The 115,343-nt window shown below is 70.0% G+C and carries 100 protein-coding genes, 1 tRNA gene, 1 rRNA gene and 4 pseudogenes; 42 read left to right on the top strand and 64 right to left on the bottom strand.

Translation table 11 applies throughout. The features are described 5' to 3' along the window. Positions 1–34: 34 nt before the first annotated feature. Both AC5L36_RS35025 and AC5L36_RS35020 read left to right on the top strand, forming a co-directional pair. Positions 35–268, top strand: coding sequence for a hypothetical protein (locus AC5L36_RS35025; RefSeq protein WP_441222920.1), 234 nt, complete (start codon positions 35–37; stop codon positions 266–268). Between the two features lie 33 nt (positions 269–301). Beyond that, a complete protein-coding gene (locus AC5L36_RS35020; protein ID WP_441222919.1) occupies positions 302–1,006 on the top strand; it encodes a hypothetical protein in 705 nt (234 codons plus the stop codon). Between the two features lie 45 nt (positions 1,007–1,051). On the opposite strand, the gene AC5L36_RS35015 is transcribed toward AC5L36_RS35020, so the two are convergent. Beyond that, complete coding sequence (locus AC5L36_RS35015) at positions 1,052–2,092, bottom strand: DUF4238 domain-containing protein (protein WP_441222918.1); 1,041 nt, start codon at positions 2,090–2,092, stop codon at positions 1,052–1,054. 321 nt (positions 2,093–2,413) lie between these two features. Here AC5L36_RS35015 and AC5L36_RS35010 point away from each other — a divergent pair, with 321 nt between their 5' ends. The 13 genes and pseudogenes from AC5L36_RS35010 to AC5L36_RS34950 all read left to right on the top strand — a co-directional run bounded on the left by AC5L36_RS35010 (position 2,414) and on the right by AC5L36_RS34950 (position 16,725). Further along, positions 2,414–3,634 (top strand): DUF932 domain-containing protein, encoded by a 1,221-nt coding sequence (locus AC5L36_RS35010; protein ID WP_441222917.1) that lies wholly within the window; start codon positions 2,414–2,416, stop codon positions 3,632–3,634. Positions 3,635–3,684: 50 nt separating this feature from the next. Continuing rightward, positions 3,685–4,188: a hypothetical protein gene (locus AC5L36_RS35005; protein ID WP_441222916.1), complete on the top strand. Its 504-nt coding sequence runs from the start codon at positions 3,685–3,687 to the stop codon at positions 4,186–4,188. Continuing rightward, a complete protein-coding gene (locus AC5L36_RS35000; protein ID WP_441222915.1) occupies positions 4,188–4,322 on the top strand; it encodes a hypothetical protein in 135 nt (44 codons plus the stop codon). Before AC5L36_RS35005 ends, AC5L36_RS35000 begins: the two co-directional genes overlap by 1 nt. A 33-nt stretch (positions 4,323–4,355) precedes the next feature. Next, entirely contained in the window at positions 4,356–5,129 is a 774-nt protein-coding gene (locus tag AC5L36_RS34995) for a DNA-processing protein DprA (protein WP_441222914.1), read from the top strand. Continuing rightward, a complete protein-coding gene (locus tag AC5L36_RS34990) occupies positions 5,126–5,644 on the top strand; it encodes a hypothetical protein (RefSeq protein WP_494909501.1) in 519 nt (172 codons plus the stop codon). The genes AC5L36_RS34995 and AC5L36_RS34990 overlap by 4 nt, the downstream gene beginning before the upstream one ends. A 273-nt stretch (positions 5,645–5,917) precedes the next feature. Continuing rightward, positions 5,918–7,249: a hypothetical protein gene (locus AC5L36_RS34985; RefSeq protein WP_441222912.1), complete on the top strand. Its 1,332-nt coding sequence runs from the start codon at positions 5,918–5,920 to the stop codon at positions 7,247–7,249. Between the two features lie 537 nt (positions 7,250–7,786). Then, positions 7,787–8,791 (top strand): DUF4192 domain-containing protein, encoded by a 1,005-nt coding sequence (locus tag AC5L36_RS34980; protein WP_441222911.1) that lies wholly within the window; start codon positions 7,787–7,789, stop codon positions 8,789–8,791. Positions 8,792–8,966: 175 nt separating this feature from the next. Further along, entirely contained in the window at positions 8,967–9,527 is a 561-nt protein-coding gene (locus AC5L36_RS34975) for a hypothetical protein (protein WP_441222910.1), read from the top strand. Between the two features lie 448 nt (positions 9,528–9,975). Further along, positions 9,976–10,080 (top strand): annotated as a pseudogene (locus tag AC5L36_RS34970) (magnesium chelatase subunit ChlI family protein); the annotation flags it as partial. Between the two features lie 144 nt (positions 10,081–10,224). Further along, complete coding sequence (locus tag AC5L36_RS34965; RefSeq protein ID WP_441222909.1) at positions 10,225–11,322, top strand: DNA methyltransferase family protein; 1,098 nt, start codon at positions 10,225–10,227, stop codon at positions 11,320–11,322. A 224-nt stretch (positions 11,323–11,546) separates the two neighbouring features. Next, positions 11,547–11,990 (top strand): hypothetical protein, encoded by a 444-nt coding sequence (locus AC5L36_RS34960; RefSeq protein WP_441222908.1) that lies wholly within the window; start codon positions 11,547–11,549, stop codon positions 11,988–11,990. 673 nt (positions 11,991–12,663) lie between these two features. Next, positions 12,664–13,518: a hypothetical protein gene (locus AC5L36_RS34955; RefSeq protein WP_494909500.1), complete on the top strand. Its 855-nt coding sequence runs from the start codon at positions 12,664–12,666 to the stop codon at positions 13,516–13,518. 1,011 nt (positions 13,519–14,529) lie between these two features. Continuing rightward, positions 14,530–16,725: an ATP-binding protein gene (locus AC5L36_RS34950; protein ID WP_441222906.1), complete on the top strand. Its 2,196-nt coding sequence runs from the start codon at positions 14,530–14,532 to the stop codon at positions 16,723–16,725. A 300-nt stretch (positions 16,726–17,025) separates the two neighbouring features. On the opposite strand, the gene AC5L36_RS34945 is transcribed toward AC5L36_RS34950, so the two are convergent. The 7 genes from AC5L36_RS34945 to AC5L36_RS34915 all read right to left on the bottom strand — a co-directional run bounded on the left by AC5L36_RS34945 (position 17,026) and on the right by AC5L36_RS34915 (position 27,660). Then, positions 17,026–20,028 carry a BTAD domain-containing putative transcriptional regulator gene (locus tag AC5L36_RS34945; protein ID WP_441222905.1) on the bottom strand — a complete coding sequence of 1,001 codons (3,003 nt, stop codon included), beginning with the start codon at positions 20,026–20,028 and terminating at the stop codon, positions 17,026–17,028. 26 nt (positions 20,029–20,054) lie between these two features. Next, positions 20,055–21,275, bottom strand: coding sequence for an AfsR/SARP family transcriptional regulator (locus tag AC5L36_RS34940; RefSeq protein ID WP_441222904.1), 1,221 nt, complete (start codon positions 21,273–21,275; stop codon positions 20,055–20,057). Beyond that, complete coding sequence (locus AC5L36_RS34935) at positions 21,272–21,940, bottom strand: hypothetical protein (RefSeq protein WP_441222903.1); 669 nt, start codon at positions 21,938–21,940, stop codon at positions 21,272–21,274. Before AC5L36_RS34935 ends, AC5L36_RS34940 begins: the two co-directional genes overlap by 4 nt. A gap of 76 nt (positions 21,941–22,016) precedes the next feature. Beyond that, on the bottom strand, positions 22,017–23,864 hold the full coding sequence (locus AC5L36_RS34930) for an Hsp70 family protein (RefSeq protein WP_441222902.1): 1,848 nt from the start codon (positions 23,862–23,864) through the stop codon (positions 22,017–22,019). A 1,073-nt stretch (positions 23,865–24,937) separates the two neighbouring features. Next, entirely contained in the window at positions 24,938–25,708 is a 771-nt protein-coding gene (locus AC5L36_RS34925; RefSeq protein ID WP_441222901.1) for an ABC transporter permease, read from the bottom strand. A gap of 90 nt (positions 25,709–25,798) precedes the next feature. Next, positions 25,799–26,608: a methyltransferase domain-containing protein gene (locus tag AC5L36_RS34920; RefSeq protein WP_441222900.1), complete on the bottom strand. Its 810-nt coding sequence runs from the start codon at positions 26,606–26,608 to the stop codon at positions 25,799–25,801. Then, the gene (locus AC5L36_RS34915; RefSeq protein WP_441222899.1) at positions 26,605–27,660 is read right to left on the bottom strand and encodes an ABC transporter substrate-binding protein; all 1,056 of its coding nucleotides are present in this window, start codon (positions 27,658–27,660) and stop codon (positions 26,605–26,607) included. The genes AC5L36_RS34920 and AC5L36_RS34915 overlap by 4 nt, the downstream gene beginning before the upstream one ends. Positions 27,661–28,082: 422 nt before the next feature. On the opposite strand from AC5L36_RS34915, the gene AC5L36_RS34910 reads away from it, so the two are divergent. Continuing rightward, on the top strand, positions 28,083–28,349 hold the full coding sequence (locus AC5L36_RS34910; RefSeq protein WP_441222898.1) for a winged helix-turn-helix domain-containing protein: 267 nt from the start codon (positions 28,083–28,085) through the stop codon (positions 28,347–28,349). Here the strand turns inward: AC5L36_RS34910 and AC5L36_RS34905 are convergent. From AC5L36_RS34905 to AC5L36_RS34865, 9 genes are all read right to left on the bottom strand, one after another. Next, complete coding sequence (locus tag AC5L36_RS34905) at positions 28,300–28,587, bottom strand: hypothetical protein (RefSeq protein ID WP_441222897.1); 288 nt, start codon at positions 28,585–28,587, stop codon at positions 28,300–28,302. The two genes, AC5L36_RS34910 and AC5L36_RS34905, sit on opposite strands and share 50 nt — an antisense overlap. Positions 28,588–28,689: 102 nt before the next feature. After that, positions 28,690–29,175, bottom strand: coding sequence for a hypothetical protein (locus AC5L36_RS34900; RefSeq protein ID WP_441222896.1), 486 nt, complete (start codon positions 29,173–29,175; stop codon positions 28,690–28,692). Positions 29,176–29,402: 227 nt separating this feature from the next. Beyond that, positions 29,403–30,260, bottom strand: coding sequence for an SAM-dependent methyltransferase (locus AC5L36_RS34895; protein ID WP_441222991.1), 858 nt, complete (start codon positions 30,258–30,260; stop codon positions 29,403–29,405). Positions 30,261–30,503: 243 nt separating this feature from the next. Further along, positions 30,504–31,175, bottom strand: coding sequence for a GNAT family N-acetyltransferase (locus tag AC5L36_RS34890; protein WP_441222895.1), 672 nt, complete (start codon positions 31,173–31,175; stop codon positions 30,504–30,506). Between the two features lie 277 nt (positions 31,176–31,452). After that, positions 31,453–32,175 (bottom strand): hypothetical protein, encoded by a 723-nt coding sequence (locus AC5L36_RS34885; protein WP_441222894.1) that lies wholly within the window; start codon positions 32,173–32,175, stop codon positions 31,453–31,455. 190 nt (positions 32,176–32,365) lie between these two features. Continuing rightward, entirely contained in the window at positions 32,366–33,133 is a 768-nt protein-coding gene (locus AC5L36_RS34880; RefSeq protein ID WP_441222893.1) for a site-2 protease family protein, read from the bottom strand. Positions 33,134–33,391: 258 nt separating this feature from the next. Further along, the gene (locus AC5L36_RS34875) at positions 33,392–34,204 is read right to left on the bottom strand and encodes a hypothetical protein (protein WP_441222892.1); all 813 of its coding nucleotides are present in this window, start codon (positions 34,202–34,204) and stop codon (positions 33,392–33,394) included. A gap of 343 nt (positions 34,205–34,547) precedes the next feature. Further along, positions 34,548–35,435, bottom strand: a complete 888-nt coding sequence (locus tag AC5L36_RS34870) for a helix-turn-helix domain-containing protein (RefSeq protein WP_441222891.1) — start codon at positions 35,433–35,435, stop codon at positions 34,548–34,550. 42 nt (positions 35,436–35,477) lie between these two features. Next, positions 35,478–36,308 carry a DUF5753 domain-containing protein gene (locus AC5L36_RS34865; RefSeq protein WP_441222890.1) on the bottom strand — a complete coding sequence of 277 codons (831 nt, stop codon included), beginning with the start codon at positions 36,306–36,308 and terminating at the stop codon, positions 35,478–35,480. A 781-nt stretch (positions 36,309–37,089) separates the two neighbouring features. Here AC5L36_RS34865 and AC5L36_RS34860 point away from each other — a divergent pair. Both AC5L36_RS34860 and AC5L36_RS34855 read left to right on the top strand, forming a co-directional pair. Further along, a complete protein-coding gene (locus AC5L36_RS34860; protein WP_441222889.1) occupies positions 37,090–38,286 on the top strand; it encodes a helix-turn-helix domain-containing protein in 1,197 nt (398 codons plus the stop codon). Positions 38,287–38,296: 10 nt separating this feature from the next. Next, positions 38,297–39,061 carry a 5-formyltetrahydrofolate cyclo-ligase gene (locus tag AC5L36_RS34855; protein WP_441222888.1) on the top strand — a complete coding sequence of 255 codons (765 nt, stop codon included), beginning with the start codon at positions 38,297–38,299 and terminating at the stop codon, positions 39,059–39,061. 431 nt (positions 39,062–39,492) lie between these two features. Here the strand turns inward: AC5L36_RS34855 and AC5L36_RS34850 are convergent, their stop codons facing one another. Together AC5L36_RS34850 and AC5L36_RS34845 are read right to left on the bottom strand one after the other, a co-directional pair. After that, positions 39,493–40,161 carry a hypothetical protein gene (locus AC5L36_RS34850; RefSeq protein ID WP_441222887.1) on the bottom strand — a complete coding sequence of 223 codons (669 nt, stop codon included), beginning with the start codon at positions 40,159–40,161 and terminating at the stop codon, positions 39,493–39,495. Further along, positions 40,158–40,727 carry a PfkB family carbohydrate kinase gene (locus tag AC5L36_RS34845; RefSeq protein ID WP_441222886.1) on the bottom strand — a complete coding sequence of 190 codons (570 nt, stop codon included), beginning with the start codon at positions 40,725–40,727 and terminating at the stop codon, positions 40,158–40,160. The genes AC5L36_RS34850 and AC5L36_RS34845 overlap by 4 nt, the downstream gene beginning before the upstream one ends. A gap of 6 nt (positions 40,728–40,733) precedes the next feature. Between AC5L36_RS34845 and AC5L36_RS34840 the strand changes: the two genes are divergently transcribed. Then, complete coding sequence (locus AC5L36_RS34840; protein ID WP_441222885.1) at positions 40,734–40,991, top strand: hypothetical protein; 258 nt, start codon at positions 40,734–40,736, stop codon at positions 40,989–40,991. A gap of 76 nt (positions 40,992–41,067) precedes the next feature. Here the strand turns inward: AC5L36_RS34840 and AC5L36_RS34835 are convergent, their stop codons facing one another. The 4 genes from AC5L36_RS34835 to AC5L36_RS34820 all read right to left on the bottom strand — a co-directional run bounded on the left by AC5L36_RS34835 (position 41,068) and on the right by AC5L36_RS34820 (position 44,554). Further along, a complete protein-coding gene (locus tag AC5L36_RS34835; RefSeq protein ID WP_441222884.1) occupies positions 41,068–41,502 on the bottom strand; it encodes an NUDIX hydrolase in 435 nt (144 codons plus the stop codon). Between the two features lie 177 nt (positions 41,503–41,679). Then, positions 41,680–42,756 carry a radical SAM protein gene (locus tag AC5L36_RS34830; protein ID WP_441222883.1) on the bottom strand — a complete coding sequence of 359 codons (1,077 nt, stop codon included), beginning with the start codon at positions 42,754–42,756 and terminating at the stop codon, positions 41,680–41,682. Continuing rightward, positions 42,753–43,790, bottom strand: a complete 1,038-nt coding sequence (locus tag AC5L36_RS34825; protein ID WP_441222882.1) for an AAA family ATPase — start codon at positions 43,788–43,790, stop codon at positions 42,753–42,755. Before AC5L36_RS34825 ends, AC5L36_RS34830 begins: the two co-directional genes overlap by 4 nt. Continuing rightward, a complete protein-coding gene (locus tag AC5L36_RS34820; RefSeq protein ID WP_441222881.1) occupies positions 43,787–44,554 on the bottom strand; it encodes an NUDIX domain-containing protein in 768 nt (255 codons plus the stop codon). Before AC5L36_RS34820 ends, AC5L36_RS34825 begins: the two co-directional genes overlap by 4 nt. Before the next feature lie 186 nt (positions 44,555–44,740). Between AC5L36_RS34820 and AC5L36_RS34815 the strand changes: the two genes are divergently transcribed. Next, entirely contained in the window at positions 44,741–45,967 is a 1,227-nt protein-coding gene (locus AC5L36_RS34815) for a helix-turn-helix domain-containing protein (protein ID WP_441222880.1), read from the top strand. A gap of 15 nt (positions 45,968–45,982) precedes the next feature. On the opposite strand, the gene AC5L36_RS34810 is transcribed toward AC5L36_RS34815, so the two are convergent. After that, the gene (locus tag AC5L36_RS34810; RefSeq protein ID WP_441222990.1) at positions 45,983–46,627 is read right to left on the bottom strand and encodes a YdcF family protein; all 645 of its coding nucleotides are present in this window, start codon (positions 46,625–46,627) and stop codon (positions 45,983–45,985) included. Positions 46,628–46,833: 206 nt separating this feature from the next. On the opposite strand from AC5L36_RS34810, the gene AC5L36_RS34805 reads away from it, so the two are divergent. Then, positions 46,834–47,169, top strand: a complete 336-nt coding sequence (locus AC5L36_RS34805) for a hypothetical protein (RefSeq protein WP_441222879.1) — start codon at positions 46,834–46,836, stop codon at positions 47,167–47,169. A gap of 275 nt (positions 47,170–47,444) precedes the next feature. Here the strand turns inward: AC5L36_RS34805 and AC5L36_RS34800 are convergent, their stop codons facing one another. Beyond that, complete coding sequence (locus AC5L36_RS34800) at positions 47,445–47,621, bottom strand: hypothetical protein (protein ID WP_441222878.1); 177 nt, start codon at positions 47,619–47,621, stop codon at positions 47,445–47,447. Positions 47,622–47,656: 35 nt separating this feature from the next. Between AC5L36_RS34800 and AC5L36_RS34795 the strand changes: the two genes are divergently transcribed. Both AC5L36_RS34795 and AC5L36_RS34790 read left to right on the top strand, forming a co-directional pair. Continuing rightward, a complete protein-coding gene (locus tag AC5L36_RS34795; protein WP_441222877.1) occupies positions 47,657–48,622 on the top strand; it encodes an aminoglycoside phosphotransferase family protein in 966 nt (321 codons plus the stop codon). Between the two features lie 224 nt (positions 48,623–48,846). After that, positions 48,847–49,668 (top strand): transposase family protein, encoded by an 822-nt coding sequence (locus AC5L36_RS34790; protein WP_441222989.1) that lies wholly within the window; start codon positions 48,847–48,849, stop codon positions 49,666–49,668. A gap of 28 nt (positions 49,669–49,696) precedes the next feature. Here the strand turns inward: AC5L36_RS34790 and AC5L36_RS34785 are convergent, their stop codons facing one another. Beyond that, entirely contained in the window at positions 49,697–50,329 is a 633-nt protein-coding gene (locus AC5L36_RS34785; protein WP_441222876.1) for a hypothetical protein, read from the bottom strand. Between the two features lie 10 nt (positions 50,330–50,339). Between AC5L36_RS34785 and AC5L36_RS34780 the strand changes: the two genes are divergently transcribed. Then, the gene (locus AC5L36_RS34780) at positions 50,340–50,801 is read left to right on the top strand and encodes an HAD hydrolase-like protein (RefSeq protein WP_441222875.1); all 462 of its coding nucleotides are present in this window, start codon (positions 50,340–50,342) and stop codon (positions 50,799–50,801) included. A gap of 586 nt (positions 50,802–51,387) precedes the next feature. On the opposite strand, the gene AC5L36_RS34775 is transcribed toward AC5L36_RS34780, so the two are convergent. The 3 genes from AC5L36_RS34775 to AC5L36_RS34765 form a co-directional block, all read right to left on the bottom strand. Then, positions 51,388–51,618, bottom strand: coding sequence for a DUF8847 domain-containing protein (locus tag AC5L36_RS34775; RefSeq protein WP_441222874.1), 231 nt, complete (start codon positions 51,616–51,618; stop codon positions 51,388–51,390). An 822-nt stretch (positions 51,619–52,440) separates the two neighbouring features. Beyond that, on the bottom strand, positions 52,441–52,818 hold the full coding sequence (locus AC5L36_RS34770; RefSeq protein ID WP_441222873.1) for an STAS domain-containing protein: 378 nt from the start codon (positions 52,816–52,818) through the stop codon (positions 52,441–52,443). Between the two features lie 182 nt (positions 52,819–53,000). After that, positions 53,001–53,495, bottom strand: a complete 495-nt coding sequence (locus AC5L36_RS34765) for a hypothetical protein (RefSeq protein WP_441222872.1) — start codon at positions 53,493–53,495, stop codon at positions 53,001–53,003. Between the two features lie 143 nt (positions 53,496–53,638). Here AC5L36_RS34765 and AC5L36_RS34760 point away from each other — a divergent pair, with 143 nt between their 5' ends. The 6 genes and pseudogenes from AC5L36_RS34760 to AC5L36_RS34735 all read left to right on the top strand — a co-directional run. Beyond that, positions 53,639–54,940 (top strand): aspartyl protease family protein, encoded by a 1,302-nt coding sequence (locus tag AC5L36_RS34760; protein ID WP_441222871.1) that lies wholly within the window; start codon positions 53,639–53,641, stop codon positions 54,938–54,940. A 56-nt stretch (positions 54,941–54,996) separates the two neighbouring features. Continuing rightward, positions 54,997–55,431, top strand: coding sequence for a GNAT family N-acetyltransferase (locus tag AC5L36_RS34755; protein WP_441222870.1), 435 nt, complete (start codon positions 54,997–54,999; stop codon positions 55,429–55,431). A gap of 538 nt (positions 55,432–55,969) precedes the next feature. Continuing rightward, a complete protein-coding gene (locus AC5L36_RS34750; RefSeq protein ID WP_441222869.1) occupies positions 55,970–56,299 on the top strand; it encodes a VOC family protein in 330 nt (109 codons plus the stop codon). 555 nt (positions 56,300–56,854) lie between these two features. Next, positions 56,855–62,866 carry an RHS repeat domain-containing protein gene (locus AC5L36_RS34745; protein ID WP_441222868.1) on the top strand — a complete coding sequence of 2,004 codons (6,012 nt, stop codon included), beginning with the start codon at positions 56,855–56,857 and terminating at the stop codon, positions 62,864–62,866. A gap of 115 nt (positions 62,867–62,981) precedes the next feature. Further along, positions 62,982–65,783: an AfsR/SARP family transcriptional regulator gene (locus AC5L36_RS34740; protein ID WP_441222867.1), complete on the top strand. Its 2,802-nt coding sequence runs from the start codon at positions 62,982–62,984 to the stop codon at positions 65,781–65,783. A gap of 27 nt (positions 65,784–65,810) precedes the next feature. Continuing rightward, positions 65,811–65,917, top strand: a pseudogene (locus AC5L36_RS34735) (IS5/IS1182 family transposase); the annotation flags it as partial. 2 nt (positions 65,918–65,919) lie between these two features. Here AC5L36_RS34735 and AC5L36_RS34730 read toward each other — a convergent pair. Further along, positions 65,920–66,463, bottom strand: a pseudogene (locus tag AC5L36_RS34730) (IS701 family transposase); the annotation flags it as partial. A 521-nt stretch (positions 66,464–66,984) separates the two neighbouring features. Here AC5L36_RS34730 and AC5L36_RS34725 point away from each other — a divergent pair. After that, a complete protein-coding gene (locus AC5L36_RS34725) occupies positions 66,985–67,467 on the top strand; it encodes a WD40 repeat domain-containing protein (RefSeq protein WP_441222866.1) in 483 nt (160 codons plus the stop codon). On the opposite strand, the gene AC5L36_RS34720 is transcribed toward AC5L36_RS34725, so the two are convergent. Beyond that, positions 67,464–67,637: a DUF433 domain-containing protein gene (locus tag AC5L36_RS34720; RefSeq protein ID WP_441222865.1), complete on the bottom strand. Its 174-nt coding sequence runs from the start codon at positions 67,635–67,637 to the stop codon at positions 67,464–67,466. The two genes, AC5L36_RS34725 and AC5L36_RS34720, sit on opposite strands and share 4 nt — an antisense overlap. A gap of 65 nt (positions 67,638–67,702) precedes the next feature. Between AC5L36_RS34720 and AC5L36_RS34715 the strand changes: the two genes are divergently transcribed. From AC5L36_RS34715 to AC5L36_RS34705, 3 genes are all read left to right on the top strand, one after another. Beyond that, complete coding sequence (locus tag AC5L36_RS34715; RefSeq protein ID WP_441222864.1) at positions 67,703–67,870, top strand: hypothetical protein; 168 nt, start codon at positions 67,703–67,705, stop codon at positions 67,868–67,870. 1,049 nt (positions 67,871–68,919) lie between these two features. After that, on the top strand, positions 68,920–69,099 hold the full coding sequence (locus tag AC5L36_RS34710; protein ID WP_441222863.1) for a P27 family phage terminase small subunit: 180 nt from the start codon (positions 68,920–68,922) through the stop codon (positions 69,097–69,099). Further along, positions 69,092–69,226, top strand: a complete 135-nt coding sequence (locus AC5L36_RS34705; protein WP_441222862.1) for a P27 family phage terminase small subunit — start codon at positions 69,092–69,094, stop codon at positions 69,224–69,226. The genes AC5L36_RS34710 and AC5L36_RS34705 overlap by 8 nt, the downstream gene beginning before the upstream one ends. A gap of 107 nt (positions 69,227–69,333) precedes the next feature. Here AC5L36_RS34705 and AC5L36_RS34700 read toward each other — a convergent pair whose 3' ends face one another. Continuing rightward, on the bottom strand, positions 69,334–69,543 hold the full coding sequence (locus AC5L36_RS34700) for a hypothetical protein (protein WP_441222861.1): 210 nt from the start codon (positions 69,541–69,543) through the stop codon (positions 69,334–69,336). Positions 69,544–70,136: 593 nt separating this feature from the next. On the opposite strand from AC5L36_RS34700, the gene AC5L36_RS34695 reads away from it, so the two are divergent. Then, entirely contained in the window at positions 70,137–71,474 is a 1,338-nt protein-coding gene (locus AC5L36_RS34695; protein ID WP_441222860.1) for a hypothetical protein, read from the top strand. Positions 71,475–71,504: 30 nt separating this feature from the next. Here AC5L36_RS34695 and AC5L36_RS34690 read toward each other — a convergent pair whose 3' ends face one another. From AC5L36_RS34690 to cmk, 9 genes are all read right to left on the bottom strand, one after another. Further along, positions 71,505–72,818, bottom strand: coding sequence for a hypothetical protein (locus tag AC5L36_RS34690; RefSeq protein ID WP_441222859.1), 1,314 nt, complete (start codon positions 72,816–72,818; stop codon positions 71,505–71,507). A 218-nt stretch (positions 72,819–73,036) separates the two neighbouring features. Continuing rightward, positions 73,037–73,567, bottom strand: a complete 531-nt coding sequence (locus tag AC5L36_RS34685; RefSeq protein ID WP_441222858.1) for a hypothetical protein — start codon at positions 73,565–73,567, stop codon at positions 73,037–73,039. 10 nt (positions 73,568–73,577) lie between these two features. Next, on the bottom strand, positions 73,578–75,092 hold the full coding sequence (locus tag AC5L36_RS34680; protein ID WP_441222857.1) for an RNA-directed DNA polymerase: 1,515 nt from the start codon (positions 75,090–75,092) through the stop codon (positions 73,578–73,580). A gap of 252 nt (positions 75,093–75,344) precedes the next feature. Then, complete coding sequence (locus AC5L36_RS34675) at positions 75,345–76,382, bottom strand: tyrosine-type recombinase/integrase (protein WP_441222856.1); 1,038 nt, start codon at positions 76,380–76,382, stop codon at positions 75,345–75,347. Between the two features lie 738 nt (positions 76,383–77,120). Further along, positions 77,121–78,266, bottom strand: a complete 1,146-nt coding sequence (locus tag AC5L36_RS34670; RefSeq protein WP_441222855.1) for a hypothetical protein — start codon at positions 78,264–78,266, stop codon at positions 77,121–77,123. A gap of 97 nt (positions 78,267–78,363) precedes the next feature. After that, positions 78,364–79,323, bottom strand: a complete 960-nt coding sequence (locus AC5L36_RS34665; protein WP_441222854.1) for a tyrosine-type recombinase/integrase — start codon at positions 79,321–79,323, stop codon at positions 78,364–78,366. A 116-nt stretch (positions 79,324–79,439) separates the two neighbouring features. Then, a tRNA-Pro gene (locus tag AC5L36_RS34660) sits at positions 79,440–79,513 on the bottom strand. Positions 79,514–79,617: 104 nt separating this feature from the next. Beyond that, positions 79,618–80,997: a ribosome biogenesis GTPase Der gene (gene der / locus AC5L36_RS34655; RefSeq protein WP_441222853.1), complete on the bottom strand. Its 1,380-nt coding sequence runs from the start codon at positions 80,995–80,997 to the stop codon at positions 79,618–79,620. Next, the gene (cmk, locus tag AC5L36_RS34650) at positions 80,994–81,674 is read right to left on the bottom strand and encodes a (d)CMP kinase (RefSeq protein ID WP_441222852.1); all 681 of its coding nucleotides are present in this window, start codon (positions 81,672–81,674) and stop codon (positions 80,994–80,996) included. The genes der and cmk overlap by 4 nt, the downstream gene beginning before the upstream one ends. Before the next feature lie 115 nt (positions 81,675–81,789). Here cmk and AC5L36_RS34645 point away from each other — a divergent pair, with 115 nt between their 5' ends. From AC5L36_RS34645 to AC5L36_RS34625, 5 genes are all read left to right on the top strand, one after another. Beyond that, positions 81,790–82,125 (top strand): hypothetical protein, encoded by a 336-nt coding sequence (locus AC5L36_RS34645; protein ID WP_441222851.1) that lies wholly within the window; start codon positions 81,790–81,792, stop codon positions 82,123–82,125. 10 nt (positions 82,126–82,135) lie between these two features. Beyond that, positions 82,136–83,158: an ROK family protein gene (locus AC5L36_RS34640; protein ID WP_441222850.1), complete on the top strand. Its 1,023-nt coding sequence runs from the start codon at positions 82,136–82,138 to the stop codon at positions 83,156–83,158. A gap of 4 nt (positions 83,159–83,162) precedes the next feature. Continuing rightward, on the top strand, positions 83,163–83,636 hold the full coding sequence (locus tag AC5L36_RS34635) for a nucleoside deaminase (RefSeq protein WP_441222849.1): 474 nt from the start codon (positions 83,163–83,165) through the stop codon (positions 83,634–83,636). Then, positions 83,633–84,520: a TIGR03619 family F420-dependent LLM class oxidoreductase gene (locus AC5L36_RS34630; protein WP_441222848.1), complete on the top strand. Its 888-nt coding sequence runs from the start codon at positions 83,633–83,635 to the stop codon at positions 84,518–84,520. Before AC5L36_RS34635 ends, AC5L36_RS34630 begins: the two co-directional genes overlap by 4 nt. A 119-nt stretch (positions 84,521–84,639) precedes the next feature. Then, complete coding sequence (locus tag AC5L36_RS34625) at positions 84,640–85,362, top strand: hypothetical protein (RefSeq protein WP_441222847.1); 723 nt, start codon at positions 84,640–84,642, stop codon at positions 85,360–85,362. Between the two features lie 387 nt (positions 85,363–85,749). On the opposite strand, the gene AC5L36_RS34620 is transcribed toward AC5L36_RS34625, so the two are convergent. From AC5L36_RS34620 to ald, 6 genes are all read right to left on the bottom strand, one after another. Next, positions 85,750–86,487, bottom strand: coding sequence for a pseudouridine synthase (locus AC5L36_RS34620; protein WP_441222846.1), 738 nt, complete (start codon positions 86,485–86,487; stop codon positions 85,750–85,752). Next, the gene (scpB, locus tag AC5L36_RS34615) at positions 86,474–87,337 is read right to left on the bottom strand and encodes an SMC-Scp complex subunit ScpB (protein WP_441222988.1); all 864 of its coding nucleotides are present in this window, start codon (positions 87,335–87,337) and stop codon (positions 86,474–86,476) included. The genes AC5L36_RS34620 and scpB overlap by 14 nt, the downstream gene beginning before the upstream one ends. Before the next feature lie 452 nt (positions 87,338–87,789). Then, entirely contained in the window at positions 87,790–88,941 is a 1,152-nt protein-coding gene (locus tag AC5L36_RS34610) for a segregation and condensation protein A (protein ID WP_441222845.1), read from the bottom strand. A 12-nt stretch (positions 88,942–88,953) separates the two neighbouring features. Continuing rightward, a complete protein-coding gene (locus tag AC5L36_RS34605; protein ID WP_441222844.1) occupies positions 88,954–89,883 on the bottom strand; it encodes a ParA family protein in 930 nt (309 codons plus the stop codon). 191 nt (positions 89,884–90,074) lie between these two features. After that, entirely contained in the window at positions 90,075–90,995 is a 921-nt protein-coding gene (locus tag AC5L36_RS34600) for a site-specific tyrosine recombinase XerD (protein WP_441222987.1), read from the bottom strand. Positions 90,996–91,045: 50 nt separating this feature from the next. Next, positions 91,046–92,173 carry an alanine dehydrogenase gene (gene ald, locus AC5L36_RS34595; RefSeq protein ID WP_441222843.1) on the bottom strand — a complete coding sequence of 376 codons (1,128 nt, stop codon included), beginning with the start codon at positions 92,171–92,173 and terminating at the stop codon, positions 91,046–91,048. Between the two features lie 327 nt (positions 92,174–92,500). Here ald and AC5L36_RS34590 point away from each other — a divergent pair, with 327 nt between their 5' ends. Further along, entirely contained in the window at positions 92,501–92,866 is a 366-nt protein-coding gene (locus AC5L36_RS34590; protein ID WP_441222842.1) for a TM2 domain-containing protein, read from the top strand. A 721-nt stretch (positions 92,867–93,587) separates the two neighbouring features. Here AC5L36_RS34590 and AC5L36_RS34585 read toward each other — a convergent pair. The 14 genes from AC5L36_RS34585 to AC5L36_RS34520 form a co-directional block, all read right to left on the bottom strand. Then, positions 93,588–94,142, bottom strand: a complete 555-nt coding sequence (locus tag AC5L36_RS34585; RefSeq protein ID WP_441222841.1) for an NUDIX domain-containing protein — start codon at positions 94,140–94,142, stop codon at positions 93,588–93,590. Then, the gene (pyrG, locus tag AC5L36_RS34580) at positions 94,139–95,905 is read right to left on the bottom strand and encodes a CTP synthase (RefSeq protein ID WP_441222840.1); all 1,767 of its coding nucleotides are present in this window, start codon (positions 95,903–95,905) and stop codon (positions 94,139–94,141) included. Before pyrG ends, AC5L36_RS34585 begins: the two co-directional genes overlap by 4 nt. 50 nt (positions 95,906–95,955) lie before the next feature. Next, positions 95,956–98,328, bottom strand: coding sequence for a hypothetical protein (locus AC5L36_RS34575; protein ID WP_441222839.1), 2,373 nt, complete (start codon positions 98,326–98,328; stop codon positions 95,956–95,958). Then, on the bottom strand, positions 98,325–99,431 hold the full coding sequence (locus AC5L36_RS34570) for a glycosyltransferase family 4 protein (protein ID WP_441222838.1): 1,107 nt from the start codon (positions 99,429–99,431) through the stop codon (positions 98,325–98,327). The genes AC5L36_RS34575 and AC5L36_RS34570 overlap by 4 nt, the downstream gene beginning before the upstream one ends. Further along, entirely contained in the window at positions 99,428–100,996 is a 1,569-nt protein-coding gene (gene murJ / locus AC5L36_RS34565) for a murein biosynthesis integral membrane protein MurJ (protein WP_441222986.1), read from the bottom strand. Before murJ ends, AC5L36_RS34570 begins: the two co-directional genes overlap by 4 nt. A 193-nt stretch (positions 100,997–101,189) precedes the next feature. Further along, the gene (locus tag AC5L36_RS34560; RefSeq protein WP_441222837.1) at positions 101,190–102,023 is read right to left on the bottom strand and encodes a hypothetical protein; all 834 of its coding nucleotides are present in this window, start codon (positions 102,021–102,023) and stop codon (positions 101,190–101,192) included. Next, positions 102,020–102,961, bottom strand: coding sequence for a copper transporter (locus tag AC5L36_RS34555; protein WP_441222836.1), 942 nt, complete (start codon positions 102,959–102,961; stop codon positions 102,020–102,022). The genes AC5L36_RS34560 and AC5L36_RS34555 overlap by 4 nt, the downstream gene beginning before the upstream one ends. A gap of 15 nt (positions 102,962–102,976) precedes the next feature. Then, complete coding sequence (gene steA / locus AC5L36_RS34550; protein WP_441222835.1) at positions 102,977–104,155, bottom strand: putative cytokinetic ring protein SteA; 1,179 nt, start codon at positions 104,153–104,155, stop codon at positions 102,977–102,979. A gap of 576 nt (positions 104,156–104,731) precedes the next feature. Then, positions 104,732–106,441: a DNA repair protein RecN gene (recN, locus tag AC5L36_RS34545; protein ID WP_441222834.1), complete on the bottom strand. Its 1,710-nt coding sequence runs from the start codon at positions 106,439–106,441 to the stop codon at positions 104,732–104,734. A 307-nt stretch (positions 106,442–106,748) separates the two neighbouring features. Further along, positions 106,749–107,867, bottom strand: coding sequence for a low temperature requirement protein A (locus AC5L36_RS34540; protein ID WP_441222833.1), 1,119 nt, complete (start codon positions 107,865–107,867; stop codon positions 106,749–106,751). 18 nt (positions 107,868–107,885) lie between these two features. Beyond that, entirely contained in the window at positions 107,886–108,770 is an 885-nt protein-coding gene (locus AC5L36_RS34535; RefSeq protein ID WP_441222832.1) for an NAD kinase, read from the bottom strand. After that, entirely contained in the window at positions 108,767–109,552 is a 786-nt protein-coding gene (locus tag AC5L36_RS34530; protein WP_441222831.1) for a TlyA family RNA methyltransferase, read from the bottom strand. The genes AC5L36_RS34535 and AC5L36_RS34530 overlap by 4 nt, the downstream gene beginning before the upstream one ends. Continuing rightward, positions 109,552–109,827 carry a hypothetical protein gene (locus tag AC5L36_RS34525; protein ID WP_441222830.1) on the bottom strand — a complete coding sequence of 92 codons (276 nt, stop codon included), beginning with the start codon at positions 109,825–109,827 and terminating at the stop codon, positions 109,552–109,554. The genes AC5L36_RS34530 and AC5L36_RS34525 overlap by 1 nt, the downstream gene beginning before the upstream one ends. Beyond that, positions 109,827–110,492, bottom strand: coding sequence for a phasin family protein (locus AC5L36_RS34520; RefSeq protein WP_441222829.1), 666 nt, complete (start codon positions 110,490–110,492; stop codon positions 109,827–109,829). Before AC5L36_RS34520 ends, AC5L36_RS34525 begins: the two co-directional genes overlap by 1 nt. Positions 110,493–110,606: 114 nt before the next feature. On the opposite strand from AC5L36_RS34520, the gene AC5L36_RS34515 reads away from it, so the two are divergent. Then, a complete protein-coding gene (locus tag AC5L36_RS34515; RefSeq protein WP_441222828.1) occupies positions 110,607–110,945 on the top strand; it encodes an alkyl sulfatase C-terminal domain-containing protein in 339 nt (112 codons plus the stop codon). A gap of 30 nt (positions 110,946–110,975) precedes the next feature. Here AC5L36_RS34515 and AC5L36_RS34510 read toward each other — a convergent pair whose 3' ends face one another. From AC5L36_RS34510 to rrf, 3 genes and pseudogenes are all read right to left on the bottom strand, one after another. Beyond that, on the bottom strand, positions 110,976–111,983 hold the full coding sequence (locus tag AC5L36_RS34510) for an HAD-IIA family hydrolase (RefSeq protein ID WP_441222827.1): 1,008 nt from the start codon (positions 111,981–111,983) through the stop codon (positions 110,976–110,978). Positions 111,984–112,357: 374 nt separating this feature from the next. Beyond that, positions 112,358–113,170 (bottom strand): annotated as a pseudogene (locus AC5L36_RS34505) (tetratricopeptide repeat protein); the annotation flags it as partial. Between the two features lie 2,101 nt (positions 113,171–115,271). Next, positions 115,272–115,343: ribosomal RNA gene (gene rrf / locus AC5L36_RS34500) — 5S ribosomal RNA — on the bottom strand; the annotation flags it as partial.

Below are 115,343 nucleotides of genomic sequence, written 5' to 3'. Positions count from 1 at the left end.
CGGTTAGTTCGGTCAACGGGACATACGGTGCCCGATGCTGCGCCCCGAACCGGCTCAACAACAGCGCCTCGAAGCCATCATCGCCAGCCTCCGCGAACGCATCGTCGAGGCACATGACCGCGGCTGGCTCGGCGAGGTCGAGGGGCTGCAGACCAGCCTGACCGCGGCCGAACAGAAGCTCGTCCACATGCGACGGACCGCCATCAACCTCGGCATCCCCACCCTGCCTACAAAGACATCAAGCGCGGGTAGCGGGGCTCGGTCGTAGGTCCGGAACCTCGCGTGCCAATAAACTTGCCGAGTGTCTGGATCGTTCTCTTGGGTAGACCTCGCGGCTCTTGTGGTCTCGACGGCCTCGTTCGGCGTCACGATCGCCATCTTCCTTCTTGGGCGGCGCCTATCGTTCCGGCAACAGCGGGAACGGGTTCGCGAGCTCGAATCCAAGGCGTGGGAGGTGCTTGGGCCGATCCGTACCGAGGGACTCAACAACAAGATCATCATCATGAACGTGGCACGCTATGAGCGCGGCTACGACGGCAGTAACAATATGACTTGGCGGGGGTACGCCTACACGGGACCAGAACTGATCGAGATTGTCCATGGCGGCGTGGAGGTCGTTATTAGAGGTAAGAAGAGCTATTACGATGACCGAGGACGACGCACTCTCACGCCAACCGAAAACCCAGCGCCTACGGTCGTCGAAGTCGGGCACATCCCGTGGGCCCGGATTGAGGACATCGCGAAGGAAGGCGACGAGTTCGACGGCGCACCTATCTTCTTCGTCCGTCACCGTGCGCCGGGGCGAAGGCCATACGACTTCATCACCTACCGCGAAGGAGTCCCCGTTCCGTTCGGGCCGAATAGCCGCGACTACTACACGCAGATCCCGGAGCTGGGAACCCGGCGACCGCGATTCATCCGAGACTGGGTTCGTTTCGTAGGGCTAATACGGCAAAACAGGAAGATGGAGGCAAACGCACGGCGGACATGGAGAGACGGTAGTTGAAGTCATTTTCCACGCATGGGAGCCAAGCCGAGCGCCACCGGCCTCTTACCGGCCGCAGTCAGGCGTCAACAGCGCCATGCTCCGAGTTGCCTCCTGCTTTCTCCGCAGGTTTTCGCCCATTTCCACCGGATCGGCGCCGAGGACCTCGATCTCCACCTCGCGGGGCTCCGGGAGGTCCCGGTTGAGTAGAGCCCTGTCCTCCGGGTGATGGAAGATCCACATGCGTGCGTTGTTGATCGTAGCGTTGTTGAACAAGTCGGCGAGCTGCACGGTGCCGGGCTGGCGCGAGTCGACCCGTCCCTCCGCGACGGCGTCCAACGTGATGTGTCCAAAGAGCGGCGACGGGTCAGCCATAAGCAAGCCCACATCGCGCGAGAGTGGAAAGGTGATTCCCCACGCGGTGAGCAGACCCACACCTGAACCAGGTGAACGGTCCGCATGAGGAATCAATGCGATCGGCGTGTCGCAGGTGCACAGCCTGCGCCGCTGAAACCTTACGAGCACCCAAGGGCGCCCGAGAAAGTAAGGCAGAATCTCCGGCAGTACCCGGAGTAGTTGTTCGATGTGTCCCAGGCTGGATAGGCGAATCGGTGGTCCACCCGGCTGTGTTACGTCAGCCCAGAGGCGATCCGCTTCTTCTTCAGTGATTTCGCGACCCAGCTTGTCCTTCGCGTAGGCAAAGACGCTGTCTCGGCCGCCCACGCCGAGTTCGATGCGGGTCGTGGCCGCAACAATTTGCTCCATATGGCGCCGCTGATTCGGTCCGCGCAGGGCCTGCGTCGCGGCGAAGACGCCGAGCGCTGTGCGTTCTTCCGAGTCGAGCGGCCAAACGTCGCGTTCGATGACTGCCCTAAGAGCGACGGAGGCCACGCGCTCCATTCGACCAAGGCTTCGTTCGAAGAGGTCGGCGTCCTTCGGCTCTGTCGTATCCAGGGAGTAGAAGTTATTGTTCGTCGCGGCGTTTTTCACCGACTGTACGAACCGCTGGTCGCCGGGGAGCCGAACAGTCCCGATCCGACCGTCCTCGGAGAACCGCTCCAGATAGAACCGCGGAACCGTATGGTGGCGGCGAGCGATATTAGGCACACCTCATTATACGGTTTCTGCAGTCCGGCGCGTGCCAGGTGGCAACTACTGACATAGCCTGCCCGATCAACGTCTGTCCGATCCGCACCCGATCTCGTCAGGCCAGCAATCCCAAATCTAGCCGGCGGCCCCGCCGTGCCCGAACTCGCTGGTTCTGCTCGCCGACAGCCCAAACGGCCAACTCCAGGGCGTCGCTGTTGACCCGGCGTCGCCGCGGCTGGTCGATCCCATAACACGCGCCCAAGGGGCGTTCCGGTTCGGCACCACACCCGGGACGCCATCAGGGCGCCCGGGTCCACATACCCGGAAGGAGCACCACCCATGTCCAGCACCGCACAACCAGGCGACGTCAACGCGGCGTTCGCCGCCGAACGCGCCGACCAGATCCAAGCCGCCAACGCGAGGCAGGCTGACTTCGACGCCCGCGTCGCCAACGGCAAACTCATCCCCCTCGGGAACGGCCGGTTCCGAGTCAACGACCCCGGCAGCTGGGACAACGGCGAAGTCCTGATCCAGCAACAGGATGGACAGATCCTGCCGCAGCACGGCCTGGACACCAGCCGCGGCCAAGTCGCCCTCTACAGCAGCGTGCCCGCCTGGCACCAGCTAGGCAACATCGTGCCCGGCGGCATCAGCGACATCGAGGACGTACTCAAGCTTGGCGGTATCGACTTCGACGTGGTGCGCCGACCGGTCGAGTTCCGCAACAGCCTCACCGGCCCGCACCGGGTGTTGTCCGAGCAGTTCGTCACAGTGCGCCAGGACACCGGCGCTGGCCTCGGTGTCGTCGGAAGCAAGTACGAAGTGCTGCAAAACCGCGACGGGTTCGCGTTCCTGCAAGACCTCGTCGACCGTCGCGACGTGATCTGGGAGTCCGCCGGCGCGGTCCGCGACGGGCGGAAGGTGTTCATCAGCATGCGCCTGCCCCACACCGTAACCATCGACGCGGCAGGCGTGGCTGACCAGATCATTCCGTTCATCGTGGCGCTCAACAGCCACGACGGGTCCAGCTTGTTCCACGTGGTTGTCACCCCATGGCGGCCGGTATGCCGCAACACCGAACGGTTCGCGCTCCGCGACGCCATCACCCGCTGGGGAGTGCGGCACACCCGCAACGCCCGCGACCGGATCGAGGAAGCCCGCCGCACGCTCGGCCTCTCCGTTACGTATTTCGACCAGTTCGCTGCTGAGGAAGAGGCTTTGGCGCGCACCGATCTGGCATTGGGGGAATACCGCCGCGTCGTCGACGACCTGTGGCAGCCACCGGCCGACGACGCGTCCACTCGCACCAAGAACAGCCACGGGCGGCGAACCGACGAGCTGATCGACCTCTACACCGCTAACGCCGCACAGCTGGGAACCACGGCATACGCCGCCGAACGCGCGCTAACCGAGTACGCCGACTGGAAGCAAACGATCCGCCCGACCGGCTCACTGCGGGGCAACAACCTCGCAGCTCGCGCCACCGCCGTCCTCGAAGGCAGCAACGACGACCTCAAGAGCCGCGCCCACCGGCGTCTGCTCACCCTTGTCCGTCGCTAACGAGGATCATGCGAACCCCTTACCATTGGCCAAACGTCGGCCGTCCGCACGTGGACCTAGACAGACATCAATCAGATGAACCGAAAGCCATAGCCCATCACGATCGGCATCCCCGGCAAGGCGTCACGGCCGTTCGCCGGTCGCCGATCTCCATGCCATCGCCAGCACGACCAAACGATCCGCCCATCTGGTGCAGAAAAGAACTGGCGCACATCCGCTGCGGGCACCTCGATGACGCCTCCGGCCAGGACTTGCACCGCGGCCGGTTCGAGACCGAGGCGGAAAGTGTCGCGCACATCGTGCTGCGCGCCCTGGGGCTAGACAGTGCGGCCTACTCCGACGCCTACGTGTTCGGCTGGGCCGACGGCGACCTCGACCTGGTCCAGCAGTGCGCCGAAACGGTCCTGCGGGTGGCCAGGCGGATCCTGACCGACCTGACCCCACCCGACGAAATGGATCCAGCCGCCGACCATACGGGCGGCGACCGCACCGAACCCGACCTGGCCGCGGCCCCTACCGCCGGCCTGGAAGATCTCGCTGCGGAGGTGGCCTGATGGACGAATTCCACGACGAACGGACGGCGCGGGCGACCCTCGGTTGGCTGTGTGAACCGGGCAACCCGTTCGTGCAGCAGTTCCTGCCCACGCGCGGCGCGACCGAGATGGTGGACATGTTGTTCTCCGGGTAAGGGTCGGTCGCGGTCCGGGCCGGGCTGCGGAACATGCCTGCATCCCGGCTGTGGGTGCAGGCGCGGGCTGCGCGCGCCGACGCGGAACGCGCCGGCTGGCGGGTGGTCATCCCGCAGGACAAGGACTGGCCGGCCGGCCTCGCCGATCTGGGCGGCTGGCAACCGGTGTGCCTGTGGGCGCACGGGCCAGCCCCCATCCCGCAGCCGGCGACGTCGGTCACCGTCGTCGGGTCGCGAGCCGCCACCAGCTACGGCCAAAACGTGGCCGCCGATCTCGCGTTCCGCCTCACCGACCGGACGTGGACGGTGGTGTCCACGCCGGCGCTGGGCGTCGACGGCGCCGCCCTCCGCGCGGCCCTCGCCGCCGGCACCGGCACCGGTAGCGGCGGTGCTGTCGCGGTCCTGCCGCATGGCCTGGACCAGATCCACCCCGCCGCGCACGCAAACCTGTTCAGCCAGCTCGCCGACCGGGGACTGCTGCTGAGCGCCTGGCCCGCCGGGGCCCAACTAACCCGGGAACGGGTCAAGACCAACCTGGCCTTGGTGGCGGCGTTAACCGCCGGCACCGTCGTGGTCGAAGCGTCCTTGCGCAGCGACGCGTTAGGCGTTGCCCACCACGCCCTCGAAGCAGGCCGGCCTTGCAGGGTGGTGCCCGGCCCGATCACGTCGGCGATGTCCGCAGGCTGCCACGAACTGCTACGCGCGCAGCCGCATGCCCGTCTGGTCACCGGCGTCGACGACATCGTCGCCGACCTACGCCGCATCCCGTGGCCAGCCAGTAGCCCACCGGCGGAAGAACCCCGATGACCCGCACACCTGACATCCCGCAACATCTGGCCGGATCGCACTGCGTAGGCGGGCTGGTCGTTCCCCAGATCACCCCGGTCAGCCGCACTGGTGTGCCACTGTTCGGCAAGATCAGTGATCTGGCGCAGTACCGGTTCCTGCACGGCCGCCGCTGCCAGGTCTGCGGCCAGAGGCTCGGCGATCGGACCGTGCTGTTCGCCCGGCACTCGGATTTCGCCTACCAGTGCACCGCTGAGCCTGGGGTTTGTCCGCCTTGCGCCGCGTACAGCGCTCGGGCCTGTCCCATGCTGGCCGGGCGCCGCGACCGCCACCGGCCTCGCCAACCCCCGGCCTTGGCTGGCATTGCGGTCAGCGACGACCAACTGCTGCGGATGGGTGCGCCGGCCGAGGACTGGTACACGGTCTGGATCCGGGACTACGACGTCGTCGCCCACCCCGCGCAGTCCGACACCCTGGCCGCCTCATGGCGGCGGATCCCGCCGCTGCGCATCCGCCGGCTGCCGGTCGGCGCCTAACGCGACCGCCACCGGCGCGTCGCCGTCGCAGCATGCGGCCCCCGTTCACCTGAACCAGTCCCGGCACCCTGCTCGGCCGCCGGTTGTGCGCGCGCATCCGCCCGGGCACGATCCACTACCCCATCGGGTTTAGCTGACCGTCGAGCCCACCCATCCCACCCTTTGACCCCGTCCGGGGCCGCGTTGATCTTGCCTGGCGCCAACCCCGGGGTTTGCCCTGGGTGGTGCGCGGCTCGGCGCGGCGCCGGCCAGCGCAGAGAGGATGCGGGCCTCATGTTCGAGCCGTCCGCGCAGATCGAGTCCGTTCTCGCCGCCGTCGTACAGAACCCGATCGCCTCGACGGGCCTGCGGGCGATGACGGAACGGGAATCGGAGTTCCCCAACCCGTTGCAGGCCAAGCTCACCGGTATCGCCCTGGACCCGTATGGCCGCGATATCGCCGACCAGGCGCTGGACGCCTACTGGTCGGACGAGCCGCGTCAGACGGATACCCTCAGCTCCAGCAGCATCGCTCGTGAGGTCATCATCGGCAGCGGCTTCCACGCCGCTGTCTACGCCGCAACTCGTGTCTTGAGCGGCTACCCGAAACCGTTGGTCTTGGAACGCAACGAGCGCGTCGGTGGCACGTTCGCGATGACCGCACGGCCGACGTTTTTCTTGAACTCGCGTAACCGTGCCGGCGCCGCGGGGTTGGCCGGTGACCAAGGGGCAGCCCTGAACTTCCTGCCCGGCGGGCTGATCCAAGCCGCGAACGTGTCCATGGTGGAGTACCAGCCGAACACCGACATGGCGTTCGTGATCCGGGTCGCTCTGGCGCAGTTCGCCGACGTGTTGACCAACGCCAACGTCCTGGCGGTTTCCCGGGACGGCAGCGGGGCGCAGATCGAGATCGCCGACCGCAGTCCGCTGTTCGCCGGTCGAATCATCGACGCGCGCGGCGTGGGTGACCCGGCCGACCAGAACATCGCCAATGGCACAACGATTCTCACCTTCCCACAGTTCATGCAACGGATGGCCCGCCTGTGGCCGCTACGGGGTATGCGTCGAGTCGCGGTTGTCGGCGGCGGCGACGCCGGCAAATGCGCGGTCGAGTCGTTCCTGGGCATCGCGCCGCAACCGCCGATGGCCGCCGCGGCCTTGGACAGCGTGGACCGCATCGACTGGTACGCCGAAGACCTGCCGACCACCTGCGAACGGTGGCAGCAGACCATCCGCGGCCGATACCAGGGGATCGGCCGCTACCTCAAGCCCGGCCGGCTGCTGACCGTGGTCAATCGGCGCGCCTTTCCCATCGCCCTGCCCGGCGCGGTACTCATCGACGGCCGCAGCTACGACCTGGTCGTGCTGTGCACCGGCAACCGGGAGACGACCATGCCCGGACTCGACCAAGGCGCATTCGACGACTACGAAACCGCCGACGAGAACGTCGTCGCCAGCCAGCACTACAGCCTTCCCGCGTTCCGCGTCGGTCCACACGCGAGACTGCCGTTCACCGACCAGGAAGCGGCGACCGGTATAGCCGCCATCCCGGAGAACGCCGTCGCGATGTTCCGCACCGCCACCAAAACAGCGGCACTGGCGGCCACACTACCGGCCGTCTACTAGCCGCTGGCGCACAGACACCGCAAACAATAGCCGGGAACGCGTCGACGACGTGACGGCTGCCGTCTCGACAATCGGTGCCGCCACCGTGGGCCACCGCCTTGACCTGGCGACGGCGGCCGGCCGGAAAATCACCGAGGCAGCACGGCCTAGCCCCGGCTGGCACTTGCGCAGCGCGGGCACCACCACCGCCAGTCCGGCAAGCCGTGCCGGCATCCCGTCACCACCACGGCCGGCCTCCGGGCGGGCGTGGTCGGCAACACGCGACCACGGCACGTGACGGCCTGCTTCCTGCACCGCACACTGTCGCGCCGATCGTCGGATCCCACGCTGAGTCTGCTGCGACAACGCAGCCGGCTTCGGCGTCCGTTGTGGACACGCCCGTGTGGAGCTCCTCCGTTGAACCCGCGCCGCTCATTCTGAGCGGCCTTCGCCAGCACAAGCCCATCCAGCCCTCAACAGGGAGCGTACATGTCCAGTGACAACTTTCGGCCGGAGCTGGAGTCTCAGCTTCCACCGGCCCGCACCTGCGCCGACCTGTTGGCCATCGTGCCGTATCTGGTCGGCTTCACCCCAAAGGCCAGCCTGGTGTGCCTTGGCGTTCGCGGCATGAAGGTTGTGTTTGCCGTACGCGCTGACCTTCCCCCCGCCGGCAGCACCGCCTCCGACATTCAGAATCTTGTCGACGACGTCACCCGGGTGATCGGCCGGCAGGGCCTGACCAGCGTGATCGCCGTCGGATACGGGACAGCGGAACAAGCCGACCCGGTACTGGTCCAGGCGGCCTCGACCATCACCTCGATCGGCTTGCCGGTCGCTGATCTGCTCCGCGTTGCCGGCAACCAGTTCTTCATCTACCAACCGGACCAGCCTGACGCGCCGCCGCGGCACGGCGGCCGCCTCACCATCGACGACAGCGTCATGGCCGCGCACGCCACCGTCGCCGGCCTCGTGGCCCTACCGAACCGGGCCACCCTCGCCGCCCAACTGGAACCCCTGGATGAAGCCGCCCGCCACGCCATGGCTCAGGTGGTCGACGACGTCCACGACCAGATGAGCATCCGGCTCGCCGAAACGGTCAAGCACCGCATGACCGAGAACGACGAACCCACGCCTGCGCGATCCTGGATCGCCGCCGCCGACGAGGTCATACAGCAGTGGGGCCGCCAGACCGCCAACGAGGCGATCAGCCAATACGAACACGGCGACCGGCTAAACGATCACGACGCCGCGCGGCTCCTGCTGCTGCTGCACCACCCGCGAGTACGCGAGCACGCGTGGGAGCACATCCGCCCGACCCCGGAACATCTGCGCATGTGGATCGACCTGACCCGCCGCGCACCGACCCCACTGGTGCCCGCACCGGCCAGCCTCTTGGCGTTCACCGCCTGGCGGCTCGGCAACGGCGCCCTAGCAAATGTCGCGATCAACCGCGCGCTCACCGCCGATCCCCGCTACCCGTTCGCCCACGCCCTGCACGAACTCCTGCGTAGCGGCCTGCCGCCCGGCGACTGGGACGACGAAAGCGGTAGCGACCCCGACTGACATTGATCATACCGGCGAGCCCTAGCGGCCTGGCTGAGGCCGGGCACGCACGACGCCCCACGACAACACTGTCCACAGTGGCGTCGCGGCCGGACGGCCGGGGCCTTCGGAACTGGCCAGCCAGGCGTTCTCACATCTGATCGCTAGGCGCTCGCCTCGGTGGAAGGGAGTCTCGATGGCGCTGTACCGCTTTGGCCTGATCCTCGGCCGTCCGGTAGAGCGGTCGCAGGCAGACGCCATCGCGGCCGTCTGCCCGGACATAACAGCTAGCCAGCAAGCCGTATCGGTGGCGCGCACAGCCGACACCTTCGCCGCGGCCATCGTGTCCGCCATCAACGACCTGGAATCCCTTGACCTCGTCCCGGTTCGAGTCTGTGCTGACGACTGGGTCACCCTTGCCGACATCGGCGCTCGGATCGGCCGATCGCGGGAGATCGTCCGGCTCTGGTCGATTGGCCAGCAAGGGCCCGGCGGCTTCCCACCCCCCGTCAATCCCGGCTGCGACACCCGCTTCTACTCCTGGACCGAAGCAACGCTCTGGCTGCGTGAAGCCATGGGCTTCAGCCTTGCCCGACCGCACGCGGACCTGGTCGCCGCGAACCTGCTGCTTCAGGCTCGCCGACTCGCGCCACTGATCCGGGACAAACGGACCCTGGCCACGCTGCTGCCCTGGCACGAGAAGCCCGCAGCCGCAAAGGCAGGCCGACCTGCTGGTCAAGTCAGGTCGACGCCCTGACCAGGACGGTCGGCCCGCCAATCCTTGGAGCTCCACTGTGGACGTCACCGGCGCATCGAATGCACGTCAATGTGAACGCTTCGTTTGCCGTAGGTCCGCATCGGTTGGCGCCGGGGTTTGGCCAGCCACACTTGCCCGTGCCCGGACCCCGACGCCTGTACCTGTACGCCGCCGCCGCTACCTGGCCCGCCTGAACCCGCTGCTGGACCGGGTAGCCATCCAGGTCAGCCTGCCACCGCAGCAGCTGCCCACCGCGGGCGAATCGACCGCCACGGTCGCCGCCCGCGTCGCGCGGGCCCGGACGACGCCACGCTGGCAGACCCAACGGTCACCTGCAACCGGGAGGCGCCCATCGAAGCGGTGCAGGCCAGCATGACCCGTCAGCGGCGCACCGAACTGGCGCCGTTGGCGGCCGCGGTGGACGACGTCCTGACCGCACCGGGGGGCGACACGCGTCCTGCTGCTGGCCTGGACCATGGCGGACATCCACGGCCGGGACCAGCCAGAACGCGACCACGTCGCTGAAGCGCTCACCCTGCGCACCGGTCAGTAGATCCAGGGTCGTTCACGCTTACCGCCACAAGCCCTCCGACGCCCGCCGCAATCGCGCCCGGCGGGGCGGTCAGGGCGGGGACCGCTCCCATTTGGTGCCACCTAGACCGGGTGGCGTTTCGCATGTTCTTCGACAGGAGTAGCCATGACTGTGAACCCGGCAATGGACCGGGCCTTCCGGCGACAGCTGCAACAGCAGGTCGACGCGCTCGCCGCGACGGTCTCACTCAAACCCAACAGCACCTGCGTCGCCTCGGCGATCGACGACGCGCGGCGGGCGGTCGCCGCCGCCTGGGTCTACACCTCCTGCGTAGTCGTCTGGGCCGAGGACCACGACCTGGTGCGGCCGCTGTTACGCCGTTCCCCCACCGGCCTGGTCCGCACCCCGGCCAGCGGCGCGCTCTGGCTCGGCCGCGCCTTCGAGCAACTGGCCGTTCACCCCGGCACCCAATGGCTGATCCATCCCGCCTACCAGCCGGCCCTGTGGGCCGGCCTGCCCAGCCCAGCGGCGTGCACCCGCCTGATCGACTGGTGGGCCAACCAGGCGCCCAGCCTGGCCTACCCGGCCACCGACACCACACCCGGATCGATCAGCGGCTGGCCGGTCGGTGACCTGCTCCCAGTCCTGCACGACCACCTGCGCGCCGGCAATGCCCTGGTCCAAACTCCGTCCTGGGTCGCCGACCTGATCCTGGACCTGAGCCTTATCCCCGCCGTCGACAGCTTCCGCGACGAACACCTCGTGCGCACCATCGACCCGGCCTGCGGCACCGGCCACTTCCTGATCCGGGCCATCGACTACCTGTGGCAATGGTGGACCACCGGCACCCTCAGCAGCCGCTCGACAAGTGGCCGGCCACCGGTCATCGGCGGCCCAGCCCGGTCGCCGGTCGAGGCGGCGCGGCGGATCCTGGCCAGCGTCGACGGCGTCGACATCGACCCGCTCACCGCGGCCGTCGCCCGTTTCCGCTCCACCATCTACATCGGACACCTCCTGGCCGACAGCGGCGTCCTGCCGCGTCCGCTGCGCCTGGAACACATCCCGCACACCATCACTCCGCGGATCGCGGTCGGTGACGCGCTGCTGCTGGGCCGGATCCCCCGCAGCCAATACCGCCGCGTCCACCCCCACCTGGCCGACCTACCGGGTGCCATGTTCCCGTGCGAGGAGTTCACCTGGCCACCCGAACCGGAGCCGAACCCAGATCCCGACCGACCACCGGCCGACGACTGCCCACGATGACCCCCCAACCGCCGGCAGGCCAACCACCCCGGACTGTGTATTCCGCACGTCGGTCAAGCCTCGCCCTCGCCAGAGCCGTCGACGGCCGGCGCGGCGGAGCAGCCCCGGCTGTCCAGGGCGACCGGAAATGGGCAGGCTTCACCTACCGGGTCAGCGACCGGGCCCGTCTGGGCCGGCTCCGGGTCGCCTGTCTAGCCGAAATCGTCACCACGACCGGCTGCACCGTGCACACCACCGCTGGCCGCAGCGGGCACCGGCTGCAGGTCTGGGGCACGCGTCCGCTCGTCGAGCATCTCGCCGCCACGATCCACGATCTCGCCGAGACGCTGGAAGCGGCCTCACTGGCGGCGACATTGCGGTACGGACGGTGGCTACGCGACCAACCCGACCCGGACCACACCCCGGCCGAACGGCGGAACCTGCGGCGCGCCTGGCGGCGCACCTACCTATCGGCGTGGGCCAACGCTTACGCCCACCGGCTGCTGTCCCTGGCCACCGGCCGACCCGAACACCCCGCCACCCGCCTACCGCCGATCGGACACCACAGCGCGCACACCCAAGCCCGACACGACGTCGCACACCTGCACCCGACCCTGCTACAAGACACCGCTGACCTGATCGCCCGCCAACGCCGCCGAACCCTCGCACGCCAAGCCGATCACCAGTAATCCGTCCACCAGCGGACCGCCGCTGGCGTGAATCATCGCGTCGGCGCCACGGCCAGCCTGGTCCACGTCGACGGCGAAGGGCAGCAGCGACGCATCGCCAATTTCCTGCTTCGGCCCACCTGGGCGCCGTCCATCACCGCACAAATACAAGGACGCGGGCTGCCGGTCACCTATGCCAACGGTCGCCCGTTACCCGGCAGGCTATGGCTGACCTGGACCATCGCCGAACACCTCGAACCAACACGGACACCGCCACTGAGCACAACGCCGGCACCAGACCAGCTCATCATCGTTAGTGGCGCCCGGAAACGACCCGAGCCGTGTGAACGTCCCGCCGGACAGCTCTACACTGGCCCCCGCGCCGCTGGGCAGGCCATCACGGCACCCGGCTCGCCGCTCTCGCCACCGACCACGCACCTGCGGCCGGTTCACCTAGCAGGTTTGCCTGCCCGGACCGCTTGCTCGATCTCGTGCCGGCTGGGCGACGTGGGCGGGGAGCGCACGTATTCGTAGCGTGCCGGTCGAGCGGCAGCGACGCCCGCTGACCTCACATTGCTGGCGCCGCCGACCGCGAGCGCAGCACCACCACCCCTTACCCCCTTGGATCCGTGCGCGTCACACGCCGAACAGCCGTTGGCTGCCCGCGGCGTGTGCCGCGGCAGGAGCTGGCCGCGTGCGGCGCGCCCGGCGCAGAGCATGTTTGGAGGACCACCGCATGAACCGCGACGACGCCGCCTGGCTCGAACACCTCGACATCATCACCGCCTGGGGCCGAGCCAGCGCCATCAACGGCAGCCCACCGGCCACCGACGACGAGTTGTGGACCATCTCCCGCCGCCGGCAGGACCTGAACCTGCCCGAACACCTCGATGCAGGGCTGCTGCCCCGACTGCGGGACGCGTTCAACAAGGGCCGATTTGCTGGCCGCATCGACCTGCGGGCGCTGGCGGACGCACTACGCGAGCGCGGCCACGACGCGGTCGTGGAACGCACCGACGGCGGCGTCGTACTCTACGGCGGCCGTCAGGCGCCAGACCGGGACGGCGTCCCACGCTGGTCGGCGGTTGTCAGACCCGGCTGGTACCAGACGCGGGACCTGCGGCACGCGGTCGCCGACCTCGCCGATTGCCGCATCGGACCAGACGGCGAAAATGCCTGGGCAGTCACCGTCCCCCACACGTGGACGATCGACCCGCTGGTCCAGCTGACCATCGCGGTCATCGACGAGGTGGAAACCCGACGGGCACGATTCGCGCGTGCGGCCCAGGACGCCCTCGACGCGATCTGGACGGCCCTCGCCGCCGCCCACCAGGCGTTCACCACCAGCGACGCGGCGCCCGGCGCAGACCACCCTTTTGCCGCCGAATCGACCAAGCTGCTGGCCGGTTGGCTCGCCGACAACTGGCCCGACGCCCGCACCGTGCCCGCCCACATCGCGGCCTTCGCCGCTGGCGGCCGCAATCGGAATGACGATCAACCGCCGGACGAACACCCACACGACTACGGCGACTACAGCGACGTCCAGTAACGCACGGCAGAACCATCATTACCCGCGCTTGCCGGACCCCCGACCGCCGGCACAGCAGCACCGTCATGAACCACTGCGAAGCATCCAATGCCGTCAAGGCCGTCGCCGGCCACCTCACCGCTCACCCGCGTCGGTAGAGCGAGCCCGTGCACGCGACAACGCTCTGCCCGCTGTTTAGGGCAACGCGCCCGAGCGCCACTCGGGCAACCGATGGAGCGCCACTCCTTCGGATCGGTTGGCACGGTCCACCGCGCGCGCGTGATCGTCTGCCGACGAGATCGGGCGCCATGGTCGTCGGCACGCTCCGGCGCGCACCGTGGTCGGTGGCATCTGACACGCGCTGCCGGCGCGCAAGCGCCCCAGAGCGGCAGTCAGAGCGTCACCGATAGCGACCTCACCCCGACGGGGTGGGTGGATCCCAAACCCGCTGCCCATTGGCCGTCCGAATTGGTCAATCGCCGCCGCCGCGCTCCGTGCCATTGCCGAGATGGTGCTCAGCCGCCTTGCCGAAACAGCCCGCCCCGTCCCGGTGCAGACGTTCGCGCAGCGGACAGATCCCGCCCGACAATGGATCGCGGACAGCGGAACGTGGCGGGTCCGCCACAAACAGCGCGCGGGCGGGGCTGACCAGGTAGCCAGCTGACAACGCCCAAGTGACCACGCCAGCGGCGTTAGACCCACCACTCACCAGCCGTGCCCCATGCGCCACGACCGCCGCCGATGCCACCCATAGCAGCGGTTGCCAACCTTGTGCCGCGCCGGTTCTGAAGCCGGCGACACGGGTCCAATCAGGACCAGACCGGCGTCCGCGGCAAGGGCCGCGCCATGTAACACGGCGCCACCCTATGAGCGGACCAGCCAACGTTCAGCGTTCGCCGTCAGCCCTGCCGCCAGTCCAAGCCCCCGGTCGCGGCGCGCAGTCGTCCTCGAGCCCGCAGCTGACGCGCGTACCGGCGGCGATCCCGACACTGCGCCCGAACTTTCTACCGCGCCCTCTGGAAGGGAGCGATCGTGCTGATCTACAACGAACACGCCAACGACATCGGCGACTGGTGTCTGCACTCCGGACAGCCGGCCCCGCCGGACACTGGCGACCAGGACGGCTGCCCGGCTCTCTGCCACGCCAGCCGCATCATTGAAGGCCTAACCCATGCGGCCCCCGGTGTGGCGCCCACCGCACCGGGATCGCATCTGCCGAGCTTGGGTGAACTCACGTACCTCATCTCACCCAGCTATGCGAAGTCTTGGACAGCGGTTCGTGCCATCGCGGAGCTCATCGCCAACGCGCTCGACGAAGACCCGCGACCGTGCGTCGCGTGGGCCGACGGCGTGCTGACCATCACCGACGACGGTCCCGGCATCCCCGAGGAAGGACTCATCCTCGGGGAATCGGACAAGACCGAGCGGCAGATCGGCCAGTTCGGTGAAGGCAAGAAGGTCGCCTGCCTGGTGCTGGCCCGCAGCCCCGGCATCGGTGCGATCCGGATCGACACCGTCGGCTACGGCCTCGTCCCCACTGTCCAGCGTGGACGCCTGCTGGACGGTCAACTCCCATCCCGAACGCAGCAAGGTGCGCAAAAGCTCGTCTACCGGGTGTACGGCAACACCCGCACCCGGGGCACCACCGTCACCATCGAATGCCCGCACGACCTCGCCGTCGAGGCCATCGGCCGGTTCCGGGCCTTGACCGAGCCGGACTACACCCCACCCGCGCAGCCCGGGGCCTGCGTGCTGACCGGCGACCCCGGCCGGGTCTGGATCGGTGGCGTGCTTGTCAACACCGTCCCCGATCTGATCGCCTCCTACGACCTGCCCCTGACGGACAAGGACATGCAGAACCGGGACCGGACCGTCATCGAGGCGGACAGCCTGCGTGACGCGGTACGCGGCATCCTCGCCGCCTGCCAAGACCTCACGGTGATCGGCCGGTTCGCCCGGCACGTGCTAGACGGCAACGGCCTGCGCGAACCCGAAGAGTTCTTCGACCACGTCACCCGCCCCCGGGTACGCGCCGCGTGGCGGACCTGGGCCCGCACCCATATGCCGGACAGGGCCTTCTACGCCGGCACCGGCCACGAAGAGGCCGCGCTCGACTTGCGCGACAAAGGCTTTACCGAGGTAACCGCCCGCGGGTTGCCGGCCCACCGGCAGCGAGTTTTCATGGACCTGCTCGGTGTCGAAATCGCCCGAACGAGCCGACAACGCCACTACGAAAAGACCCGGGACAAGACCACCTGGGTCGCCGACCGTGACCTCACGCCCGCCCAACGCACCCTCCTACAGCAGTCGCGGCAGCTGGTCCGGGCAGCGATCGGCGCGTTCGCGCTGGACCGGGTCCGGGTGTACTCGGCCAGCGAGCAATCCCCGTGTTCGTTGGGGTTCTACAGCCTGCGCACCGGTGACGTGGCCGTCCACCTTGACGCGCTCGCCGACCGCTACCAGACGCTGACCACGTTGATCCACGAAGCCGCACACCGGGTCGGGCACCGCGGCGGCGGCCGGTGGACACCGATCCTTGATTACGGGGACCGGTCCCGCGGGTTCGAGAACCTGCTCAGCGAGTTCGCCGGGCTCCTGCTCAGCTACCTCGCTGACGCCGGAGCGTTGGCGGACCCGGTCGAAGCACCAGCAGAAGTCGCGCGCGGCGATCGGGGGCCTGCCGTAGAGGATTCCGCGGCCCCGGTCAGCCGTCGGGAACTGGCCCAGCTACTGCGCGACCAGCTCCCGCAGGCGTTGGTCGCCAAAGGTTTTACCAGCGAAAGGGATCTCGTCGACTCCACCGCCGTCCATCCCGAAGTCTGGCGCACCCTAACCAAACCACGCGCGGCCGGCTACCGACGCAGGTGGGGCGCCGGCGGCCGGGCGTGGGACTACGACAAGGTCGCCCTGCTCGCTGAGGCCGCGGGTGTCGCGGCGCCAGTCGTTTGGCTGGGCTACAACCTCTGTGAAGGACCGATCTATGGCCGCCAACGCCAACACTGGAACCGGCCCGGCCCCTGGACCAAGAAGATGCGCGAGGCGACCATGCGCGCCTGTGCCGATCTACAGACACTCGGCGGCGCCTACGCCGAACAGATCCCGGCCCTGCATGCCCTTGTCAACGGGCAGGCCGTCGCTGTCCTGGGCGACGACAGCTGGCAGGCACCCATCCGCGTCCTGATCGCGCTGGAACGCGCTCGGCTGCGCCTCGACGCCGGCAGCGGCTGACCATCTCGGTTCCTCGAGTGTCCGGTGCGGTCTGAGCGTTGACGCTCCCGGCACCTGCCGCCCAGTCCAGGCCCGCGCCCATCGACGGTGTTCGTCCCCGCACGGGGTGCGTCAGGTCCACTGTCGACGGGCGCGGGTCTGCGGCGCCGGGCGTTGCAGGGCGCGCCCCGCCCTGAACGCTCGACCACCCCTTTTTTGTCCAACGCTGACCCTTATACGGCTTATGTACACGAAGTCGCGGGTGACGACTTGCTTGCCATGTGCTTCCTCCCGCGCTTGGTCAACTCGGACAGCACGTTTTCAGCGGTGGAGGTCGTCGCCGCGGGGCGGCTCCTCGGGGGCCGGCCGTGGTTCGCGGACCGCCACGTCGCGGCAAAGTTGTGCGGCGAGCGCGGCGGTTTCCTCGGCCGGTTCCTGACCCGTGTCGAGCAGGGCACGGGACAGCCGGCTGAACCGGGCTCGGATGGCGTTGATGTCTGCGGTGGCGGCGTGGGCGCGCATTGCCGCGACGGCCAGTTCCTCGTTGATCGGGTCCAGGTCCGCAGCGGTCTGCAGGTAGCGGGCTGCCCGTTCCGGTTGCTGCGGGCCGACCAGGTCCGCGAGTTGGGCGTGGGCGGTGACGCCGTGACGGCGGCTGATCTCCACGTCGACGTTGGCCCATTCATAGGTTCCGTCCGCGTCGTACAGCAGGCCGCCGAACCCGCCGACGGCTCGTTCGAGCGCGGCCCGTCGAGCCGGCGTGTCGGCGGCGGTGCGTGCCTCGGCGACGGCGTCGCATACCCGCCACCAGTCGATGTCGACCAGATCCGGGGCCAGGATGTAGCGGCCTCCTGGGTTGATCACGAACTCCGGCCCGGCGGGTTTGCGCCCACCGCGTGCGGGCTTGCGCTGTCCGGTCCCGGCGGGATTCGGCTCCTCCTGCTGCGGGGTGATGCCGGCGCCGGCGCGCAGGCTGGCGCGGAGGTTGGCGACGTCGGTGGCGAGGCGTTCTTTGGCGCGGCTCATGGGTGCGTCCGGCCACAGCGCCTCCTTGATGTCGTCGATGGCGGCTCCGCCGCGGTGCGTGGCGAGGTAGAGCAGCAGTTCGGCGGCTTTGCGGCGCAGCCCGGTTACTTCTGTGCCGTCCGGTTTGATGATGGCGACCCGTCCGAGGACCTGGACCGAAACCCGGATCTTGGCCCCGCCCGGGAGGTCTGGGCCGTCGCGGTCGGCGGCGTGGGGCGCGGGCGATCTGGCCTCCGTCACCGTGGCTGTCTTCCGGGAAGGCCCGCTGGTGCTCGTGCTGGTGGCGGCGACCTGTTTCTCGGGTTTGCTGCCCGGTTCATCGGCGGCGAGGGCTTGGTCGTGCGGCGCCGGTGTCGATGCGGTTGATGTCGATGCGGTTGGTGCCGCCGGGTGAGGCGTGCGGGAGGTGTCGGTGTGGGGGGTGGACGGCTTCTGCGTGGCGGTGGCCGGCTCGCCGGTGTGCGCTTCGCGCAGCAGCGCGAGGCTCTCCATCATGGTTGTCTGGTCCAGGGTGGACAGCCGCTGGCCGTCGCCGCCGGTGGTGCTTCCGTCCGGGTCGACTTGCACGGTGGTTCCGGCGGGCCAGTCGCCGAGCAGGACCGCGCCGATGCCCACGGTGTCGGACATTTCCAGGATGGTCGACAGGCGGGTCCGTGTGGCCGGTTCCGGTATGTCGGCGATCAGCAGCACGGGGGGCAATGGTTCGTGGCCGGGGAACCGGGTGCGTAGCTCCGTCACCGTGTGTACGTCGTGCTGGTCCAGAATCCAGGCGCGGTCCAGGTTTTCCCGGTGTAAGTGGGTCACCGCCTCGCTCAGGCCGGGGGTGATGATCAAGCGCGGGATCGATCCGGCCAGGTCGACAACGGCGGGATCGCCGGCCAGGTCGGCCAGGACGCTGGCCGGCACGACAACGGTTGCCTCGGCGTCCGGGTCGTACGCGTGCCCGGCCGACAGGGTAGCCACGAGCATGGCGCGGGCCGCGCCGGCGGCACCGGGTCCGGCAAGGCCCAGTCCGCCTGCTGGTAGTGGCCCCCAGCCGGCTAGCTGCGATCCGTGCGGACCGGGTTCCGGCAGTGCGGGCTTGGGATCCATCTGGACGTATTCCCGCACGGTTGGGCCGGGGTCCGGGGCTTGCAGCAGGTGCGGGGACTGGCGGCGGACCTCGCGGCGTAGCCGGGTGACAGTGGCCGGCAACGGTTGCAGGCTGGGATCGGCTGCTGGGTCCGGTGTGGTGCGGGGGTCGTAGCGATGCCGGCGGCGCAGCCAAACCCCGGCCGCCGCGGCGACGAGCGCGGCGGCGAGCCCGGTGGTGAGCCAGCCATTGGGTATCGCGACGCCGTTGTCGTTGTCGGATCGGTGCTGCGGGCAGTCGCCCGCGGTCTGGGGCGCCGCTGGGCCTGCGGTGTTCGGGCTGGATGGTGTTGTCCGAGCAGGTGATGGGTGAGGTTCGACGACGCCGTCGGGGTCCGGCGGCGCTGGGTTTTGCTTCGGTGCGGGCCTAGCCGGTGGGGCGGGACGCACCGGGGTGGCATCGGCGGGCGGTCGGGCATCGGTGGGCAGGCGCAGGTCCCAGCCGGGATAGATCAGGTCGCAGTCGCGCAGGGTGCCGCCCACGGTCGGGAAATGGCGGTGGTGGTTCAGGCGGCAGATCTGCGGCCACCGTCCCGGCGTGCCGAGCCAGTCGCGGGAGATCTTGGACAGGGTGTCCCCCGGCTTGACCACGTACCGATAGCTTGTCGATCCGACGTGGACAGTCGCCGGTGCCGGCTGCACCGACGGTGGTGTGGCGGCGACGGTTCGGGTGTGGTTGCCTTCGTCGGCGGTGACGGCGGGCCCGCCGGTGTCCGCGACCGTGGCGGCGCCAGCGGTGGAGCTGACCGCGGCGGTCCCGACGAGGGTTGCGGTGAGCATTTGCGCGGGTTGCGGGATGTGCAGCCGCGGTAGCCGGCGTCGCCGGGCCAGCCACCGGCACACCTCGACAATCGCTATGCCCAGCAGGATCAGCCAGGTCAGCCAGGCCAGGATCACCATCGTGGCGGTGATCGATCCGTAGGTCAGCGGCTCGGCAACCCAGGCCGCGAGATCGGCCCGGCTCGGTGCGGCAGGCAGCGGCCAGCCGGTTAGCCGCACCAGCCCGACCGGGAGGCCGATCAGCAGCAGCGCGCTCCAGAAGTCGATCGGTGCCCGCGGTCGCATCCCGCCCCCTTTGTCGCTTCGGGTATCCCCGGTTGGATGTCTTCGACGGTGGGGCGTATCGGCTGTGGCGGCAAGGCTTTCGGGCGTGTGGCGACCTGACACAAACCTCACACGCATCTCACACGACCTCACACGGCCTGGTCAGAGGCCTTTTCGAGGTTGGCGGCGGCGAGGTGCCGGGCGTGGTCGTCGCTCAGTAGGCGGGCGGCGTGGTGGTCGCCGGAGGCGATCAACGCGTGGACGGCGTGGTGGTGCAGGTATTCGTTGACCGGGTCGATGCGGGCGGCATCGCGCCACAGCCGGGCGGCCTGGTCGGGGAGGTCGGCGGCGAGCCGCGCATGGGCGTTGATCACTTCGCGGCGGACGTGTTCACGTAGCGGGGCCAGCCACGGCCAGGTGCGTCCGGCGGCGAGCTCACCGCGGTACAGGTCGATCACGTCCCGCAGGGCCGCCTCCCGAACTTTGCGGTCGGTTGCGGTGGTGGCCTGCCGGCCGGCGGTCAGCAGCCGGTCGACGTCGGTGTCGACCAGGTGGTGGTCGATCTGGTAGCGGTCGCCGGTGTGGGTGATGACCTCACGGCCGCCGGTCGCGGTGCGTAGGACGCTACGCAGTTCGCTGACCGTGGTGTAGAAGCGGCCGGCGGCGGTGTGCGGGCGCAGCTGCGGCCACAGCGCCTCGCACAACTCGGCGGTGGTGGCACCGGCCGGGTGCAGGGCGAGGAACACCAGGATCTGGGTGGCCGCGGTCCGGCGAACAGCCACCGGGCCCTGGCCGGCGGTGACGGTGACCTGGCCCAGCAGGCTCAGACGCAGCCGCACGTTTTCGGCGGGGCCGGTGACGGTCGGGCTGACCGGTGGCGCCGGCCCGGCCGGGTGCTGAGCGGTCGGATGCTCGGCGGTGCGCAGCGCGGTGAGGGTGAGCAGGTCGAGGGCGGCGGCAGCGGTCAACGTGGTCAGCCGGCCGGGCGCGCCGTCCACCCGGCCGTCGTCCTCGACCTGCCAGGTGGTGCGGTGCGGCCATGCTCCGACGATCACCCCGGACAGGCCCTGCCCGGCGCCGAGGGTGAGCAGCGCCGCCAGCCGGCGCACCAGCCCATCGTCGGGCGCGGCGGTGATGATGGTGACCGGCCGGCCCGGATGATCGACCACCATGGCGTCCAGGACAGCGCAGGCATCGGCCAGACTGTTCGCCACCCGCAAACCGGGCAGCTGCGGCCAGGACGTCGGGCGGTCAAGCAGAGTGTCCAGGTCGTCCCCTGTGGTGACCACGCGGGGACGGTCACCGGAATGGGACAGCAGCAGCGCGACCAGCACGCCGCGGGCGGCCGCGGCGGCGCCGGGTCCGGTCAATCCGACCCCGCCGGCGGGTAGGTCGTGGACCAGGCCGCCGGCAGATAGGTGTCGGTGGCCGGCGGGGTATCGGCGAGTGCGGCCTGCACGGCGTGGGCCGTCCGCGGCAGCGGATTGAGGTCTTCGCCGGCCCGATGCGCGGGCAGGGTCGGGTCGTAGTGGCGGCGGCGGCGCCACCACACCGCTGCCGCGGCCGCCTGGACCGACTGCGCCAGCGGGGCAGGTAGCCAGCCGCCATCAGCCAGCTCCACCCCACCGGACACGCCCGCCTGCCGTTCACCGTCAACGACCGGCGCCCACACGCGACCGGCATTGTCTACATTGGATGCGGCGGTGGCTGGTGGGGTCGCTGGCGCGCTGGTCGGGGTAGCGGTTACCGCGACTGCGCCCAGCATCCCACCCGCCAACCCTTGCAGCGGTGTGGGCAGCGGCAGCCGTGGCAGGCGACGCAGCCACGTGACCGACCGGCGGACGGCCTGCCCGATCGTGGCGATCGCCGCATACAGCACACCGGCCCAGATCAGCCACGCCGCCACCGCGATCGCGGCGTAGATGTTCTGTTCGGTCAACGGCTGCTGGATCAGCCCGGGCAGGTCACCACGACGTGGTAACGGGTTGCCGACCGTGCGGACCAGCACCACCGGGACGCCGACGAGCATCACCACGGCCCAAAAGCCACTCCACAACCGTTTGACCATCAATAACCCACTCGGATGTGACCGACGGCGCGGTGTGGGTAGGTCATGTGCCCGGTAGCCATTGTCGCGGCGGACCGGTCCACAGCTGCCACAACCGTTGCAGCCACCACAAGGTGACCGCGGCGATGTAGATGACCGCGAGCACGCCGGTCGTGCGCCAGTCGGTGATCGCCGCCGCCGCGACCCCGACCGGGCCGGCCAGAACCAGCCGCAACAGCAGCGGCCGCACCAGCGCCAGCGCGGCACCCACCCCGATCAACAACCCACCGAACCGCCCCAGCAGGCCGTCCCACCCCCCAGCGGCGGAGTTGCCGTAGGCGTAGTCGACCAGCACCATCCCCACCGCGGCCGGCACCACCGAACTGACCGGAAACCCCAACCAGTCATGCCACCCCACCGCCGGACGCCTGCCCCACCGGGCGGCCAGCGCCGCGACCGCCACCACCACCGCCAACAGCGGCAGCACCGGCACCAACGCCCACCGCAGATACGCGCCGCTCGGCGCCCTGAAGTACAACGACACACCGACCGCGTACACGCCGGCCACCGACACACCCAACCCGGCCGCCACCAACAGCCCAGCGGCCATCTGCCCACCATCCGAACCCGCCGCACCGGCCGGGCCGACCGCGTACGGCAGCACCGACGCGATCAACGCCGCACCACACAAACACGCCACCACCGCCAACGTGGCCGCCAACGCCAACGCACCCCAGTTCACCGGCAGCGCGTACACGTCACCGTTCCAGGAACGCTGATAGAACTGGTACCAGTTGTACGGGCCCTCGGCCCGATCCTTGACCATCAACAACCGGGCCAGCACCAACAGCGACGCGAACCCGGGCACCGCCAACGACAACGCCCGCCGCAGCGGCGGCAACGGCGGCCCCGCCGCCACCGGCACCCCGGCGCCGCCCTGCGGACCGGTCGCCTGCGCCGCCCCGCGCACCGCCGCCACCCCCGGATCGGCGACCACCACCGGCGCCCGACCCACCGCCTCGCCCATTACCTGGCCGGCCAGCGGCATGCTCGCCCCGCCACCGGCCAGGAACACACCGGCCAGCCGGTCCGGTGTCAGGTCCGCTGCCTCCACAGCCTTCACCACCTGCTGGGCGGCCTGCTCCAACACCGGCCGCGCGACCTGCTGCACCTGCCCGGCCGTCCACACCGTCGGCGGCGAACCCACCGTCACCGTCGCATACCCCGACGCCGCCTCCTTGGCCGCCCGCACCGCCGCCACCACCTGCCACCGCCCATCCACCGCCGCCGCGGTTTCCGGCTGGTGGCCGTTGAGCTGCGCCGCCAACAGTTCATCAATCCGGGACCCACCAGCCGATTCGTCGTCCGCAAAGGACAAAACCTCGAACCCGGCCGGACCACGACGCAGCACGTTGACCTTGACACCGCCACCCAGGTCACAAACCGCCAGGTACGAACCCACCGGCAGCTGGACACCCGAAATAGTCAGGTGTTGGGCCACCGCGACCGGTGCCGGCACCAACGTCACCTCAGCCAGCCCGGCCCGCCGCGCCGCCTGCCGCAACCACGTCAAACGGGTCGGCCCCCACACCGCCGGCACCACCAGCCGCACATCAGCCACCGGCCCACCCGCGACCCGGGCCGCTTCCTGCCCCACCACCCGCAGCGTCGCCGCCACCAAGTCCACCGCCGGCAACTGCGTCCCGGCCACAACCAGCTGGTCCTGCCCCGCCCGGCGCACCGGCGACGGCTCAAACCCCGCCGGCGACGACACCGCCGCCAGCCACGCCTGCTGCCCCGCCGTCACCTGCCCGTCCGCTGCGACGTGAACAGCGCTGGACAGCCACGGCCAGCCATCCCACTGCAACGGCAGCCAACCACCATCCCACGCCAACACCGCCGCCGTGGTCACCGAGCCACAATCAACCGCCAGCCGCAAATCCCGGAAAGGCATAGACAACAGTCATACCACCAGCCACAACTGACCGTCACCCCACAACCCGAATCAGTAACCACGAGGCAGCACAATCCCTGTACCGCCGCCGGACGATGAGCACACGAACCACTGCCACCTCGGCCCGCGCCCACTCGCCGACCGGACAGTTGGCCAGGACGTCACACCGCCACAGCCGCAGGGCCCGGCGAGCAGCTCCGCGGCCTTTTCGACGACGTGGTAGCCAGGGCCGCCCGCATGCGCCGGCTCAAGGCGTCGAACCGATGGATGTCGTCTGCCGCGAGCGCGTACCCAGGTGGTGCGGTCCGGATCAGCCCGCGCAGGTCCGCGGTGGCGAGGGTCCGCGCAGGTATGCCACGTGGGCCCGCCGCGTGGCGTCGACCGTCTGGATCTGCTCGCGGGCGTAGGCGGCGAACTCACCGGCCATTAGAGGGCGTCTGGGCACCGCTCACCCCGGCAGCGCAGCGAAGTGAAGCCTAGTCGGGCTGTGGGTTTCCCCAGGTCTGTCACGGCGGAGCCGGTGACGACCAGGCGTACCGGCTCGGTGGCGGCGTACTGGCGGATTGCCAGCGATAGCTTCGGCTCATGACCCGCAATCATCGGGGTGGCGCAGAGTTGGTCGACGAACCGGCGCGTGAGCCGGACCCGGCCTTCCAGCACCCAAAGGTTCATCGATACGGTGGCGGCCCACCTGGCCGAGCAGGCTCCAGACGAGCTGACCCTCACCGTCGACCCCCAAGCCGGCGACCTGAACCGGGCGCGGGAGCAGTTTCACCGCGCCCAATTGATACCTGTCCCCCGTGGGCTTCCTCCGCGTGGTGACACAACTCGATGGGTTCGAGAATGACGGCGCTAATCGGCACCATCCACCTCGTCCTCAAACACCGCTGGCACCTGGACCAGCCCTGACCGCAACCGCCAGCAGGGCACCTTCGGTCCACGCCGCGTGAGTCACGGCAGCGAGTCCAGTGGCGCGAGAACCGTGTCTCCTTAGGACATGTCAGCCGCGGACCTGCGTGGGAACGCCGTCGTCACCCAGAGACGGCCCTCGCCCATGGTGCCAGGAGTCGTTCGGTGGCAACGATGGCGTAGAAGAGTGTGACGTTGAGGCCGGCGAGGATGGTGATCGCGGCGAAGGCTAGTGGTGTGTCGGCTTGGGCGGAGCTGGTCACGATGAGGGCGCCGAGGCCGCGGTTGGGGCTGGTGACTTCGGCGACGACGGCGCCGATGACGGCGAGTTGGATGCTGAGTTTGAGGCCGGTGAAGATCTGCGGTAGCGCGTGTGGGAGGCGGATTTTGCGGAAGGTTCGCCAGCGGTTGGCGTCCAGCGATCGGGCTAGTTCGGCGAGTTCGGCGGGGGTTGAGGTGAGCCCGGCGAGCGTGCCGAGCAGGATGGGGAAGGTGCAGATCAGCCAGACGAGGGCGATCTTGGGTTCGGGTCCGAATCCGAGCCAGAGGACGAACAACGGTGCTACGGCTACCTTGGGTACGGCGTTGAGCGCGACGAGCGGCGGCATCAGGGCGCGCTCGAGCGGCCGCCAGGCCGCGAGGACGGCGGCCGCGACCAGACCGCTGGCGACGGCGAAGGCGAACCCGGCCAGGATCTCGATGATGGTCACCCACGCTTCGCTGGCGAGGTAGCCGGGCATGGCGCGTCCCGCGCGGGCGACGTCCAGCGGATCGGGCAGGAAGAACGAGGGAATGTCGAACGCCGCCGTCGCGGCCCACCAGCCGGCGACGCCGGCGGTGCAAGCGGCCACCGGGAGCAGCGCCCCGAGCCAACGGCGGAACGGAAATGCCACCGGGCGAACCTCCTGGTCCGGTCGGAATCTGGAGGGGAGATGCCGGAGGGTGCCCACGCCTGCGGGGCACCCTCGGCGGTCCGTACAGCCCTACCGCTGGGGCACGTATCCGCTGGTGGAGTAGAGCAGGTGGGACTCCACTTTCAACGCGGGGTTGTGGAGCAGTTCCAGGACTGCGTCGATGTCAGCGGTGGTGAAGCCTTTGGCCAGTAGGCCGTCGGCCAGTTGCGGAATGGTGCCGGCGACCATGCGGGCGGCGGGGTCGCCGCCGCGCCAGAAGCTGCCGTGGATGACGGTGTCCACATTGGTCAGGCCGCGGTTCTCCATGGCGGTGGGTACCTGTTTTGCCCAGTGGGGGTCGGTGCCGGCGTCGTCGAAGATGCGGCCGCTGGCGTGGGCGAAGCGTTCGTACAGGTAGCGGGAGTCCGGGTCGGGTGCGGCAACGACCGGGTTGACCCGGACGGGCCGCCATGCCTCCTCGATCAGGACGCCGCCGGGCCGGAGCACGGCGATCAGCCGGTCCAGGATGTCCTCGCGGGTGGGCAGGTGTTGCAGGACCAGGCGGGTGTGGACGCCGTCGAAGGGTCCGGCCGGCAGGGCCGTGTCGCTGGTCAGGTCGTGCTGGATGACGGTGATGCGGTCGTGGTCGAGCGCCGGGGGTTTGAGGTCGGTGGCAGTCACGTGGCCGCTGTCGCCGACCATGTCGGCGAGGCGGCGCGCGAACGAGCCCTTGCCGCAGCCCACTTCGAGCACGTGCGCCCCGGACCAGTCGCGCAGGCCCGCGAGGCGGTGCTGGGAGAAGTTGTCCAGCAGGTGGGCGAGCCCGTGGTGGTGGGCGTCGGCACCGTCGGCGGTGTTGTCCAACGGGTACGGAGTGACGGTGCCGGTCGGCGGTGTCATTGGGGCACCAGGTCGAACGCGACCAGCTGTTCCGGCGTGATGTTCGGCATGGGCAGGTTCTGCAAGATGGCGATCGAGCGGGCAACCTGTGCCGGATCCATAAATCCGTACGGATGGCCGCCGGGTGGTACGGCGAACGGCTTCACCAGTTCCAACTCGCGGGCCGCGGTCGCGGGATTCTGCTTGGCGTCCATGTCGTGCAGAATCTGGCCGGCCTCTTGCGGATGCTCGACCGCGTACCGCAGGCCCTTCATCAGCGCCCCGGTGAACCGGCGGACCCGGTCCGGGTCGCGGTCGACGAGATGGGTGGAGGTGATCAGCACGGTGCCGTACATGTCGGTCAGGTAGTCGGAGTACGGCAGCTTGACCACCTGCCGCGGCGGCCGGTTCTGTTCCTTGGCCAGTTTCGCCTCGGCCGCCTCGACCTGCGGTATGCCCGCGACGAACAGGCCGATCGCGTCGACCTTGTTCGCCACCAGCAGCCCGGCGAGGGTGTCCGGCTTGTTCTCCACGAAGGTCACCGGGCCGACACCGGCCAGCTTCGCGTACAGCGGCCACATCACCCGTGGGGCGGCCCCAGGGCCAACCCCCAACCGTTTGCCGGCCAGGTCCTTGGGTACCCGGATGTTCCGGTCGCTGAGGGTGACCATCGACAGCAGGGTGCGTTGCTGCACGGCGGCCACCGTGCGGACCTTCCGCTGGCCGGGGGCTGCCTTGGCGAACCGGACGAACGCGCCGCTGGCGTCGACGCCGGCGAACTGCGCCTTCCCGGCGCCGACGGCGTTGTCGTTGTAGGGGCCTGCCTGCCCCGGCTCGATCGTGACCTCGAAACCGGCCTCGCGGAAGAACCCCTTCGCCACCGCGGTATGCGCGTGCGACTCCCGTCCGCTGATCCCGAACCCGGTCAGGTAGGTGACCTTGTCCAACGGCTCACCCGCGGCAGTCTCGCCGTCGCCGCCGCAGCCCGCCAACAGCAGCAGGACTACTGCGGCGACCACACCGACGCCGGGCCGCCGCCGGGAGGACCCCGGCGGATGTGGTGCTACCAACATCACATCTCCAGCTCGCATGCTATTCATTCCAAGTGGTCGGCTTCGCCGCCGTGGGCGAAGCGGTTGAATGATCACGACGAGGCCAGCCGGGCCGCCGCCGCGGGTGGCGATGTGCCGGTGCCGGTGGCGGCGGTGGGTGGCCCTTTTCGAACCGGCCACCGCCCGGCCCGCGTCTTGCTCGCTCCCCCGGTTGCCCGCAGGCTCACAGACCGATCCATGTGCCGACATCGACCGGTGGCGCTACCGCTGGTCGACGTGCCGGGTGGAGGTGAGCGCACAGGTTGCCGAACCGACCGGACACCTCCACCCGACAACAACTTAGAATGCTATTGCTGCCAAGTCAATGGATGCTGTTCATGCTTGGCATTCCACCTTGGCGCGTGGTCAGATGGGGGCGCCGAACCAAAGGAGCGCACGCACCGATGCCAGCCGCCGAAGCCGTCTACCAGACGATCATCGATGATATCCGCCGGGACATCGCCTCCGGCACGCTCAAGCCCGGTGACAAACTCCCCTCCATCAACGAGCTGCGCACCAAGTACGAGTGCAGCGCCGAGCCGGTCAAGACCGCCCTGCGGATGCTGTCCGCGGCCGGTGACACCATCGGCCACCAAGGCCGCGGCACCTTCGTCGCGCGACCTACCCAGGCGACGCGCGACCGCGCGCCCAGCGCACCGCCGCCGGCCTGACGACCAGTGGCCGGCCCGCCTCGGCTTGGCGGATGACTTCGCGGATTCGCAGCAGCCGCTGCTCGTACCAGTCGCGGTCCTCGTCCAAGCGCTCCAGCTGGTCATGCGCCCACACCAGGCGGTCGCAGCCGTCCGGGCGGCAGCCACCGCATCGGTCGCCCGCGCCGTGGCGTTGAACCAACCGCCAGGCACGAGCGAGCGTCGCCTCGCCGGCGTCGCCGCCGTGGTCACGTCCCATGGACCAAGGCACCTTCCTCTTGGATCTTCGTCAACCAGGTACGCGGCCGGAGTCCTTGCGGCGTCCACATGGGGCATAGAGGCATGACGAACCGATGATGTTCTAGGCGTGCAGGGCGGCGAGCAGACCGAGTGCGAGGCGGGTTGCGGTGGCCTCGGCGTCCGTGCCGGTGAAGCGCTTGCCCTCACCGATGCCGGTCACGGTCACGGACAGGAACAGGTTGCCGTCCCACAGGTGCAGCCCGTACGACCAGGTGGCCCGGCCGCGGCGGTTTGTCGGGCGGCGTTCACTGGTCGCGAACGCCTGACTGCCCAGGCCCACGACATCGTGGACCTGTCCGCCGCCCTTGTCGCGGATCATGAAATCCCGGCGGGTGCGCCAGGTCCATCCCGCCTGGGTCGATTCGTCCGGGAACGAGGTGGCGTCGACGACGATAGCGATCAACTCCCGGCTGGTATCGACGTCGCCGTCCGGGTCGAGGCGCGGTGCGTCGGCCAGCCGCAACACCATCCGGCATGAGCTGCTCGCGGAGAAGGTCAGCGGCACGGCTTCACGAACGACGAACCTGCGTTGGACCAGCGGTGCCACGTCTACGAGGGCGCACGGGTCGACGAACCCAGCGTCGTATCGTCGGCCGTGGGGAGATGGCAGCGACGATGTCGTGGTCGGCATGAGCGCGGTCACACCTGTCGGGGCCGGATGCGGGTCTGCGAGCCGGGTCCACGCCAGCCCGGCGGCGGCCACGCTGGCCGCGCCCGCCAGGGCGCCTGCTGCCATCACCGGCCGCGGCCAGCGGCCGCACCACCGCCACCCGCTCACGTTGTAAGCCCGGATGGCTTGACGGCCACGCCGGCGTGGCCGCCGGAGCGGGCCGGGTCCTGGGCGAACGCGGCCGGCTCAGCGTCGGCGTCGGCGTGGTGCCATTGGCTGACGTAGACCAGGCCGGGGTCGACGAGCGGGAAGTCGCCGAAGAACGCCCGGACCTGCTCGCGGGTGCGGGTGACTGGATATCCCGTGCCGCGTTCGCGGTAGATGCCCTGCACCGCCGCGACATCGGCCTGGGTGAAGGACTCGGTGGCGAGGTGACTGACCACCAAGGGACTGCCCGGTGGCATCGCCTCGCGGAGCCGGGCGACCAACTGCTGCGGGCCGGTGTGGTCGGGGAAGAAGTGCAGGACCGCGACGAGCAGCACCGCGAACGGCCGGTCCAGGTCGACGACCGGCCGTAGCCGCGGATCGGTCAACCGGTCCAACAGCAGGTCCACCTCGCGCAGGTCCCCCGGGACGACCACCGCACGCGCGTCGTCCTGCAGCAACTCCCGGCTGTACGTGACGGCGACCGGGTCGTTGTCCACATAGATGACTCCGGCATCCGGCGCCGTCTGTTGCGCGATCTCGTGAACGTTGCCCACCGTCGGTAGCCCGGAGCCGATGTCGACGAACTGGCGGATCCCCCGCCCGACCAGGTACTGCACGGCGCGGCGCAGGAACGCACGGTTGGCCCTGGCCACGAGCGGCGCGTCCGGGTTCTGGGCGATGATCGCCTCCGCGGCGGCCTGGTCGACCGCGAAGCTGTTCCGGCCGCCGAGCAGGTAGTCGTAGATCCGGGCTTGGGAGACCTGCTCCGGGTCCATCCGCTGCCGGGCGACAGCCGTCCAGTACCGGCGGTCCATCTCGTCGTACCGCTCCACTGCGGTCATGGTTGTCGCGTCTCCTGACTGCGCTACGACCGAGCTACGCCTGTCCACAAGGGACACAGGTGCCGATCCACCGACGCCGCTCCCGGCGAATCGTCGCGTCAATTGGCCGGCCACCTCGACTGTCACAGCGGGTCGCGGCCGGCGATGGCCGGCCGGCAGGATCCCGGCCACCGCGACCCAGCCCGGTCCCACCAACCGCGCCTACGCCATCCGCGCTTACGCGGGCGTGCAGCGTCCCGAAGCCGGTACCGGTCTCACCCCTTTGGGTCCCGGCCGGAACATGGGCCATAGCGTCGGGCCGTTATCGGGCAGGAAGGTATCCGCCGTGACGGTGAAGCCGTGGCGTTCCAGGAACATGCGATGGGTCGGGGACAGCGCGACCGCCCAAGTCGGCCAGTGGGCGCCGTGGGTGTCCATGTCGGACAACGTGTGTCGCATCAGCGTCGAGCCGATCCCGGTGCGGTGACGGGAGCGATCCACCGCTACGAGGGCCAGCAGCCAGCTCTCGCCCAGACCGCACTCGACCAGAGTCCGCCGGGCGATGGTGTCGAGCAGTCGGAACCTGTCCGCGTACGGTCCGAACACCTCGTCGAACACGTTGTTCCGGTCCAAGGGCGGATCGAGTTCGTAGGTGACGACATCCAGCCACCACGCGCAGCCGGTGGGAGTTGGGCCGCCGGTGACGTGCAGGATCGTCGCCATGTCGGTGTAGAGCTGGTCCGCCAGTCGGTGAAAGTAGCGCCGGAACAGGTCGGTGCGAACGGCCGGGTCGCTGATGAGCCACGCTCCGACCGGGGTGCCGGCGAGCGCGTCTGCCATCAGGACGGCGACCTGCCCCGAGTCCTTCTTCTCGGCGTGGCGGATGGTCCGGTCTTCGTCGCTTGTCACGTGTTCCCCGCTGATGTGTTGTCGGCCATGTTTGTTGCTCTCCTGTCGATTCGTTGGATGGGCGAGGAGGCGACCGCCCTACCAGCCGGTCCTTACATCCGAGCCGACAGCGAGCCGCACCGGCGCGGGCGGTGCGGCCATGCCAGCGGCGCGCCTGTGTTGTCGAACTCCACGCGTGGAAAGTCGCTCTTGGCTTGTGCCGATCGGCGTGGCAGTGCGCGGTGGCCGAAATGGGCCCACGTGGCATTGGCGGCGTGGGTTGATACGCCAGGTATGGCTACAGCCTTAGCACGGTGGTTTGGCGTGTTTCGACGCCGACATCGCGCGCTGGCCCGGCCGGCTTCGTCACCGCCTCCGGGGCGGGCGCGGCGTCGTGGGCGGGCCGGTTCATCATCGCCACGACGCGTTCGAGCTTGCCGCCCATCTCTGCGGTGACGTCCTTGCCGTTGACGGTTACCAGGAACGGCGGCTCGCCAACTTCGTGGCACGATCCGTCCGGCCACACGTGGAAGTTGACCCGCAGGACCGCCCGGACCTTGGGCATGCGAACTTCGGCCGCCCAGAACACGGAGCCGACCGTTCCCACCACGCATTCGGCGGACTTGCCGAACGCGCGGCTTAGCTTCCGCAGGCCCTTGGCCACCGGCGCCGGCGCCTCGGCCGTGGGCCGCACGTGTATGACTGCATCCAGTGGAGGCGGTGGCAACTGGCGGCGGTTGTATTCCTCGTCCGGGTTGGCGAACACGCGCACGAAGTGCTCCAGGTTCTCCGCTGCTGTTACCGGTTGCCCGTCGATGGACAACGTGGAGCCGCGCCTCACCCACCGACCGCCGCTGCTGGGTCGGAAGTCTATGGTCAGCAGCACGCGGTCATTGGCCAGGCTAAGCTGCCACCGCGGAGCCGGGGTAATGGTCCTGTGGACCTGCGGTGCAACACCTGTCGTGCGATGCAGTAGGTCAACCCACTCCCGCACCGGCGCGGGTATCACCTGGTCGGCCATACCGTCCTCCACTCTCCGAATAGAAACTCACATGCGGTTCGCCGTGGGCATCAGTGACGCCCCCGTGCGCAGCGGCTTGATCGCCGCCAACGGACAGTCAGCAGGTGGATTGTTTGGTTTGGCGTGTGTCCTTCCATTCGTGAGCTGTCGCGCGTGGTGTCTGGTCTGCTGTGGATTGGGGGTTGTGGGCTTACGATGCGACCGCGGTGATGGCCGCCCACATGTCCGAGCCGATGGCGAGCAGCAACATGGCGGCCACCGCCACCAATCCGGTGGTGCGGTACACGTGGACCGCCCAGCGCGGTATCCAGCGGTGCAGGAGCAGGTCCACGACCTTGCCGTTGTCCAAGCCGAACAGCGGCAACGCGTTCAGCGCCCCCAGCGAGAACGAAGCAAGGCCGAGAAACTCGACCGCGCCCGCGACGCCCGGCCGAACCAGGTTGGGTAATCCGTTGAGCCCGGCGCCGGTCTCACCGCGCGACCAAGCACCCGCGAGGGCAACGATCACGAAGACGAGGACCGGCACCGCGGCAGCGGGTATCAGGTAGGCAGCGACGATCCGACGTCCGGTCCACGTCACCACACCGAACGCGCAGGCGACGATCGCGTAACCGGGGTGGCCGACCAACACCGCGGTGGCGGCGAAAGCCCCGAAACCCAGGATGAGATTGACGACGGTGCCCGCATTCAGAAACCAGGCTCGGTCCCGGAAACGGAGCTCTTCGATCTGCCTGACATAGTGCGGGTGGGCCTGGACGTAGGCGCCGACCAGCCACGGCGACACGGTGAACGTGACGCCCCGAACCCGGAACATGGTGAACACCGGCGGGAGCGGCAGCCCGATGCCTGCCCGGTGGACGGGAATGCCGAGGCTACGCAGGGCGAACCCATGCGCGGCCTCGTGGGCGGCGACCGCGACCAACACCGCACTAGCCGCGACCACGACAGCCTGGATCATCAAGGACTATCTCCATCTGGCGGTTGGATGCCTGTGATTGCATGGCATATGTCAGGCGAGAAGCCGAAAAGGGGCTGGGGCCGTACGTGGTGTCGAACGCTGGCCGGATCGTGAAGTGGCGGTGTACGGCTGACCGGCTGCACCGACCTACGCGGGCCTCCACCCGCTCGCCCGAAGCGTTCTCGGCCGAGGTACCAGAACGTTGTCGGCCAACCGCCATCCACATCGGACACCAGTCCATCGCTGCTGGGACGCGCGTTACGGTGCGGCGGGGTCATAGCGCACACCGACGGGAAGATGTGTGGACGCCCGTCGCGCAGCCGGCGTGTCGACGGCGAAGTACTCACCGACGGCGTCGAGCATGCGCGAGGTGACCAGGACGCCGTCGACCGGCCAGCCGCTGTGCAGCTCGTCAGGCCAGTGTCCCGTGCTGACCGGTCGAGGCTGTTCGAGCACGGTGCTCGGATCGCGCAGCCCGCCCTGCGCGAGGATGTCCACGGCGACACGGTTAGCTAGCGCGACTTCCGATGGTTCCTGCTCGTCCCAGTGCGGCTCGGGCCGGACCAACTCGCTGCCGCACCGGTCGGTGTAGTAGTGGGGGTTGCTCCAGTCGGCCCCCACCAGCCCCATCGACCTGGTCATGGCCTTGACCAGCCGGGCGGCCTCGTCCGGGCGGCGTAGCCCACCCTCGCGGGGCGGGGCACAGTAGCAGCCGTGCCGGATCCGGTAGCCGTCACCGACGTTCAGCTCCACGCTGACCAACGCGTACCACCAGTCCACACCCTGATGGATGTCCAGACTGCCAGCGGTAGCCCACAGCGGCGGCCGCCACATCAGCCCGACCGCGAGGTCATCATGCGCGCCCCGCGCGACCGCGATGTGGCCGCGACGGTCCTCGCCGAGGGTGCAGACCATGCCGGTCTTGTACGCCAGCCGCATCATGGCTTGCTTCGGCGAACGACCCGGTAGTCCCTGAACGGCAACGACGTCCGGCGCAGCGTCCCGGATCACCTGCTCCACCAACCGGTACCGCTGATCAGGGTAATCGCCGAAAGGCTGGTAGCCGTCCACGTTGTACGTGAGAAACGTAATCACTGCACTGCCCTTCAATCTCGATTGCTTCGCGGCAGCGGTCTTCTGCTACCCGGTGCCCAACGTCGACGCGCGGTGTCGAAACGAGGAGCGCGGCGTGGCGGCTGCTTCCAGGAGTAGGAGGTCGGGGCCGAGGGCGTAGCCCGGGTGCGGGTGCGCGTCACTCGGTCCCGGGAGGTGGGACCGGGTGCAGCACGGCTGCGTCCACTCGACCCCGACCGGCTTGTCCACCAGGCGTAGCAGGCGTGCGGCCCTGGGGATGTCCACATCGAACAGGGCTTGATACCGCCTTGCCGTAGTGGTGTCCGAGGTGACTGGCCCCCTAGCCCGCCTCTTCGGCGAGTTTGTCGATCAGCTCGATGGACTCGCGCGGGCCGAGCGCCGTCTGCTCCCAGAGCTGTTTGTGCGCTTGGACGTGACGTTTGGCCAGCCCCGATTCCATGAGTAGCTGGCCGCCGAGATGCTGGGCGAAGGCGACCTCCGGGTACGGGCGGGGCATCTGATAGACGGTGAAGGCGCCGTGGACGCCCGGGTGCATTCCCAGACCAGTCGTCAGTACCCGGATATCGACGTGCGGCAGCTTGTCGACCAGGTGGACCAAATGTTCCAGCTGGGCACGCAGGACCAGCCGGCTGCCGACCGGGCGGCCCAGGGCGGCCTCCTCGACGAGCGCGTTGACCCGCACCGGCGGACGGTCATAGAGCCGCTCCTGGCGAGCCATGTGCGCCTTCAGGTGCTGGTCGAACACGCGGGCGTCAGCCCGCGGCGTGTAGGACTCGATAATTGCGGCGGCGTAGTCCTGGTTGTGCAGCAGGCCCGGGATGAGCATCCCGCCGTAGACGTGGACCTCCTCGGCCTGACGCTCGACCCACGGGTGGCCGACGCCAGCCGTGTGCAGTTCGTTGGTCGAGCCGTCCGGATAGCTCCACTGGTGCATCCGCCACGCGCTCTTAGCCAGAGTGAGCAACTCCTCACGCTCGGCCTCGTCCGCGACGCCGTACATGTCCAACAGCGCGACGATGTGATCGGGCCGGAACGGCCACTCCGCACGTTCGTAACGGGCCAGTGTGGAGAACTCGACACCCACGTACGCGGCGGCGTATTTGAGGGTCATGTCCCGGTCCTCCCGCCATTTGCGCATCCGCTGCCCCAAGTACTGGGCCCGAAGCGTCGGCATGAAGGTCTCTCGTTTGGTGGGCACGGAACCCATTCCTCTCAGCAAGATTCGGATGTGGACGATGGAGCTGCGGGGTCAGCGGTGCTGTTCGGTCAAGCTGGTGAGCAGATCGAGGGACGCGCGTACGTCCAGCGCTTGGCGGCGCAGCCGGTAGAAAGCGGTGTCGAACGCGGAGGCGGCGTCTTCGTCGTCGTGCCGCCACCGATCGTCGGGGACTCGCAACGTCGCCACCGCGGGGTACGGAGGGACGTCGAACACCGTGAAGGAGGTGTCCATGCCCGGCAGGTAGCCGGCTCGGTTCGGCAGCACCCGAAGGGTGAGCATCCGCGTGCGTGCCAGCTTGGCCAGGTACAGCAGCTGCTCAGTGTTAACGTCCGATCGGCCCACCGGTCGTGTCAGCGCCGATTCGGCGATGAGCACATGCAGATCTGGCTCATGCGGCCCATCCAGTCGCCGAGCGAACCCGACGCCGGGGCGGCGAGCAGCCGGCACCTCGACCTGCGCTACCGCGTCGGCGTACCGCTCAGTCCGCAGCGGATCCGGGACCAGCGCGTTGGAGAAGCAGCGGATCCGGGCGGCGTTCGCCTCGAGCCACAACAGGTCCACCAGCGACGGCTCCATGTCAGCCAGCGGACTGTCCGGCTCCGGCCAGGCATCCCGGGCAAGGCCCAGCACCTGCTCCTGCTCATCGAGGTCAAAGACCTTGTACAGCTCCAGGAACCTGGCCGCACGCTGCGGACCGACCACCTTGCTACCCGCCTCGTAGGCGCGCAGCAGCGCCGTGTCGATGCCAAGCTCCCGGGCGGCGACGCCGGCACCGCAGCGGCGCCGTTCACGCAACTCCCGCAGCCCGACGCCGAGCCACTTGGCGCGCAGCGACATCGGCTCGTGGTCAGCGGCAGACATCACCCGTCACCGCCCACTCCACTGTCATCCCGCACCGTCCCCAGTCGAGCAATCTCGTCCTCCTCGCACGACCGGCGGAGGCTGGGTGTGATTCCCACGTACCGCACCGGGCAGGCAGAGTTGCGTCAGCCATCTCAGACGGCATTGGACACCGTCTCCTCCATTGGCGCCCTACTGTCGCGGTCCAGGTACGGGTCCGGCTCGGTTCGAAGGGCTAGGTCTATCGGCAGAACCGTGTCCACGCTGGTACCCAGTCCGACGTTCTGCCTGTAGCGGACTGACACCGCCCTCTCCGAACCGAACAGCGCCACGCCCGGCCGCCAGCCCTGCCGGTATACCCACACCGGCTGACGCGCCTTGTACGCGGAGGCTGGCGCGATACCGGCACGTTCGCGTTGGTCAGGAATCGCTAGATTCTCACGCGTTGCCATCACCGGGCTCCGTCTCGGCGAGAACGCGGGCATTGCTGTTCCGCCGCCAGAGGCGTCCGTGATGGCTTCTCCATCAATACGGTGCCGCGTTGCCGACGGGGTAGGAGGCCACGCCGGTTGCCGATCGACCACGCCCACCTCCGTCTTTGATCTTTACGTCGCCATGCCAACGGCACGGGCCGCACGCGACCGCCTGGTGTCGAACTGCAATGGCGCAGCAGCGCGCCGCAAAGAGCGTGCAACAACCAGTCAGCAGGAGGGAACGCGTTCGGGTAGAAAAGGTGGGTACTAAGGTGGAAATCTGCCCGATAGGCTGCAGGCGATCAGGGCGTTGACATAAGGGGGCCAAGGTGCAGCAGTGGTCAGCGGCAGAAGCGCTTGCACTACGCAACGCGCTGCGGCTGACCAAGCGCGCGTTCGCAGCCCGACTCGGCGTAACCCACAGGTCGATCACGAACTGGGAAACGGGCAGGGTAACGATCTCTGGCTTCTCGCTGTCGCTGCTGGACCAGGCGCTGAAGACGGCTGACGATGACGCTCAGCGGCGTTTCACGGAGGTGCTGGCCGGGCTTTCGAGGCAGGTCGGTCCCGGCGGCTTTGACGAGTCGGCCAGGCCAGAACGGCTCGAGTGGGCCCTGGCTCACCCTGAGCAGGTCGACCTGATCGCGGTCGCCCTGCTTCGCGAGAAGGTCCAAGACCTCGACGAAAGGTACGAGCACGCCCCGTCGACCTCTCTGCTGGCTGCGGCCGGACAGCACCACGCTCAGATCACGTATCTGTCGGGCCACTGCAGGACCGGACGTATCCGCCGCGAGTTGACAACTGCGCGCGCCGAGTCGGCAATCCTCATGGGCCAACTGGTGTGGGATGCATCCCTGCGCCACGACCATGCGACGGCCACGGCGTACTTCGACGAGGCGATCGACGCCGCCCGGCAGGTCGGCGACACCGCAACTGAGGCTAACGCTCACCTGCGCAAGAGCTACATCGCCCTGTATGGATACAAGGACCCGACCTCGGGCCTGCATCTGGCGCAGGAGGCCGCCCGGCTCAGCGCCACCACCAGCCGCGTGATCTCGGGCCTCGGCCTACTACACATGGGGGAGGCCAGGGCAATGCTCCAGCAGCGCACGGAGTGCGAGGCAGCCCTCAGGGAGGCCGAAGCACAGTTTGCGCAAGTGAACAACACCGACGCGGCAATCGAGCTGTACTCGCCGAGCCAACTTGGCCGGGTCGCTGGCTCTTGCTACCTCTTCCTCAACGAACCGCGCGCGGCGCAGCAACACCTAGAACAAAGCTCGCACCTGGCTCACGGGCCAACCAAGGCGGGAACAATCGTGCACGCCAACCTCGCCATCGCCTGCGTTCGCCAGCGCCAACTTGACGAAGCTATTGGACATCTGCATCGGGCCATCGATCTGGCGGAGCAGACCCGCGGCGCAGGCGGACTCAACGTCACCTTCGCCGCCGGACGTGAAATGGCGCCCTGGCGCGATCAGCCTCAGGTGCGTGAGCTACACGACCGCCTCCTGGCCCTGATGACATGAGAGGCACAAAGTGGCAGAACACGCCGACACCCTGATAGCCAAGCATCGGATCCGCGAACGCGTCTGGAACCTGCTCATCCGCGAAGGCGTCAGTCCTGTATCAGCGGTGCGCGGCAAGATCCCCTACTTCGCCGGCGCAGAGGCGGCGGCGCAGCGACTAGCCGATACACCGCAATGGCACGCCAGCCGGACAATAAAGGCCAACCCAGACTGGCCCCAGCTCCCAGTCCGAGTCGGCGCGCTCACAGCCGGAAAGACCGTCTACATGGCCGTACCCCAGCTCGCCGACATCCGCCCCTTTTTCCGGCTCGACCCAACGCACCTACAAATCCCGCTAGACCAAGCAGCGATACCACAGGCCGCAGCAAGGGCCGCACCGAAAGTCCACGTCGACGAGATGCCCCACATCGACCTAATCATCTGCGGCAGCGTCGCGGTCAACCCCGACGGCACACGGATCGGAAAGGGCGCAGGCTATTCGGATATCGAAGTCGCACTACTAGCACAAGCCGGACTCCTAGCGCCGAGCACCGTCATCGCGACCACCGTCCACCAACTCCAAGTAGTCAACGAAGCACTACCTGTCGCTCGCCACGACTTCACCGTCGACTTGATTGTCACACCCGAACAACTCATTGAGTGCCCGCCCTCACGGCACCCGGACGGCCTACTGTGGCAAGATCTCGCCGCCGAGAAAATCGCCGCCATTCCACTGCTCGCCGACCTTGCTGGCCGACGTCAAACGAAAGACACCGGCCCGGAGATGGCAGGATAGATGTTGTGCATCGTTCGCGATGAGCATGACCGCGGCGTTGGAGATGACCATGAACGGTATGCTCGGTGCTCACGCTGTCACGGTGACGCTTACAGTGCCGGTGATGTCGGTCCATTCTGCGTCGGGCCACAAGCCCAAGCGGTTGGGCGTCTTTCACTACGCTCCGGTGGCCGGGTAGCGCTACGCCGACCGGACGCCGGGACGGTCGGTTCCAACTGCCGCACTCCACATGTAGCTGTGCCGACCAGGTCCGGTCCATTGTCATGGCGTCGCCAGGGTTGATGGGGTTCGTCAGCGCCGGGCGGGTGCCCGCCGGTGAACTCGCGGACCGTGATGACTGGCAAAGCACCTTGCCAGATACCGCCTGTTGGGGGGCGGCGGACCCGCTTTTAGGTGGGCTTTTCACGGCGCGGGGCCCTTGCCGTGAGTGGCTACGGGGTGAAGGTGCCTGCCGTGTGCAGGGCGGTGATGCGGTCGCGGAGATGTTCGTTGGTCATGCGCTTGGCGGTGGCGGTGTCGGGTGTCTCGGTGGCGGCGCCGTACTGCCACCAGGCTTTGCCGGTGGCGCGGTCGGTGACGACGAACCTGTCTTTGACGGCGGGGCCGCGCACGATGAGGGTTACGGCTTCGCTGTGCGCCGTCACGGAGTGGATCATGCTGTGGTGCAGGGTGTAGGTGTCGCCGGGTTCCTCGATGCGGCTCAGGCGGGGCGAGAGTGCGGCCACGTCGACTTCGTCGGTGAATTCGTGGTCGGTGCCGTAGAGGACGTGGGTGTAGCTGCCGGTGAGGATCCGGCTGGTGTAGGTCCAGCGATGGTTATGGGGCCTGTCGAAGTAGCCGTCGAGGAATACGTGGAGCCTGATCCGCCAGCCGTCTGGGTCGTCGTGCAGGACGATCTTGTCGAGGATGTCGTAGTGCTCGCACAGCCGGGCCAGGTGCGGATTGTCAACCACCGTGTCGGTCAGTTCACCGAGGAGGGCACGGTCGGCGGTGAGCTGGTCGAGGACCGTAGTGGAGGCGGCGGCAACGGCGGTCAGGTCGTTCCAGTCCAGGCCTGCGAGCGGGGCATAGAGGGCGGCGGTTGGGGCGACGGTAGTCATGACAGTGCCTCCATGATCAGATCGACGTCGGTGCGCTGGTGGGGTATCGCGCCGGTGGCTGCGCAGTGCGAGGTGCCCGCGAGGCAGGCGGCGTGGACGGCTTGGCGGGCGGTGGCTCCGGTGAGGTAGGCGTGCGCGAGTCTGTCGGAGAACGCGGCTCCCGCGCCGTGTGTGTGACGCACATGGATCTGCCGTGCCTGCATCCGGAAGGCGCCCGCCGACGTGTAGCCGAGGGCGCCGGGCCGGCCGAGGGTGACCACGACGGTCTCCGGGTGCAGCCGGGCATACAGGTCAGCGGCGACGGCCTCGGCGCGGCCGGCGTCTTGCTCATCGAGGTTGGTCTGTACGAACGTGATGTGGCGTCTGCTGGCGGCTTCGGCGGCGGTGTCGGAGAGCGGTCGCCGCCGAGGTTGAGCAGCAGCGGAGCGTGGCCGGCGGTGATCGCGGCGGCGGCCAGGCCGTCGATGATGCGATAGCAGTCGATGTACGCCAGCCGGGCCGCGCTCAGCGAGGTCAGGTCCGCGGTGGCGAGCTGTTCCAAGGTGTTGCCGAGCCAGGCGAACCATGTGCGGGTGCCCGCCTGGTCGGTCACGATGGTGAGCTGTGGCGTGCCAGAGCCGGGCGCGGCGCTGGGCAGCGCTTGGTGGGTGACGGCGGCGCTGTCGAGCATGTCGAGGACGGCCTGCCCGGCGGCGTCGACGCTGACCCGGTTGCTGATCAGGTGCGTGGTCGAGCCGAGCCGCCGTGCGGTCACGGCAGTGATGGGTGCGTCCCCGGCCAGCGACGGGAGGACCTGGACCACCTGCGCTCCGGTGTTCGCCGCCGGATAGGCCGCCACGGCGGTGACCTGCGCGTGGGTGAGGTAGCCGAAGCAGACCAGGTCTGGTCCCATCGCTGGCGTCATGGCTACGACCAGCCGCCCTCGCTGTAGACCTCGCCCGAGGCGATCTGCCGCAGCGCTTGCGCGACGTAGGGCACGATCTGCGGGGACGGGTCGGCCGGGTCGACGAACGACCATCCGGCGCACTTGTCCGGCTCCTGGTTGGTGATCTGACCGGACCAGTCGCGGGCCTCGAAGAACAGTGCGACCCGTCCGGAGTCGGTGCGGTGGTGCATCAGGTGGACCAACCGCAGGGCATCGGGCTTGACGAGTACGCCGACCTCCTCCTCGGCTTCGCGGGCGACGCCTGTGGTGGCGGACTCGCCGTTTTCCAGGTGCCCAGATGGAAGGCCAAGCTGCCCATCGGCCCAACCGGTGTTGCGGCGCTCGCCGACCAGCACCCGTCCGTCACCGTCGCGCAGGATCAGGTGCAGGTCGACACATGAGGTGTAGCGGGCCATCACAGCTCCTCGTTCGTTGATCATCGTTGTTGGGCCGGGTGTGTTTTGTCCCTGCCGTGGACCATTTTCGGCACTCGATCGTGGTTGGTTAGCCTGGCAGGCCGGTGGGCACGTCGGCTTTCCATAGCCGGCACACCGGCACGATGTCCGGCTCGGCGGCGCAGGACGCCTGCCCCATCACCAGCTCCTCGGCCGGGCAGCCGCCCATGCACGCATCAGAGACCTTGCATGAGCCGCAGCTCGGGTGCCGCAGAGTCTGGGTGAACAGGTCGAACTCGTTGGCTTGCTTGTTGAGGACCACCTGGCCGTCGACCTGTTCGCGAAGTGCAGGTCGGTGTCGAACAGGAACGAGCACACGTACGCCCGGCCGTCCGGGAAGATCGAGATCCGGTCCAGGGTCCGGCCGATACAGCCCCGATATCCGTCTGCGGCGTAGCCGGCCATCCGCTCCCGGCGGGCGTAGGTCGGCTGGTACCAGATGCGGGTCTTGTGGCCCGGCCCGACCTGTTCCAGGCGCTCGTAGAACGCGATCCACTCGGCAGGCCCGATGCCCCACTCTGCCGCGCCGTGCCCGGAGCCGATGACGGAGAACACGTGGAACTTGACCAGCGACACGCCCAGTTCGTCGGCGAAGTCCAACAGGTTCAGGCAGTCGCCGAGGTTGGCCCGGTTGACGGTACAGATGATCCGGGTGTCGAAGCCGCGCTCGCACAACCCGGCGACGGTGCTGAGGGCTTGGTCGAAGGTGCCCTCGCCGCGGACCTGGTCGTGGCTGGCTGCGCAGCCACCGTCGAGGCTGATCTGCACGTAGGAGAAGTCCTCCGGCTCCATCTGGGCGAACTTCTTCGCCGCCGGACCGAGCCCATTGCTGGTGGTGATCACGTGCTCGTAGCCGAGCGCCTTGGCGCCACGGATGATCGGGATGTAGTCGGGATGCAGCGTCGGTTCCCCGCCGAGGATGGTCAGCTTCGACCCGCCCATCTGCCGCCACGTCGTCAGCGTGTTCATGACCGCCTCGTAGGGCATCTTCAACGCCCGTTCCAGCCGCTCGCCCATGTAGCAGTGCTCACAGCGCAGCTGGCACGCCTCGGTGATGTACAGGTAGACATTGCGGAACCGCCCGTACGGGATCTTGTCCACCCGCCGGGGTGCGGTGTCGTGGGCGGAGGCGGGCAGGCGGGCATTGCCGTACGCGTCGCTAAACGCCGCTCGATCACGGCGCAGCGTCGGCATCGGTAGCGCGGTGGTACTCACGATCGGCTCCCTTCGTGCTTGGCGAGTGCGGTCAGCCGATGCACGGCATGGTGGGCCGCCTGGCAGACCTCGGACATGGTGGCGTCGGCATTGACGCTCAGGTGCGCGATGCCGCACTCGGCGGCAAGCTCGGCGATCTCCGGCTGGTTAGCGGCGTATCGGGCCAGCCGAAGCCCGTGCAGCCGGGGTACGTCGGTGTCGCGGCGGGCCAGAACCATGCGGCACGAGCCGCACCGCCGCGCGTCGTCGGCAGCCGCGACGGCCGGAGCATGCGGGTCCGGCCCACACACCAGGCACACCCGACGCTGCTCGACTCGCCCGACGATCGTGGCCATGTCGGCGCGAAGCTCCAACAGCGCCACCCGCGCAGCAGCGGCTTGGGCGGTCTGGGCCAGCAGGTCCAATTGGCCGGCGGTGCCCGGGAAGTTGTCCAGCAGCACCGTCGCAGCACCGAACGTGAACCGGCCCCGCACGAACGTGGCATCAAGCACCCAGCGCACCGCCTCCAGGCTCACCCAGCCCAGCGGGTCCGTGCTCGGTCCCAGCCCCGCAAGCAGCTCCGGCCGGGCGCGGATCGTCTCGCGAAGCCGGAACACCGGCATACCTTCCGCGCTGGCCAGCGCCGCGACCACCGTCGACTTCCCCACCCCGGGCGGACCGATCACCGCGACGAGCACCGTCGTCGGCGCCTGTCCCATCACCGGGCCGGACCGCGGTTCCCGTGCGGTCCGCGGCGCCGAGCGGGAGTCCGCGATCGTTATTGGGCGGCTCATGTGGGGTGGTCCGTCGACGGGACGACACACGTTGACACGGCGGGCGCCGACCAGTTGCGGCCAGGTCAGGCCGGGCGTGAGTCGAGGTAGTCGCAGGAATCGGGAGAAGACCACGGTGGCCGTCTCCCGCCGGTAGCACGGGCCGCGCACGCCGTATTTGAGGCACAGCCCAGTCGCGCTGGAGGTGACGTGCTCGTCCAGCACCTCTTGCGCGATGGCCATCTGGTCAGGCTCACCGGCATAGATCGTCTTGGTGGTCATTCGTCCCCTCCTCCGAAGCGGTAGTCGCTCTCACCCGAGGTATGACGAGCCGAAGCGGGCGCGGCGCGAGCCGGGCCGAGCGGGAGCCGACCCCACCCATCTCGCGACGCGCCCGCCGGATCACCCGGCAGCACGGAGCCCATGTCACGTACAACCGGGGAGGCATCAGGACGCGGATCTACCTGTGCGCCGCGGGCTGACATGAAGCACGCCCTCGCCTCGCGGCCGCTCGTGCCCAGTCCGCCATCGGTCTTGTGGTAGGCGTCGCTGTCAGTTCCTGGCTGGTCGGGCCGCCGTTGGGCTGGGAACAGCGGCGAAGCGAGGACGGTCGAGAGGATCTGACGATGGACGGGCCCGACCTCCAGTGCGGGCAGCCGGTTGACGGGGGTGAACACCATCGCGTCGCCCTCATCGCACTGGACGTCCTGCTGACCGGCACCGATCCGGCCGAGAAAGACGTGGCAGTCCGCGACCGCGCCGGGGAACCTCTGGGAAGGCACGCGCCCCTGCCACGCCAGTATCAGGTCGGTGTCCGGCGTGAGGCCGGTCTCCTCGAACAGTTCGCGGAGTGCAGCGGTGCGGGCGTCCTCGCCGGGCTCGACGGCCCCACCGGGAAGGCACCAGCGGTGTGGGTCGATGCGGGTATTGCCGTCGCGCAGCTGGAGCAGGATCCGCCCCTGCGGGTCGACGAGCATGACCACGGCGACCCGGAAGGCGTCCGCGGGCCTGTCGGCAAGCTCGCCGCTCGGCAGGCGAGAATCCATCGCCCTGCCCTGCCTTTCCCTCATCTGCTTCGTTGCTGTCAATGGGGCTGGTTGTCAGTCGATCCGGGATGGACAACCGCGCGTGACGTATCGAAGACTGAAGGTAGGTTCACCGTGGGCGACCAACCGGTAATTTTCGTACCAGGTCGCAGCCGCGTCGGCAGGCAGGATGATCGTGTGCGAGGCATGACCGATGACATGACCATCGGCCAACGCGTGGCGTTTTACCGCCGCCGCCGTGGCATCTCCCAAGACGTGCTTGCCGGGTTGGTGGGAAAGACCGCAGAGTGGCTACGCAAGGTGGAAAACAACCGCGCCGAGTTGGACCGGCTGTCAGTCATACGGGGCATCGCCTCCGCGCTGGACGTCGCGCTTGCCGACCTGATCGGCGAGCCGAGCCTGTTCGACTGGTCGGAAGGCTCGGGGCGGCAGACGATCCCGGCGCTGCGGGCGGCGTTGCGGGACTATCGGCACCTCACCCCGGCCATCGCGTCATTCCAAGACGATGACCCGCCTTCCCTCGCTGACCTGGAGCGCGACATCGCCGATATTTGGGATCGCTATCAGCGGTCGCAGTACGCCACACTCGCGCGGCGGTTGCCCTACCTCATCCACGACAGCCTCACCGCGACCCGCGCCTTCGACGGCAACGACGGGCAGAGAGCGCAAGCGCTCACCGCCTACGTTCACCAGGTCGCCACCCTGTTCCTGACCAAACTCGGCGAGGCCGACCTCGCGTGGATCGCCGCAAGTCGAGGGCTGGCGGCGGCCAACGCCAGCAACGACCATGTCGTGATCGGTTCGCTGAGCCGGGCAGCAGCGCATGCCCTGGTCTCCATCGGGGAGTACGGCCAGGGGCGGGGACTTGCCTCGGCCGCCGCGCAGTACCTTCAGCCACGCCTGTCTCGCCCGAGCCCGGAACTGCTGTCCGTCTACGGCAGCCTCCACCTGGTGTGCGCGATGGCCGCAGCGCACCAGGATGACCGCCCAACATCGGACACGCACCTGGGCGAGGCCAGCGACTCAGCCGCTCGCCTCGGCGGGGACGCCAACCACCTGTGGACCGCGTTCGGCCCCACGAACGTCACCATCCATCAGGTGTCCGTGGCGATGGAGTTCGGCGACGTTGCGCGGGCGATCGAGATCGGCCCCACCGTTGACACCCGGGCACTTCCCGTCGAGCGCCGGGTCCGGCATTCGATCGAGGTAGCGCGGGCGTTCGCACGCTGGAACCGTGTCGATGACGCCTTGGACATACTTCTCAGCGCCGAGCAGATCGGCCCTGACCAGGTGCGTTACCATCGGCTGTCGCGGATAATCGTGCGCGAGATCCTGTCCCGACCCCGCACGCCGAGGACAGCGATCGACCTCAGCACCCGAATGGGAGTCAGGTCCGCCACTCCGACATGGTGACCACCAGGAGCCGCTCTACACCAGTCGACTTGTGAACCCCGCGTTCACCAATCGACGGTAGGCCGCTCGGACCTCGTCCGGCATGTGCTGCGCAATGGCAAATCCACGTTCGGCGTACACCTCGATGCGCTGCGTGTCGCCGACGAGCATGTTGATCACCCGGTTCACGTCACCGATGCTGACCACATAGTCGTCCAGTGAGAGGGGTCGGGAAGCGCACAGGACATCCAATTCTGGCCACAGCTTCTTGCAGGTGGCGAACGCGCGTCGCTGCTGGTAGGGCCGCGACATGATGATCACCGAACGCGTCTTGATTTTGTGTTCAGCGAGGACCTCGCGTGCGAACCGGATGTTCTCTGCGGTGTTGGTGGCGCGGGTCTCGATCAGTACGGACTCTGGCGGTACACCGTTCTCAATGGCGTACTCCCGGTAATGGACCGCCTCCCCGCGCGGGAATCGGTCGATGGTGGTGGGCGCGTTGGCGCCGGTGAAGACGATGCGCGGAAACATCGCTTGGTGGAACAGATCTACAGCGACCACCGCGACGCCGAGATCGTGGCTACCCAGGCCGATCCCGACATCACACGGGCGCAGCTCATGGTGCATGTCGTGGTAGTCCCACAGCGTCTCCACATCCACGCGGAGGTCTTCTCGGATCATCGTCTCGGTCAACGTCGATCTCTCTTGCTCGGCAGCAGGGGCGGTTGGTCGGCGCATCCGGGCCGGGCAGCCACGACGGTCACGGTAGCGTGCCCGCTGCCTGCCCCCTCACCGGCCGGTAGACCTGGTTCTGCCCAGACGTCGTCCAGTGCCGCTCCGAACCGGTCTTCGCGCCGGACCGCGGCCGGTCGAGTAGCCTGCCAGACATGGACGATGCCGACATCGCTCGCGACGAACTCGACCGGCACTTCGCCGATGCCCTCGCGGCGGCGACTGCCACCCTCACCGACGCCCAACAGCGCCTTGACGACTGGCGACGGCACGGCATCAGCACCCGCGATGACGCGATCGCAGCTTGGAAGCTTGCAGCCAGACAAGCGCTCGCTGCCGCGCAGGACGGGCGGGACCCGCAAGACGAGATCGACCGCGTACAGGCGATGCGCCGCTGGGCGCAGGCACAGGGATACTGGTCGGCCGAGGAGGACCTCCCCGCAGAGGTTGAGGTTGCCCTCCGGAAAGCCATCCGCGCCGCCAACGCGTAAGACCAAGGATCGGGCAAGCCCGCCATGAACCAGCACACGGATATTTAGCCGGCGCTACCCGTTGCTCGCCACGACTTCATTGTCGACTTGGTTGTTGCGCCTGACCAGCTCATTGAGTGCCCGCCGTCCCGGCGCCCGGATGGCCTGGTATGGCGGGATCTCGCCGCGGAGAGAATCGCTGCCAATCCAGTACTCGCCGACCTTGCAAGCCGACGTCTAAGACCCTGGTAAATAAGGATGCCTTGGCCGGACGGCGAGCCGACACCGCGGTTTGGCTACGTCTGCCCGTCGCCGTGGCCATCGATCGCGCGCGAGGCCGCGACGGCGCCCGGTACAGCGGCGAGCTGCAGTCGTATCTGGCTCATGTGGACGATGCCTACCGCCGGCTGGCCGGTGACGACCCGAGCATGCTGACCGTCGACGTCGGTGACCTGGATCGCGACGGCGTGCACGAGCTGCTTTACCTTGAGATCTCCCGGAGGATGCGATGACGTCCACTCAGTTGCTGGTCGCCGATGACGGGCAGGACGTTGCAGCCGAGGCCCACGATCTGGTGACCCGCATCCGCGGTGCTCACCAGCTCGGCCCCGCCGCAGTGGCGAGCGCTGCACGGGATCTCGGCTTAGAACCGATGGACGGCGCCCGCAACAACTACGTATACCGACAGCCGAACTCCATTGGGCCACCGCGCTGCGTCAAGATCTACAAGGTCGATGATCGGCGGCGTTTGGAGCGTGAGTGGAACGCGTTGACCCTGCTGGCCGGTCACGGCGTAAAGCGGGTTCCCCGGCCGCTGTGGTGCGCCGACCACCCACACTTGCCGATCATGGGGATGACCATGCTGCCCGGCATGCCGGTCGCGGATCTGGTCGACCCGGTGCCCGCGCTGGCCGCGCTGCCCGACCTGATGCGCCAGATCCACCAGGTGCCGTTGTCGGTGTTCCGGCAGCTTGGGCGGATCGACTCCGCCGCGCACTACGTTAACCGCATCACCCGCGTCTGGCCGGAACAGCTCCTGCGCCACGCGCAGGACGATCTGACCCGGGAGATGCGGGACCTGCTGCGGTGGTGGCGTGGCACTGACGACGCCGACCTGGTCTGCGAATGGGCACCGCGGGTCCTGAGCCGGGGCGACTCCAACCTGCTGAACTGGCTCTGGGACGGACGCCGGATCGGCGTGGTCGACTTCGAGTTCAGCGGGTACGCCGACCGCGTGTTCGACGCCGCCGACCTGATCGAGCACATCAGCGCCCGGCCGATCGACGACGCGGTATGGGAGGCGCTGGTCGCCGACCTCGACCTCACCGGCCGAGACTGGCGGCGGTTCTTGGCCGCGCGGCGCACCTGCGCGATGCGGTGGCTGGCCGTGCTGTGGAAACACCGCAAGGACCGTCCCGACGACTTCGCCCGGCAACGCGAGCGGGTCCACGCCCTGCGCGCCCTGCCGGCATGACCACCACACCACCACTGAGTGGTGGGAGCCCGCACAGCCCTTGGGAAGGGATGAGACATGTCCGACAGCGAGCCATTCCGCGTAACGGTGGGTTGCGTTGCGTAACCGACTGTAGGCCCGGGTGGTGACACGCCGGATCCGTTGTGGTGCAACGAAAAGACGCAGAACCCCGGTATGAAGGTGGTCCTTCCACAGATCAACTTCATAAGGGTCCTGCGTCGACGATGAGTGTCACATACACCGCGGTGCTACCAGCACGCGAGGCGACTGTGAACGTCCTGGCCGATCTGCTGGCTGGCGAACGCCTGCGGCGCGGTACCCGCGCCGACACCCGCTCGTTGTCCGAGCGCGACCAGGCGATACTGATCCTTCGCTGGTTCCTGGACGGCACCCGGATGCGGCAGTTGGCCCGCGACAACGCCATCAGCAAATCAACCGGCTACGACTACCTACACGAAGGCATCGACGTGCTCGCCGCCAGCGCACCCAGCCTCCACGGCGCCCTGCTGGCCGCGAAGGCCGCCGGATACAGCCATGTGAACGTCGATGGGATGCTGATCGAGACCGACCGCTGCCATACCCCCGGTCCCACGCCGGGCGTGGACCTATGGTGGTCCGGCAAGCACAACAACCACGGCGGCAACATCCAAGTGATCACCGTCCCGGACGGCTGGCCGATCTGGACCTCCGACGTACGGCCCGGCCGCGAACACGACACCACAGCCCTGCGTGCCCACACCGAGATCCTGCCGAACCTGGCCGACGCCGGCGATGACCTGCGCATCCTCGGCGACCTCGGCTACGGGGACGAGTCCGACACGATCACCGTGGCGTTCAAAAGACCCAAAGGTGGCCGCCTCACGCTGGTGCAGCAGCAACTGAACAAGGCCCACAACAGCGTCCGCGCGATCGGTGAACGCGGCAACTCCCTGCTCAAGACGACGTTCAAGGCGCTACGCAACGTCAGCCTGGACCCCTGGCGGATCGGGAAGATCGTCGCCGCGGCACTCGTCATCCTCCACATCGAGCACGCCCGCACAACGTGACAACCTTCAATAGTCAACCGCCTGCGGGTCACACGTGCGGGGTGCCCCGCACCCTCAGTTCGGTGATCTGCAGCCCCCACGGGTCGGCGCCGGTCCCGCGGTCTTCGAACCGACCGTGCCGGATCAGGAACACATACCAGTCGCCGTCGAGCTTCTCGAAGACCTCACCCTCGCCCCAGTACGTCTCCGGCGGCGCCGTCCCCGGGCACCAGGCGAAGCCAGACGCCCGCGCCATCCCGGGCTCGTGCAGCCCGTACAGCACGCAGCCCTGCCCCCGGTCGAGAAAGTCGAACGAGTAGGGCCCGACACCGATGCCGTCGTGCGTGGCCCCGCGGTGGTCGGCGAACTGCTCCAGATCTGTCCGGTAGTGCGCGAACACGGCCCTGCCGACGAGATCGCCGGAGGCCACCCACCAGCTTGCCACGAACACCACCGGAACCACCGCGAGCGGCCACAGCCGCCAGCGCGCTTCGGGCGAGTCGACCGACCACCACGCCCACCCGAACACCGCCCAGGCCAGCCACACGACCACCCAGCCACACATCGCCGCGACCAGAAAGCCTTGGTAGCCTCCGGGCACGCTCACGCCGTACAGCATCAGGCCGGCCGGCACCACCGCGCCCCCCGCGGCCCACCACGGCGACTTCCGCCACGAGCTCACGCCGCTCATAGTGCCAGCGGTCGGCGGACCCTGCGACCCCGCACGACCTGACACACAACAGGTTCGGCGTGCCGGCAACGCCAACCAGGGACAACTACCGAACGTAACCTGCTGTTACGCGGAACGGCTCAGCGTCCTGGGAATCAACCTCTGCTTCGCGGTCAAGCGCTACCTGGAGCCGCAACGGTGGGCCCAGTTCGTCCGCGAGGACCTCGATGCGACGCCAAACGACGTCTGGATTGTTGGCGACACCAGCAACGACCTCAGCGCAACACACCGCCTCGGCATACGAGGTCTGCTCGTACGAACAGGGCACGGCAGCGCCGCTGAGCGCGATCACACACCCCGAGACGCGGTTGTGAATGATGTGCTGGACGCCGCACTTCACATCATCGAAAGCGCGCGACGTACTGGACCGCAGACCCAGGGCGGCCAGCACGCCAACTGCGTCGGCAAGCAGGTCAACGCCTAGGCAGGACCGCGTCGCCGGTCCCGACGTGCCCGCCTACCCGATCGAAGTTCGGCGACCTCTCCACGGCCACGGCCCATACGCCCGGCGCGTCCGGTCGGCAGGCCGGCCGCGCTTGGGCAGAGGCGGTCGCGTCCGCTCATCGGTCGCCCCGGGCCAAGGGGAAAGTTCATTGATACCAACGGCTTGGGGGGTTTGGGCCAAGGACGTACCTGCGACAGCGTCAAGCCCATGCCCAAACACATTGCCCTCGTGGACGATCTTCGCCAGACCGCAGTAACAAGCGCCGGTCTCGCGATCACAGCGACGATGCGACGCGACACGACGTGCCTGCCGCTCGCCGCCGTCGAGGCCGGCATCGACGCCGCCATGCCGTTTCTGGCCGACATTTTGTCCATCCAGGACGCCCTCGCCTCCGCAGCCGAGCCGGCCGCGGCGGGCGGTCAGGAGCGACGCAGCCTCATCCGCCGGCTGTGGAGGCGAGCCGACCGAAATCCATACGCCTACCTTCGCCTGCTCGATCAATACGGGATGCTGGCCCTGCGGACGGTGCAGCTTGACGATGATTGGCTGGCCGTCCACGGACCCGTTAGGGGTTCTCGCGCCGCAGGCCGTACCGGTACGCGTGCCGGCCGTCGATCTCGCCGGTATACACGTAAACGTGGTCGATTCGTGGGGCAGGCTCGTCGTCGGCGTTGACGAAGACACCGGTCTGGGGAAGGACCACGGTGGCCGGCAGTCCGTCGACAGCGTCCGTCTCGACCAGCAGGACACGGCCGTCTGCCGGCCCACCGTTCAGCCAGACCTCGATCGCGCCCACCTGTCCATCATGGCCAACACGCCAAGCCGGCCGCACCCATGCGGACCCTTGACGACGGGTTGAACGCTGTGGATCTGGCGGAATGCTTCCTTGATCGTCGGAGTACCACGCGTTCCGCAGGCGACGATCGGGGAGCCGCTGTTGCGGCTCCTACTGGGAGCCCTCCGGCTTCGACGGCAGCCTTGGCTAGGACATCGGCCCTGACGCTGGCTTGCGGTCGGACACACAGCTGGTCGCCGCGCGGGGAACTGGCTGGTCCGTCCGACCTGCCCGTCAGCCGGGTCGCAGTTCTCGGCGAAAGGCCCGGACGGTCTCGCCGGCCGCGAGGACCACGTCGACCCGCCCGTCTGCCGCCGGTGTCCGGCCTACCGACCGCACGGTCTTGCCCGCGTGCGTGGCGTACTGGGACGCATCCGGCCCGGTTAGCTCCGGCCGAAACACCCACTGCAACACCACCGCCGTACCGCGCCCACCACACGCCCCCGCGCTGGTTCGCCGATCATGCCCGCCACAACCCATTCCTTCCCCTAACGATCGATAACGACAGCCAGACCCGACAAAGGGACAGGCCGGCAGGTCCGACGCATCAACCAGCCAGCCGGTCCGCGCCGAGGCCCATCAGACGGCCGGCGCGCAGATCCCACGGGCGATCGCACCGTTGCCCGCGTCCCGATCGACCGGCTCGAAGACCGGTGGTCCCGCGGCGACCGGCTCATCCAGATCTGCGCCGGCGACCCGCTCAGCGTCACCCACACTCAGCGCATGCTCCTCAAGGACGCCCTTGTTTTCGCCCGTCCACGCTGGACACGCGGATCGCATGAGCTAGCCCGACGCTGTGGGGCAGCGATCAGTCGGAGAGGCCTGGTGTGCCGCTGTGTCGTGGTCGGGTTGGAGGTCTAGCACGGTGTCCAATCCGGTCAGGGTGAGCAGCCGACGCAACTGAAGGGATGGCCGGTCGATCACCAACCGGCTACCCACCTCCTCGACGTGGAACGACAGCCTGACCAGCAGCGACATGCCCATCGAATCGCAGAAGGTCAGCTGGCTGCAGTCGAGGACAAGCCGGATGGGTACCGGCCTCAACGCCTGGTTGGCGGCACTCTCGAGCGTGGCGCTGGTGTTCATGTCGAGCTCACCGCGAGCGACGATGACCACCGCGTCGGCCTGCCGCCGCACGTCGCAGCTCAAGGTTGGCGCCACGAGTTCAGGATATCCAGCCCGGCTGGTGTCGGGCGGCCGGAAACGCCACCGCCACCGGCCGCAGGCGACAGGCGTCCCTGCATCGCAACGCGCCCGGGGCCACCCGGCGTGCTCCGCCGCCTTCGCCGCCTGAATGAGCAGCGGTCATCGGCCACGGGTAGCCCTCGCCGTCCGGGCCCGCGTCAGAACCTCGAACGGATCGGATCAGCGGGGGTGGGCTGAGGCTTCCGGCCGGGGCGGGTGATCGCGGGTAGCCGCTCGGCGAGGCGGCACATCGCGGCGATGACCAGCATCGGGTGCGAGTAGCCGCCGTACGGCGGCTCGCCGGCCGGACGCCGACTGGGTTCGCTGAGCGAGTCCACGTAGAGGTTGGCGAACGTGGTCACCGCCAGCAGGTCGAGCCTACGGTCGGGCCGCCTCATGAGGTCGACCAACTGCTGCTCGTAGACGGTCAACACCTGGTCCAAGACGTGATCGCGGGCCGCGTCGTCGAGGACGTTCTGGCCGTACTCGGCACGCAGGTCGGCGATGGTGCGGACTGGCTGGCCGTTGAGCCGCGTCTGGCAGATCTTGCCGCGGCGGACCTGCCAGGTTGCCCGGCTCCCCTTGGCGCCGGCACGATCGTCGGGGCGGTGAACAGGCCCAGCAACCCGGTCACCTCCAGCACTCTGCCTCACGCGGCGTGATCCACTCGGCCGGGGACTGCGGTAGTCGACGCCGCTCCACCCAGGCCTCCTTGATGCTGGGGACTTTTCGTGTATCGATGGCGTATCAGAAATCGCATACGTCGTGGCAACAGTCTTCCGTCTTCAGTGGAGGCGTGGCTGATGACGGAGGATGGGACAGGCGTTCGCTGTTGCGGGGAGCCGCGGTGCTGACCGGCGCCGCTGTAGCCGCACCGCTGGTGGGCGGGGCGGCCGCAGCGCTAGCCGACACGACCGACGCGGACGCACTGTTCAAGGCAGGGAAGTTCGAGCAGGCCGGCCGCGCCTACGAGCAGATCTTGAGAAAAGACCCCACGAACCTGCACGCGGCCCGGCGGCGCGGCCTTGTGGCGCTACTGGTCAACCGGTTCGCCGAGGCCGAGAGGTATCTCATGATGGCCCTCGAACTGGCGCCCGCCGACAGGCAAACCAACCAGTTCCTGGCCGACTGCTACACCCGGCAAGACAAATTTGACCTCTCCGTACCATGCTGGCGAGCAGCCGGCGACGAAGCCTACGCCGCCTGGTTCGCGGCGGTCCAAGGCGAGGCGTATGAGATCCACGGCGACCTCACGCGGCTGAAGTGGCTCAGGATGGACCCGTCTCCGCTGGTTGAGGCCTCGGTCAACGGCGGACCGACGAAGCGCTTCACGTTCTACACCGGTTCCCCGTGGCTGGGCTTGTCCTCGCAGGTAGCCAAGGAAGCGGGACTGACCTCGGTCTACAGCCAGGAGATCGAGTTCATGAACGGCAAGATGTGGATGCACTTCGGGGTGCTGGAGTCGTTCAAGCTGGGCGGCATCGAACTGCGCAACATCCCCGTGGAGTGGTCGGAGTCGGACACTGTCTCGTTGGATGAACATGACCACGACGGCATGATCGGCACGTGGGTCTTTCATCATTTTCTGACCACCTTCGATTACGCGGGCCGATGGCTGATCTTGCGACGCAAGACCCCCGAAACTGCCGCGAAGGCACGCGCCGACGCCAACCGGGCCGGCGTGGAGCCCTTGCCGCTGTGGCTGGGCCGCGAGGGCGCGAGCCTCCACAGCAGGGGCAGTATCGACGGCTCCGGCCCTCGGGTGGTGGGCGTGAACTTCGGTGGAGAGGGCGAGATCGCCGCGGGCATGTCCGAGGAAACGGCCAAGCAGTTGCGGGTACGCATCGACTACGACCGCCCTATCGAGACCTTTGCCCACAGCCACCCAGCCGACGTCTACCCCTGCTACCCGAAGGAGATCCGCCTCGGCGTCGCCGTCGCCAAGGACGCCTACTCCTACGCGAACAAACGAGGGTCGACCAACCCCCTCGGGTTCGACGGGCTGGGCCATTTCCCGCACAGCTTCTTCAAGCCCTACACCATCACCCTCGACTTCACCGACATGAACCTCTACATCGCCCGCGGCGCGGCCACCTGACCGCCGCAAGTACACGGGCGCTGCCCGGCCCGATGAAGTCAGTTGGAGCGCTCACCGTGAATTTCAGGATCCGCCCGGCAGGACCGGACGACGTCGAAACCTTGCGGACCCTCGTCGCCGCGATGGGATATGAGGTCAGCTCCCAAGAGGTTCATACGCGTCCGCAGGCGCTTCCCGAGGCCCACGCCGTGTACGTGGCGGAGTCCGGGTCCGAGGGCACCGGCTGGATCCATGTTCTGATCAGCCATAGCCTGATTGTCGGACCGAGGGCCGAGATCGCCGGCCTGGCGGTCGCGCCGTATGCCCAAGGGCGGGGCGTAGGATCGGCTCTCCTTTCCGCGATCGAAAAATGGACGGCGCAACGCGGCGTCCGGACAATCTATCTACGATCCGGAGCGGAACGGAAAGAAGCGCATGACTTCTACCTCTCGCGCGGCTACGAAGCGGTGAAGACCCAGCTCGCCATGACCAAACGCCTAGGGTTTATCTGATGGATCGGTACGCCGCAGAGACCTCGAGGAGCGGATCGACCGGCTCAGCCGCAGGGATCTCCGGGTTTCGCCTCGGGTCTCAGCTGGAGTCCGCGGCGGCCGTCTACTCTCGGTGACATTCGGGTCCGCCGGCACGGACCGGCCGGCGAACAGAGTGGCGTCGTGGCGCCTGATCTAGTGGCGGCCGGGGCGGACATGGCAACCGCTCTAGGGGGACGGGCCCCCGCCCCGGCCTACAGCGGGTGGCCAAACCCGCCACCATGAGAGCGGCCGTCCGCCGTCACGCGTTACACCACCGCCACGGGCGAAGCGGGCCAGGGCTCGCACCGGCACGTTCCTCGGCACGTCGACGGTGTGCCACGGGAGGCGGTGGCCGCGCGGAGATCTGCTACCGCACGGCGGGGCTCATCTGGATGTGGGGCGCCGCGTGCGTGGCGATCGACGTGGTGCGCTGACCACCGTGGCGAAGGTGGTACCACCGGTCCTGCCGTCGGTCCGTCTCTGGTTGCCGGCTCGACCGCCGAGAAGTCTCGTCCGCATGAGCGTTACTTTCTCCCACGACGATGTCGGCATCGCCGTGAGGCCTGAGGACCTTGATGCCACCATTCAGTGGTACGCGAGCAAGCTCGGTTTCGTCCTTGACCAGCGGTTCGATTCCCACGGCACGACGTTCGCCTTCATTATCAGCGGCGACGTCAAGATCGAGCTGTTGGCAGGCGCGTCTAATCGACGTGAGGCACGGCCCGACAACGTCTTTGCGAACATGGATCCGGAGCGTCTGCACCATTTCTGCCTCGCTGTCGAGGACCTCGACACGACCGTGTCCCATTTGCGCGATAGCGACGTGCCGGCTTCCCCGCCTCCGTGATCAGTCGGCGCAGCTCAAGCGACGCCCGTCCCCTGTGCAGCAGACGCCATCGCAGACCGTCCAACGCGATCGCTTGGCAACGCCTACGCCGGTTCCAGCAGATCATGGCCTACACCTGCATGAACACCGCGGCAGCGGCAGGTTGAGCAGGACTACCTGCGCCGGATCGTGCTCCGCGAACCCGGCTGGTAGACGTTTCAGCCCGCTTGCCGGGGCTCGCGCCGACAGCGACGAGGCGCGCGATGCTGGACAGTCCGGCGCCGGTCGACATCGATAGCTGACGAACTAACCGCAATAAGCTCGTCCTGGCCGGGCACCTGCCGCACCCACCTGCGGGCCGCGCTTGCGCAGGCGCGCCGGAACGCGGGCCGCGTCCGGGCGCGGGCCACCGGCGTGTCCGCCGGCGCCGTCCATCTCCCGCGGTGGGCCGCACCCAGCCGTCCCATCCCGCCTGACCGCTATGCCCACGGCACACGAATCCGACCGGGACTACATCGGCGGTAGAACGGGAGTAGATCGACTCTCCTCAGTATGGGGAGAATGTGGAGATCCCTCATGGCCGCTGGCTTGACGGTGGTTCTGTTGCAAGGGCCGGCGGTGCCGGCCTCAGCACGGGTTGTGCCCGCGCCGGACGGCGGCGCGAGCGCGAAGCTTGACTGGTCCACGGCCGCCAAGCGCGGCCCCGCGCCCACGTCCCCGCCTTTCCGGCCGGTGGAGCCCGCGCCGCTGGCCCGCAGTGAGCCCGCGCCCGGAGCGAAGGCGACCGCGCTGCCGCGGCCGGTGGCCAAGGACGTGACCCTCACCGGGAAGCCGGTCCAGGTAGGGCCGATCACGGTGAGCGCGTCGACGCGTTCCGCGCTGGAGCCGACGGTACGCGTCGAGGTGCTGCCCGAGCGGCCGGGCCTGAGCGGCTTCGCTTTCCGGATGTCCGCAAAGGGCGGAAACGCGGGAGACGCGAAGGTATCCATCGACTACTCGGACTTTGCGGAGCGCTTCGGGGCGGGTTACGCCGACCGCCTCAAACTTGTCGCGCTGGACGGCGGCGACACCGTGCCGGCCACGAACGACCGCAAGGCCAAACGGCTGACCGCCCGCGTCGCGGTGGGCGCGCCGGCAACGTTCGCCGTGATGGCGGGCGCGGAGGGCGAGGAGGGGTCGTTCAAGGCCACTCCGCTGGCGTTGTCCGGCGACTGGCAGGTCGGGGCCGGGTCGGGCGAGTTCACGTATCGATACGACTTCCCCCTGGCCGAGTCGCCGGCTGGGCCGACGCCGCAGGTCGGGCTCGGCTACTCCTCCGGCGCCGTCGACGGAATGGTGTCCGGGCGTAACACACAGAGCGGCCCGGTGGGGCTGGGCTGGAGCGACTTCGCCAACTCGTTCATCGAGCGGCGCTATAACTCCTGCCTGGACGACGGCCAAGCGACCGCGGACCTCTGCTGGCGCTCGGAGAACGCCACGATCGCGCTCCAGGGCCGCACCTCGGAGCTCGTCCCCGTCCCCAACTCGAACCCGAAACAGTGGCGGCTCCGGAGCGACCCGCGCTGGCGGGTGGAGTGGCGGACCGGGGCGGACAACGGCGACAACGACGGCGAGCACTGGGTGGTCACCACACCCGACGGCGTGCGGTACTTCTTCGGCCTCGGCGAGAACCCCGACGTCGGCGTCGAGACGAACTCCGTGTGGACGGTGCCGGTCTTCGGCGACGACGCCGGCGAGCCGTGTGCCACGGCAACCCCCGTGGCGTGGTGTACCCAGGCGTGGCGGTGGAATCTCGACCTCGTCATCGACCCCAACGACAACGTGCAGCAGTACGAGTACACGAAGGAGATCAACCATTATTCGGCGCTCAACGGCTGGCCCGGCTTCGAGCACGTCGAGTACGTGCGGTCCGGTGTGCTGCGGGTCATCAAGTACGGCAAGCGTCGGGTGGAGACGGAGCCCTCGGCCGAGGTGCACTTCGACACCGACTACCGCTGCCGTGCCCTGGAGGGTTGCGCGGCGCCTACGCCCGCGACGGCCGCGAATTACCCGGACACGCCGGTCGACCTGATGTGCTTCACCGCCGTGTGCGGCCAGCACACACCGACGTTCTTCACCGCGCTGCGCTACACCGAGGCGACGGCGCACGTCGACGACGGCGGCACGATGGTCGAGGTGGACTGGTTCCGGCTCTCGCACTCCTTCCCCGACCCGGACCTCAACCGTTCCGGCGACGAGAAGCTCTACCTGCTTTCCGTGCAACGCATCGGCCGGTACGGCGAGGACATCGCGCTGCCGGCGGTCATCTTCTTCCCTGTCCTGCTCGCCAACCGGGTGGACACCGCGGGCGGCGCACTCTCGGCGATGCCGCACTACCGGGTAGGCGCGGTCGTCAACGAGTTCGGCGGACAGGTCGCGGTCACCTACGGCCGGCCGCATCCGTGTCCGGACCCGATTCCCAGCACACCGAACTGGGATCTGAACACCCGTAACTGTTTCCCGCACTGGCACGCGCCGGAGGGCGCGGCCGCGGGCTTCGCGGTCTTCCACAAGTACGTGGTGACCCGGGTCGAAGCGCGTGACCCGATCGGCGGGTCGCCGACCGTCGCCACGAACTATCTCTACGGCGACCAGGTGCAGGCCGGGCTGCCCAACGGCGCCTGGCATCACGACCGCGACGAGTTCTCGCCCAACAGCGTGCAGAGCTGGTCGGAGTGGCGCGGATACCAGGACGTGAAGCTGACCCAGGGCACGTCGACCCGGCGGCTACGCGTCTTCCGAGGGATGCATCGCGACCGGCTGGCCGGCGACGCCTTCCCCGGGCCCGGCTCTCGCGTCGCCACGGTGTCCAGTATGGACGGTACGGTGACCAACGTCGCCGACGAGAACTGGCTGGCCGGTCGGGCCCTGGAGGAGCTCAACCTGCGCTCGGACGGCACTGTCGAGTCGGCCGTCATCCACGGCCACCACACCGCGCGTACCGTCGACGCGCTCGGCCCCGATCCGCTGGACGACGCGTGGTTCGTGGTGCCCAACGACACCGTGGAGCGGCTGCGCCAGGCCGACGGCGGCTATGCCCGGCGCCGGATCCAGGTCGTCGTCAACGGGTTGCTGGGCACGCCGGACCGCATCATCGAGCACGGCTGGACCGCGGTCGCCGGTGACGAGCGCTGCACCCGCATGGAGCCGGTCGTCAACGCCGACGCGTGGCTGCTGGACCACCCGTCGTCGACGACCCGCTACGCCAACGGAACCTGTACGGGGGCCGAGGTCGCGCGCAGCGAGTACGCCTACGACGGCGGTACCGTCGGGCAGGCGCCCACCAAGGGCAACCGCACCACCGAGCGCACCAAGGTCGACGCCACGACCTGGTCCGTCACTCAGACCACAGTGGACGCGCTGGGCCGGCCGACCCGGGTCACCGACGCCAACGGGCACCACGTGACCACCGCCTACAGCCCACCCGTGCGGTACCCGGCCGTCATCACGGTCACCAACCATCTAGGACACGTCGCACGCACGGACTGGAACAGGCCGATGCAGGCGGCCGCGACAGAGACCGACGCCCGCGGCCGGCGGACCACCTACGTGTACGACTCGCTGGGCCGGACGGTCGACGTGCGCCGGCCGACCGAGCAGGGCTCCGGCGCGCCGGCGACGTTCCACTTCGGATACGACATCGACCCGGACCGGCAGCGCCTGCCGGTCGTGCGCACCAGCGCGCTCCAGGACAGCGTGGGCGGGTCGCCGCGGTACGTCGACTCGTGGGCCGTCTACGACAGCCAGCTCCGCGAACGCCAGACCCAGCGCCTCTCCCCCGAGGCCGGCAAGGTCATCGTCCGCGCCACCACGTACGACGACCGAGGCCTGGTGGCCTTCGCCTCGGCGCCGCAAGCTGTCACGGGCGTCGCCGGCGCCGGCCTCCTCGCCGCGCCGGCCGGCGGCTGGGCCAACGACGTTCAGACCGCCTACGACGAGCTGCGCCGGCCGGTGTGGGAGATCAACCGGGTCGGCGGCGCATACCGCAGCTCGACCGCGATCGAGTATGCCCACGACTCCATGAAGAAGACGCCGCACCCGCCGGCGGGCGGCGTGACCCGCACGGTCTTCGACGCCTACGCCCGGCCGGTCCGGGTCGAGGAGCTCGACGGCTCCACGTGGCGCGCCACCACCTACGGCTATGACAGCGCCGACCACCTTGTGTCGGTGCGCGACCCGGCCAACAACACGATCACCGACACCTACGACATGGCCGGGCGCCGCGTCGCCACATCCGATCCGGACACCGGCAACTGGACGTTCGGCTACGACCTGGCGGGAAACCAGACCCGGACGACCAGCCCGACCGGCTTACAGCTGCACACCATCTACGACCCCCTGAACCGTGTCGTGGAGAAGCGCCGCGACTCCGTCACCGGGACGCTGCTGGCCAGCTGGGCCTACGACCGGGCGGGCGAGACCGGCCTGCTGGACCGGTCGACCCGGTTCGACCCGACGGGCACCTGGGTGCTGGACGTCGCCGGCTACGACGACCGGGAACGGCCGACCGGCCACACCTGGGTCGTACCGACCGGAGCCACCGGGCTGTCCGGCTCGTACACGCTCAGCTACGGCTACGACGCCGCCGACCACCGCACCCGGATCACCTACCCGGCCGTTGGTGGCCTGCCCGCCGAGACCGTCACCACCTCCTTCAACACGGTCGGATTGCCGGAGACGCTGACCGGCGACGCCGAGTACGTCTGGGGTGCCGCCTACGACGACCGGACCCGACCGGTCTGGATCCTCTCCGGATCGCGGACCGTCCCGTTCTCGCGCACGTTCGAGTACAACAGCGACCAGCGACTCGCGCGCCAGGCCGCAGGCGGTGGAAGCACGCTGCTGCAAGACATCCGCTTTACCTACAACGACACCACCGGCGACGTCGTCCAGCGGGACACCACGTTGAACGGCCAATCGTGGCGCGAGTGCTACGGCCACGACGACCTGCGCCGCCTGGTGCGCGCCTACACCACGACGGGTACCTGCGCCACCGGCGCCCCGGGCACGGGCGCGGCGCCGTACGACCACAGGTACCAGTACGGCGTCGACGGAAACCTCACCGCACGGGTCGAGGGCGGCACGACGACGAACTACACCTACCCGGCCGCCGGCACCGCCCACCCGCACGCCCCGACCGCCGTGGGGAGTTCCCTCTACACGTGGAACGCCAGCGGCGAGCTAGCCACCCGCACCGTCAACGCGCAGGCCGAAACGTTCAGCTGGACCGCGGAACGGCAACTGGCAAGCGTCACCGGCCCCGGCGGCGGCTCGTCGTTCGTCTACGACGCCGACGGCCAGCGGGTGCTGCGCCAGAGCGCGGGCGGCCGCACCCTCTACATCGAGGGCCACGAGATAACCGCGACCGGCTCCGGCGTCACCGCCACACGTTCCTACACCTTCGGCGACTCGCTGGTCGCCACGCGCGGCGCGACCGGCGTGGAGTACCTGGCCACCGAGAACCAGGGTTCGGTGCAACTCGCCGTGCCTACCGGCGCGACCACACCGAGCCGCGTACGCACGTACCTGCCCTACGGCAAGGAACGGTCGGCCACCGGCACGGCCCGGACCGACCGCGGCTTCGTCGGCCAGTTCGAGGACACCTCCACCAGGCTGGCCTACCTCAACGCCCGCTACTACGACCCCGCCATCGGGCGGTTCATCTCGGCCGACCCGGTCTTCCGGCCAGAGACACCACAGACCCTCAACCCATACGCGTACGGCCTGAACAACCCGGTGTCGCTCTCCGACCCGTCCGGATTGGACGCGTGCGACACCCCGGACTGCGGCGACAGCTTCACACCCACCAAGAAGAAAAAGAAGAAGCCCACCAAGGGTGCCGCGAAGGCCAAGGTCGCGAAGAAGGTGAAGAAGGGCATCAGCATCAGCCAGAAGGCCGAAAGCCCTTCGTTGTCCGAGGCGACCGCGGACGCGATCGACAAGGCCATCGACGACGTAATGAACAACGAGTTCAGCGGGCGTGGCGTCTGTCTCGGCGGGACCGCAGGCCCCAAGAAGGAGTCCGCCCTGTACGCCAACGGGTGTCTCGTCGTCCTCGAGGACGAGTGGGGCGTGCTGCTCGACGTGGGCGACATGATCGGCAGCACGGGGCCGAGCGGAGAAGCCACGACCCTGATCACGAACGCGCACACGCTCGATGACCTCAGGGGGTACGGCACGTGCGCGAACGCCACCGTGAACCACCTGTCCGGCACCATGTGTGTGAGCCTGATGCAAAGTGGCGACGGCCTGGTGCCCAGCGGCATCTTCGTCTGGATGCCCGGGGTGTCCACCAGTAAGTCCGGCGGCGGTGTCAGTTTCGGGTACACCCGGGCGCACTCGTTCGGCCGCCCGCCTCCGCTGGCCAGCCGGATCCTCGACTATGGGCTCGAACGCTTCGTGATGCAATGCCACGGCGATTTGGTCGGCTGCGCAGAAGGCATCATCGGCGACACCGTCGACCAGTTCATCGACCAAGTCCTCCCCACCGAAATCTCCTTCCCGGAGCTGCCTGACATCGGGTTCGAGAGTCCGTTCGAGTGGCCGTGACCGGGTGAGAGGGGGCGGGCCTACCGGCCCGCCCCCTCGTTGTCCGCTGTCCGAATAGGCCGGTGACGCACGTCGATCTGGAGCGCACCCCAGCGCCTTACGCCAAGCTGTACGGATGAGATGGCGGGTGCTCGGCCCGGTAGGGGTCTGGGACGGTCACACCTGGATGTCCGTGCCCGCCGGCAAGCAGCGGGAGCTCCTGGCGATCCTTCTGCTGCACCCGGGGCAGTTACTGGAGCGGGTGTGGCTCGTCGAGACGCTATGGGACGGCAGCGGCCCGCCCTCCGCCGGCCGCCTCCTGGCGCACTACGTCTGGCGGCTGCGGGGCCTGCTCGGCCACCACGCGGACCGGCTGCGCACCGTGCCGTCCGGCTACCTGCTGGCCGCGAGCGACGACGAGCTGGACCACCAGCGGTTCGGACAGCTGCTCGCCCTGGGAACCGACGCGGCACGCGAGGGAGATCCGCGCCGGGCGACCCGCGCGCTGACCGAGGCGATCGCGCTGTGGCACGGGCCGGCGCTGGCCGACGCCCGGACACAGCCGGTGTTGCTGGAGGCCGCCCGCCGGCTGGACCAGCAGCGGGTGGTCGCCCGGGAGGCGCTGGCCGACGCGCTGCTCGCCGTCGGCCGGCCCGCGGACGCGCTGGTACACCTGGAGGAGCTGACCGCGGACGAGCCGTACCGCGAGGCGTCCTGGCGGCTGCTGATGCTTGCGCTGTACCGGGTCGGACGCCGCGTCGACGCGCTCGCCGCCTACCAGCGGCTGTGGAGGTTCTGGACCGATCAGCTGGGCATCGAGCCCAGCCACGAGCTGCGGGACCTGCACCAGCGACTGCTCGCCGACGACCCATCGCTCACCACGGTCCCGACCGTGGCAGCCACGACCGCACCCGCCAATGCCTGGGTGACCGCCCGGCAGCTACCCACGGCGGTCCCGCACTTCGTAGGCCGGGCCGCCCAGATCAAAGAGCTGAGCGGGTTGCTAGACACCGACGGCGGAGTGACGATCTTTGTCATCGGTGGCACGGCCGGCGTGGGCAAGACCACGCTCGCCCTGCACCTGGCGCACCGGGTCGCCGCGGACTTTCCGGACGGGCAGCTGTACGTCAACCTCCGCGGCTTCGACCCCGCCGGTACCATCATGACCTCGGCCGAGGCCCTGCACGGGTTCCTGAACGCCTTGGGGACACCGCCGCAGCGGATACCGGTCGGCCTGGACGCGCAGGCCGCCCTCTACCGAAGCCTGCTGTCCGGCCGGCGGATGCTGGTCGTCCTGGACAATGCCCACGACTCCACGCAGGTCCGTCCGCTGCTGCCCGGCGCTCCCGGCTGCCTGGTGCTGGTCACCAGCCGCAACGACCTGTCCGGCTTGGTCGCCGCCGACGGCGCCCACCCCCTCGGCCTCGACCTGCTGCCCCGAGAAGAGGCACACGAGCTGCTGGCCCGCCGGATCGGCTTCGACCGGGTCGCCGGCGAGCCGGGCGCCGTCGACGAGATCATCACCCGCACCGCCCGGCTTCCCCTGGCCCTGACCATCGTGGCCGCCCGCGCCGCCACCCACCCACGCTTCCCCCTCGCGACACTCGCCGCGGAACTCGCCGACGCCCGAGACCGGTGGAACTCGCTCACCGGCGACGACCCGGGCAGCGACGTGCGGACCGTCCTGTCCTGGTCCTTCCGCACCCTCACCGCCGGCGCCGGCCAGCTGTTCCGCCTGCTCGGCCTGCACCCCGGTCCGGACATCTCCGCGCCCGCCGCGGCGAGCCTCGCCGGGCTGTCCCTGACCGAGCTGCGGCCGCGGCTGGCCGAGCTGACCCGTGCGCACCTGCTTACCGAGCACCTCCCGGGCCGGTACAAATTCCACGACCTGCTACGGGCCTACGCCGCGGATCTCGCCCGTGCCCACGAGCCCGAGGACGGGCGACAGGCCGCCATCCACCGGATGCTCGACCACTACCTGCACAGCGCGTACGCCGCCGACCGGATGCTGGACGAACACCGCGACCGGATCACCCTGGTGCCGCCGCGGCGCGGCGTCGTGCCCGAAGTCCTTGCCGACTACCGGCAGGCGCTGGCGTGGTTCACCGCCGAACGCGCGGTCCTACTGGCCACTGTGGACCAGGCCGCGGGTTCTGGATCCGACAGCTACGCCTGGCAGCTTGCCTGGACCCTCACCCCCTTCCTCGACCGGCAAGGGCACTGGCACGAGTGGATCACGACCCAACAGGCCGGCCTTGACGCCGCGCGCCGAGTGGCCCACCTCCCCGGCCAGGCCCACGCCCACGTCTACCTCGGCCGGGCCCACGCCCAACTAGGCCTACACGACCTCGCGCACGCCCACCACCGGCAGGCCCACCGGCTCTACACCGAACTCGGCCACCGCACCGGACATGCCTACACCCATATCAGCGCGGGCATGATGGCCGGCCAGCAGGGACACCACCAGGAAGCGCTCGACCACACCCAGCAGGCCCTCGACCTCTACCTGGCCGCCGGCAACAGCGCCGGACAGGCCCGAGCTCTAAACAACATCGGCTGGTACCTCATCCAGCTCGGCCACCATCAGAAGGCCATCACCTGCTGCCAGCAGGCACTCGCCCTACACCGCAAGATCGGCCACCGCTACGACGACGCCGCCACCTGGAACACCCTCGCCCACGCCCACGACCGCCTCGGCCACCACCAGCAGGCGATCGACTGCTTCCACCAAGCCCTGCGGCGGCAACGGCACAGCGGCTGGCGCAACGGCCAAGCCTCCACCCTCAACAGTCTCGGCGACACCTACCACACCGTCGGCAACCAAGACGCGGCCCGCCAAGCCTGGCAACAGGCCCTCGACATCCTCGACCAACTCCACCACCCCGATGCCGACCACGTCCGCGCCAAACTCGGCGCTGCCAACCCACAGGCCACCTAGTGTGGCGTGTCTGAAGTGATTTGACGGTTGGCTTTGGCGAGGATCGGGCCAATGTTCGGTACCTCGCACTCCGCCGCCCACCGGGTCATCGACACCCTCGGCCCACTGCTGCCCTGGCGCCGGTCCGCCGCCGGCCGGCCTCGATCGCGCGGGCCAGCATCCGCAACCCCAGCACCGGCTTGGTCGCGAAGCGGACCTCGCCGCCGATGCCAGCCTCCGGCCGGCGGGCCAGGTCATCGCACCAGGCGCGAGGCAGGTACAGCTCCCGGTCCAGCAGCACCCGCCCACGTGGGCTGGCATACGAAAGAAACACCCCGAGCTGGCAGTTCTCGACCCTCCCGGCGGTGCCGGAGTACTGCCGCTGCACCCCGGCGGACTTGACACCCTTCTTCAGGAAAGCCGGTCTCATCGACGATGAGGACCCCGTCCCGGTCGCCCATCTGCTCGGCGACATAGCCGCGGAGGTCGTCGCGGACCGCGTCGGCGTCCCAGCGGGCCGCGTTGAGCAGACGCTGCATCTTGTCCGGAGTCCGGTCACCGGCCGCCTCGGCCAGAGTCCAGCCGTTCTTGTCCGCCAGCGGCGACAGCAGCCCGAGCAGGTAACTACGCGCCTGTCGACGTGGCTCCACCCGACCGAAACGCGGCGCCACCACTGCCATGAGATCATCGAACGCCGACATCCACTCGGGCACCGCATCGACCGACACGATGCGACAGTCTATATAGGACGGTCGCTACCCCCGACCGGGCCACAGGCTGCCCCAAGACGGCTTGCTGACCAGGCAAGACGTCAAAGCGGAAGTGCGGCTGGAGTACTAGTGACGGCACCGGCCTGTAGGGGCGCCGCGCCCAGGCTGGCCGTCCGGCTATGCACATCGAGCTCGTCATCCTGGATCCGTCGTCGCCCATTCGGACCAACCCGAGCCGGGCGGAGCCAATGCCCTACGCCGCATCTCGAACAGACGAGGCACCTACGAGCCGCTCGTGTCCACATGGGACGCTGCGTCCCGCCAGTAGGCTGAAGAGCGGCAGGTCAAGCCCAAAATGCAGAGATGGGTATCGATATCAGTGGCGCACGCCTAAGGATTAAAAGTCCGTAGAGGTGAGGTTTCTCCCGTTTCGGAGCGTGAGGAGCTTCCGTCCAGGTTTCTCGCCGGCAATCCATGCCGCTGGTATTGCGTAGTCCCAGGTCCGGGCGTTGATGGCCGACACGATTGCCCTCGGCCGGGCGCGGGGCGTCGACTTCCTCGTCGCGGTGCACTACGACGGCCGCACACGCATCTTTGAGGCCCTGACCGGCAAACGGATCCCGGACGTATCCGAGCTGGCCTTCCGGTCGTTGGGGGTGACCACCGGACACCTCCTCGGGCAAGACGTCGTCGTGCTTGGCGGCACAGACGGCGTGGCCCGCATCGTCGAGCCAACCACCGGCCGCGTGGTGCGGCAGCTCACCGGGCACACCGCCGAGGTCCACACGGTAGCGATCGGACAAGCGGATGGCCGCGCCCTCGTGGTCACCGGCAGCACCGACGCCACCGTCCGCCTGTTCGATCCCGCAACAGGGACCAGCACCGCCATCGACGTCGTCGACATCGTCAACCAGGTGACCGCGTCCGCAGGTGGTTCCATCTTCATCGCCAGCGGCTGCTCCATAATCAACATCGGTCCCAAATTGTCGGGCTAACACCCACGCCCGACGCAACACCAGCGATACCTGCCCAGCCCTAACGATGACTGCTCGATGCTCATGCCCTGCCCCAGCAGGCCGATGACCGTTGCCACTGGAATGCGGGTACCGGCGACGCACGGCACGCCACCCGTGACCTGCGGGTCGATCGAGATGTCAGCCGCCATGGCGCCATCACCCTCCACCGACCGCGGAGAGGGCCTAACGTCGAGGTCGTGGCCGTGATCGAGGGGTGGCGCACCAAAGACCAGGAGTACTGATCCTGATCCACGAGGACCAGACGGCCGAGCTGTTCGCCGGCAAGAGCCGCGACCGGCTCACCAGCCGCCGGCCCTTGTACGTGATCACGAACAAGCCGGCCCAACTCGGCGTCGAGTGGGAAGACCTGGCGAAGGATTAGCTGCAGGTCACGGCCTTGATCAGCGCATTGGCGCGGACGGTCCTAGGCTGTGGGATACAACGCCAAACGCTGGGATCAAGTGCGTAAAAGTTTGCGCATATGCAAAACTGCTCCGCAGCATGGCTGATGCATCTGCGGATGACCTGTTAGCCGGCAGTGAAGAGGCCCCCCGCCCCCGGTGTCGGATCCATGAGGCGAGGGACTCTCCCGCTCGGGCCCGTCTTCTTAGGCGGGCCCGCAGCCGTACCAGGACGCGAGCGCCCCGAACAGCGTCACGCAACCAGCAAGGATCTTGAGTACCAAGACGCTGGCATCGCCCGCCTTCCTCCACCGGTTGGTGAACGGCGGGTTTTTGCTCGGATCCGAAGATCCGCCAGGCACATCCATAGAACCACCTCTTCATCGGGGGGAGGGCGCTCGCCTCCCCGCGCGGAGGAGGCGGGGTTTGTGGTCACCACCCGACTCCGAGGTAAGTTCGCTCGATGTCCTGCGGGACACCTTAAACCACACATCCCGGCCCACCCTGCACACGAAGAATCGGGCCGTTTCCACGAACCTGTGGACAACACGTGGACAACCACAAGTTCTTGTGGATTACCGGGATGTCGTCGCGGCCTGGTGTGGCATACGTCGCTTTGGTGATGTGCGTTAGTTCACATCTGTCGCGTAAAGCCGTTGCCGGTGAAATACATGCAGGGCCTCCGCTGGAGATAGAAGGTGCCCTCATCAGGTACGCGCACTGGTCGACGATCTCGGCCCTGTAGATCAGGCGGCGCAGAAGTCTACGGTCGGGTAGAGCTTGCGGGAGACGAAGTGGTCGTCGGCGAGCGCGAATCCAGCACGGCCGCAGGGAGTAGGAGGCGCTGCGATGGGCAGGCGAGGACCGCACCCGGCGCCGACCGCGCTGAAGTTGGTGCGCGGTACACGGCCGATCGGGTCAACGACGCCGAGCCTGTGCCAAGCGCGACCGGCGTCGAGCCGCCGGCGTGGCTCGACGACCAGGCGGTGGAGATCTGGGACGAGTACCCGCCCGACCTGATCCACAGGGCGTGCTGACCGCCTGGGATGTCGAGGCGTTCGCGGTCACGTGCGACGAGGCCGCCCGCCGCCGGCGCGCGGCCGCCGCGGTCGCCAAGGAGGGCGAGGTCGTCGAACTAGAGGTGTTCGGCAAGAACGGCGAGCTGACCGGGCACCGCAAGACGCGCAACCCCGTGGCTGGTCGTGCTTAACCACGCCGACGCCCAGCTGCAGCGGTGGGCGGCCCGGTTCGGCATGACGCCCAGCGACCGGGCCCAGCTGGCCGGCGGCGACGGACACCGCCAGCCCGGCGGCGGCCTGCTCACCGGATCGGGATAGGCGCTCGCCGCGTCCGCTTGGCCGTTCGGCGGGTCGGTTTCACAGTGGGCGCGGCGTCCAACACAGGGCGTGCAACAAGGTGCGCGGAAGGTGCGACGCGGGAGGCTCTAGCGCTTCAGCGCGCGGCCGACCACCTTATCGAGGTAACCGGCGAAGCGGTAGAAAAGGAACATCATCGGACCTGTACCGACTAACCCGATCGCGACGCCAAGCGCGAACCCGTTGCCCCTCAGGTAGCCAAAGAGCACGGCGGCCAAGTAGACGATCGCTGCCGCGATTAGATTCGCCGCGACCCCGACGGCTATCTCGCGTGCCACAGGGGCTGCGCGTTCAGTAGTCCATGCTCGCGTCGTCACCCCCACACCGTAAGAAACGCCTGCGAGGCCCCGGGCCGCCGAAGTTGCACTGTGATATCTACCGTGGCCGGGACCGAGGGCCGGCGCGGCCGCCAGTGAGCTGACAGGCTGCCGGTCCTGGATGAACTGCCGGTGTGCCGGCGCACGTAGCCCCGCAATCGCGACCCATTCGGTTCAGAGGGTGGTGGTCGCGCCACCCGCCCGCTTTCCACGAACCACAAACTCGATGTCGAGCCAGCGTGGGTGCGCGCGGAGGGGATGCGGGTCGCGGTGTTGTTCGCGACGCGCACGGCTGCTGCTGCTCCGGCAATGTTCGGATCGGATGATCTCGTCGATGTTCGAACGACCTCACCGAATGCCTCCGTCGGGCCCGACACCGCGGGCGGCCACGAGCATAGACCAAGCCGGTGAAAGGCGGCTCGAGCGACGGGCGCAAGACGGGTTGATCTTTCGGAACCGAGGTTGGCGGGAATGGCACCAGCAATGCGATCCGTTGTGGACCCGCTGTTGCTGCGTCGGCCCCGAGGGTGGCGTCGCGCTGGCAGGCTTGGTGCATGGCCGGGCGTGATGTGGTGTTGTGGTCCGTCGACGACACTGTTCTCGACGATGGTGAACGCCGGCGCCCGGATCGGATCACCGACGTGTTCTATCGCTCGCACCGGCCCGCTCCGGGCTCTCTAGTGCTCGGACTGTCCTGGGCTGCGGCCGACCAAACGGAACCGCCCTCGGTGCGCGTGGTCGGTGTCGCACGTAGCTCGCAACAGATCGCGACCGGCAAGGACCGCAGCCTGATCACGCCGCTGCTGCACATCGATCCGGTGCCATTTGACCACGTCCAGAAGCGGCTACCGGTAGCCATGCAGCGGCGACTTGACTTCGGTAACCGTGCGCCCAACCCACTGGCACCAACCCGCCTCAGCCCTCAGCTTGGCGCCGCCGTCGTGGCGGTCCTTCGGGGACTGTCCCCGGCCACCGCCCGATGGCTCGATGCGTTGGTCGAGTCAGGCACACCTATCGGCGGCGATCGAGGCGCCCGCCTGCGTGAGGAACGCGATGCGGTGTCGCTGGCGATCGACATCGCCGACATGTCCGCACCCGAGGGTCTGCTGCTGCCTTCCACCGCTCCGGTGGACGTCACGGCACCGTTCGGGGCGACGTTCAACCCGCTATTCGTGATCGACAGTGAGGACGACCTTCTAGCCGAAGATCTGCGACGCTTCGACCCGCGCAGCGTGCTGAGGTTGCGCAGCGCGAGTGTGGCCAGGTTCACCAGTGACCGGTTCGCGTTGACCGTGATGAACGTCAACCGCAAGCCGTTGGAGCAGGTCCTCGGCGTCGATCTTGTCTACTGGGACGAATTGGCGCAGATCTTCACCCTGGTGCAGTACAAACGGCTGAGCCGGAGACCAGGTGGACCGGAGACAGCACGGTGGGCCTACACCAACCGCGAGGATCTGCGCCAGCAGTTGGGGCGGATGAACCTCGGGCCGCAGGAACCGGTGAACTCTGCCGACTGGCGGCTGGCCAGCAGCCCGTTCTGGTTCAAATTCGTCAGGGCGGAGGACTTCACCGCTGGCGACCGATTCGTCCTCAAAGGAATGTACGTTCCAGCGGATTACCTGAGCCTCGCGATGGCCGACGGCTCTCTGCGCACCGGTCCTCGTACCGGGTTCGAGATCACCTATGCGAACGTGCGATACCTTCCCCGGGAGCCGTTCGTCGAGCTCGTGCGGCGAGGGTTCGCCGGCACGACACGTTCGGCCACAGAGGCTGTCCTTGAGATCATCAGGGAGCTGTCTACCGCAAACGAGGTCGTCCTGGCCATGAAGACACCGATTGGCGAGCACGAAGCCCGCAACTCGGGGCGTGGCGCTTCGCCATACTCGTTCTGATCGGGAGGTGTAGGTCCTAGCGACGGCAGTTCATACCTCTACCGGGTCGACCCGGCGGAATCGCGGATGAGCCCATGGCGTGGTGACATCCGGCGGCGGAGGCGGAGCCGTCCCGTCGTTGATGATGTGCGCGAACACCTGCTGGTGCGTGCCGACGTGGAGGGTCTCGGCGTGACAGCCTCGGCACGGCCCCCGTCGATCGCAGCCGGCGCTGGTCACGAGGTTGCGGACGTGGTGGTAGGCGTCGTTGGGGTGATCGGCTTTGACGGCGTACCACTGGCCGGAGCGATCGGCGTCCGGTACGTTGGCGGCCACCGACGGCCGCATCGGTAGGTAAAGGTCGCTGCCGGTGTGGCGCACGACGAAGGTCCGGTCCAGATAGTCACAGTCGTCCGGATCTGGGTGGTGCTCAGCGAACCAGGCGGCGGCTTCGGTAATGGATCCCGGCCCCCACAGCAGGTCCGTTGGGAAGTGGGCTACTTCGAACCGGGCGTCGTATTCGTGTAGACCGGGGTCGGCGACGCGGTGGTCGGGGCGGAAGACGGCGCGCAGAATGACGCACCGCCACGTTTGGTCGTCGGGGTCCACCGCGTGCGGCAGATCCTTCGCAAGCGCTGTATTCATATCGGTGCCCGCATCGTTCCACGCCATCACGATGACCTCGCGCCGGATGGGGGCCGGGTAAAGCCGCCCTCCTGGGGTGGGCATACCCCACAGGTGGTTGATGATCTCGGCGAGGTCGCTGAGCGTGCCGGCCGCCTCGACGGGGCCGCCGAGGTGGTAGCCGTTCGGGTGTGCGACGAAGTTGCGCAGGTTGGACAGGGCCTGCTCGATGCCGCGGTTGCGCTGGCCGCGCAGCAGCCCGACATGGCGAGCCCACTCACGTAGGCCGGCAAGCGTGCCGTTGAACCGCATCATGAGGCCGTCGGTGACGCGCAGCTGCCAGTTCCGATGCCTTGAACTGAACTCGGATACCTGCTCGTACCGCTGAGCGGTGACCCGGTGGTCGACGCCGTCGGGGTCGACGAAGGTGACCGTACCGTCGTGGTAGTCGATAAACCGGTCGCGTAGCGCCTGCTCGATCACCAGCAGGGCGTGGTCGCCGACCAGGGTGAAGATCTCGTAGCACAGCACGCCGTAGGCGAATACCGTTCGAAGGTCCTGGAAGCTCTTGCGGGTTCCCTCGGCAACCGCGGGAGCGAGCTCGAACTGCGCGACCACCTGCTGCTGAAACTGTGCGGCGTCATCCGGACGCATCTGCACGCCGACGCCCAGACCCATGGGTGTGAAGTGAAGGGTGCGTTGATCGACCTGGCGCAGCTCGTCGAGCGACTTGATGTCCATCCTGATGCCTTCCGGGAAGTGGCGAACCGGTCAGGATATGCCGGCGGAGCGGATCAGGGGGTTGTGGTCGGCTCGTGTCGCAACATCGGCATGCGGATGTGGTGCGACCCGCCCTGGCTCTAGCAGGCCACCACGATGCCTAGGCGATCGCGCAATGGCCGCTCATCCGAGCTGGACGGACGGTGCGTGGGCCCTCGGTTGCTGGCTAGAGGCGTCTGTCACGTGCTGGGCGCCGCGAGGTCCAAAAATCGGACGAAGTCGCCGCCGATCTCGCCGCAGCGGCTCACGTCATCAGGTATGGGCAGCACCAGGTCACCATCAAGTCGAACCCCTGCGGCTGCTATCTGACCCAGCACCTCGTTCCGGAACTTACCTAACTGGCGGTCGGTAAGCCGACCAAGCCCGTGCGACAAGGCGTTGCGCACCTCGACGAACCCGAGAAATGCTTGCCAATGCTGGTAGCTGCTCAGGTCGACTCCACCGTGCTGCCTCCACATCTTGACGCGGTCGGCCCACCTCATGACTTGGTCGTGGGACACGGCTGGTCGCAGGTTCAGCAGACGGGCGACGGTAAAGGACTCCACCACTGCGACAAGGTCCGTCAGCGCGTTGCCGTGCCGGACGACGTCTGCGTCTCGGAGGTGACGACCGTGGCGGTTGTGGACCGATCCCATGGGCGATCGCAGTGTGCGCCAGTCGGCGAGGCGGATGGCGAGCTGACCGAGTGCTGCCTCGCCCAGGCTCGTCATGCCGGCAGTGCTAGGCACCGGTGGGCGCCCAGTCATAAACCCACTGGTGTAGTGGGTTGTCCTGGGTGACCGCCTTGCGGATGTTGCCAGGCGGATTTGTCAGAGCGAGGCCGGCGACCAGCGATGGACGAGCTATGGCTCCCATCCGGTCATACAGGCCGAGCAGTTGGTCAGCGGCGAACTGCCCGTGGCGGGCCAAGGTGAGTGCGGCATATGCGCGCTGTGTCGGGGCCTCATGCTGAGCGTTGAGCGATTCGCGGACCCACCGAAGTCGCCGCTCGGCGCCGCCACCTGTACCGAACTCTGGCCGGCAGGCGATTGCCTTTTGTAGCCACCACGCCTGCCAGCCGTTGAGATAGGCCCTGGACGCCAGCAGCCTATCGAAGGCCGTGACTACCGGGTCGGGATCTGTGCGTCCCGTCAGGTACCGGCAGACGGCTGGTGTCATTTGGCGGGCGAAGCGCAGCATTTGCATGAGGCACCGCAACACTTCCGGGCTTGTACTTGGCTCGGTTTCCAAGGTCGTTAAGGCCGAGGACATCAGGTCCAGCAGCGCCCGGTGCTCCTTCGCGCGTCTGGGTGCGATCTGGCTGCGACCGGCGACTTTGGCCCAACGTTCCACGATCCGTGCCGCCGCCTCTCGGTCGACATCGCTGGGGTTGGGTGGCGTCAAAGCGGCGACGTCGCCGTACGGGTCGTGCTCGACGAGCGTTAGGTCGTACTGGGCTTCGGCCGCGATCTGGTTGCGGAGGTCGTCGGCCTCGTCAAGGGACTTCCGGTATGTCGAGCGTCTCCAGGTGATCGTCTTCAGGTCGTTCATCGTTAAGCCGAGGCGCCGCGTCTCCTCGACGAAGATCTCGATCGCGCGGACCGTGTCGGACCAGGACCGGCAGGTGAATCGGAAGTCGTCGTTGTACCGTCCAACCTGGATGCCTCGACGTACCAACACACGCTCTAGGCGGGCCAGAATGACCTCGGCAAGCATGTCGCTCGCCGTCGATTGCTGCGGCAGGCCATACGTCCGGCCCTGCGTAGCGGAAAGTAGCTCGCCGAGCAGGCTGACGGCGGCGTGGTCGCCGACCTGCACGAGCAACTCGTCCATGAGGAGGGTGTGGTCAAGGTACTGATAGCAGGACGCGATATCTGTGGCGACGATGTATGCGCCCTCGTGATCCAGTGGTGCTCGTTTGAAAGCCGTCCACTGCGCCCGCCCGCGATCAACTGGCGGCAGCGCCTGTCCCAGGCGTAACGCCAGCGCACCGTACAACACCCGGGTCGGTACGTCCCAAACAGCTACCGGCCGCACACCGTGGTTGATCTTGCTCGCGGCGACCGTTTCCTCGGGTGAAGACGCGAACCGGCTGCTGCCAACCACCTTCTGAACCCATTCGGCCGCCCTTACGCGCCGCGTGGACAAGGCTTGCATCGCCAGGTTGGGCGGCAGCATCCGAGGAGGCTTGTCGATCTCTCGATCCAGGGCCCCAGTGAGGTCGAGGTCCGACAGGAGGGCAGGGTCGACATTCACCGCTCCGGTCTACCAGCAACACGCTGCTCTACACCTACAGACACGGCGTCCGGATTGACCCAACACCGGACGACAGGTTGGTGTGCACCGTCGCGTGATGCTGATCGTGTTATCCGATCTTGCTCGCGCGGGCGTGTGAACTGCAGAAACGCGACGTTCGCTTCGAACGAGTGAACAAGGGCGAACGCAATCGCGGCAGCCGGTCCCTCCCTCGTCCAGAAGGCCGAGGGAGGTACCGGCTTGAGCTTGTCTCTATGTCGCCGCAGTGAGCGGATGGCGCTCACCCGTGAGCGTCTCCAAGGCGGACGCAATCTCGTGCGGGCTGGCCCGGACGTAGGTGGATGTTGAGGTACTTGCTGCGTTGTCGGTGTGGCCGGCGTAGGCGCGGGCGACCGCGTGACCGTAGGTGCGTTCCACCCAAGTGAGGGTGGTGTGTCGCAGCCAGTGGATGCTGATCTGCTGGGTGCGGACCCACGGCAGGTGCTGTCCGATCCTTTCCCAGAGGTGGTCGTAGCGGCGGTAGGTCAGCGGCCGTCCGCGGCGGTAGCGCAGCAACGCCCCGTTCCGGTCGCCGTCGCCCCGCTCGGCATGGTGCGCGACCAGGTGCCGCATCAGGGTTGGTGAGACGGGCTGCCAACGCGAGGTGCCGCCTTTTTCCCGCAGAAAGATCAGACACTGGTCCCGATCGAGGTCCCGTGGCCGGAGGGCGAGCGCGCCGGCGCGGCGGCACGCGGTCTCGGTGTGCAGGCGGATCAGCAACGTGTCCAGCGCTGGGTCGTTGCCCGTGGTCGCCGCGACCTGGTTGATCTGCGCCAGCCGGCTGTCCGCGATCGCGTGCCGAGTACTGGGCAGCCGGCGCGGCTTGTCCACCTTCAACGCGGGGTTGTCGGCCGCGTCCAGGTAGCCATCCGCGACCGCCCGCCGATACAGGCAGCGCAGCGCGGCCACCAAATTCTCGGCCGCCGACCGGCCACCCCGCGAGTTGCTGCGCACCACGACGTTGGCCTGTACCCGGGTCCGCAGCCCCTCGATCTCCGACGGGCGAGGCTCATCGATCCGCCGCCCGCCCCACTCATTGACGACCCGCTTCCAGTACGAGCCGTAGGCCCGCAGCGTTCCGGGCGTCACCGCCGCCGCGACCACCGGCACGTACTCGGCAAACGTCGGAGCCGGCGGCCGAGACACCCGTACATCCAGCAGATCGGTCGGGGAGATACCCATCCGCTCCAGCAGAAGCCGAGCGGCTTCCAGCTCCGGCTGCGCAGCAACGGATTGGCTCACGGCGCTCACCGCCAATCGCTGCCGAGAGCGCGGGAGCCAGCATGTGCTCCAGCACCGGAAGCGGATGGGCGGCCAGAACGCCCGTAGCGCGGTGGGCGACCAACAGCACACGGTCCCCGGCCGTCAGCCGGCACCACCGTCGCGCCGCCAACGGCAAGATCAGATATCCGCGATCGTCGACCGCGCCGATGCCGTCCGAGGCCAGGCACGCCACGATCAGGCCCGCCCGTTCACGGATGTCCAGCCGGGCTCCGGGCTCCCACCCGAGCGCCCGGACGATGCTGCGGTCGGCGACCCGCCCGCTCTTGTCCACCGCGCTCAACGCATAGACGGCTTCGTTCACGGGCACCGGGTCGGGGGCAACAGCAGGCAGGGGCAGCGGGCTCCGGCGCCGCCCGGCTGGGCCTGCAACGAGGCCGCCACCACGAGGGGACGATGGGATCACCGCCGGCACAGGCATGTTGGTCATCGCAACCACCGCCGTGCCCGACCAGCCACTGCTGGATCGAGGGACAACTGCAGGACGAGGTGTTCAAGTAGCTTTGAACACCAACACCGGAAACTGCGCACCCATGCGGAAAATCGGTGTCCGAGGGGGACTTGAACACCGGTTCCCCGAGCGAGGTGCAGCACGGGCGTGTCAGTCGTTCGTCTGCGGCGAGCGGACGGTTATTTGCGGTGCTACGCCAGGGTGCCGCATGTCGACGCGCGGCGCGCCATCCCTTCGACACATACCTGGCTGTCCGCTCACTTACGATCTTCCAGATCGAGTCGGTACCGGTCGGCGGCCGCTCGTGCTCGCACCGTATCGCGGAACGCTTCACGCATCTCGTCGTCTAGTTCGTCGTCGTCCGGGTCCTCCGGGTCGGCGCCCGTGACGGTGTACTCGCGGTAGAGAACCCAACAGCCGCGAATACCGGACAGCAGATCCTCAAGCATGTCGCGGGCGGGTCGAAGCGGGTCCAGAGTGGTCAGCCGAATTGTCATGTTCTCGGCGGCCGCCTCGGGATCACCTGGCCGGTACCGCTCGGCTTTCTCTTCGGCGTCTGCGATCTTCTGGCGTAGATTGTCGATGTCGGGGGCATTGCCCTCGGCAACCGCCATGGCTTCACGGATCAAGCTGGTCACGACGTCTGTCGGCGACAGACCGATCTCCATCAGCTCGAGCACAGCGGCGGGTGTCGCCTGCGGCAGTGCCTCGATCTCGTCGGCCTCCACCAGGACGTGGGTAGGAGTACCGGTGGAGGCCTCCGCCGCCACGTCGGCGGCCGCCCGCAGCCAGTGCGCCGCCGCCACGCACGCCGAGGTCGGATCGAGTTCAAGAAACAGTTCGTCGCCGCCGAGCGGGTCGTTCGCCAGAATCCGGTCGGCGGCCGCGACCTGGACCGGCGACGCAGCTTGCCGCGTCAGTTGCACGGCCTGCGCCGAGCGCCCAGACAGGTCCCCCAACTCGGCGCCCTCCACCGCCGCGATCTCCAACTCCACATCTGCGATCACCGCCGCGGTCAGATCGGCATCCGCGGCCGCGTGTAGACAACGGCCAACACGGTGGGCGCGCTCCTCCACCGGGTCGTACGACACCATCAACATGCCGTCGCTGTCAGGCAGGCTCGGCTTCCTGATATCGGCGGCCACGGAAGCGAACGTGTTGCGGGTCTGCTCCCGCCGCCAGCCCTCGGAGTTGAGCTCCAGGCTGTCGGCGGCGCTCGCCGGGTGCGTATAGCAGCGCCACAGTGCCCTCGGACAGGCCCGACAACTCAGCCGCCAGCGCCAGCCGCCGTCTCGCCCCGATTTTCGCCGCCAGCGGCGCCACCCGAACCGCGACCGCGCCGTGGCGGTCTCCCAGGTCGCCAACAGCTCGCTGCGGCCCGCGTCGACCGAATATCGCGTCATCGTCGCCCCCAACCACTGCCCCGAGTCCGCCGCAGCGTACCCGTGACGACGCGATCACACACAGCCCTGCCATGTGCGATCGCGTCAGCCGATCGAGCTACACGCGCTCACCGATGCCCAGTCGGGCCTGGGTCTGCTGCGCCCGCTCTGCCGCGGCGCTCGCTCCGTAGTGGCGGGGCATGTCCTCCGACGTCCAGCCGAGCAGCAGCATGAGGTCGCCGGTGTCGCCGCCGGCGAGTTTCCATTCGTGGGCGAAGGTGTGCCGCCACCGGTGCGCGTGTACGGTCCCGGCCACGCCGGCAGCGGCGCCGAGCCGCTTGAGCCGGATCTTGATGCCGTTCGGCTCCAGCCGCCGGCCGCCGCGGTCGGCTAGCCAAAGGTGCGGGAGGTGGGCGCCGGTGTGCTTGGTGCGGGCGCGTAGGTAGCGGCTGAGCGCGCGGGCGGTCTTGGGTCCGAACCGGACCCGCCGGTCTTTGGCGCCCTTGCCGCGGTAGTGCACCGACTCGGTGGCCAGATCCACGTCGTCGACGTGGAGGTTGCCGACCTCGGACAGGCGAGCGCCGGTGTTGGCCAGCACCCGGATGATCGCCTCGTCGCGCAGCCCGGCGAAGCCCTTGCCTTTGAGCGAGTCAAGCAGGCTGCGGGTGTCCTCGTCCCGTATCACCGGGATGAGCTTGCGGGGTGTCTTCGGCTGGGGTACCCGCTCCATCGGCGACCGGGTGATCTCCTGCTCGCCGAGCAGGAACTTGAAGAACTGCTGCAAGCACTTGTGCTTGTTCAGCGCGGTGGACGCCGACCGGGTGTCGATCATCCATGCCTGGAACGACTCCACGTGCGCGCGGGTCACCGCGCACGGGTCGTCGGCGGCCTCCTCCGCGTCCGGGTCGGGAGAGTGCTCGGCCAGGTAGCGGCCCAGTTGGGCGGCGGCGATCAGGTAGTTGTAGCGGGTGGTCTCCGGATGGTTGGCGGCGCGCAGGGTCCGGTCCCAGTCGCGCAGGAACCCGGCCCAGACTCCGGACAGATCGACGGTGAGCTTGGTGATGTCGAGCTTCGACATGGCGGCAACCTCGGCGAGTCAAGTGGTCCAACAGCGGCGTGCTAGACCGGGCATTCATGCCGAGCTATGAAAAGAGGGCCCTCGCAAGTCGCTGACCTGCGAGAACCCTTCCGCTGTCGGGACGGCCGGATTTGAACCGACGACCCCTTGACCCCCAGTCAAGTGCGCTACCAAACTGCGCCACGTCCCGTTGCCGACGGACCAAAACCCCGCCCGCGGCAGCCGGTACAGCGTAGCGCAACCACCTCCCCCACGCGCACACGCCCCACGGCGCCGGCCCGAGGAGCCGGAAACCTAGCCGTGGGCCTTGCCACGGCCGCCGGGACCGGTGCGCTTGCGGGGGCGTACCGACACCTCGACCGGGCTGCCCGCGAAGCCGAACTCTTCGCGGAGCTTGCGTTCGACGAACCTCTGGTAGCCGGCGTCCAGCGGGCCTGTGGTGAAGAGCACGAACCGGGGTGGGCGGGTGCCCGCCTGCGTGGCGAACAGCACGCGCGGTGCCCGCCCGCCGCGGACCGGGTGTGGCGTGGCCTGCACCAGCGCGGTCAGCCACTGGTTGAGCTGGCCGGTCGGCACGCGGGTCTCCCAGCTCTCCAGTGCCGTGCGCAGCGCGGGCGCCAGCTTGTCGACGGCGCGGCCGGTCTTGGCGGAGAGGTTCATCCGCAGCGCCCATGGGATGCGGCGAAGCTCGCGGTCGATCTCCTTCTCCAGCTGGTAGCGGCGGTCTTCGTCGACGAGGTCCCACTTGTTGAACGCGATGACCAGCGCCCGCCCCGACTCCACGACCATGCCGAGGATGCGCTGGTCCTGCTCGCTGATCGGCTCGCTGGCGTCGAGCAGGACGACGGCGACCTCGGCGGCCTCGATGGCGCCGGCGGTGCGCAGGCTCGCGTAGTACTCGGTGCCGCTGGCCCGCCCGGCCCGTTTGCGCAGGCCGGCGGTGTCGACGAGCTGCCAGGTCTCGCCGCCGATCTGCACCAGGCTGTCGACCGGGTCGACGGTGGTGCCGGCTACCGCGTCGACGACCGCGCGTTCCTCCTTGGCCAGGCGGTTGAGCAGGCTGGACTTGCCGACGTTGGGGCGGCCGACCAGGGCGACGCGGCGAGGGCCGCGCTCGGCGGGTTCGATGATCGGGGGTGGCTCGGGCAGCGCTTCGAGGATGGCGTCGAGCAGGTCGCCGGAGCCGCGGCCGTGCAGGGCGGAGACCGGGTAGGGCTGGCCGAGGCCGAGCGACCACAGGCCGGCCGTCTCCAGCTCGATGGCCTGGTTGTCGGCCTTGTTGGCGACCAGGAGCACCGGCTTGGCGCTGCGGCGCAGCATCTTGACGGCGGCCTCGTCGACGTCGGTGGCGCCGATCATGCCGTCGACGACGAAGAGGACCACGTCGGCGGTGGCGACGGCGGCCTCGGCCTGGGCGGCGATGGCCGCGGCGCGGTCTTTGGCGTCCGGCTCCCAGCCGCCGGTGTCGACGACGGTGAACTGTCGGCCGGACCACTGCGCGTCGTACGGCACGCGGTCGCGGGTCACGCCCGGCGTGTCCTCGACGACCGCCTGGCGGCGGCCGATGATGCGGTTGACCAGCGTGGATTTGCCGACATTTGGTCTGCCGACGACAGCGACGACGGGCACCGGACCGGTGACCGCCTCCTCCTGCGGAACAGCTTCCAGGCTCACGCGGACACCCGCCCATCCAGCATGGCGCGCAGCCGCGCCACGACCTCGTCGATACCCAGCTCGGTCGTGTCGAGCACCACCGCGTCCGCGGCCTGCTGGAGCGGGTCGGCGGCGCGGGTGGAGTCGAGGCGGTCGCGGCGGTCGAGGTCGGCGGCGGTGGCGGAGAGGTCGGCCGCGTTTTCCGCGCTGCGGCGGCGGGCCCGGGCGTCGGCGGACGCCGTCAGGTACACCTTGAGGTCCGCGTCGGGCGCGACCACCATGCCGATGTCGCGGCCCTCGACCACGATGCGGCCGGCGGCCGCGATGATCTTGCGTTGCTGGGCGACGAGCAGCTGGCGCACCCAGGGCACGGCCGCCACCGCGGACACCGCGGCGGTCACCTCGGGACCGCGGATGGGGCGGTCGACCGGGGTGCCGTCGACCCGGGTGTGCGGGGCGTCGGGGTCGGTGCCGATCTCCAGGTCGATCTCACCGGCGACCTTGGCGACCGCCTCGGCGTCTCGCGGGTCGATGCCGGAGACCAGCGCGGCCCAGGTCACGGCCCGGTACATAGCGCCGGTATCGAGGTATTGGGCGCCCAGCGCCGCGGCGAGCCGGCGGGAGACGGTGGACTTACCAGAACCGGACGGGCCGTCCACGGCCACCACACACCGCCCGGACCCCACCATCTGTGACACCACGCCTCCTCGCGCAGGACAACTCAAAACCACTCTCAATCATGCCCGGTCGCCCGGACGCGCATGCCGGCGCCACCGTCTGTGCCCTCTGTGACGTTTGGGTACCCTCGCGCGTATGCCGCGCGGCGTGGCGCTCGTGATGGCCGCGGCCGTGCTCTGGGGCACCATCGGGACAGCGCAGGCGATCAGCGGATACGACGGCTCGTCCCTGCCCCTCGGCTCCGCGCGGCTGGTGGTGGCGAGCCTGGTCCTGGCCGGCATCGCGGCCTCCCGGAGGGTGTCCTGGCGCCAGGCGTTCGCCAGCCGCCGCACGGCGGCGCTGGTCCTGCTCGGCTGGCTGTTGCCGCACGAACCCGTCACCGTTACCGGCCTCGTCGGCGCGGCGCTCGTCATCGCCGGTCTCGCGATCACGGCGATCGGCCGCTCCCCCGTTCCCCGATCAAGTCCGTAGGATCATTCAGGTGCGACCTCTAGCGACTGGTGTCGTCGTCGGCCTCGACGTCGGCGGCACGGCCACGAACGCCACGGTGGTGGACGAGACCGGCCGGTTCCTCGTAGACCAGCTCGTGGAGACGCCGAGCTGCGTTCTCGACGGCCCGGCCGCGGCGCTCGACGCCCTCGCCCGCTCGGTCGACGTGGTGCTGGAGCTCACCGGCACCGACCGGAGCGCGGTGCGCGCGGTCGGCCTCGACACGCCCGGCCCGTCCAGCGCCGACGGCGTGCTCTCCGCGAAGGGCGCGACAAACTTCGCGCTCCCGGCGTGGTACGGCTTCGACATCCGCACCGCGCTGGAAAAGCGGCTCGAGCTGCCGGTCGTCTACAACAACGACGGCAACGCGGCCGCGCTCTACGCGCACGTGGTCCACTTCGGCGCCGACGCGCCACGCCGCTCGTCGGTCTCGGCGATCGTCGGCACCGGGCTGGGCGGCGGTGTCATCGAGTCCGGCCAGGTCGTCAAGGGTGCCACCGGGATGGCCGGCGAGCTCGGCCACGTGCACATCCCGATGCAAGGGCTGCTCGCCGAGGGCCAGACGCTGCCCTCCTGCAACTGCGGCTTCGACGGCGACGTGGAGAGCGTCGCGTCGCTGACCGGCATCGTGAAAAACCTCCTGCCGTACTGGCTGACCCGCTACCCCGACCACGAGCTCGCCGCCGTGCCGATCAAGCAGGCGGCCAAGCTTGTGCGCGGCCTCGGCGAGCGGGGTGACGAGCTGGCCCGCGCGATCTTCGAGCAGCAGGCGATGGCGCTGGGCCGCCTCTTCACGATCGCGGCCAACTTCACCGACCCGCACGCGTACTTCGTCGGCGGCGGTGTCGTCGAGGCCGCCCCCGACTTCCGAGACTGGTTCCTCGACCGGGTGCGGGCGCACACCAAGCTGCGCGAGGAGCAGGCCAAGGCGACCACCTTCGCGCTGGTACCCCATCTCGACATGGCCGGGGCGCGCGGTGCCGCACTGGCGGCGCTCGGCCCGGTGGCGGTCTGACCGCATGGCGACCGTCGAAGAGTTGGCCGCCCGCGCGGTGCTGCTCGCCGCGGAAAACGCGGCCGCCGGGCAGTTGCCGTTCGGGGCGCTGGTGGTCCGCGACGGCGAGGTGCTCGCCACCGGCGTCAACACGGCCCTGCACGACCATGACCCGGCCGCGCACGCCGAGGTGACCGCGGTCCGCGCCGCCTGCGCCGTGGTCGGCGAAGTGCACGTTACCGGCGCGATCGTCGTATCCAGCTGCGAGCCGTGCGCGCTCTGCCACGCGGTCGCCGCCACCGCCGGCGTCGAGCGGATCTACTACGCTGCCCCGAAGGAGTACGTGCCCGACCTCGGCTACCCCGCGCCGGCCGTGCACGGCGACCTGCTGGTGAGCATGCAGCGGCTGTTTCGCGAGGCCGCGCCCGACCAGGTCGTGTACGTGCCGACCGAGGGAGCCGACGTGCCCTTCCGCCGCTACCTGGAGGCCCGCGCATGACCAAGCTTGGCCTCTTCATCCCCAACTTCGGGCCGAACGCGACACCCGACATCCTGCGCGGGTGGGTGCGGTTCGCCGAGTCGCACGGCTTCGACCTGGCGATGACCTCCGACCACGTCGCGCCCACGCCGGACGTCACCGACCTGTACCCGACGCCGTTCTACGACCCGTTCGCCACGCTGGCCTGGCTGGGCGGGCTCACCGAGCGCATCGAGCTGGGCACGACCGTCACGATCATCCCGTACCGCCACCCGCTGCTGGTCGCCCGCATGGCCAACAACATCGACCAGTTCACCGGCGGGCGGTTCATCCTCGGCACCGGCGTGGGCTGGTCCGAGGCCGAGTTCGCCGCGGTCGGCGTGCCGTTCCGCGAACGCGGGAAGATGACCGACGAATACCTGAAGGCCATCACGGACGCCTGGACCAACGACGTGGTCTCGCTCGACGGCGCCTATGTCTCCTACCGCGACGTCGCGACCGGCCCACGCGCCGCGCGGGCCCCACACCCGCCACTGTGGATCGGCGGCTGGGGCCCGGCCGCGGTCCGGCGCACGGTCCAGTTCGGCGACGCCTGGCACCCCAACCAGCTCGACCTGGAACGGGTACAGGCCACCCTGCCCGCGTTGCGCGACGAGGCCGAGCGGCAGGGGCGGCCGGTGCCCGCGTTCTGCCCGCGCATGCGCACCCAGCTGACCGACGGTCACCTGCTGGAGACCGGGCGCCCGTTCGGCCGCGGCAGCCTCGACCAGATCCGCCGCGACCTGGCCACGCTGATCGAGCTCGGCGCCGCCTACGTGGTGCTCGACGCCCTCGCCGACAACCCGGCCGACCGCCTGTCACCCGAACGTGACTGGGAGACACTGGCCGCGGTGATCGCCAGCTAAAACCCGCGCTCCGGGTGAACCGGACCCGTGCCGACCGCGTATTGCCTCTGACCGAGGTATCGGGCCGGCGTGGTGGGCTACGACGCCGGCCCGACCTCGGGATTCCGAGGGGAGGCGCCATGGCCCTGATGGAAGCGGTCGACGTCCTGGAGCGGCGGCAGCCCGCGTGGATCGCCCTCGCCGACACCGCGCGGAGCCTCTGGCGCACCCACGCCACACTCCCCCTGACGAAGCCGCTCACCGGTCATCCCCACACGGACGCGGCGGTCGCCACGGTCCTGGCCGCGTTTCCGGCGGCCCTGACCCGGATCACCGCGCGGCCCGGCACCGCGCACAGCCGCGCCGCCCACGCCACGCGCGCTCCCGCACGGCGGGTCGCGACCCCCACCGAGGCCGTCGCGTGCGGAATCCCCGCACTTCAACGCCTGGCCATGCGCGCCCACCTGTACGCGGACGAACTGGAACCCATCCGCGCCGTCGCCTGGCGCGCGATCGGCCCGCTCGTCGCCCAGCTACGCGAGTTCGGGCAGCAGTGCGACACACTGTCGTTCCACCTCCGGCCGGCCCGCTACCAGATGGAGGAGGCGCTGACCGGCCTGGACACGATCGGCATCGGCCGCGACGCGCTGTCCCACCTCACCCGCTCGGCCAGCGGCCGCTACGCCCCGATCTACGCGGACGAGGCGGCGGTGGAGGCGTTTCTCGCCAAGCACCCCGAGCGCCGGGACGCCTTCGCCACCCACGTGGCCCGCGCCACCGACGCCTACGCCCACGCCGACGCCGCCCGCGACAAGCTCACCGAAGACCTGGCGCTGATCCTGGCCACGGTGAGCGAGCTCTAAAGCTTTCGGTGTCGGGCGGTCTCGCCCTTGGTGAGACATATTTGCCCACGCTCGCGTCAGCTGTCGACCGTTTGCTCCCGCGGGCACCGCTCCCGGCCGGCGGCTCGCAGCGCTCGCCGAAACCCCCGGCCGTCCGCTGCCGGGTCCGCGGTGCAAGCCCGTTCGAGCCGCTTCACCGCTCGTTTCGGGTTGCGGCTACTCGGCGCCTCCGGCGGGTCGTGATCGTTGGCCTGGAGCGTTGGCTCAACTTCGTGGTCGTGCGCCGCGGGCCTGGCAGCGGAGGTCGGGGATCTCGGCGAGCCCTGGCGAGCCGCCGACCTGCGCGGTCTCCGGCGGGAGCGACGGTCCGCAGCTGACGCGGGCCCGGGAATCCGGAAGATCGAATCTTCAGGTGCGGTTTTCTTCGACGGCGCGGAAGAGGGACGCGACCTCGGGGTTGGAGAGGCGGCGGGTGCGGCCGACCTTGAGGTCGCCGAGCCTGATCGGGCCGATGGCGGTGCGGATGAGGCGGGAGACCGGGTGGCCGACCTCCTCCATCAGGCGGCGCACGATGTGGTTGCGGCCCTCGTGCAGCGTGATCTCCACCTGGGCGGTGCGGCCCAGCGTGTCGACGAGCTTGAACGCGTCGGCCTTCACCGGCCCGTCCTCCAGCTCCACGCCGGCCAGCAGCCGCCGCCCCACCGCGCGGGGCAGCGGGCCGGCCACCTCGGCCAGGTAGGTCTTCGGCACGCCGAACGACGGGTGCATCAGGCGGTGGGCGAGCGTGCCGTCGTTGGTGAGCAGCAGCAGCCCCTCGCTGTCCGCGTCGAGCCGCCCGACGTGGTAGACGCGCTGCTCGACGGTGCCCAGGTAGTCGGAGATCGCCTCGCGGCCGCGTTCGTCGGCCATGGTGGAGACGACGCCGCGCGGCTTGTTCATGGCCATGTAGACCAGGCGCGTATCGGCGACCACCCGCTGGCCGTCGACGTAGATCTCCGCCGTCGCCGGGTCCACCTTGTCGCCGAGGCGGGCCACCCGCCCGTCCACCACGACGCGGCCGCGCGCGATCAGGTCTTCGCTGGCCCGCCGCGAGCCGACGCCGGCGGACGCGAGAACCTTCTGGAGGCGTTCCTCACTGGGTGGCATCGGCTATCTCTTCCACGTCGTCGGGGAGGAACGGGGCGAGCGGTGGCAGGTCGTTGACCGAGTTCATGCCGAGCTTTTCCAGGAACAGCGTGGTCGTCCGGTACAGGAACGCGCCCGACTCCGGCTCCGTGCCACACTCTTCCACCAAACCGCGGGACACGAGGGTACGGATGACGCCGTCGCAGTTGACGCCGCGGATCGCCGAGATGCGGGAGCGGGTGACCGGCTGCTTGTAGGCCACCACCGCGAGCGTCTCCAGGGCCGCCTGGGTCAGCCGCACCGACTGCCCGTCGAGCACGAAGCGCTCCACGTAGGGGGCGTACTCGGGCCGGGTGTAGAGGCGCCACCCGCCGGCGACCTTGCGCAGGTCGAAGCCGTGCCCCGCCGCGGTGTACCCCTCCGCGACGGTGACGAGGGTGGCGGCGATGCGCTCGGTGGGCTGTTCGAGGATCTGGGCGAGGACGATCTCGGTGACCGGCTCGTCAACGACCAGGAGGATCGCTTCGAGGGCGCCCTTGAGCTCGGCGTCGTCGATGAGCGCGAGGGCGGACTGCTCCTCGGGGGCGGGCTCGATCGCGGGGTCCGCTTGCGGTTCGGGGGGTGCGGCCCCGAGGGTGGTGGGCTCGATGTCCGTGGCCAGCTCGGCATGGGAGGCCGGGTCGGCGTCCGCGGCGGGCTCGGCGTCCGCGGTGGGCTCGGCTTGGGGAGCGGGCTCGATGTCGGCGAGCGGCTCGAGCGCCGTGGCGGGCTCGGTTTCCGCGGGCGGCTCGGCGTCCGCGGCTGGCTCAGCCGACGGGGCTGGCTGGGCGTCCACGATCGACTCGGCCGCCGTGTCCGGCTCGGCGTCCATGATGGGCTCGGCGTCCGTGACGGGCTCGGCGTCCGCGGCAGGCTCGGCGTCCGTGACGGGCTCGGCGTCCGTGACGGGCTCGGCGTCCGCGGCAGGCTCGGCGACCGTGACGGGCTCGGGGTCCGCGGCAGGCTCGGCGACCGTGACGGGCTCGGGGTCCGCGGCAGGCTCGGCGTCCGTGGCCGCCTCGGTTTGTGCGGCCGGCTGGGTGTCTGCGGCCGCCTCGGTTTGTGCGGCCGGCTGGGTGTCTGCGGCTGGCTCGACGGCCTCGGCTTCCACATCGGCCGGTAGCGGGGGCTCGTCCGCCCGGCTAGATCTGGAGTCGTCAGCCCCGGAACCCTCAACCTCCACATGAGACTCAGGGTCGGCCGACTCTTCGGGCTCTGGGCGCTCCCAGGGCGGCACCCACGCGGCGGCCTGGTCGGCGAGGGTCTCGCGCCGCTCGTCACCCGTCACTGCGGCTCCTTCACATCGTCACCAGCACCCGGCGAAGCCGCGTCCGCTTCCGCCTCCGCGGAAGCGACAGCCGGCGCCGCAGCATCCGCAGAAGCGACAGCCGGCGCCGCAGCATCCGCGTCCGCGGAAGCGACAAGCGGCGCCGCGGCGTCCGCGTCAGCCGAAGCGACAGCCGGCGCCGCGGCATCCCCGTCCGCATCCGCGGAAGCGACAACCGGCGCCGCGGCATCCCCGTCAGCGGAAGCGACGACCGAAGCCGAGCCCTCCGCATCCGCGGAAGGGTCGGCCGGAGTCGCCGCCGGAGCGGGCTCGGGCGAGCCGGCGTACTCGTCGATATCCAGGTCGCCGCCCGCGTCGTCGCCGCCGGTCCAGCGGACGGTCAGCTCCCCCAGCGCCTGGACCTGGGCAAAGCCGACAAGGCCCTCGCGGTACAGCTCCAGCAGCGCTAGGAAGCGCGCGACCACCTCCAGCGTCGACTGGCAGTCGGCGCACAACACCCGAAATGTCGCGGTCCCGGCCAGCCGCAGGCGGTCTCGGAGCAGGGCGGCGTGCTCGCGGACGCTCACGCGTACGTCGTGGACGTGGGCGATCGACACCACCGGCACGGGCTTGGGTGTCATGGCCTTGATGGCGAGGCGGAGCAGGCGGTCCGGGCCGATGCCGAGCACGAGGTCGGGCAGCGCGTCGGCGTAGCGGGGTTCGAGCGCGACCGCCCGCGGGTAGCGGCGGGCGCCGGCCGTCTCCATGGCGGCGATGTGCGCGGCCGCCTCTTTGAACGCCTTGTACTGGAGCAGCCGCGCGAAAAGCAGGTCACGCGCCTCCAGCAGCGCGAGGTCTTCTTCGTCCTCGACCTGGGCGGCGGGCAGCAGGCGGGCGGCCTTGAGGTCGAGCAGCGTGGCCGCGATGATGAGGAACTCGCTGGCCTCGTCGAGGTCCCAGTCGTCGCCCATCGCCCGGATATACGCGATGAACTCGTCGGTGACCTTGTGCAGCGCCACCTCGGTGACGTCCAGCTTGTGCTTGCCGATCAGCTGGAGGAGCAGGTCGAAGGGGCCAGTGAAGTTGGCGAGCCGCACCGTGAACTTCCCGCTGGGGGCATCCACGAGAGGTTCGTCCACCACCTGACCGTATTCCACGGTCGACGTCATCGCCTCGGCAGGCTACCTCTCCGCCTGTGCGGCGATGACCTCGCGCGCCAGCTGCCGGTAGTTGCGGGCGCCGGACGAGGCCGGGTCGAGGGTCGTGATCGGCGCGCCGGCCACCGTCGACTCGGGAAACTTGACCGTCTTGGTGATGACGGTCTGGTAGACCTTGTCGCCGAACGCCTCGACCACGCGCTGGAGCACCTGGCGGCAGTGGGTGGTGCGGCTGTCGTACATGGTGGCGAGGATGCCTTCGAGCTCCAGGTCGAAATTGAGCCGCTCGCGCACCTTGTCGATGGTGTCGAGCAGCAGCGCCACGCCGCGCAGGCTGAAGAACTCGCACTCCAGCGGGATCAGCACGCCGTGCGAGACGGTCAGCGCGTTGATGGCGAGCAGGCCGAGCGAGGGCTGGCAGTCGATCAGGATGTAGTCGTACTCCTTGCGCACCGACCGGAGCACCCGGGCCAGCGCCATCTCCCGCGCGACCTCGTTGACGAGCTGGATCTCGGCGGCGGAGAGGTCGATATTGGCCGGGAGCAGGTGGAGGCCGGCCACGTCGGTCTTGATGAGCACGTCTTCGGCGGTCACGTCGTCCTGCATCAGCAGGTTGTAGACGGTCAGGTCGAGGTTGTGCGGGTTGACGCCGAGGCCGACGGAGAGCGCGCCCTGCGGGTCGAAGTCGACGAGCAGCACCTTGCGTCCGTACTCGGCCAGGGCGGCGCCAAGGTTGATGGTGGTCGTGGTCTTGCCGACGCCACCCTTCTGGTTGGCCATCGCGATGATGCGCGCGGGGCCGTGGCGGTCGGCGGGCATCGGCTCGGGGATGGGCCGGCGCATCGTGTACGCCGCGGGATCCGCTGGGCCGAGCTCGGCACCCAGGTCCATCGCGTGCTGCTCCGCGCGCAGCGTCGAGGTCCACGACTCGACCTGCTCACCGTTACCAGCCATGGCCTTGTGCGCCCCCTCCCGACGACTGCTCGGCGCCGGAGCCGACCGAACCCCCGCTGCGCCGCCACACGAGCCCGGGCCGTTGCCCGACTGTACGCCACTACCCTGCTCAGGGCTGGGGCGACACTCCGGCCATGGGGCGGCCGCTCCACACTAACCAACGCGCGGCGGCAGTGGTGGACACGGGGTCGTCAGCGGGCGCGTGGATGCGCGGTGGCGTACACCTCGCGCAACCGTTCGACCGTCACCAATGTGTACACCTGGGTGGTCGTCACCGACGCGTGGCCGAGCAGCTCCTGCACGACCCGCACGTCCGCGCCACCGTCCAGCAGATGCGTGGCGTACGAGTGACGGAGCGTGTGTGGCGACACCGCGCGCGGCCCCTCGACCGGCAGCCCGGCGCGGGCGGCGGTGCGGTGCAGGATGGTCCACGCGCTCTGCCGGGAGAGCGGGCCGCCGCGTGCGTTGAGAAACACGCGCGGGGTGCCCCGCCCGGCCGCGGCTAGTTCGATCCGCGCGCCGGCGAGGTATGTGCGCAGCGCGGTGCACGCGTAGCCGCCGACCGGCACCAGCCGCGTGCGTCCGCCCTTGCCGTGCAGCAGCGCGGTCCCCTCGTCCAGGTCGAGGTCGTCGACGGCGGCACCCACCGCCTCGGAGATGCGCGCACCGGTGCCGTAGAGAAACTCGAGGAGCGCGCGGTCGCGTACCTCCAGAGCGCTGGCCTCGCCCGCGGCCGCGAGCAGACGTTCCACATCGGACACATCGAGCGCCTTGGGGAGCCGGCGCGGCGGGACCGGCGGGCGCACGTCGCGGCCGGCGTCGTCGGCGACCAGGCCCTCGCGCACCGCGAAGCGGTGCAGGCCGCGCACCGCGCTCACCGCGCGCGCCACGGACGCCGGCGACAGCGGAGGGGGCCCACCGCGCAGCGCCGCGACGTAGCCGGAAACGTGGGCGGGCGTGACCGATCCCAGGTCGGCCACGCCACCCTCCGCCAACGTGGTCACATAGCGGTCCAGATCCCGCCGGTACGAGGTGAGCGTGTTCGCCGACAGCCCGCGCTCCACCGTCAGGTGGTCGAGGTACGTCCGCACCGCCTTGCCGAGGTCGCTCAGGCCGCTACTCCTTCCGCTCGCGACCGCGGGGCTCGGTCGCTAGCGCTCCCTCACTCCTCGCGCTCACCGATCACCTCCTCCAGCGGCACCGACGCCATGCCGTGCGCCTCGGCGACCGGGCCGTAGGTGACGTGCCCGTCGTGCGTGTTGAGGCCGAGCGCGAGCGCCGGGTCGTGCCGCAGCGCGTCGCGCCAGCCGTGGTTGGCCAGTTCCAGCGCGTAGGGCAGGGTGACGTTGGTCAGCGCGTACGTGCTGGTGTGCGGCACCGCGCCGGGCATGTTGGCGACGCAGTAGAAGACCGAGTCGTGCACCTTGTACACCGGGTCGGCGTGCGTGGTGGGGCGCGAGTCTTCGAAGCAGCCGCCCTGGTCGATGGAGATGTCGACCAGCACGCTGCCCGGCTTCATGCGCGAGACGAGCTCGTTGGAGACGAGCGTCGGTGCCTTGGCGCCGGGCACCAGCACCGCGCCGATTACCAGGTCGGCGTCGAGGACGGCCCGTTCCACCTCGTACGCGTTGGAGGCGACCGTCTGGAGGTGCCCCTGGTAGATCGCGTCGGCCGAGCGGAGCTTGTTGATGTTGCGGTCGAGCAGCAGCACCTCGGCCTGCATGCCGAGCGCGATCGCCGCCGCGTTCATGCCGGAGACGCCGGCGCCGATGACCACGACCTTCGCCGCGTACACGCCGGAGACGCCGCCCATCAGCACGCCGCGCCCGCCGCCCGAGCGCATCAGGTGGTACGCGCCCACCTGCGGCGCGAGCCGCCCTGCGACCTCGGACATCGGCGCGAGCAGCGGGAGCGTCCGGTCGGCCGCCTCCACGGTCTCGTAGGCGATGCCGGTCACCTTGCGGTCCAGGAGCGCGTCGGTGCACTCCTTGGAGGCCGCGAGGTGCAGGTACGTGAACAGCACCTGCCCCGGCCGCATGCGGTGGTGCTCTTCGGCGATCGGCTCCTTGACCTTCAGCACCAGCTCCGCGGTGCCCCACACGTCGTCCGCCGTGGGCAGGATCCGCGCGCCCGCCACGGCGAACTCGTGGTCGGTGATGGAGGACCCGAGGCCGGCGCCGGATTCGACATAGACCTCGTGACCGGCGCGGGAGAACTCGTTGACGCCCGCTGGGGTGATCGCCACGCGGTACTCGTGGTTCTTCACCTCGCGTGGGATTCCGACCTTCACGTTGCCAGTACCTTTCCCCGGGGCGGCGTCCCCCGGGCTACGGCCGCGGCGGCCCCATTGCCGCCGCGATCCAGCGCCGCTGTCACGCTCTGTAGCCTGTCCGCGGCCGCTCACCGCCTCACCACTGCTGGCGGGCGCCGCCGTCGGCGGCAGTCTAGGGCCGGTTGGTTTCCCGGATCAGGCGACATGGTGACAGGCGGTTAATACCCAAGCTGACGGTCTGTCAGGCACCGGCCCTACCCGATCGGACACAATTCTCAGCCTACCGTCTCACAGAGTGGACCCTGCTCCCGACACATTCCGCTGGGATCACTATGGTGGCGGCTCATGACCACTCCTCCGCAATACCCTGAGCAGCCGCAGTACGGGCAGCAGCCGCAGTACGGGCAGCAGCCCCAGTACGGCCAGCCTCAGTACGGCCAGCCGCAGTACTCGCAGCAGCAGGGCGCGTACGGGCAGCCGGGCGTCGTGTACTCGGACAAGAGCAAGCTCGTCGCGGGCCTTCTCGGCATCTTCCTCGGCACCTTCGGCGTGGGCCGCTTCTACACCGGCCACACCGGCCTCGCCGTCGGCCAGCTCCTGGTCGGCGTCCTGACCTGCGGCCTCGGTGGCCTGTGGGGCCTGATCGACGGCATCCTGATCCTGGTCAACGGCGGCACCGACGCCCAGGGACGCGTCCTCCGCGACAGCTGACCACCCGCCTACTGTTCGTAGCCGCCGGCCGTGAGGCCGGCGGCTACGTCGTCTTCCACGACCCGGATTCACCCGGGTCCGGGTCAGCTGGCAAGCAGTGCCCTAACGGTGCACATGGCCGCATGGCTGTGCGCTACGCGCCATTTCTGCGCCGCTCCGCGACCAACGGCGGACGGTTGAGGCCGCGGGAGCCGCGGTCCGGACCCGATGCCACTCACCGTAAGTCGACCATGGTCTGGTCCGCTGCTCCCCCGGCTCACCCTCGCGTTTGGTCGCGGTGACCCGTTCCCCCCCCCGGCGGATGCGCGGCCCGCGCCACAGGTGCGGCGGTGTTTGTCCACAATGTCTGTTGCCGGTCACGCCGCGGGAGATCAAAAACGGCGCCCGTCGCTCTATGTAACCGCCGCCGCCGTGCGAGCGGCGCAGGATTCGAGATCTTGGAGAGTTAGGGCGCTATTTCAGCCCTAACTGTCCTAGATCTCGACCTCTCCGCTGAGCCTGCTGACGCTGCGTCACAGATGGGACCGGCGAGGCCGGCTCACCCTGCGCGGGCCGGAAAATCCCCGCACTGCCGGGGCCCGTCGCCGGTCCAGTCCCCCGTGCCGCCAAGTGTCCAGGTCAGCACCCTGATCAACTCGGGGGTGAGTGGCCAGCTTCGCCGGCCCGGGTGAGCGGCGGCCGAAGGCCGCCGCTCACCCGATGAAGGTTGGTGGCCACCGCACTAGTGGGACAGGACGTGGGCGGCGGCGAGGATGCCGGCGACCGTCGGGCCGTTGGTGATCTCGCCGGCCAGGGCCATCCTTACCGCCTCGGCCAGCGGAAACCTCCGCACCTCCAGCTCCGCCTCTTCGTCATGCCGCTCGTACCCCGAGGTGATGGGGCTCAGGTCGCGGGCCAGGTAAAGGCGGATCCGCTCGTTGGAGCAGCCGGGCGTGGTGTGCAGCTCGAGCAGGTGCTCCAGCCGGCCGGCCACCAGGTCGGTCTCCTCGGCCAGCTCGCGCGCGGCCACGTCGGCCAGCGCCTCACCGGGGATGTCGATCAGGCCGGCCGGGACCTCCCACAGGTGGCTGCGCAGCGCGTGCCGGTACTGGCGGATCAGCACCACCTGCCCGAGGTCGTCGACGGCGACGACGCCGACGGCACCCACGTGTTCCAGGTAGTCGCGGTCGACGACCCGGCCCCCGGGCATCACCACCTCGTCGGTGACCACCCGGAAGACCGGTCCGCGGAAGCGCTCGTGCTGTGCCCGTACCTCGTATGTGTGTGACGCGGTCACGAGGTGGCGGCCGTGGTAGCCGGCTTGGCCTGGGCCGCCGACGAACGCGAGTTGCGGGTGCGGGCCGGCGGCGCCGGCGTGGGGTCGGCGATCTCGACCGGCAGCTGGTCGGCCTGCGAGTACGTCACCGCGGCCTTCACGAACGCGGCGAACAGCGGGTGCGGCCGGGTCGGGCGGCTCTTGAGCTCGGGGTGCGCCTGGGTGGCCACGAAGAACGGGTGGAGTGCCGGGTCGAGCTCGACGAACTCGACCAGCCGCCCGTCCGGCGACGTGCCGGAGATGCGCAGCCCGGCCTTGGTGAGCGCCTCGCGGTACGCGTTGTTGACCTCGTACCGGTGGCGGTGGCGCTCGCTCACCTCGTCGGTGCCGTACGCCTCGCCCACGAGCGAGCCGTCGGCCAGCTGCGCCGGGTAGGCGCCCAGCCGCATCGTGCCGCCCAGGTCGCCCTTGCCGGCGACGATGTCCTCCTGGTCGGCCATGGTGGCGATGACCGGGTGCTTGGCCTTCTCGTCGAACTCCAGCGAGTTGGCCCCGTCGAGCTTGCCCAGGTGGCGCGCCACCTCGATGGTCATGCACTGGAGGCCGAGGCACAGGCCGAGGATCGGGATGCCGTTCTCCCGCGCGTACCGGCTGGCTCCGATCTTGCCCTCGATGCCGCGGACGCCGAAGCCACCGGGGATCACGATGCCGTCGACGCCGGCCAGGGCCGCGGCGGCGCCGGAGGCGCTGACGCACTCGTCGCTCGGCACCCAGCGCAGCAGCACCCGCGCGCGGTGGCCGAACCCGGCGGCGCGGATCGCCTCGCTCACCGAGAGGTAGGCGTCGGGCAGGTCGACGTACTTGCCGACGATCGCCACGGTGATCGTGTGGTGCGGGTGGTGCACGCGCTGGAGCAGGTCGTCCCAGCTGGTCCAGTCGACGTCGCGGAAGGAGAGGTTGAGCCGGCGCACCACGTACGCGTCGAGGCCCTCGCGGTGCAGCACCTTGGGGATGTCGTAGATGCTCGGCGCGTCCGGCGCGGCGATCACCGCCTCGCGGTCGACGTCGCAGTACAGCGAGAGCTTGTGCTTGAGCTTGTCCGGGATCTCGCGGTCGGAGCGGCACACGATCGCGTCCGGCTGGATACCGATGTTGCGCAGCTGGGCGACCGAGTGCTGGGTCGGCTTGGTCTTGAGCTCGCCGGAGGGCGCGAGGTAGGGCACCAGCGACACGTGCAGGTAGAAGCAGTTGTCGCGGCCGATCTCGTGGCGCACCTGGCGGATCGCCTCCAGGAACGGCAGCGACTCGATGTCACCGACCGTGCCGCCCACCTCGGTGATCACCACGTCGGGTGTGCGGCCGTCCTCGTCGGGGGAGGCCATGGCCCGGATGCGGGCCTTGATCTCGTTGGTGATGTGCGGGATGACCTGGACCGTGTCGCCGAGGTACTCGCCGCGCCGCTCCTTGGCGATCACCGCCGAGTAGATCTGGCCGGTGGTGACGTTCGCCTTGCCGGAGAGGTCACGGTCGAGGAAGCGCTCGTAGTGTCCGACGTCGAGGTCGGTCTCCGCGCCGTCGTCGGTAACGAAGACCTCCCCGTGCTGGAACGGGTTCATCGTGCCGGGGTCGACGTTCAGATACGGGTCGAGCTTTTGCATCACGACGCGCAGCCCGCGCGCGGTGAGCAGGTTTCCGAGGCTGGACGCGGTGAGGCCCTTGCCAAGCGAGGAGGCGACCCCCCCGGTGACGAAAATGTGCCTGGTCGTCCGTGCTGAAGGGGCCAACGCCAGCTCCCGTGGGGTAGTCCGTCCGGTCGTGCGGACCAGCGCGTTGATCAAGTGTTGATCGCGCCATCCACGGGATTCCACGGTAACACCTTCGCCGCCAACCGCACGCCGCCGCCCTGCTCGTGTCGCTGATCACTGTCCGTCGTGGGCCCGCCTTCGCCGCCCTCTACGTCGGCGTCGGCCTGACGCTCACCGGTTGCGGGCCCCAGGCCCGCGGAGTGCGGCGCCGCCGGCCGGACGATCTCCGCGGACATCGGAGCCACCGGTGGGTGGGTGCGGTCCGAGGCGTGGTCCAGCACCCGCAGGGACGCCAGCGCTGCCATGGGTACCGTGAGCGCCGCGACCGCGCCGGCGACGTCCAGCCCGGAGCCGCCGAGCACGCCGCCGATCACGGCCGCGGTCGCGATCCCGGCCATCGCCGCGCGGATCGCCGGATATATGCCGAAAAGTCGCTTGAGTCCGCCCCAGGGTCGCAGCAGCGCGAACCACACGAGTACCGCACCGACCAGCGCGAGGACGGTCAGCGGGCTGTCCAGGGCGCCCACGCTCGACGCGGCGGCCCGCTGCACCGCCCGGCCGCCGGTGCCGTCGCCGAGCGCGGCCAGGAAGCGGCCCAACCGGTCTCGCTCGGCGTCCGGCCGGCTCAGGTCGATCAGCGCGAAGCCGGCGGTCACCACCAGGCCGGCGAGCGTCGCCCAGGCCAGCCGGCCGAACGTCAGCCATCCGCCGGTGCTGATCACGGCCGCGATGCCCACGCCGGCGGTGAGCGCGATCGCGCCGACCGCGTCCGCGCCGAGGTACGGGCTGCCCGCCAGCAGCACGCCCGCCCCGCCGACGATGCCGACCACGTACGGGCGCCACGCGCGGCGGACCCGCTGGGCCAGGCACCCGGCCACGAGCAGCGTCCCGGCCACGAACACGCCGAGCCCCACCCGCCCGAGTCCGGCGTACCGGCCGCCGGTCAGCGCCGAGTACCCGGCCACGCCGTTGAGCTGTAGCCGCGCGCCGGTGAGGAGATCGGCCGCGACGACGACGGCGGCGATCGAGGCCACCATGGCGAGCGGGCCGAGCGTCTCCCGGTACGCGGGCGTGAGCCGCACGGCCGCGGTGCCGGCGGCGAGCAGCGCGAGCGTGACCGCGCCGAAGAGCAGGCCGGGGTGGCCGGCCCGCCACCACGGCACCGCGTCGGCGACCAGCGCGGCCGGGATGGCCAGCGCGGACGCGACGAGCAGCACCTCGATCACGTTGACCAACGCCCGCGGCGCGGCCAGCCGCCGTGGCCGGACGGCCCGCCGCACCAACCCGTGAAACCCGAAGCGCGGTGACGTCGACTCGACCGGCGAGGCCGGCATCCGGGCCCGGCGCAGCAGCGGCACGACGGCCACCGCCAGCGCGAACTGCACCCCGGCGAGTACGCCGAAGAACCAGGTGGCGATCCGCCGCTGCGCGCCCGCCTCGCGGTCGGCGTCGGCCGGCTGGGTGACCGCGACGTCGAGCTTTTCCGGGCGGCCGGGGACGCTGCGGGCCGGCTGGCCGGAGAAGACGTTTTCCGGCAGCGCCCGCCCAGTGGCGCTCAGCGCGGTCGGCGCGAGGTCGACGAGCTGGAGGTACCCGTCGCGGCCAGTGCTCGCCGAGGTCAGCCAGCCGCGTTCCCAGCCGGGCCCGTCGGCCACGACGACGTGCAGGCGGCGGGAGTCGTCGGTGTCGGAGAGCCCGGCCACGATCACCAGCGAGTCCGCCGGCCGGGCGGCGAGTACGCGGGCCAGCTGGGCGTCCGCGGCGCGCGCCTCGGCCTGGCGGGCGGCCGGCTCGGCGCCGGCGACGGTGCCGAGGTCGACCATCGTCAGCACGCACTCGTCGAGCAGGTCGCGGGCGTCCTGCGGCAGCTCCGGCTCGTACCTGTCGACGCGCCCGAACGGGCGGGCCGCCGCGACCGCCGCCCCGGTGCCGACCGCGACCGTGCAGCGCACCGCCCCGGCGAGCGCGCCGGGCACGGCACCGTACGGCAGCCGCTCCTGGTTGTGCCGCACGACGTTGCGCTGGTCGGGCAGGAACGCACCGATCCCGTCCGGCCGCTCCACGTCGACCGTCACCTCGGGGCAGGCGACGCCGGGGCTGGGCGGGGCGGCCGGCCCGGCGCTCCACAGCGCGCGGTTACCGGCGCCGAACGTGACCCACCCGTCGAGCGGGCAGGTCGGCTGGTGCGCGGACTGCACCGACAGCGAGCCGATCGAGCCGCGCTCGGCCATCGCCCAGAGCGTGGGCGTGGTCTGCGCGCTCACGTCCTCCCAGCGCAGCCCGGGCACGCCCGCGACGATCACGTAGTCGACGGTCGGGGCGGGGGTCGCCGGAGCGGCCTGGGCGGCGGTGCCGCCGGCGAACGCCAGCACCAGGGGGATGACGGCCACCCACCGCCTCATGACGGATGCGCCGTCTCCGCCGCTACGACCTCGGCGTACACCGCCTGGACGGCCTCGACCGTGTCCGTCTCGTCGGGCCAGGTGTCGGCCTGGGCCGGCCCGCGGCGGGCGTACTCGGCGCGCAGCTCCGGGTCGGCCAGCAGCTCGCGCACGGCCGCGTCGACCGCGTCGACGTCATCCGGCGGCACGAGCCGCGCGGCGTCGCCGACCAGGCCGGGCACGCCGCCGACCGCGGTGGTGACCAGCGGTACACCGGCCCGCAGCGCCTCCTGCGCGAACAGCTGCCGCGCCTCCCAGTCGCTGGTCACGACCGCCAGGTCGGCGCCGGCCAGCAGGTCGGAGACGTCGTTGCGGTGGCCGAGCAGGGTGACCGGCGCCCGCATCTCGGAGATCCGCGCGGCCAGCGGCATGTACGCCGGCCCGCTGCCCGCGATCACCACCACCGGCACCGGGGTCAGCTCGCGCCAGCGGGCGGCGGCGTCGACGAGCACGTCGTACCGCTTCTGCGGGTGCAGCCGCCCCACCGACAGGATCAGCGGCCGGTCACCCGTCACGGCGAACTCGGCCCGCACCGCCGCGCGGCTGCGGTGTGGCGCGGGCAGCACCGGCGCGGCGACCGGGCTCAGCCGGGCGTCCCGGGCGCCGAGCTGCCGCGCCGTGTCGACGAGGTCTTCCGAGGCGCCGAGCGTGATCCGCGCGGCGCGGGCGACGGCACGCGCGGCCAGGCGCGAGGCGGTGCCCCGCAGGCCCTTGGCGATCACCGCGTTGTGCCAGGTCACGACCAGTGGCGGGCGGGGACGGACGAGCGCGGCCACGAAGCCGGCGCGCAGCCCGTGCGCGTGCACCACGTCGACCGCGCCGATCGCCCGGCGCAGGTCGCCCACCGCGCGGGCGTCGGTAACCCGCGGGTTGGGCGGGATCTCGACGGCCTCGAAACGGGCACCGCCTTCGGAGAAGCGGAAGCGCTCGTCGGTCGCCGCCGGACCGCACACGGTGACGGCGGCGCCGCCGGCCACCAGGCCGCGGGCCAGGGACGCGACGTGCTGGCCCACCCCGCCGGTGCTGGACGCGAGGACGAGGGCTACCGCCCCGTCGAAACTCAAGGATCAACTCCCTTCCCCCGTGCGACCCGTCCGAGCCGTCGCGTGATCGTCGTGAGCATGGGGCGCATGTCGCGGCGGTCCAGCGGGTAGGCGACACCGAGGAACACCATGCCCACGACGGCTCCGGACAGCATGCCCTGAAGCACCGCGCCGCTGGCGCCCGGGGTGCCGGTCGCGCGCGTGACCAGCCATCCGGCGAGCGCGGCGAGGCCGCCGGCGACCAGGCCCGCGGCGGCCGCCCGGTCGAGGCCGGCGAGCGCGTGCCGCCCGGCGCCGCGCAGCACCGCCACCACCAGCAGAGCGCCGAGCACCGCCATCCCGATCGAGTTACCGAGGGTGAGCGCGAGCACCCGCTGATCATCGGCGAGTCCGGCCGAGAGCGCCAGCGCGGCGAGCGCCGCGCAGGCCCAGCCGGCGACCGTGGCCAGCGCGGCGGGGCGCGGCTCGCCCCGGGCGTACAGGGCGCGGGTCAGCACCGCGAACATCCCGTAGCCGAGCAGGCCCGGCGCGAACCCGGCGATCCCGTCCGCGGCACCCGGCACGTCGAAGAAGCGCGCCACCGGCCCGGCCACCGCGACCAGCGCGGCCGCACCGGCGCAGCAGAGCAGCAGCACGCCGCGGGCGGTGGGCGCGAGCGTGTCCCGGTAGCGGCCCTGCGCGCCTTCCGCGTGGGCGGCCACCAGCGTCGGGTACGCGGCGGTGGCGAGCGGCACCGCCAGCACCGCCCACGGCAGCAGGTAGATCGTCTGGGCCAGGTTGTACACGACCGGGGTACCCGTCGGCCCGGCCAGCGCCAGCCAGAGCGTGACCAGCAGCGCCACCTGCTGCGCGCCGACCGTCGCCGCACCGGCCAGCGCCAGCCCGCCGACCGTTCGCCGCGCCTCGGCGCCGAAGCGGTACCCCGCGCGCAGCCTCAGCCCCAGCCGCCGCACCGGGATGACCAGGCACAGCGAGAGCACGACGACGCCGAGCGTGGTGCCGACCGAGAGGATCAGCTCGCCGCCGCGCCCCACCTCGGGCAGGTCGGCGCGGCGGCCCTCGACGGCGCCGAAGAGCAGGTACGCGCCGATCACGGTCACGCTGGACAGCAGCGGCGCCAGTACCGGCCAGGCGAAGCGGCGGTGCGCCTGTAACACCCCGGTCAGCACGATCCCGATCCCGTAGAGCGGCAGTTGGGGCGCGAAGACCCGCAGCATCCGCGCGCCCGCGTCCGCGTCCGTGCCGGTCGCGCCGAGCACCGTCATGATCGGTCCGGCCGCGACCGCGACGAGCGCGGCCAGCGGCAGCAGCAACGTCAAGGTCCAGGTCAGCAGCGCCGACGTCGTGGCCGAGACCGTCGCCCGGTCACCCGCCGCCACGCTCCCGGCCAGCAGGGGTACCACGAGGCTGGCCAGCGCACCGCCGGCCACGATCTCGAAGATGATGTTGGGAACGGTGTTCGCGACCACGTAGATGCCGCCGAGCCCGGTGTCGCCCACCACCCACGTGAAGACGCCGGTGCGGGCGAACCCGGCCAGCCGGCTGGCCACGGTGAGCACCGCGATCAGCGCCGCCGCTCCCGCGATCCGCGCCGTTCCGGGCGGAAGCCGCCGCCCGCCACCCTCGTCGCTTCGCTCCTCCGGCGGGCGGTCGCCGGCCCCCGCGACCCCGCCCACCGCGCTCGCTCCGCTCCCTGACGCCGCGGGATACCGGCGCCCGCCACCCTCGTCGCTTCGCTCCTCGGGCCGGCGGTCGCCGGCCCCCGCGGCGGGAGGCACGTCAGGAGCTGCGGCGCCCGAGCGCGTCGAGCTGGCGCAGCACCGGGTGGGCCTCGATGACCTTGGTGAAGCTGACCTTCTCGCTGGCCGCGGTCAGCGCGGCGATGGCGGCGAGCGCGGCGGCCCGCCCGGCCGGCCCGGTGCGCGCCGCGAGCGCCACGCCGAGCAGCGCGCCCAGCGCGTTGGCCCCGCTGTCGCCGAGCATCACGCGCTCGTCGAGGTCGTCGGGGAGCACGCTGGCGGCCACGCCCAGCGGCCCGGCGGCCAGCCCGCCCGCGCGCCCCAGCGACAGCGGCGCGCCGACCAGCCCGCTCACCTTGAGCGCGCGGCCGGGGCGCAGGTCGAAGAGGTTGAGCAGGTTCGCTGCACCCGCGATGACGCCGGCACCCAACAGCAGGTCGGCGGCCCGGCCCGCGCGGGTGACCGGGCGCGGGCGGCCGGGGTCGGCGGCGAGCAGCGCGGAGGCGGCCAGCCCGGCCGCGCCCACCCCGACGATCTTGACGAGCCCGCTGGTCACGCGCCCCTCGCGGAGCGCGGCGAGGTGCCCCGCGAAACCTTTGGCCGCCTTCTGCTCCGGCCGGTTGCCCACGACGTCGTCATAGAAGCCAACGGCTCCGGAGCCCATGCCGGCGGCGAGCGCGGCCGCCGCGGCGGCCGGGCCGGGTGCCGCGACCGCGGCCGACACGGCGGCACCCGCCGCCAGCGCCGGTCCCCCGGCGAGCGAGACGGTGCGGCCGCGGAAGTTGGTGCGGTGCAAGGATTCCTGGGTGCCCAGCGCGCGAAGCACCGCCCGGGCCCCAGCGACCCCGGCGGCGACCGCCAGAAGGCGCCTCACTCCTTGGGCTTCGGCAGCAGGGAGCTGGCGCCCGCGTTGAGGCCGTAGTGGCCGGCCTTGCCGTCGACCAGCTGCTCGGCCACGGCGAGCGCGGTCACCACCCGGCCCTGCGCGGTGTTGCCGTTGTCCACAGTGGAGATGCTCTTGGCGAGCGTGGGGTCGCCCCGCACCGCGCCGATCACGTTGCCGTTGCCGCCCCAGCTGCCCGCGACGATGACCGGCCCCGCCCGGTCGAGCTGGGACACGATCGTCACCACGTTTTCGTCCTTGGGCGCCGAGTCCTTGTCGGTGTGCGGCTGCCCCGCCACCACGACCACGGCCTCGGCCGGCCCGGTGACGGTGTCGTCCTTCACGCTGATGTAGCCCGCCGAGGAGTACGCGGTCAGCAGTGCCTTGAGGTCGGCCGGTGCCACCTGCGGCGCCGGCGCCGGCCGGTCGAGCAGCGCGGTGCCGAGCAGCGCGCTGGCGGTCTCGACGCCCACGCTGTTGGCCGGCAGGCCGGTCAGCGGGATCGTCGGCTGCGAGGCGCGGTCGGCGAGGTCGAGCAGCTCGGGGCTGTTGTCCGGGTTGACGAACTTGTCTTCGATGTCGATCCGCCCGGTGATCGTCGCGCCGGCGATGGTCAACATCTCCGTGACGCCGTCGACGAGGTCGTCACCGCTCGGCGTGGTCACCACCGCGATCCGCCGCCCGGTGAGCTTGCCGGCCAGCATGATCGGCGCGGCCTCCGTGGCGAACTCCTCCTCGCGGTTGGCCTCCTCCTGAAGGCTGCTCACCGTCTCGCGCAGCTGCCGGTTGTCCTTGCGCAGCGCGTTGACGTTGTCGCTGAGCGAGTCGGCCACCGGACCGTTGAGTGCCGCGGTGCCCACCACCAGTCCGATGGCCAGGGCCAGGAAGACCGCGGTCAAGGACACAACGTGGTAGCGGAAATTGATCACGCGTACTGCCGTCCCTCAGAAGAGCTGTCCGAGCTGGAACACCAAATTGTCCCACCACTCCGAAACGACAGCGAGGTAAGCCTTGCCAACCGTGGAGACCGCGACCGCCGACGCCATCGCGGCCACCGCCGACAGCACGAGCAGGAGCAGGGACGATCCGGAGATGCTCTGCCGGTAGAGCCGGCTCACCCCCTTGGCGTCGACGAGCTTGCCGCCCACCTTGAGCCGGGTGAGGAACGTCGAGGCCATCCCGCCGCGGCCCTTGTCGAGAAACTCGACGAGCGTCGCGTGCGTGCCCACCGCGACGAGCAGCGAGGCACCCTTTTCGTCGGCGAGCAGCATCGCCAGGTCTTCGCTGGTCGCCGCCGCCGGGAAGGTGATCGCCGACAGGCCGAGCTGCTCCACCCGGGCCATGCCCGGCGCGCGCCCGTCGGGGTACGCGTGCACGATCACCTCGGCGCCGCAGCGCAGCACGTCGTCGGTGACCGAGTCCATGTCGCCGATGATCAGGTCAGGCGTGTAGCCCGCCTCCACCAGCGCGTCGGCACCGCCGTCGACACCGATGAGCACCGGCTTGAACTCCCGGATGTACGGCCGGAGCACGTCGAGGTCGGCCTTGTAGTCGTAGCCGCGCACGACGATGAGGCAGTGCCGCCCGGAGATGTGTGTCTCGATCTCCGGCACGCCGACACCGTCGAGCAGCAGGTCACGCTCCTGCTTGAGGTACTCCATCGTGTTGGCCGCGAACGCCTCCAGCTGCACCGACAGCCCCTCGCGGGCGTCGGCCATAGACTTCGCGACACTCTCGAGATCTTGCCGCACCCCATGTGCGACCGGCTCACCGTCGACGTAGACCGTGTTGTCGTCGATACGGACGGTGTCGCCCTCGCGCACCTGCTGGAAAATGCCCTCGCCGAGGTCGTCGACCAGCGGGATGCCCGCCTTGACGAGCACCTCGGGCCCAAGATTCGGGTAGCGCCCGGAGACGGACGGCTTCGCGTTGAGCACCGCCGACACCCCGACCGCGACGAGCGAGTCCGCGGCGACCCGGTCGAGGTCGACGTGGTCGATCACGGCGATGTCGCCCGGACGCAGCCGCCCCGCCAGACGCTTGGTCCGGCGGTCGAGGCGCGCGGTGCCGGTTACATTTCCCGGTTCGACGCTCCGGGTCCGGCGCAAGGCTGGTAGACGCATCGTGACCATCGTGGCATGTCCCGGCATGTTTTTCCGGACACGACGCGCATGACCAGGGGGAAGGCGATTTCTATGTGACCGGGCTCACTGTCGATAAACACATTTCCCGGGTCCGCGTCAGCGCCGGACCGCTGCTCCCGCCGGAGACCGCGGAGGGCGGCTCCTCGCTGGCGCTCGTCGAAACCCCGCCCTCCGCTGCCAGGTCCGAGCGACAAGACCGAACCCGCACCGCGTCGCTTTCTGGCCGCGGTGACCCCCGCTGCCTCCGGCGGGGCCTGGGACTCCGGATGCGGCGCCGGGCCTGCGGCCGCCTGCGCGCCAAAGTCGCCGCGTATCTCATGTGGCGCGATATCCGGCTCATGGTCCGGGACGCGTGATGATCGTTAGCCCGGAAACCCGATGACACGCCGTGGGAACTACGGTTTCTGGGCTAACGATCAACGGTGGACGCATCCGTGCGAGCAGGTCGACAGCGTCCCGGTCCCGCGCACCCGGGCCTAGCCCGCACCGACGAAGACCCTGGTCGGTGGCAGTGACCCACGACGGGGCTTCGTTGCTCCGGCGAACCCGACGGCGCTAGCCGCGCTTTTCGCGAGCGGCCACCGCGAGCAGCTCTTCCGCGTGGGCGATGCCCAGGTCGGAGTCGGGGAGACCGGCGAGCATGCGGGCCAGTTCGCGGGCGCGGTCGGTGTCTTCCACCACCCGCACGCCGCTCGTCGTCACCGCTCCCCCGGTGTCCTTGGCGACCACGAGGTGGCGGTCGGCGAACGCCGCGACCTGGGGCAGGTGGGTGACCACGAGCACCTGGTGGCTGCGGGCCAGCCGGGCCAGGCGGCGGCCGATCTCGACGGCGGCCTGGCCGCCCACACCGGCGTCGACCTCGTCGAAGACCAGCGTGGGTGGGCCGCCCGCGCCGGCGAAGACCACCTCGATCGCGAGCATCACGCGGGACAGCTCACCACCCGAGGCGCCGCGCTGGAGGGGCAGCGAGGGGGCGCCCGGGTGGGCCAGCAGGCGCAGCTCCACCTCGTCGGCGCCGTCGGGGCCGATCTCGCGGGGCACGACGGCGACCTCGATGCGGGCGTGTGGCATCGCCAGGCCGCCCAGCTCGACGGTGACCTGCTCGGCGAAGCGCCCGGCCGCCTCCTGCCGGGCCGCGGTCAGCCGGCCGGCCAGCTCCGCCGCCTCGGCGGACAGGCGCTGGCGCTCGCGGTCGAGCTCCTCCAGCAGCTCGTCGGAGGTGTCCAGCTCGGACAGCCGCTCGCGGGCCCGGGAAGCCCAGGCGATCACACCGTCCACATCGTCGGCGTACTTGCGGGTCAGCCCCCGCAGCGCGGCCCGACGCTCGTACAGGGCCTCGAGGCGGGCCGGGTCGGCGTCCAGCGCGTCGAGGTAGGCCGACAGCTCGGCGGAGACGTCGCCGATCAGCGTCGCCGCCTCCTCCAGCCGCACCGCCAGGTCGCCGAGCTTGGCGTCGAGCCCGGCCTGGGCCTCCAGCGTGCGCCGCGCGGTGCCGATCAGGCTCGTCGCGTCGGGTGTCTCGTCGCCGCCCTCGACGCCGGCCGCGATCGACCCGTACGCCAGCGCGGCCGCCGTGCGCAGCCCCTCGGCGTGCTCCAGCCGCTGTGCCTCGGCCTTGAGCTCGTCGTCTTCGCCGGGCTGCGGGTCGACCCGGGTGATCTCGTCGAGGCCGAGCCGCAGCAGGTCGGCCTCCTGGTTGCGCTCGCGCGCGTTGCGCCGGCGGTCGGCGAGGTCGTCTTCGACCGCGCGCCACTGGGTGTAAGCCTCGCGGAACGTCTCCAGCAGCTTTTCGTGCTCCGCCCCCGCGAACCGGTCGAGCGACGCCCGCTGCTCCGCCGGCCGGAGCAGGCGCAGCTGGTCGGACTGGCCGTGCACGGCCACCACCTGCTCGCCCACGTCACCCAGCACCGACACCGGCATGCTGCGGCCGCCCACGTGCGCGCGCGAACGCCCCTCCACGGTGACCGTGCGGCTGAGCAGCACCGTGCCGTCTTCGTCGGGCTCGGCGCCGGCGTCGGCGATGCGCGCGTTGACCGCGGCGGCGGCCTGCTTGGCGAGCCGCAGCCGGCCCTCGACGACCGCCCGCCCGGGGTCGGCGCGCACCCGCCCCGCGTCGGCGCGACCACCGAAGAGCAGACCGAGCCCGGTGACCACCATCGTCTTTCCCGCGCCGGTCTCGCCAGTGATCACATTCATCCCGCCGGTGAGCGGGAGGGTGGTGTCCTCGATGACGCCGAGGCCGGTGATGCGCAGCTCTTCCAGCACGCCACCAGACAGTAGTAGCGCGGTCCGACCCTTGGCCACCCGCCGTGCTCCGATCAAGGCCTTCAAATTCCCAAGCCGCCTCCGGCGGGACGGCTCCGCCCCCAAGAGGGCAGCCCTGTCACCGCCTGGACGGGTAGCCGGGACTCCTTCCGGGAATTCACGCCCAAGAGGGCTGCCTTCTTGGGGCTTGGCGCGCGGAGGTGGCAGCGGAGGCCGGGGATCTCGGCGAGCGCCAGCTCGCCGCCGGCCTCCGCGGTCTCCGGCGGGAGCGGCGGTCGGCCGCTGAAACGGCCCGGGAAAATATCTGTCACATCCTGGTGCGACGGGCTTCGACGGCCAGCACGAGCAGCAGGACGGCGATCAACGCGACCAGCTGTCCACCCGCGACGATCAGGCCCAGCGGGATGGTCGCGAGCGCGAGCACGACGCCGGCCGCGCGATAAGGCACGTTGCCGAGGCCGAGCACCCGGCGGAAGGCGGCGTCACCCGCCAGGTACAGCGCGAGGCCGCCGGCGAGCGCGACCGCCTCGGCGAGCTTGAGCTCCTCGCCGGCGTGCCCGACGACCTTCTTGGTGCCGGCCGCGGCGACCACGACGCCGAGCAGGAGCACGTAGTGCGCGTAGCCGTAGGCGCGCATCGCCACCATCGCGCGGCGGCTCTCCGGCACGGCGGCCAGCGCGTGCTCGGCGGCCTCGTCGCCGTCGCCGAAGTAGACCCACCACATCAGATACGACAGGGTGAGGGCGAGCGCGGCGACGATCACCAGCGGCAGGTCGACGTCGAGCCCCGCCGCGCCGACACCGATGGCGACGACGGACTCGCCGAGCGCGATGATGACCACCAGCCCGTGCCGCTCCACGAAGTGGGACGGCGAGATGGTGAAGCCGCCGATCGGCCGGATGTAGGGCGCGACGACGTCCACCGCGAAGGCTAGCGCCCACAGCGCCCACCGCCACCCGCCGGGCGTGAACCCGCCGACCAGCACGAGGGTGGCGCTGGTGAGGTTGACCGGCGCGAGGCGGAGCATGGCACGCGCCGCGCCCGGACCGCCGGCGAGCACGAAGAGTCCACTGTGGACGGCGTTGACGACGAAGTAGCCCACGCCGAACGCCCACCCCGAGTCGCCGAACGCGTCCGGGATCGCCAGCGAGATGGTGAGGAAGCCGCCCATCCCGACGAGCATGAGCGAGCGGCGCAGGCGGTTGTTGGGGATGACGGCGTTGGTCAGCCAGGCAAACCCGCCGTACATCCACAGGATGATGCCGAGCATCAGCGCGACCCGCGCCGCGCCCGGCCAGTCGAGCTCGTCGGCGAGCAGCCGGGTGAGCTGGGTCAGCGTGAAGACGAAGACGAGGTCGAAGAAGAGCTCCAGCGTGCTGACGCGCACGGCGCTCTCGGCCGCGGACTCCCGCCGGGTATCGGACACGCCGCCCAGCGTAGAACCTCAACGGCGGTTGCCGCGCCACCCTTCCACCGGCAGCTCGAACTTGGCCACCAGCCGATCGGTGAACGGTTCCTGCCGCAAGCGGACGATCCGGACGGGCAGCTCGCCCCGCCGCACCGTCACCCGCGCGCCCGGCGGCAGGTCGAAGACGCGCCGCCCGTCGCAGCAGAGCGCCGCGAACGAGGTGTACGGGTCGACCGTGATCACGAACGTGGACGTGGGCGCGGTCACCAGCGGGCGGCTGAAGAGCGCGTGCGCGCTGATCGGCACCAGCAGCAGCGCCTCCACCTCGGGCCACACGACCGGCCCGCCCGCCGAGAACGCGTACGCCGTCGAGCCGCTCGGGGTCGCGCAGATGACGCCGTCGCACCCGTAGCGGGACAGCGGCCGCCCGTCCACGTCGACGAGCAGCTCGAGCATGTGCGCCCGCTGTCCTTTTTCGACACTCACCTCGTTGAGCGCCCAGGACTCGGCGATCCGCTCACCGTCCACTTCGGCCATAACGTCGAGGGTGAGCCGTTCGTCCACTGTGTACGAACGGGCGACCACGTCGCGCACCGCCTGGTCGAGGTCGCGGATCTCCGCCTCGGCGAGGAAGCCGACCTTGCCGAGGTTGATGCCCAGCAACGGGGCGGCCACCGGGCGGGCCAGCTCGGCCGCGCGCAGGAACGTGCCGTCGCCGCCGAGCGCGAACACGATCTCCACGCCGTCGGCGGCCGCCAACCCGCTGACCGGCTTGACTTCGGGCAGGTCGAGATCGGCGGCCTCCTCGGCCACCACCCGCACCTCGAAGCCGGCCGCGATAAGGTCGGCCGCCACGGTGCGGGCGTGCTCGGTGCTGTCCTGCCGCCCCGTGTGCGTGACGAGCAACGCCGCCCGGTTCATGCCCCCACCACTTCCCGCACGCGTTCTCCGTCAACCTCGGGCGCGTCGCGGCGCAGCCACAGGAAGAACTCCACGTTGCCACTCGGACCGGGCAGCGGGCTCGCCGCCACGCCGGCCACACCGAGCCCCTCGGCGCGCGCGGCCGCCGCCACGTCGAGCACGGCCGCACCACGCAGCGCCGGCTCGCGGACCACGCCGCCGGCACCGACCCGCTCCTTGCCCACCTCGAACTGCGGCTTGACCATCAGCGCGAGGTCCCCCTCCGCCTCGGTGCAGGCGGCCAGGGCGGGCAACACCAAGCGCAGCGAGATGAACGACAGGTCGGCCACGGTCAGCCCCACCTGCCCGCCGATAGCGTCCGGGGTGAGGGTGCGGACGTTGGTGCGCTCGAACACGCGTACCCGCGGATCGTTGCGCAGCGACCAGGCGAGCTGGCCGTAGCCGACGTCGACGGCGACGACCTCGGCGGCCCCGGTGCGCAGCAGCACGTCGGTGAAGCCGCCGGTGGACGCGCCCGCGTCGAGGCACCGCCGCCCCTTGACGGCCAGGCCCTCGAACGCCGCGAGCGCGCCGGCGAGCTTGTGGCCGCCGCGCGACACGTACTCGACGGTGTCGCCAACGACCCGCACCGCGTCGGCGGGGTCGACCATCGCGGCCGCCTTGCGGGCCGGCACGCCACGCACCTGCACCCGCCCGGCCTCCACGAGCTCGGCGGCCTGCTCACGCGAACGGGCCAGCCCCCGGCGGACCAGCTCCGCGTCGAGGCGGGCGCGGCGTGCCATCAGGCCTGGTCGATGGTGGCGAGCGTCTCCTGGAGCGTGGCGTGCGCGGCCTCGTACTCGGCGATCTGGTCGCGAGGCGGCAGGTCGGCCGCGTTTGCCAAAGCCTGGACGACCGCGTCGACGGCGGGGTGCCCCGAGCCGCCACCCTCCACAGTGTCCTCACCCGTCGCCGGGGCCGGTATCTCCACAGTGGCCGGTGGCGTTGGCGCCGAGGGCTTCACGGACGGCGGTGGTGACGGCACCGGCGGGCGGAACGGTCCGGGGGTCGGCTGCATCAGGAGGCCTCACCCGCGGGCGGCGCCGTCTTCTTCGCGGCGGTCTTGCGCGGTGCGGCCGCCTTCTTCGCGGGCGCCGCCTTCGCCGGCGGCGTGGTCGGTGGCACCGCGTCGGCGGCCGGTTCGACGGACGTGGCCTTCTTGGCCACCGCCTTCTTCGCCGCAGCTTTGTTTGCCACGGCCTTCTTCGCCACGGCCTTCTTGACCGGAGCGGTCGCCGTCGCGGGCGGGGCGTCCGCCGCCTTCTTGGCCACCGTCTTTTTCGCGACCGCCTTCTTGGCGATGGCCTTCTTCGCGACCGGCACGGTGGCGGCCGCGACAGTGGCGCCGTCGGTGGCCGGCGCGCCCGCCGGCTCGGCGGTGGCGCGGGCCTGCCGCAGCTCCTCCTCCAGGTCGCGCACGCGCGCCGTCAGGTCGGCGACCTCTTCCGCGGTGGCGAGGCCCACCCGGCCGAGCGTGCGGTCCACCTCGAAGCGGACCAGCTTGGACAGCGCCTCACGGTTGGCCAGGCTGGTGGAGACCAGGTCTTCGGCCAGTGCCTGGAGCTGCGCCGCGGTCACCCCACCCTTGCCGACAAGCTTCTTGGCGACCTTCTGCGCCTTCTTTCGGGACGCCTCGGTGAGCCCCAGGGCAAGCTCGAGGTATGCCCGCCACGCATCCTGCATTACACAATCCTTCCGCCTGCGCCCGATAGTCCAACCCCATACGCTACCGGGCGGTCACGCCACCTCCTGCGGTACCGTGCGGAGGACCTTGTGTGGTGTCGATCGGAGGTTAGCGTGGCCACCGTGCAGGAGTGCCGCGAGGCGCTGGACGATCTCGCCAAGCGCTTGGCGGCCAACGCGGCTGACGCCCGCAAGCGGCTCAACCTCGACCGCACGCTGGCCTGCCGCATCACCGACCTCGGCGTGGCCTTCCACGCGCGCCTTGTCGGCGGCCAGCTCGTCGACATCCAAGACGGCGACGACAAGAGCGCCAAGATCGCACTCACCACCACGAGTGACGACCTGGTCGCGCTCGTGCGCGGCGACCTCGACTTCGCCCGCGCACTCGGCGCCCGCCGCGTCTCGATCAGCGCGAGCCCGTTCGACCTGCTGAAGCTCCGCAAGCTCCTCTAGGTTTCACACCAGCCCACGCTGCTCTGGGTTTCACGCCAGCCCGAGCGCGTGGAGCGCGTCCCGCGCGGCGGGCGTGTCCGGGGTGACCTTGGTGACGTCTCCCCCCGACCAGGCCAGCCCGCACAGCAGCCGCAACGCGTCGATGGCGCTGCCCTGGCCGGCCAGGTGCGCGTCGCCTTCGCGCTGTTCGGTTTCGAGTCGCCAGCCGTCGACCTCGCCCGGCGGCACCGTGGCCGCCCCCGCCGCGTCGAAGAGGCCGGCCAGGTCAGGCGCCACGAACGTCGGTCGCCGCTCCGGCGGCGCCGCCACAAGGTCGGCCGGCCCGCTCACGCCGGTCAACACCAGCAGGCTGTCCATGCCGGCCCGCACCGCGCCCTCGATGTCGGTGTCGAGCCGGTCACCGACGACCAGCGGCCGCACGGCACCCACCCGCCGCGCCGCGGTCGCGAAAAGCCCCGGCTCCGGCTTGCCCACCACGAGATCGGGTTCCCGCCCGAGCGCCGTGCGCAACGCCGCCACCAGCGACCCGTTTCCTGGCAGCGGCCCGCGCGGGCTCGGGAGCGTACGGTCGGTGTTCGTCGCGACCCACTGCGCGCCGCCCCGGATCGCGACGGCGGCCTCGGCCAAGTCGGCCCAGCCCACCTGCGGCCCATACCCCTGCACCACCGCCACCGGCCGGTCCTCGGCCCGCGACACCGGCTCCATGCCCGCGTCGCGCACCTCGGCGCGGAGCGCCTCCGCCCCCACGACCAGGACCTTCGACCCCAGCGGCAGCCGCTGCGCCAGCACAGCCGCCGACGCGCCCGCCGACGTGACCACCTCACCGGCATCAGCTGGTACACCGAGGCCGGCCAGCAGGTCGGCGACCTCGGCCGAGCGGCGCGAGGCGTTGTTCGTCGCGTACGCCAGCCGCACGCCGGCCCGATGCAGCTCGCCGACCGCCTCGACAGCGCCGGCGATGGGCCGGTCGATCAGGTAGATCACGCCGTCGAGGTCGAAGATCACCAGGTCGTACGCGTCGACCAGCCGCTCACTCACGCCCGCGACCCGGTCTCGCCATCCCTGTCGGCCGCGTCACGCTCGCCCACCGCGCGGCTTGCGCCGCGTTCGTGCTCGCCGGTTGGCTCGCGTTCGCCGGCCTCGCCGGTTGGTTCGTCTTCACTGGCCGGACCGCCCGCGGTGACCTCGCCGTCGTCGCCGCCGTCCTCGTCGTCGAAGTCGGCGTCCGGGTCGTCGTCGTAGCCGACCTCGTCGTTTTCACTTGCTTCGACGTCGCCGGCTTCGGCCTCGCTGCGTTCGGTGCCTTCGCTGGCCTCGTCTTCGCTGGCCTCGACCTCGCCGGGTTCGGTGCCTTCGCTGGCCTCGTCGTCTTCGTCTGCCTCGTCGACGAGATCGCCGCGCTCGGTGGCGGTGCCGCGGGCGTCCTCCTCGTCCTCGAAGCCGTCCTCGTCATCGTCGAAGCCATCGTCGTCTTGGTCGTCGTAGTCGGCGTCCGGGTCGTCGTAGTCGGCGTCCTCGTCGTCGTGGCCGTCCTCGTCGTCGTGGCCGTCGGCGTCGGAGTCGCCGCGTGCCTCGGCCTCCGCACCGCCAGCGGCGCTGTCCCCCGCCGCGAAGTCGTCCTCTTCGAGGTCGGTCTTCTCGTCGCCGCTCAGGACCACGCCGTCGAGCTCCAGCAGCCGCTCGGCCGCGTCGGTGGTCGCCTCGGGGTCGGCGTCCGCCGCCCGCGCGAACCACTCCCGCGCCTCCTCGCGCCGCCCGACCGAGAGCAGGGCGTCGGCGTAGGCGTAGCGCAGGCGCCCGGCCCACGGCTCGTCCGCCGCGCCGGCCAGCTCGCGCACCTGGAGCATCGCCACGGCCGCGTCTTTCTGCCCCATGTCACCGCGCGCGCCGGCCGCAACGATAAGCAGCTCGATCGCCTCGGCGGGCCCGAGCCCGGCCTTGTCGGCGGCCCGGTAGATGTCCACCGCCCGCTCCGGCCGCCCCAGCGCCCGCTCGCAGTCGGCCAACACCGCGAGGTGGGTCTGCTTGCCGCTCATCCGGTGGTAGGTGCGCAGCTCCGCGATCGCGGTCTGCCACTCCCCCGCGGCATACGCGGCGAGGCCAACCGCCTCCCGCACCACCGCGATCCGGGACGCGAGCCGCCGTGCCGCGAGCGCGTGCGCCATCGCCTCCTCGGGGTCTTCGTCGATCAGCTGGCCGGCCGCGACGAGGTGACGGGCGACCATCTCGGCCACCGGCCGCGCCAGCGACAGCAGCTCCGCGCGCACCTCACCGTCGAGGTCGGTCGCCTCGATGTCCTCGGGGATGGCGGGCGCCACCGGCCGTCCGCCGCGATCCAGCGCGTCACCGTCGTCCCGGCGGTCGGAACGCGACTCGCCAGCCTCGGCGTCGCCCACCCGCTCCCGGTCATCCCGGTAGCCACCGCGCCCGTCACGGTCGCGGTCGGACCAGCGGTCACCGCCGTCGCGACGCCCCGGGCTGCGGTCTTCGAACGTGCGCCGCGGCGGCCGCCCCTCACCACGCGGACCGCGCCCGCCGTCGCGGTCGCCGTAGCCGCTGCGGTAACCCCGCTGCTCGTAGCCGCCCTCGCGACGCCCACCGCGGTCGCCGCCGTCACGCCGGTATCCACCCTCGCGCGGACCCCGATCGCCATCGCGGTCGCGCCGGTCACCCTGGAAGCCGCGCGGACCCCGGTCGTCCCGGCCGCCGGCGAAGCCGCCACCACGCGGACCGCGATCGCCCTGGCCGCCACGTGGGCCTCGGTCGCCGCGGTCGTCCCGGTCACCCCGCGGACCCCGATCGCCAAACCCGCCGTCGCGCGGACCCCGGTCGCCGCCGAAACCGCCGCCGCGTGGGCCGCGATCGCCGCGATCCCCGCTGAACCCGCGGTCGCGCGAAGCGCTCCGGTCACCGCCGAAACCGCCGTCGCGCGGACCCCGGTCGCCGCGGAAGCCCCCGTCGCGCGGGCCACGGTCGCCGCGGAAGCCCCCGTCGCGCGGGCCACGGTCGCCGCGGAAACCGCCGCCACGCGGGCCACGGTCGCCGCCCTCACGCGGGCCGCGATCGCCGCCGTCACGTGGACCACGATCGCCCGCGAAGCCGCCGCCACGCGGGCCACGGTCGCCGCCCTCACGCGGGCCGCGATCGCCGCCGTCACGTGGACCGCGGTCACCCGCGAAGCCGCCGTCGCGCGGGCCGCGATCGCCGCCGAAGCCGCTGTCGCGGGGGCCGCGGTCGCCCTGGAAGCCTCGTGGGCCTCGGTCGTCACGGCCACCGGCGAAGCCGCCGCCGCGCGGGCCGCGGTCACCGCGGTCACCCGAGAAGCGCGGGCCGCGGTCGTCGCGCCGGCCGGCGAAGCCGCCGCGCTGGCCTTGGTCGCGGGAACCGCCCCGGTCATCGCCATCGCGGCGGTAGCCGCCGCTCACACTCCGGTAGCCACCTTCGCGCGAACCCTGCTGGTCGCGCCGGAAGCCGCCGGGGCGCGCTTCGCGGTCGCCGTAGCCGCCGCGGTATCCGCCGTCGCGGCCACCCTCGCGGGAGTCGCGGTCGCGCTGGCCGCGGGAGTCACCGTCTCGTCCGCGGAAGCCACCGTCACGGCCGCCACCACCGGCTCCGCCGCCCCGGAAGCCGCCGCCATCGCGCGGACCGCCACCGAAGCCGCCCTCGCGCGGGCCCCGCCCGCCGAAGCCGCCCTCGCGACGCCCACCACGATCGTCGCCGTCGCGCCGGTATCCGCCCTCGCGCGGGCCACCACCGGATCCGCTGTCGCGCCCGCCACGGAACTCGCCGTCGCGGCCGCCCTCGCGCGGGCCGCGCCCGCCGCTGGAGAAGCCACCTTCACGCGGGCCCCGCCCGCCGCCGGAGGAGCCGCCCTCGCGTGGGCCGTGCGGACCGCCGCGGAAGCTGCCCCGCGAGCCCTCGCCGTATCCACCGCGCGAGCTGCCCCGGAAGCCGCCCTCACGACGCCCACCACGATCGTCGCCGTCACGGCGGTAGCCGCCTTCGCGATCGCCGTAGCCACGGCCACGGTCACCCGAGTCGCGGTATCCGTCGCGCGGACCGCCCCGGTAGCCGCCATCGCGCGAACCGCGCGCCGGCCGGTCACCGAAGCGACCTCCGCCGCCAGCGTCGCGCCCAGATCCTCGGTCGCGGCCGCCATCTCGATCGCCGGAGCCGCGGTCGCCGCGCTCGCTGCCGCGCCGACCTCGACCCTCGTCGTCGCGGTCGCCGTCGCGCGGTGCGTCGCCTCGCGGTCCCTGGCTCACGGATACATCCTCCCAATACGCAGTGAAGGCCACCCCGGCGGGGTGGCCTTCACTGAAAGAAGTCCGGCGGTGTCCTACTCTCCCACACCCTCCCGGGTGCAGTACCATCGGCGCTGGAAGGCTTAGCTTCCGG

This window comes from Phytohabitans sp. LZ39, from assembly GCF_059359075.1.
The sequence above is the reverse complement of the archived record's forward strand: the minus strand, read 5'-3'. Positions and strand labels throughout refer to the sequence as shown.

Bases quoted from the DNA above. Each gene is read 5' to 3' on its own strand.
- AC5L36_RS35025 (WP_441222920.1), top strand. From the start codon at position 35: ATGCTGCGCCCCGAACCGGCTCAACAACAGCGCCTCGAAGCCATCATC.
- AC5L36_RS35010 (WP_441222917.1), top strand. From the start codon at position 2,414: ATGTCCAGCACCGCACAACCAGGCGACGTCAACGCGGCGTTCGCCGCC.
- AC5L36_RS35000 (WP_441222915.1), top strand. From the start codon at position 4,188: ATGGACGAATTCCACGACGAACGGACGGCGCGGGCGACCCTCGGTTGG.
- AC5L36_RS34995 (WP_441222914.1), top strand. From the start codon at position 4,356: ATGCCTGCATCCCGGCTGTGGGTGCAGGCGCGGGCTGCGCGCGCCGAC.
- AC5L36_RS34990 (WP_494909501.1), top strand. From the start codon at position 5,126: ATGACCCGCACACCTGACATCCCGCAACATCTGGCCGGATCGCACTGC.
- AC5L36_RS34985 (WP_441222912.1), top strand. From the start codon at position 5,918: ATGTTCGAGCCGTCCGCGCAGATCGAGTCCGTTCTCGCCGCCGTCGTA.
- AC5L36_RS34975 (WP_441222910.1), top strand. From the start codon at position 8,967: ATGGCGCTGTACCGCTTTGGCCTGATCCTCGGCCGTCCGGTAGAGCGG.
- AC5L36_RS34965 (WP_441222909.1), top strand. From the start codon at position 10,225: ATGACTGTGAACCCGGCAATGGACCGGGCCTTCCGGCGACAGCTGCAA.
- AC5L36_RS34920 (WP_441222900.1), bottom strand. From the start codon at position 26,608: ATGACACCGCCGACCGGCACCGTCACTCCGTACCCGTTGGACAACACC.
- AC5L36_RS34915 (WP_441222899.1), bottom strand. From the start codon at position 27,660: ATGTTGGTAGCACCACATCCGCCGGGGTCCTCCCGGCGGCGGCCCGGC.
- AC5L36_RS34910 (WP_441222898.1), top strand. From the start codon at position 28,083: ATGCCAGCCGCCGAAGCCGTCTACCAGACGATCATCGATGATATCCGC.
- AC5L36_RS34905 (WP_441222897.1), bottom strand. From the start codon at position 28,587: ATGGGACGTGACCACGGCGGCGACGCCGGCGAGGCGACGCTCGCTCGT.
- AC5L36_RS34895 (WP_441222991.1), bottom strand. From the start codon at position 30,260: ATGGACCGCCGGTACTGGACGGCTGTCGCCCGGCAGCGGATGGACCCG.
- AC5L36_RS34885 (WP_441222894.1), bottom strand. From the start codon at position 32,175: ATGGCCGACCAGGTGATACCCGCGCCGGTGCGGGAGTGGGTTGACCTA.
- AC5L36_RS34880 (WP_441222893.1), bottom strand. From the start codon at position 33,133: ATGATCCAGGCTGTCGTGGTCGCGGCTAGTGCGGTGTTGGTCGCGGTC.
- AC5L36_RS34870 (WP_441222891.1), bottom strand. From the start codon at position 35,435: ATGGGTTCCGTGCCCACCAAACGAGAGACCTTCATGCCGACGCTTCGG.
- AC5L36_RS34865 (WP_441222890.1), bottom strand. From the start codon at position 36,308: ATGTCTGCCGCTGACCACGAGCCGATGTCGCTGCGCGCCAAGTGGCTC.
- AC5L36_RS34850 (WP_441222887.1), bottom strand. From the start codon at position 40,161: ATGACTACCGTCGCCCCAACCGCCGCCCTCTATGCCCCGCTCGCAGGC.
- AC5L36_RS34845 (WP_441222886.1), bottom strand. From the start codon at position 40,727: ATGGTTCGCCTGGCTCGGCAACACCTTGGAACAGCTCGCCACCGCGGA.
- AC5L36_RS34835 (WP_441222884.1), bottom strand. From the start codon at position 41,502: ATGGCCCGCTACACCTCATGTGTCGACCTGCACCTGATCCTGCGCGAC.
- AC5L36_RS34825 (WP_441222882.1), bottom strand. From the start codon at position 43,790: ATGACCACCAAGACGATCTATGCCGGTGAGCCTGACCAGATGGCCATC.
- AC5L36_RS34820 (WP_441222881.1), bottom strand. From the start codon at position 44,554: ATGGATTCTCGCCTGCCGAGCGGCGAGCTTGCCGACAGGCCCGCGGAC.
- AC5L36_RS34815 (WP_441222880.1), top strand. From the start codon at position 44,741: ATGACCGATGACATGACCATCGGCCAACGCGTGGCGTTTTACCGCCGC.
- AC5L36_RS34810 (WP_441222990.1), bottom strand. From the start codon at position 46,627: ATGATCCGAGAAGACCTCCGCGTGGATGTGGAGACGCTGTGGGACTAC.
- AC5L36_RS34805 (WP_441222879.1), top strand. From the start codon at position 46,834: ATGGACGATGCCGACATCGCTCGCGACGAACTCGACCGGCACTTCGCC.
- AC5L36_RS34795 (WP_441222877.1), top strand. From the start codon at position 47,657: ATGACGTCCACTCAGTTGCTGGTCGCCGATGACGGGCAGGACGTTGCA.
- AC5L36_RS34790 (WP_441222989.1), top strand. From the start codon at position 48,847: ATGAGTGTCACATACACCGCGGTGCTACCAGCACGCGAGGCGACTGTG.
- AC5L36_RS34750 (WP_441222869.1), top strand. From the start codon at position 55,970: ATGAGCGTTACTTTCTCCCACGACGATGTCGGCATCGCCGTGAGGCCT.
- AC5L36_RS34745 (WP_441222868.1), top strand. From the start codon at position 56,855: ATGGCCGCTGGCTTGACGGTGGTTCTGTTGCAAGGGCCGGCGGTGCCG.
- AC5L36_RS34740 (WP_441222867.1), top strand. From the start codon at position 62,982: ATGAGATGGCGGGTGCTCGGCCCGGTAGGGGTCTGGGACGGTCACACC.
- AC5L36_RS34725 (WP_441222866.1), top strand. From the start codon at position 66,985: ATGGCCGACACGATTGCCCTCGGCCGGGCGCGGGGCGTCGACTTCCTC.
- AC5L36_RS34720 (WP_441222865.1), bottom strand. From the start codon at position 67,637: ATGGCGGCTGACATCTCGATCGACCCGCAGGTCACGGGTGGCGTGCCG.
- AC5L36_RS34695 (WP_441222860.1), top strand. From the start codon at position 70,137: ATGGCCGGGCGTGATGTGGTGTTGTGGTCCGTCGACGACACTGTTCTC.
- AC5L36_RS34690 (WP_441222859.1), bottom strand. From the start codon at position 72,818: ATGGACATCAAGTCGCTCGACGAGCTGCGCCAGGTCGATCAACGCACC.
- AC5L36_RS34685 (WP_441222858.1), bottom strand. From the start codon at position 73,567: ATGACGAGCCTGGGCGAGGCAGCACTCGGTCAGCTCGCCATCCGCCTC.
- AC5L36_RS34670 (WP_441222855.1), bottom strand. From the start codon at position 78,266: ATGACGCGATATTCGGTCGACGCGGGCCGCAGCGAGCTGTTGGCGACC.
- AC5L36_RS34665 (WP_441222854.1), bottom strand. From the start codon at position 79,323: ATGTCGAAGCTCGACATCACCAAGCTCACCGTCGATCTGTCCGGAGTC.
- AC5L36_RS34645 (WP_441222851.1), top strand. From the start codon at position 81,790: ATGCCGCGCGGCGTGGCGCTCGTGATGGCCGCGGCCGTGCTCTGGGGC.
- AC5L36_RS34635 (WP_441222849.1), top strand. From the start codon at position 83,163: ATGGCGACCGTCGAAGAGTTGGCCGCCCGCGCGGTGCTGCTCGCCGCG.
- AC5L36_RS34630 (WP_441222848.1), top strand. From the start codon at position 83,633: ATGACCAAGCTTGGCCTCTTCATCCCCAACTTCGGGCCGAACGCGACA.
- AC5L36_RS34625 (WP_441222847.1), top strand. From the start codon at position 84,640: ATGGCCCTGATGGAAGCGGTCGACGTCCTGGAGCGGCGGCAGCCCGCG.
- AC5L36_RS34620 (WP_441222846.1), bottom strand. From the start codon at position 86,487: ATGCCACCCAGTGAGGAACGCCTCCAGAAGGTTCTCGCGTCCGCCGGC.
- scpB (WP_441222988.1), bottom strand. From the start codon at position 87,337: ATGGACGCCGAGCCGGACACGGCGGCCGAGTCGATCGTGGACGCCCAG.
- AC5L36_RS34610 (WP_441222845.1), bottom strand. From the start codon at position 88,941: ATGACGTCGACCGTGGAATACGGTCAGGTGGTGGACGAACCTCTCGTG.
- AC5L36_RS34605 (WP_441222844.1), bottom strand. From the start codon at position 89,883: ATGGCTGGTAACGGTGAGCAGGTCGAGTCGTGGACCTCGACGCTGCGC.
- AC5L36_RS34590 (WP_441222842.1), top strand. From the start codon at position 92,501: ATGACCACTCCTCCGCAATACCCTGAGCAGCCGCAGTACGGGCAGCAG.
- AC5L36_RS34575 (WP_441222839.1), bottom strand. From the start codon at position 98,328: ATGAGGCGGTGGGTGGCCGTCATCCCCCTGGTGCTGGCGTTCGCCGGC.
- steA (WP_441222835.1), bottom strand. From the start codon at position 104,155: ATGCGTCTACCAGCCTTGCGCCGGACCCGGAGCGTCGAACCGGGAAAT.
- AC5L36_RS34535 (WP_441222832.1), bottom strand. From the start codon at position 108,770: ATGAACCGGGCGGCGTTGCTCGTCACGCACACGGGGCGGCAGGACAGC.
- AC5L36_RS34530 (WP_441222831.1), bottom strand. From the start codon at position 109,552: ATGGCACGCCGCGCCCGCCTCGACGCGGAGCTGGTCCGCCGGGGGCTG.
- AC5L36_RS34525 (WP_441222830.1), bottom strand. From the start codon at position 109,827: ATGCAGCCGACCCCCGGACCGTTCCGCCCGCCGGTGCCGTCACCACCG.
- AC5L36_RS34520 (WP_441222829.1), bottom strand. From the start codon at position 110,492: ATGCAGGATGCGTGGCGGGCATACCTCGAGCTTGCCCTGGGGCTCACC.